We start from the raw sequence: 113,671 nt of genomic DNA, 5'->3' as shown, positions 1-113,671 counted from the left end.
GCGCTAAACCAGCGCAGCGTCAGGCCCTGCGGCGGAAAGCTGAAGGCGGCGTCTTCGGTATTAAACGCATAGAGGGCGATAATCAGCAGCGGGAAATGCAGGAAGATCACCCCGCCCCAGGTTGCCACCTTCAGGAGCAGCGGCGCGCGTTCAGAGTGCATCAAACGCTCCCAGACGTTTCGCGAACGCCAGATAAAGGGCAATTAGCACGATCGGCACGAGGGTAAAGGCCGCCGCCATCGGCATATTGCCAATCGCCCCCTGCTGGGAATAGACCATATTGCCGATAAAGAACCCCGGCGGCCCCACCAGCTGCGGGACGATAAAATCGCCGAGCGTCAGGGAAAAGGTAAAAATCGATCCCGCGGCAATGCCGGGAATCGCCAGCGGCAGCACCACGTAGCGGAAGGTCTGGCGCGGACGGGCGCCAAGATCGGCGGAGGCCTGAAGCAGCGACGGCGGCAGGCGCTCCAGCGCGGCCTGCACCGGCAGGATCATAAACGGTAGCCAGATATAGACGAACACCAGAAAGCGGCCCAGACCGGAAGTCGACAGCGTATTGCCGCCTACCGCCGGGATCGTCAGCACCAGGCTCAGCAGGCTTTCCAGCCCCAGATGGCGCAGAAACCACTGCGCGACGCCATCTTTCGCCAGCAGCAGCGTCCAGGCATAGGCTTTGACGATATAGCTCGCCCACATCGGCAGCATCACGGCGATATAGAAAAACGCCTTCATCTTGCCGCGGGTATAGCGGGCCATATACCAGGCCATAGGCAATGCCAGGATCGCGCTGGCGATCGTTACCGACAGCGCCATCATCAGGGTACGGAGAATGATGTCGTAGTTTGCCGGGTTAAACAGCGCCCGCAAATTGGCCAGCGTCAGGTCCTGGGTCACCGACATGGTGAAATCGTCGAAGGTGTAGAAACTTTGCCATAGCAGGGTCAACAACGATCCCAGATAGACAATGCCGAACCACATCAGTGGGCCAAGTAGAAGCAAAAACAGGGCCAGCGAGGGTTTACGCCAGAACAGCGCGGATAAGCGCCCGGGAGAAGCGGACGGACTCGCCATCGTCATATCAGCCCCCGCTCTCCAGCGGCACCATCGCCGCGCGCGACCACGAAGCCAGCACCGTTTGCCCCACCGGCGGCGCGTTTAACGCGGCGTGACCATCAACGTTCGCCTGGCTCACCAGCAGCTTCTCGCCATCGGCCAGCTTGAGCTCGACCCGGGTCGCGGCCCCCTGATACTGTACCGCCTGCACCACGCCCGCAATCTGGATCTCGCCGGCGGCATTCAGGCGAATATGCTCCGGACGCAGCGACCAGGATCCCGCCATCGCGCAGAGCTTGTGCGCCCGTTCTCCGCTGAACACGTTGGCGGTACCGACAAAGCCAGCCACAAACGCCGTTTTCGGCCGCAGATAGAGGTCCTGGGGCGCATCAATCTGTTCGATTCGCCCGTTATTAAACACCGCCACGCGATCGGACATCGACAGCGCTTCCCCCTGGTCATGGGTCACAAAAATAAAGGTGATGCCCAGCGCCTGCTGCAGTTTTTTCAGCTCCAGCTGCATCTGTTCACGCAGTTTTAAATCCAGCGCGCCGAGCGGCTCATCCAGCAGCAGGACCCGCGGCTGATTCACCAGCGCACGGGCGATCGCCACCCGCTGGCGTTGGCCGCCGGAAAGCTGCGATGGCCTGCGCGCGTGCACAAACGCGAGCGCGACCCTCTCCAGCGCCTCCATCGCGCGGGCGTGCCGCTCCTTTTTGCCGATCCCTTTGACCATCAGCCCGTAGGCGACGTTATCGAGCACCGACATATGCGGAAACAGCGCGTAATCCTGGAAAACGGTATTGACGTCGCGCTGCCACGGCGGCAACTCGCTGGCCGGTTTACCAAAAATGCGAATCGCGCCGCCAGAGAGCTGTTCAAACCCGGCAATCAGGCGCAGGCAGGTGGTTTTGCCGGAGCCGGAGGGCCCCAGCATGGAGAAAAACTCACCGTCGCGAATGGCGATGCTGACGCCATCCACCGCCCGTACGTCGCCGTACAGCCGCGAAACATTATCGAACTCTACCGCGTGCATATTGTTCGCCTCCGGCCACTTAACGACCGCCCATAATCGCGATGTAATCCTGGGTCCAGCGGCTGTAGGGCACGAATTTCCCGCCTTCCGCGACCGGCGTTTTCCAGAACGCGATTTTGGTGAACTCGTTGTAGCCGTTGGTCTCGCAGCCCTTATCACCCAGTAGCGTACTGGCTTTACACCCTGCTGGAACCACCGGCAGCGAACCAAACCAGGCGGCGACATCGCCCTGGACTTTCGGCGTCAGCGACCAGTTCATCCATTTATAGGCGCAGACCGGATGTTTGGCGTCGCTATGCAGCATGGTGGTATCCGCCCAGCCGGTGACGCCCTCTTTCGGGAAAACGGTGGCAATCGGCTGGCCTTCCGCTTTCAGGCCGTTGGCCTGATACGGCCAGGCGCTTGAGGCCACGACGCCTTCGTTTTTAAAATCACTCATCTGTACGGTGGTATCGTGCCAGTAGCGATGAATCAGGGCGTGCTGATCGCGCAGAACTTTGAGTACCGCCTGATATTGCGCTTCAGTGAGCTGATAGGGATCGGTGATGCCGAGCTGCGGCTGAGTGGCTTTGACAAACAGCGCAGCGTCGGCAATATAGATCGGCCCGTCATAGGCCTGCACCCGGCCCAGGTTGGTTTTGCCGTCCGGCAGGTTTTGTTTGACGAACACCGCGCTCCAGCTATCCGGCGGCGTCGGGAAGGTTTTCGTGTTGTACATCAGCAGGTTCGGCCCCCACTGGTACGGAGTGCCGTAAACCTTACCGTTGACGTTGAACCACGCGCCTTTTTCCACCCGCGGGTCGAGGGACTTCCAGTTGGCGATCAGCGCGGTGTTAATCGGCTGTACGCGTTTGCCCATAATCAGGCGCAACGAAGCGTCGCCGGAGGCGGTGACCAGGTCATAACCGCCTTTCGCCATCAGGCTGACCATCTCGTCGGATGTGGCGGCGGTTTTAACATTGACCTGACAGCCTGACTCTTTTTCAAACTGGCTGACCCAGTCGTAGCTTTTATCGGTCTGTCCCCGTTCGATGTATCCCGGCCAGGCGATAATATCGAGACGGCCTTCGCCTTTATCGAGAGAAGTCGGCGGCTCGGCGGCCTGCGCCGTCAGGAAAACCATACCCAGCACGCATAGGCTGCCACGGGCAATTTTATTGCTCATCGGGTCTTACTCCTGTCACAAGAAAATGAGCGGCAGCCGTGCCGTAAAAATATCTCCCTTAATAACAGTAGACGGCGCGCTATGGCCCCCCGGGGAAATTTATTCAGGTTGTGACAAGGGGCGCATTACGCAAAAAACGAGATTCACGCGATAACTTTATGGATTATAGACAAGGAGTTAGCGAGATAATACGACTATGCAAATTTCCTATGGCTCGTGCCGGTAAAATAATAACCGGCATGATACCTGAGAGCCTTCCGTGGCTTATTTTTCGGCAGCGGATAATTGCCGGATATAAACAGAACCGCAGCGTGGTGCCCTCCCTTTTAACCGCTGCCGCGCATGCCTGACGGGCGCAGTTTTAGTCAGGTCAGCATCTCGCGAATCAGTTCGCCCAGCCGTTTAACCCCCTGTTCTTCTTTTTCGCCCCAGCCCCAGGCGGTATTAAAGCGGAAAAATGCGGTCCAACTGGCGGTGGTGGAAAACATTTTCCCCGGCGCAATGCTGATGTTATACGCCAGCGCGCGGGCGCTCAGCTCCCCCGCATCGCTCCCGGCGGGGAGCTCAAGCCAGAGAAAATAGCCGCTATCGCTATGATGAATTTTCACCTCTGCCGGAAGATGACGCAGCAGCGCCTGCCAGGCCAGCTGCTTGCGCTCGGCAAGCTGGCGGCGCAAACGCCGCAAATGGGCGTCATAGCGCTTGGTCGAGAGGTAATCCACCAGCGCCAGCTGCATTGGCGAACTGGTAGAGAGGGTGCTCATCAGCTGTAGCTGCTGAATACGTCGGGCGTGCTTACCCGCCGCCACCCAGCCGATACGGAATCCGGGGACCAGACATTTGGAGAAGGAGCTGCAGTGCAGCGTCATATCGTCGCGATCCCAGTACTTTGCCGGCAGCGGTTTCTCACGGCCAAAGTAGAGCTCGCTGTACACATCATCTTCAATCAGCATCACGTTATAGCGCGCCAGCAGCGCCACCAGCCGCGCTTTTTTCCCCGCGCTGAGGGTAAAACCGAGCGGGTTTTGCCCGTTGGTCATCAGCCAGCAGGCTTTAACCGGATAGTTCTGCAATGCCTGCTCCAGCGCGTCGAGATCAATCCCCTCTTTGACGTCGGTCGCCACCGACAGCGCCTTGAGGCGCAGCCTCTCCAGCGCCTGCAGCGCCCCGTAGAAGCAGGGGTTTTCCACCACCACCCAATCGCCGGGTTCGGTGACGGCCTGCAGGCTAAGGTTTAACGCCTCCAGCGCCCCGGCGGTAATGACGATTTCATCCGGCGAGATATTCATTCCCTGCAGCGCGTAGCGTCGGGCAATGGCGTGGCGAAGTTCATCATTCCCCGGCGGCAGATTTTCAATCACGCTCATGGCGGTAGCGGTTTTGCTCACCTGCGCCAGCGATCGGTTGAGCTGCGGCAGCGGGAACAGGCGCGGGTCGGGAAACGCGGAGGCAAAGGGCAGCATCGATGCCTGACGGCTGGCCTGCAGCACCTCGAAAATGTAGGTATTGATATCCACCGCCTCATCACGCGTTACCTGCGCAGGCGGCGCGGGCTGACGCGGTTTAGTGGGCTGCGGCGCGACATAATAGCCGGACTGCGGGCGGGCGATGATACGTCCCTGGCTCTCCAGCAGCTGATAGGCGTGGCTGACGGTCATAAAACTCATTCCGCTGCTTACCACCTGTTCGCGCAGCGAGGGCAGCCTGTCGCCGGGTAACCACACCCCAAGCGCGATCTGTTCGGTAATCTGCTGCGCCAGCCGCTGGTACTTTTTCATCAGTCGATCCGTGTTGCGATTCGTAGGGTCAATAATATATCAGATGAGAAATGATGGTGGTTTATAAAAACTGTTATGGTGTGTAGTGAAATAACACATTCCCGGAGGCGGCGCTGACGCGCCTGTCCGGGTTACCGCCCCGCAGATGGTTGCGAGCCCGTAGCCCGGCTAAGCGCAGCGCAGGCCGGGAGAGCGCCATTCTGCGTTTTGCCAAAATGTCATAACAGACCCCAACTGTTATAGGGAAAAACAGCGTTTCTGTTCCTGCAACCCGTTATCAACGAAGCCTAGAATTGCGCTGAATCAATTTTGTTGCGGAGCTCTGCATGTTCGGTCTTGATGCATTTCACCTGGCGCGGATCCAGTTCGCTTTCACCGTGTCATTTCATATTATCTTCCCCGCCATTACCATCGGATTAGCCAGCTACCTGGCGGTACTCGAAGGCTTATGGTTAAAAACGAAAAACCCGACCTGGCGCTCGCTGTACCACTTCTGGTCGAAAATATTCGCCGTCAACTTCGGTATGGGGGTGGTCTCCGGCCTGGTGATGGCCTACCAGTTTGGCACCAACTGGAGCGGGTTCTCCGAGTTTGCCGGGAGCATTACCGGCCCGCTGCTGACCTATGAAGTCCTGACCGCCTTCTTCCTGGAAGCCGGATTCCTCGGCGTCATGCTATTCGGCTGGAACCGCGTCGGGCCGGGCCTGCACTTCTTCGCCACCTGTATGGTCGCGCTGGGGACGATTATCTCCACCTTCTGGATCCTCGCCTCCAACAGCTGGATGCAAACGCCGCAGGGGTTTGAGATCGTCAATGGCCAGGTGGTGCCGGTGGACTGGTTCGCGGTGATCTTTAACCCGTCATTCCCCTACCGCCTGCTGCATATGTCGGTGGCGGCCTTTCTCAGCAGCGCGCTGTTCGTCGGCGCCTCGGCAGCCTGGCACCTGCTGCGGGGCAACAATACGCCCGCCGTTCGCGCGATGTTCTCCATGGCGCTGTGGATGACGCTGATTGTCGCCCCCATTCAGGCCATGATTGGCGATATGCACGGGCTGAATACGCTCAAGCACCAGCCGGCGAAGATCGCGGCGATTGAAGGCCACTGGGAAAATATCCCCGGTGAGCCCACCCCGCTGCTGCTGTTCGGCTGGCCGGATATGCAGCAGGAGCGTACCCGCTATGGTCTGGAAATCCCGGCCCTCGGCAGCCTGATCCTCACCCACAGCCTGGATAAACAGGTGCCCGCGCTGAAGGAGTTCGCCGCGGAAGATCGGCCTAACGCCACCATCGTATTCTGGTCCTTCCGCCTGATGGCCGGGCTAGGGATGCTGATGATCCTGCTCGGTGCGCTGGCGCTATGGCTGCGCTATCGCGGTCGCCTGTATCATTCCAGACCCTTTTTACGCTTTGCGCTGTGGATGGGGCCATCGGGACTTATCGCTATCCTCGCGGGCTGGGTGACCACCGAGGTGGGCCGCCAGCCGTGGGTTGTCTACGGGGTACAACGCACCGCGGATGCCGTCTCGGCGCACGGCGACCTGCATATGTCGATCAGTCTGCTGACGTTTATCGTCGTCTACGGTTCGGTATTCGGCGTCGGCTATAGCTATATGCTGCGTCTGATTCGCAAAGGGCCGCAGGAAGCGCAGCCGCCCGCGTCAGGGACGCCAGCGCGCCCCCTTTCCGCCGCTACCGATCATGCACAGCAGAAGGAGTCCTGGTAATGGGTATCGATTTATCGGTTATTTGGTTTGTGATTATCGTCTTCGCCACCCTGATGTATATCGTGATGGACGGCTTCGATCTGGGCATCGGCATTTTATTTGCTACCACGCGGGACGCTTCCGACCGCGACGTCATGGTGAACAGCGTCGCGCCGGTCTGGGATGGCAACGAGACCTGGCTGGTACTCGGCGGCGCGGGCCTGTTCGGCGCGTTTCCGCTGGCCTATGCGGTGATTATCGACGCGCTGGCGATCCCGCTCACCCTGATGCTGATCGGGCTTATTTTCCGCGGCGTCGCCTTTGAATTCCGCTTTAACGCGACGCCATCGCACCGCCCGTTCTGGGATCGCGCCTTTATGGGCGGGTCGATTCTGGCCACCTTCACCCAGGGGATGGTCGTCGGCGCGGTGATCAACGGCTTCGCGGTCAACGGCCGCAGCTTCAGCGGCGGAATGTTTGACTGGTTGACGCCGTTTACCCTGTTCTGCGGCCTGGGGTTGTGCATTGCCTATGCGCTACTGGGGGCCAGCTGGCTGGTGATGAAGAGCGAGAATGCGCTGCACCACAATATGCGCGTCACCGCGCGCGGTTTGCTGCTGGCGCTGCTGACGGCAATCGTCGCCATCAGTATCTGGACGCCACTGGCGCAGCCGGCCATCGCCGAGCGCTGGTTTAGCTTACCTAACCTGTTCTTCCTGCTGCCGGTGCCGCTGTTGGTCGCGGCGATAAGCGCCTGGCTATGGCGAGCGCTTCACAACAGCGCCAGCCACCTGCTACCGTTCGTTCTTACGCTGGGGCTGATCTTTCTCGGCTTTAGCGGACTGGGGATCAGTATCTGGCCGCATATTATTCCGCCGGGCATTACCCTCTGGCAGGCCGCCGCGCCGCCGCAAAGTCAAGGCTTTATGCTGGTCGGCGCGCTGCTGATTCTGCCGGTGATCCTCGGCTATACCTTCTGGAGCTACTACGTTTTTCGCGGCAAAGTTCAACACGGCGAGGGGTATCACTGATGCAACGAGTATGGCTTAAGCGGACATTATGGATGGTCGCTCTGTGGGGAGGCAGCGTGCTGGCGCTGGCGGCGGTGAGCATGGGATTTCGGCTGCTGATGACGGCCGCCGGATTGAAATCGTGATCGCGCGCGTATCGTTGTGAGTTCGGCCCGACGGCACGCCGTCGGGCTTTTTTTCGCCCTCCGTCAGCTGCCGCTGACAAAGGCTTTTCTCTTCTTTGATAACCGCAGAGATAAACTCAACCCATTCCGGGCATAGTAACCCCATTCGCCGATAGCATGGAAAAAGAGATGTTCAGGAGAAGCGTTTCGACGTTACTGCTGGTGTGCGCCCTGTTTTCCGGGCACGTGCTGGCCCGCAAACAAGGGCACGATTTCTTCCCGGTACAGAGTCTCGAACAGCAGTTACAGCACGAAGCCGATAGCGATGAACTGCGCAGCCAGGCGGAAGAAGCCGCCTCCGACCTGCGCGAACATCACCGCTGGCAGAATGCGCGAAAACCGAAAATGCATCACTACCAGTAGCGATTTCGTTATCAGGCGCCCTTGCGTTTCGGCAGCGTTTTCATCAGCTCATCGGGGCTCACGGACGCCACGATACTGCCCGGCAGCGGCATTTTCAGAATATGATTTTTTATCTTACCGACCACGTGCATTTCGCACGGCCGGCAATCGAACTTCAGCGTCAGCACTTCATCACCGTGGATGAGCTGCATCGGCGTCGCTTTCCAGCTCTTAATCGAGCCTTTGGCCTGTTTCGGACACAGGTTGAAGGCAAAGCGCAGGCAGTGCTTGGTAATCATCACCGGCACATCGCCCTTCTCTTCGTGGGCTTCATAGGCGGCGTCGATCAGCTGTACGCCGTAACGTTGATAAAACTCGCGCGCTTTGTGGTTGTAAACGTTAGCCAGAAACGACAAATGCGTTTCCGGATAGACCGGCGGCGGAACGGAAACCGGCTTGCGGCTGCCGCGCGCCACGGCCTTCAGACGGGCATCATCGAGCATTTCAGCCGTTTCACGGCGCAGCTGGTTCAGCAGGCTGTTTGGTACAAACAGCGCGCCCGGCAGGTTAATCTCGACGTTGCGCGAATAGTAAAGGGTCTGGCCAAGCTTCGCCACGCCATCGCGCAGGTTCGCCAGCGCTTTCTCCGCCTGGGTCGCCTCGGCAAACTCGCCGTCCAGCGTGTGGGTGACGCTGACGCCCTCTTCGCTGGTCATCGTCAGGACCAGCTGCTCCTGCCAGCCGCTCAGCTCGATATCGACGGCGATGCGGCGCTCGCTGGAGGTTTTCAGCAGCGCCTGCTGCCAGTTATGATCGAGGTTGCGGTTTAACGGCTGGTGCGGACGCACTTTGTATAAATCCGCGGGCATCTCGTTCGGCCATACGCGATAGCGATTTTCGCCGGTTTTCTCCACCGTATTGGCGCGAAAGCCGACGATTTCACGTTTAATCATCACGTTCAGGCCATCGCCGTTGGTCAGCGCTTCGCTCACCTCAACGTCGAGAAAATCTTTGCCGACTTTCAGGACTTCACCCACCGGCAGGCCAATAAACTTCGGTGAATCAAAAGCCCCAATGTCGCCTTTGCGCGCATTGACAAAATAGTCGGTGCTGCCGCGATGGAAGGTCTTGTCCGTCGACGGGACAAAGAAGTGTTCGGTCCGCCCCGACGAGGCGCGGGCCAGGTCGCCGCGATCGTCAATAATGGCGTCGAGCATCTGGCGATAGTGCGCGGTGATGTTCTTCACATAGCTCATATCTTTGTAGCGGCCTTCAATCTTGAAGGAGCGCACCCCGGCATCGATCAGCGCGGCCAGGTTGGCGGTCTGATCGTTGTCCTTCATCGACAGCAGATGCTTTTCGTACGCCACCACGCGGCCCTGGTCATCTTTCAGGGTATAGGGCAGACGGCAGGCCTGCGAGCAGTCGCCGCGGTTGGCGCTGCGCCCGGTCTGGGCATGGGAAATATTGCACTGCCCGGAATAGGCCACGCACAGCGCGCCGTGGATAAAGAATTCAATGGTCGCGTCGGTATTATCGTAAATCGCTTTGATCTGCTGAAGATTCAGCTCGCGGGCAAGCACGATTTGGCTGAAGCCGACGTCAGAGAGAAACTTCGCTTTCTCGACGCTGCGGATATCGCACTGGGTGCTGGCGTGCAGCTCTATCGGCGGAATATCCAGCTCCATCACCCCCATGTCCTGGACAATCAGCGCGTCCACGCCGGTTTCATACAGGTCGGTTATCAGGCGCTGCGCCGGTTCCAGTTCATCATCATGAAGAATAGTGTTCAGGGTCACGAACACTTTCGCGCCGTAGCGATGGGCAAACGGTACCAGGTCGGCGATATCGCTCAGGCTATTGCTGGCGTTGTGGCGCGCGCCAAAGCCCGGCCCGCCGATATAGACCGCATCCGCGCCGTGTAAAATCGCTTCACGGGCGATCCCGGCATCGCGGGCGGGACTCAGTAGTTCAAGATGATGGTTTTGCAGGCGCATACGCTCGTCGTTATCCATTATAGGGGGTCGAAATGGCGGCTATTGTAGTCAGAACTGGGCACAGACCAAAACATTTTCCATCGCCGCGGCGGGAGGAATTTTCAGTTTTTAGCAAAGCATTGAAGGAAAAGATATTTCCCAGAAAAAGCGCCTGAGGATAGAGTCATCACGTATTCCGGATTTTCCTCGTCACGTTGTGATTTGCTGTCTCAGTCATTTGCCTGGCCGCGAGTTTGCTCGCGGCTTTTTTATTTCTCTTTCGGATAGTGGATCAGCGAATGGAAATGGGCGGTCTGCGCCCCGCTATTGCGATAGGCGTGCGCTAAATCGCCGGCGAAGCGCCGCCCTTCACCGGGCTGCAGCGTCAGCCACGCCCCCTGCAGGCAAAGATCCAGCACGCCGCTAATCACCACCACATGTTCGATAACCCCTTGCTCATGCGGCGTTGACTCGCTCAGCGCGCCGGGGGCAAGGGTAATGGAGAAGTGGTCGAAACGCAGCACCGGGTCCCACGGGAAGAGCGGCGTCACCACCATGGCCTGCTGCTGGGGATCAAAAGCCGTCGGTTCGACGGCGTCATCGGCAACGATAAAGGCGGAAAACGGCACGTTAAGCCCGGTGGCGATTTTCCATAACGTCGCCACCGTCGGACTCGATTCGTTGCGTTCAATCTGGCCCAGCATCGCCTTCGACACGCCGGTCTCTTCCGCCAGGCGCGACAGGCTCCAGCCGCGCAGCTGACGCTGCGTTTTTAACGTTGCCGACAGGTGTTGCGCAATATCCATTCAACCTCCCAATCATCTCTGCGGGAATTATACGCGCATTCGTCTGATTCTACAGGGGCTAACCGAGTAGGCGTTTTCACAACCCTTCTGGCTTTCATGAGATAAGCGATTTTAAAAAGCGTTTTCTGACTTCTTTATAGCCGTTGTTCTGATAAAACTTATGCGCCTGTTCTCGTCGTTCGCTGCTGGAGAGTTCAATTTGGCTACAACCGCTGGCGGCAGCGATCCGTTCGGCTTCAGCCAGTAATATTCGCCCCACTCCCATGCCCCGGCACGACTCATCAATCACCAGCGCCGAAATTAGCCCCCAGCGTCCTTTTTCATGCATCGGTTCAATCAGGTTCACCACAATCACCCCGGATAAGCGTTCTTTTACCTCGGCAATCAACGCGTAGCGGCAGGGATTATATTCCCGTAATGAGGATTGCAGGTTGTCTAAATCTACTGAATAGCCGAGCTGTTGAAAAAGCACGAGCAGGCCGGGCGCATCGACCTCCTTCGCTGTTCTGGTCGTAACCATGGTGGCTTGTTTCCCTGGTGATTGATTTGCAGAGATATCTATTGCGTTTCGCTCGGTAATGTCAAGATCGGATAGCCTCGCTTGTTCTGTCCCACCCCGCCGTCCCCAGCGCAGAACCCAAACAAAGCCGGTTGTGCGCTATAGCGCACAATGCTAAATTATATCGACCGTTATAACGCACAAGGCACAACCATGCGCTCTTTTACTCTCCCTTTCCCGACCCTGCTGGCCGGCTTCGTTGCCGTACTGGTCGGCTACGCCAGCTCCGCGGCGATCATCTGGCAGGCCGCGGCGGCGGCGGGCGCCGATGCTTCGCAAATCGCGGGCTGGATGACCGCCTTAGGCCTGGGGATGGGCGTCAGTACGCTGGCGCTCACCCTGTGGCGGAAGGTGCCCATCCTGACCGCGTGGTCGACGCCAGGCGCCGCGCTGCTGGTCACCGGCCTGCAGGGGGTCACACTCTCCCAGGCGGTTGGCGTCTTTATTTTTGCCAACGCCTTAATCGTGCTTTGCGGCGTCACCGGCATCTTTGCCAGGCTAATGAAAATCATCCCTCATTCGCTGGCGGCGGCGATGCTGGCCGGGATTTTGCTGCGCTTCGGCATGCAGGCTTTCGCCAGCCTGCAGGGAAATTTGCTGCTCTGCGGCAGTATGTTCGCCGTCTGGTTGCTGTGCAAAGTCTGGCTTCCCCGCTTCGCGGTGGTGGCCGCCCTGCTGGCAGGCGGCGCGGTAGCCGGGTTTAGCGGAGAAGTGACAACGTCACAAATAGCTTTCAGCTTCGTCGCTCCGTCCTGGATTGCGCCTGAATTTACGCCAGCGCTGTTGCTCAGCGTCGGCGTGCCGTTTTTCCTCGTCACCATGGCGTCGCAAAACGCCCCCGGATTCGCCACCCTTCAGGCCTCGGGCTACCGGGTCCCGGTTTCGCCGCTGATTGTCGCCACCGGCGGCCTGGCGCTGCTGCTGTCGCCCTTTGGCGTCTACTCGATCTGCATCGCCGCGATAACGGCTGCGATTTGCCAGAGCCCGGAAGCCCATCCGTACCCGCAAAAGCGCTGGCTCGCGGCAGCGGCGGCGGGCGTTTTTTACCTGTTGGCGGGGATATTTGGCGGCTCTATCACCTCGCTGATGTCGGCGCTGCCAATGGCGTGGATCCAGATGCTTGCCGGGCTGGCGCTGCTCGGTACCATCAGCGGCAGTCTGTTTCAGGCGTTGAATCAGGAGAGTGAGCGCGATGCGGCGGTGGTGACTTTTCTGGTCACCGCCAGCGGCGTGACGCTGGGCGGTGTCGGTTCTGCATTTTGGGGACTGGTTCTCGGCGGCGTCAGCTACGTTTTGCTCTCAACGCTGCGCCGCGCGTAGCTGCGATGGCGTCAGGCCGGTGGCGCTTTTCACCCGGTGACTAAAGTGGCTGGCCGTACTAAACCCGCAGGCCATCGCAATATCGGTTAACGACATCTGGCTGCAGTAAATCAACTCCTGCGCTTTCACCATCCGGCGCTGCATCACGTACTGATGCGGCGCCATCTTCATCGACTGGCGAAACATCCGCGCAAAATGGTATTCGCTCAGCGCCGCTTCCTGCGCCAGATCGGCGAGGGTGAGCGGCCGATCCAGATGCTCCTCAATCCATGCCAGCAGATTGCGCAAGACGTGCGGCGCCAGCCCGCCGGTCACCGTCGGTAGACGCCACTGGACGTTCGAATAGTGCTGAATCAGGTGAGTGAGCAGCAGCGTGCTGGCCGAACTCAACGTCAGCTGATTCGCCTGCTGCTGCCAGTCGTTGTCGAGAAGAAACTGGCGATAGACAGCGGTGATTTTGTCATCGCTGGAGAACGTTTTTTCCTGCAGCGTGAACGAGGCCGGGCTGCGATCCCAAATCTGCTCGCCTACCCGGCGCAGGTGTTCATCGGTGCAGTAAAGATGTACAAAAGAGAGATCGCCGCGGATATCCCAGGTGCTCTCATCGCCTTTTGGCATCAAGCAGAAACGGTCCGGCCCGCCGCCGTTTTTCCAGCCGTGGGGCGTTTTTTGGTAACTTTCGTAGCCATCGGCAATATACAGACTCAGGGTATGGTGGTCGCTTTGTACCGTAATAGTATCAAGATTGTTATACCATGCCGCCAGCTGAATACCGGAGTTGAGCTTCACCGTCTCGCGCAGCACGGCATTTTTTTGACGCAATGTTTCGAAAGTCCCGTAAGCCATAGCCCTTCACACTTCTGATTCCGCAGATCTCTAGTCTATGAAGAGTCGCTGGCAGATACCAGCATTCCCCCGCCGCTGGCTAAAAATAAGCGCAAGAATTTGCAAGTCGGCAACAAGCAGATGACAGCGCCGCGCGGTGCCAGGCCGCAGAATGATCGCGACAACACTCACAGGAGAGACATTTTGAACGCATTACTCTACGGGTTGGTCGTGGTTATCTGGGGCACGACATGGATTGCTATCTTTTTACAGCAGGGGCCGGTTGCCGCGCCGGTGTCCATTTTCTGGCGTTTTGCCGTCGCCAGCGTCGCGATGCTGACCATTTTGCTGGTTACCCGCCGCCTGCGCCCGTTGGCCGCGCGCGACCATGTCTTCTGTCTGCTGCAGGGCTGCTGCGTCTTCTGTTTTAATTTCTGGTGTTTCTATACCGCCGCCGCGTATATCAATACCGGCCTTGAGTCGGTGATCTTCTCTATGGCGGTGCTGTTTAACGCGATCAACAGCTTTCTCTTCTATCGCCAGCAGCCTCCTGGCCGTTTCTGGCTGGCCGCCGCGCTGGGCCTGGCGGGGATCGTGACGCTATTCTGGGATGATTTATGGGCCAGCGGCCTGAACGCCTCGCTGCTGCTGGGTATCGCCCTCAGCGCGCTGGGAACCTATGGCTTTTCACTCGGCAATATGCTCAGCATCCGCCACCAGCGCCGCGGCCTGGAGACCTTGACCACCAACAGCTGGGCCATGCTTTACGGCACCCTGGTCATGGGCGCTATCGCCCTGATACGCGGTGATAACTTTGCCCCGCAGTGGACGCTGAGCTATATGGGAGCGCTACTGTATCTGGCCGTTTTTGGCTCGGTGATAGCTTTTGGCGCCTACTTCACCCTGGTGGGGCGCATCGGCGCAGGGAAAGCGGCATACAGCACCCTGCTGTTTCCGCTCGTCGCCCTGACGATTTCCACCTTTTATGAAGGCTACGTCTGGCATAGTAACGCCGTGGCCGGGCTGGCGCTGATCCTGGTGGGAAATCTGGTGATGTTTGCGCGTCCGGAGCAGTGGCTGCTACATCGCAGGCCGGCCCAGGTTCGCTCGTAACGGCGTGGACGCTGCGTTGAGGCTGAGGGTAAGCCAATAAAAAAGGCGCTATCAACGAATAGCGCCTTTACTTGACGACGACCCTTGCTTAGCGGTTATTCGGATCGAATTTCACCGCGTCAATCGCCATATCGTCAATCACCTGCTTCAGCGTCTCGACGGTGAGCGGCGTATTTTCGTTGGACAAGTTTTTACCTTCGCCTTTACGGACCACTTTGATGACCGGCTTTTTGGTCGCCGCATCAATCAGTTCACCTTCGAAGTACAGGTTGGTATCCATAGTACGGTGACCGGTAGCCGCCTGGGTACCGGCGATAATCATCGCGACCGGGATCACTTCGTAGAACTGCAGGCCTTCTTTGCTGGAATCCACGCCGGTGATGGCGCCGCGGAAGATCAGGCTGCGCTTACCTGCGGTGGTGGCCAGCGGTTTACGCTCGGAAATCGCCTGTTTCATCTCTTTATTGGTGTAATTCAGGATGTCGCTGAGCGCCTTCTCGCCCACCTGAGTGGTCGGTTTCGGTACCGGGTAGTAGGTGATTGGATTATAAACAACGTTGTCATAGTTGCTCGGATTGTAATCCGGAGAAATCCAGCGCAGTTCCGGTTTGCCGGACGCCGAGGTGGTTTCTTTTAAGTTAGAGTAATCTTTTAAAAATCCCGAATATTGTTCCGGCTTAGCGATTTTTGATGAGCAGCCGGCCAATGCTAACAGGCCAGCGAGCGCGGCGACTTTAAAAAATAACTGAGTTCGCATATAGGTTAATCCCTGTGAATACCATTTTTGGTAAGAGTTATAGCAAATAACAGGGGTAAGTTTTGTGGCAAAAGTGGTGCTACGTCAAGTAGCACAATAAAATAAACCCGCCGTTGCTGGCGGGTTGTCTTTAGCTGTTTATTTAATATCAACCTGATAAAAAATATGCTTGCCAAAGGGATCAATTTCATAACCGGAGACGTTTTTACGTACCGGTTCGAATATTGTTGAGTGGGCAATCATCACGGCCGGCATCTGGTCATGCATCATCTGCTGCGCCTGAAGATAGAGCGCTTCGCGTTTTTGGCGATCGGTTATCGATTTTGCTTCGGCAATAATTTTATCAAACGGCTGATAGCACCATTTTGCCGAGTTAGACCCGCCATTCGCCGACTGGCAGGTAAATAATGGGCCAAAGAAGTTATCCGGGTCACCGGTGGCGGTGGTCCAGCCCATCAGCGCCGCCTGATGTTCGCCATCCTTCACCCGCTTTAAGTATTCACCCCACTCATAGGTTGTGATTTTAGTTTGCACGCCGATTTTCGCCCAGTCGGCCTGAATCATCTCGGCCATACGTTTGGCGTTCGGATTATAGGGCCGCTGCACCGGCATTGCCCACAGATCGATGCTAATTGGCCCCGCAACGCCCGACTCCGCCAGCAGCGCTTTGGCCTTCTGCGGGTCGTATTCATAATCCTTAAGCTGGCTATTCGCGCTCCATACGCCCGGCGGCAGCAGGTTTTTCGCCGCCGTACCGGTACCGTGGAACACCGCTTCAATGATCGCCGGTTTATTAATCGCCATCGCTAAGGCCTGGCGCACCTTAACGTTGTCCAGCGGCGCTTTTTGGGTGTTAAAAGCAAGAAAGCCGGTGTTAAGGCCCGCTTTGCTCATCAGGTTGATCGCCTTGTTCTCTTTCATTCGCGGCAGATCGGCCGGATTGGGGAACGGCATCACCTGACACTCATTTTTCTCCAGTTTGGCGTAACGTACCGAGGCATCCGGCGTGATGCTAAAGATGAGACGATCGATATGCGCCTTCCCCTGCCAGTATTCCGGGAACGCGGTGAAAAGAATACGGGAATCTTTTTGATATTGAGCGAGTTTGAAAGGACCGGTGCCAATCGGATCCATATCCACGCGCTCTGGCGTACCGGCTTTTAACATCGCATCGGCATATTCCGCTGATAAAATAGAGGCGAAATACCAGGCAAGATCGGCGACAAATGGCGCTTCGGCATGGGCCAACGTGAAACGCACCGTATATTCATCGGGCTTATCAATTGCGGTAATTAACTGGCCAAATTCCAGGCTCTCAAAATTTGAATAATTACCGCTGGAGATATTGTGATAAGGGTGTTGAGGATCCTTTTGCCGCATAAATGAAAAAACAACGTCATCGGCATTAAAATCTCGGCTGGGTTTAAAATATTTATTGCTCTGGAATTTAACGCCTTTGCGTAAATGGAAAGTATAAACTTTGCCATCTTCGCTGACTTCCCAGCTTTCGGCGAGGCTCGGCACCAGTTCCGTGGTGCCGGCTTTAAAATCGACCAGCCGGTTATAAACGGGCACCGCGCTGGCGTCCACGCTGGTCCCGGAGGTGTAGAGTTGAGGGTTAAAATTTTCCGGCGACCCTTCTGAACAGTAGACCAGCGTTTTTGCGCTAATGGCCGAGCTGGCCGTCAGGGCCGCTAACGCCAGAGCAAGCGTCGTGAATCTGCGTTGCATAGGTTTTCCTTTTTAATTTGTCAGCTAATGAATAGCTTGTTGTTTTCCCTTCCATACATAACACTAAAGACTGATTGCAAACACCTGAAAACTCGAATAAAGAAGGAATCACTATGTCATCAGCCCTGGCCAGTCAATTAACCCAACGCTTCTTTCGCTACCTGGCGATCACCAGCCAAAGCGACCCGCGAGCCGCGACTTTGCCCACCACCGCCGGGCAACACGCGATGGCGCGGGCCCTTGCGGATGAGCTACGCCAGCTGGGGCTGGATGAGATTGTGATCGACGAGCACGCTACCGTCACGGCGGTGAAAAGAGGCAATGTCGCAGACGCGCCGCGGATTGGCTTTATTACCCATATCGATACCGTTGACGTCGGGCTGTCGCCGGATATTCATCCACAAATCCTGCGTTTTACTGGTGAAGACCTCTGTTTGAACAGAGAAAAAGAGATCTGGCTGCGCGTCGCTGAGCATCCCGAAATCCTCGCTTATCCCGATGAAGAGATTATTTTTAGCGACGGTACCAGCGTGCTCGGGGCGGATAACAAATCCGCCGTGACGGTAGTGATGACGGTACTGGAGAACCTGACGCCAGAGCACCGCCACGGCGATATCGTGGTGGCGTTTGTGCCGGATGAGGAAGTGGGCCTGCGCGGTGCAAAAGCGCTGGATCTCTCGCGTTTTGCCGTCGATTTTGCCTGGACCATCGACTGCTGCGAGCTCGGGGAGATCGTCTATGAGAACTTTAACGCCGCCGCCGCGGAAATTCGCTTTACCGGCGTGACCGCCCACCCGATGTCGTCAAAAGGGGTGCTGGTGAATCCGCTGCTGATGGCCACCGATTACATGAGCCATTTCGATCGCCAGCAAACGCCGGAGCATACCGCCGGACGTGAGGGCTACGTGTGGTTTAACGGCATCCAGGGCGATCAGAACAGCACCCTGCTGCAGGCCAGCATTCGCGATTTCGACCTTGAAAGCTTTACTCGCCGTAAGCAGCAGATTGGCGAGGTGGCGCAGAAAATCGCCGCGCAGTATCCCACGGGCAATGTGGAATACCAGGTGAGCGATATTTACAGCAATATCAGCAACGCCGTTGGCGAAGACCGCCGCGCGATTGACCTGCTATTTGAAGCGATGGAAAGCTTGGGCATCACGCCAAAACCGACGCCGATGCGCGGCGGCACCGACGGCGCGGCCCTGTCGGCAAAAGGCGTATTAACGCCCAATTTCTTTACCGGCGCGCACAACTTCCACTCAAAATTTGAGTTTCTGCCGCTGCGCGCCTTTGAGGCCTCTTATCAGACCGCGCTACAGCTCTGCCTGTTAGCGGCGCGTTAAGCCGGCTTGCGCGCCAGCATCGTGGCGAAACGCAGCTTAATCCGCTTACCGCTGGCGTCGGTGCGGTGGAGTTCACCGACGTCTTCGTTATATTTGAGCAACGCCCAGCCTGCATAATAGTTGCGCAGCTCTTCCGGTTTAAACGCGAACGGGAAACCAACGGTGCACGGAAAATCGTCGGTATCCATGGCCGCAACAATCAGATTGTAGCCGCCGGGACGGGTGCAGCGCTGCATGTTGGCAATCAGACCCGGGATAGTCTTCGCTTCCAGGAACATCATCACCACGGTCGAAAGAATAAAGTCATACTCGCCGTCAAAGCTGAGGGCGTTAAGGTCCTTAATCGCCGTCCGCAGATTCTCCAGCCCTTCCGCCTGACGAATACGTTCAAGATTGCTGATGCTGGCCGGATTTTTATCCCACGCGGTAACGTCAAACCCGTTGGCCGCCAGGTAGAGGCTATTGCGCCCGTTGCCGCAGCCCAGATCCAGCGCCTTGCCCGGCGCGATCAGCGTGGCGGCGTGCAGCACCTCGGAGTGGGTGCGGGTCATTCCGTATTTGTCGGTGAAGTAATTTTCGTCGCGAAGAGTCATGGTTAATCCTTGTTTTTTAATAACGTGTCGCGTTCGACGCGAATCAGCAGTTTACCGCGCATCAGCAGCAGGAAGGTACGAATCAGCAGCAGCCCAACGATCAGATTGGTAAAGAGAAACAGCGGGAGCGCGAGAGTGTGGAAAAAGCCGTCCGGATGCTGATGACCGAGATGCAGGCCGGTGGTCGCCAGCGCGGAAACGCCGAACGAGAAGCTCCAGAACGAGGCGTTAAACGGCTGGCGCAGGTACCACGGCATCAGACGCAGCATAAACAGCAGCTGGAGCAGACCATAGCCGAACAGCAGCTTAGCAAAGGTATCCGCCTCGCCGCCGTTCACGCTCAGCCAGGCGCTGCACGCCACCAGCGCCGGAGCCAGCTGAATGCCGAGCGAGGTGCGCATGGCCATCGGCAGTTCGCCGTCGCTGCGCAGGCGTTGCAGAATCACCGGTTCAAGGCTAAGCCAGGAGAATAAGCCGGCGCCGAGAAACACCAGCCCGGCGTCGGTAAAGCCCAGCGCGCCGCAGGCCATAGCGCTGATAAAGTTGTTTGCCACCGTCGGCAGATAGAGGCCCGGGGTGGTCGCCTCGCTGGGATGGCTCCCCCGCCATAGCCCGGCGCTCTGCCAGGCCGCGTAGCTCAGTTGCAATACTACGCCAATGCTGAATAACACCAGAGACAGCGGACGCAGCCAGGGTACGAAACCGATAGCGACCAGCATCGTGGTGGCCGGAAACAGGCTGACAAAACTGCTGGCGACCGGATGGCGCATCTCCTGTAGTACGCTGTGCGGGAAACGGACTGCCCGGCCGATAAACGCCAGCGCCAGCAGCACCCAGACAACCGTCGCCGCGACCACCAGACCGTCGCCGACGATCCGGCTCACCGGCCAGATCGTGCTGGCGTAGCGCCAGGCGAAGCCCATGCCGATAAGACCCAGAACCATACCAAAATAGCCCGCCGGAAGATTCAGCACCCGGCTCGCGCCCTGCTTTTTATTCATTTTGTTTAAACTTTCAATTTATCTTAAGTTGCATTCTAAAAGAACCTTCAAAAACGCGCTACGGCGTTTTTTGCTATGTTTATGTTAACCATATGTAATGAGTAAGACCGATGCGCAAATATTCCCTCAGCGAACAGGTTCGCCCGTTTCACTACCAGACAGACGGCATTAAACATAGCGTAAATCTGCGGCAAATTGTCGCCTTGCGAGATTTCGCCGATGTGAAAACCGGCGACGAAGGCGGCTGGATCGATGATGAGGCCGCCCTGAGCCACGACGGCGAGTGCTGGATTTATGACGCCAATAGCGCCGTTTTTGCCGGTGCGAAAATCGAGGGCAACGCGCGCTTAACCGGCGAGTGCATTATCAGCATGGGGGCGATCGTTAGCGATAATGCCCGACTGGATAGCGTACACGTTAGCCACTGTGCGCGATTAAGTGACAACGTCACCGCTTCGCATTCGCAGATTCGCGGTTATTGTCACCTGGCCGACAATGCGCGCATCCTCCCCCATTGTCATATTATCGCCGCCCGAGGCCTGACCGCCGACAATGATAAAATCCTGCGCATTTATCAGCGGGCGACGGTCAGCGCATCGCGAATCGTTCACCAGGCGCAAATTTACGGCGACGCCTTTGTCGAACACGCGTTTGTTGAGCATCGGGCGGAAATCTTCGACCAGGCGCGGCTGGAAGGCAACGATGAGAACGACGTCTGGGTCTGCGATAACGCCAGGGTATACGGGAACGCGAAGATTATCGCCGGTCGTGAAGAGGACGCCATCCCCACCCTGCGCTACAGTTCACAGGTGGCTGAGCACGCGGTGGTCGAAGGAAATTGCCTGCTGAAGCATTGGGTGATGGTCGGCGGGCATGCGCACCTGCGCGGCGGGCCGATCCTGCTTGACGATAGCGTGTTAATTGAAGGCCATGCGGTCATTTGCGGCGATGTGGTGATTGAACATCAGGTGACGATCGGCGATCGGGCGCGAATTGAGGCCAGCGCGGGCGACGCCATTTATATCCGCGGGGAGAAAGTGATAAACGGCGACGAGCATTTTACCCGCACGCCCATCGTCGGCTTTCTTTAACGCGTGGTTTATTATGCGCTCTGGTTCCCGGGGGCGGCGCTCAACGCGCCTTGCCCGGGCTGCATGTCCGGACGGCCTGTAGCCCGGGTAAGGCGTCAGCCGCGACCCGGGAACTGCTCAGAGCGACAATCAATAATGCGCCCGTAGATATTCTGGTCATCATACGAACCGTTCAGATACTCGGCCTGCTTCAGACACCCTTCGAGGGTGAAACCGTTACGCAGGGCGACCTGATTGCTTCTCTGGTTTGCTACCCGACATTTAATGACGAAGCGTCGGACCGTCCCGCTGCGGGCAAAAGAGTCCATCAGCGCCTGTAGCGCCTGAGAGAGCAGCCCCTGCCCCTGATGGCTCTCATCAATCCAGTAGCCGATGTAGGCGGTCTTATTGATCGGCTCAATCTGGTTAAACGACAGCACGCCGACGATCTCTTCCTGCAGAAAGAGCAAAAACATTTTGGCGTAGCCGCGCTGGTGCAGCATCACGTTGCCCTGCACGTGGCGGCGGGTTTCGTCTTCGTGACTCACGTCAGCGGGCCAGCTCAGCGATTGCTGGAGCCAGCGCTGGTTTTTCATCACCAATTGGTGCAGTTCCGTCACGTAGCGCTCATCCACCGCGCGCAGAGAGAGCGATGCGGTGACGGGAATGCGTTCGATCGAAGCGGTATTTTCGGCAGACATGGCGCACTCTGATTAATCGTCTGATAAAAAGAGAAACGCCCGCAGAGTCACCTCGGCGGGCGGAGTGACGGGCTATTACTTCATGACCCGGTCATCGACATAGTTGCGTTTATCCGGCGCTGGCGGGAAGTACTGATACAGCCAGGTTTCGCTGATCGCCTCCCCCTGACAGCGCAGGAACATGCGCATCTCGACGGGATCGGTCGAATCAGAGGTCGGGTACCAGTCAAACTGGATACGATAGCCATCAAACGGTTCCACGTAGAGAATCTCTATCTGCTTAGCTTCGCCGCTCGACAGGGTAATCACCGGCTCGATGCCTCTTGGCGCAGCGGCCTTCAGGTCTCCGCCGACAAAATCAATGGCAAAACGACGGGTCCATTTATCCGGGTAATGCTCACCCGGCGCCCAGCCTTCAGGGAAACCGCCCATGCCGGTACGCGTCGCCAGCACCCGCGCCAGCGGCGAACGGACCGGCGGCTGCGCGCTCCAGTAGAGACGATAGCGGAAGTCCAGTTCATCCCCGGCCTTCACCGGTTTCTCCGGCTGCCAGAAGCACACGATATTGTCCAGCGTTTCGCCGGTCGTCGGGATCTCCATCAGGTTGACGGCCCCTTTGCCCCACTGGTTGCGCGGCTCCACCCACAGGCTTGGGCGTTTGTTATACCAGCCCATAATGTCCTGATAGTGGGAGAAGTCGCGGTCCAGCTGCAGCAGGCCAAAACCGCGCGGATTTTTATCCTGGAAAGCGTTGAACTGCAGCTTCTGCGGGTTGTTCAGCGGACGGCACACCCATTCGCCGTTGCCCAGCCACATCGACAGGCGGTCGGAGTCGTGGATCTGCGGATGGATAGTGTCGCACATCCGCCGTTCGTTATTGCCGCAGCTGAACATACTGGTCATCGGCGCGATGCCCAGCTGTTTGATGTCTTTACGCGCGTAGATGTGGTTTTCCACATCCATAATCACCTGCGTCTCCTGACAGTTCACGACGAACTTATAGGCGCCGGTGACGCTTGGGCTGTCGAGCAGCGCATAGACGGTAAATACCGTCGCCCCCGGTTTAACGGTCTCAAACCAGAAAGAGGTGAAGTCAGGGAACTCTTCCGGCGTATCGGTAAAGGTATCGATCGCCAGGCCGCGGGCTGACAGTCCATATTGATACGTGCTGTCCACCGCACGGAAATAGCTCGCGCCGAGGAAGGCGACGATATCGCGACGCGCCAGCTCCGGCGCTTTAAATACGCGGAATCCGGCAAAGCCGAGATCGCTCTGGCCTTCCAGCTGTTTGGTGTCGACGCCGGCGTCATTATATTTAAACAGCTCAGGGCGGAAGTGAATTTCCCGCGCCTGCTGGGTTTGTGAATCCAGGGAGAACATCCGCACGCGGCGGCGGAACCCCATCCCCACGTGGAAGAACTGAATGTCCAGCTTGCGCTCTTCAATATTATTCCACAGCGAATGCGCAGCGTCGTACTGAATGCTGTTGTAGGCCTGGGGGGTCAGGTTTGCCAGGGTTGGCGGCAGATCGCGCGGCGCGCCGCCCCAGGGCTGACGCGCAAGATCGTGGGCCATCGACTGGAGTACGGAGTAGTCAAAGCGACGGGTCTGACCGTCGGCAATTCCTGAGTCCTCGGCGAATGCGGCTTTCGAGAATAGAGAGGCGACTCCTGACGTTCCGCATACGGCGGCAACAGCCATGGAGGATTTGAGAAAACGTCTGCGGTTCATGCCTGAGAGAGCATCCTTCTTCATATGTGAATTGAGACGCGACGTAACAAACCCATGCGTCGTGAATGTCGCTCACTCTAGACAAAAACGATTGATAATCCAATTGTTGACGGCAGAAATGCGTGAAAAAAATATGTCCACCGGACCAGACCGAATTGCCGATATCCACAGGGCGGCGATGATTCCGCCAGGCGGCGACGCTTCATACGAAATACAGCGCCAGCGAAACCTGAAGGGAAGCGGCCAGACGAACGCTGACCGCGAGAGCGACTATTTTTGCTGCAGAAGGTTAAAACTGGTCATCAGGTTGCGATAGTCCGGGATATGGTTAGAGAACAGCGTCCCTAGCCCTTCAACATCATTCCGCCAGTCGCGGTGTAGTTCGCAGGCAACGCCAAACCACGACATCAGCTGCACCCCAGCCTGCGACATACGATCCCAGGCGGCATCGCGGGTAATGGGGTTGAAGGTACCGGAAGCGTCGGTCACGACAAAGACATCAAAGCCCTCTTCGATGGCCGACAGCGCCGGAAATGCCACGCAGACTTCCGTCACCACCCCGGCGATGATCAGCTGCTTCTTGCCCGTCGCTTTCACCGCCTTCACAAAATCGTCGTTATCCCAGGCGTTAATATTGCCCGGCCGCGCGATATAGGGCGCATCCGGAAACTGCGCTTTTAACTCCGGCACCAGCGGACCGTTCGGACCGTTCTCGAAGCTGGTGGTTAAGATGGTCGGCAGAGCGAAGTACTTCGCCAGGTCGCCAAGGGCAAGGACGTTGTTCTTGAATTTATCGGGATCTATATCGCGCACGAGAGAGAGCAATCCGGTCTGGTGATCGACCAGCAGCACGGCGGCATCATTTTTATCCAGACGAACATACGGTTTGGCCATGATTTCATCCTCATTTCAGCAGCACATTTTCCGTCAGAACCCCGGTTCCGCGGATGTAGGGTTAACAGCACCGATCATAGTGTAACCACTGGCTGAGGATTAGCCGCCGAAAGTGGGACGCATCGTCCCACTGACAGAACGCGCAGCGGCTCAGGGCATCTTCCAGGCAACGTTAATCCAGGGTCACATGATGCTTCATCACCCGACGAAACAGCGCCAGCCGCGCGCGCATAAAGCGGTTTTCCACCTTAAAACCAGCGCGTTTATGCAGGCCAATACGCAACAAACGATCCCGACCGCGCACGCTGGCGGGCCAGCGCACCGGCCCCTGGAGATCGTGGCAGCCGTTACCGGCCATGCGGGCGAAGTTAGCCCAATAGTCGGCGACCTGGCCGGCAAAGGTCCGGTCGCGATCGTTAGCATACTGGCGTACCGGCTCGGCAAGATCGAGGTTGTCAAAAACGTATGCCACTTCATTCCCGTGCCATGCGCCGTGCGGATAGGTCTGATGTTCCGCCTCGGCAACGTAGTCAAACCAGTAGCGCCAGCACGGTTGTCCTACCCGCTGCTGCGCCTGCATCACCACGTAGCCCAGAGTGGTGAACGCCATATCGCGGCAGACTTCGCGCCCCAGCGCTTCATCGCCTTTGACGCCGGGATACAGCAGTTTAATCAGTCCGAGACCCAAGCGGCGTTCGCGGCGAAGCTTCTGGATCTGTCCGGCGATATCGACGCCAAACACCGCCATAACGCTGGCCTCATCGCTGTTTGAACCTATCATCACCGGCAGCGGATGCTGACGCCCGCTAAAAAAAGTTTCCAGCATCGGCTGGGGCAGCACGGTATCGCCAACAATCGGCGCCGGGCCGATGGTCAGCGGCGCGGTTAGCGACCAGAACGCCTCTGCCGGAATCGCCCGCAGCTGTTCGGCGCTGGCCTGCGGTAAAGCGAAGTGCTCAGCGATAAGCTGCCCTTTGGCCAGCGCCTTTTCCCGCGGCAGATCCGGCAAGGTATAGCCGCTCTGGATAATCGCTTTATGGAACAGTCCCCGGGATTTCGGCGAAACCATGAGCGACAGCACGCTACGCGCCCCGGCGGACTCGCCGAACAGGGTGACGTTGGCCGCATCGCCGCCGAAAGCGTGAATGTTCTCCTGAACCCATTGCAGGGCGGCAATTTGGTCAAGCAGCGCGAAATTATAGATGCGCTCGCCCTCCTCTTCCTCCAGCGCCGGATGGGCAAAAAAGCCCAGGTGCCCCAGCCGGTAGTTGACGGTCACCACGACGACGTCACGGGAGGCTAAGGCTTTGCCGTCATAGGGCGGTAAACTTCCCGCGCCGATGGTATAGCCGCCGCCGTGCAGCCAGACCATCACCGGCAGCGGCTGCGCGCGCGAAGCGGGCGACCAGACGTTAAGGTAAAGGCAATCCTCGGAGAAGCTGCCAGGATCGCCGCCGCCGAGCTCACGACAGTATTCAATATCCTGCCAGCTGGAGGCCGAGAAAGTCTCCGCCCGGCGTACGCCCTGCCAGCGGGCGGCAGGCTGCGGTGTGCGCCAGCGGAGATCGCCGACGGGCGGCGCGGCATAGGGAATACCGCGCCAGATATGAATGTTCTCTTCCGAGGTGCCGGATAGAGTGCCCTGCCGGGTTTTCACCAGCGGGGTAGACGGATTCTGCATGGCCTGCTTCCTTTAACGACTCATGCCAGCAGAGTACTGATTTTACAGCAGACCGCAACGTCGTTTACTGCGCTCTTCCGCCTGCTGATAAAGGGCAAACTCATCGTAAACCGCACAGCCCAGCGCCTCCTCAAAGGCCTCGCGGCTGGCGTTGCCGTGGCTGCGGGCCTGTATCTCGTTACCCAGGTTAGACTGAAAAATCCCGGCGGCGCTGACCGGTAAAAAGTCTTCATAAATAATCGGTTGTGCGATAACCCAGCCGCGCTCAATCAACGGCTGCGGATCGTCGCCCGGACGAAAGGCCTGGCGGTGCGCCTCGCCGGCGGGCGTCAGGCGGTAGCGAAAGTACGCCAGCCCCTGCTGACGCAGCAGGAATTCGCTGTCCGGGAACGGGCTAAACACCTCCTGCAAATGACGCTGATGGTTAAGATTATCTTTGCCCACCCCCGCCTCGCTAAGCAGTCGGTCGTACAGAGCGCGGCCTTTGGGCGTCAAGGCGATGCCGCGCTGCTCTATTTCGCCAAAGCGCGCCGTATGGGTGCCTCGATGCTCCCCGGCAAACATCACCGGCTCTTCAAGGGCCTTAAAGCTGGTCTGGCGCAGCAAAATCGGCACATCGCGGCGCGGCGGGCCTTCTATTAACGCTTTCGGCGCGATACCGCATTCGGGCATCAGCGCCTGAACCCGGTCGATATCCAGCGTGCGCGGCGTCAGATGATTAATGTGGCAACCGGGGAAACAAACCACATCGGCAATCAGCCGGTGCTCTTCATGCAGCGCGTGGTAGGTTTCCTCATCGACGGTGGCATGTCGATGCCAGCGAAAGGTTTCCAGCGCCTGCTGCACAAATTCACGCGCCTCCGCGGCGGTGAACTCCCCCTTCTGTTCATGAAGCGCGATCAGTTCGCGACAGCGCGACGTGAAGATATCGCGCCGGGCAAGAATTTCCGCCGCCCGCTTGCGCAACGCCTCATTGGCGATCAGCTCAAGGCGCAGGAGCGAGGTAAAAACGCGAAACGGATTGCGCGCCAGCGCCGCGTCATCGATGGGGCGAAACGCGGTGGAGTGAACCGGCACGCCAGCCTGCGACAGATCGTAATAGCTAACGGGATACATGCCCATAATGGCAAACATGCGACGCAGGGTCGCCAGTTCCTCCGCCGTACCGACGCGGATCGCGCCGTGGCGTTCAACGTTTAGCCGCGCCAGCTCATCGGCGTTGGCCAGTTGTTCGTGCAGCGTCGGGTTATTCTCCAGTATGGCCAGGTTAACGTCGGCCACCAGCTCCAGTAGCGTCCCGTACTGCGGAACTTCCTGCTGGTACATCGCCGACATCGCCTGCGAAAAGCTTTCCCGAATCTCATCAGCCGTGATGGTGTTCGCCATGATGTCTTACCTCCAGTGAATTCTCCCTGGAGTGTAGGAAAGCTCTCTGAAGACGGCGGGAAGAATTTACAAACTGTGATGCCGGTAGCTGGCCGGTTTCTTTTCATCCGCTCACTTCATAACCACCGGTTATGTTAAACACCCTTTAATTTCACTTTAAATTAACAAAGCATTTACACACACTGCAAGTGGCGACATTACAACAACATGCCTCTCTACCGATAACACGGAGTCCCCTCATGAATGATAAATGGTCACCGCGCGAGGTCCTGCATCGCGACTACAGTAGCCATCCACCCGCCTACGCGCCGGGCTATAAAACCAGCGTACTGCGCTCGCCGCGCAATGCGCTCATTTCCCTGCAGAATTCACTTTCGGAGATCACCGGCCCGGTGTTCAGCAGCGACGATCTCGGCGCGCTGGATAACGACCTGATCCTCAACTACGCCAAAGACGGCCTGCCGATTGGCGAGCGGATTATCGTGCACGGCTACGTTCGCGATGGGTTTGGCCGGCCGATGAAAAATACGCTGGTCGAAGTCTGGCAGGCTAACGCGGGCGGCCGCTACCGGCATAAGAAAGATCAATATCTGGCGCCTATCGACCCGAACTTTGGCGGCTGCGGACGCGTGCTGACCGACGAGAACGGCTACTATTGTTTCCGTACCATCAAGCCCGGCCCCTACCCGTGGCGCAACCAGGTCAGCGACTGGCGTCCGGCGCATATTCACTTTTCGCTTTCCGGCGACGCCTGGGCGCAGCGTCTGATCACCCAGATGTATTTCGAGGGCGATCCGCTGATTAAACAGTGCCCTATTGTCAAAACCATCAATAACGATGATGCCATCAGAACGCTGATCGCCGAGCTGGATACCCATGCCGCCGTCCCGCTGGACTCTCTGGCCTACCGTTTTGATCTCGTGCTGCGCGGTCATCGCGCAACGCTGTTTGAAAACCGCACGCAGGGGGCCGCCCGATGAGAGATTTTTTACCTGAAACCGCTTCGCAAACCGCCGGTCCTTATGTGCATATCGGCCTGGCGCCGGACGCCGCGGGCTTTCATATCTTTGAGAGAAACTTTGGCCCGACGCTGACGACGGCCAACACCGAGGGCGAACGCATTACTATTGAAGGCAGAGTCATCGACGGCTCCGGCACCCCGGTGCGCGATGTGCTGCTGGAAATCTGGCAGGCCAACGCCGCCGGGCGCTATAACCATCCCGACGACCGACAGCAGGGTAAGAAGCTGGATACGGCGTTTCGCGGCTGGGGACGCAGCTGCTCGGACTTCACCAGCGGCGTCTGGCGCTTCGAAACCATTAAACCCGGGGCCGTTGTGGGCCGCGATGGTCGCACCATGGCGCCGCACGTCAATTTATGGGTGGTCGCCCGCGGGATTAATATTGGCCTCAACACGCGGATGTACTTCTCCGACGAACAGGATGCCAACCAGGCCGACCCGGTGCTGAATCTGATTGAGTGGGAAGTGCGCCGCCAGACCCTCATCGCCCAGCGCGAGGTGCGCGGGACGGAGATCGTGTATCGCTTCGATATTCATCTGCAGGGCGAAAACGAAACCGTCTTCTTCGATATCTGAGTTTTCACTTCCTTTTTCCGCCCCTGTTGGCCGGGGGCGGTACTTTACGGCAATGCCAATAAAATCAACTTGTAAAATAATAATATAAAATGTTAATAATATTTTGCTATGAAGTTAACAATTTTAAACACCCTTACTTGTCACCGGTACACCTCTGTTTTTAACATTGATTATGCAAAAAAATGGTCTTTTCAGTCAGCGCATTCGCTTGCGCCATCTACATACCTTCGTGGCCGTCGCTCAACAGGGAACTCTTGGGCGCGCGGCTGAAACCCTCAATCTGAGCCAACCGGCCTTATCCAAAACGCTGAACGAACTGGAGCAGCTCACCGGCACGCGGCTGTTTGAGCGTGGGCGGCTGGGCGCGCAGCTGACGCTGGTCGGCGAACAGTTTCTCACCCATGCGGTTAAAGTGCTCGACGCGCTCAATACCGCGGGTCAGGCGCTCAATCGTAAAGAAGGCCTCAACAGCGATATCGTACGCATCGGAGCGCTCCCCACCGCCGCGCTGGGGATCCTGCCCTCGGTGATCGGCCAATTCCATCAGCAGCAAAAAGATATCACCCTTCAGGTCGCCACCATGAATAACACCATGCTGCTGGCGGGGCTAAAATCGGGAGAAATCGATATCGGCATCGGGCGGATGTCCGATCCGGAGTTGATGAGCGGGTTGAACTATGAACTGCTGTTTCTCGAATCCCTGAAGCTGGTGGTTCGTCCGGGTCACCCGCTGCTGCAGGAAACCGTCACGCTGAGTCGGGTCATGGAGTGGCCGGTAGTGGTTTCGCCTAAAGGCACGCTGCCGCGACAGAACGCCGAAACCCTGCTGCAAAGCCAGGGCTGCAAAATTCCCACTGGCTGCATCGAGACGCTGTCGGCTTCCCTGTCGCGCCAGCTCACCGTCGACTATGACTACGTATGGTTTGTCCCCTCCGGCGCGGTTAAAGACGACCTGCGTCGTGGGATGCTGGCCGCGCTACCGGTGCCCACCCAGGGCGCGGGTGAACCAATAGGGATCCTCACGCGGGTGGACGCCACGCTCACTGCGGGTACGCAAACCCTGCTCAGCGCCATTCGTAAATCCATGCCCGTCTGAACACGATCTCCCCGGCTTCGCCCGTCGGGGAGAGATAATCCGCCCGTTTTCCCTGCTGCTGCCCGGTATTATTCATCACAATAATCAATTAGTGCGAAATCATTCATTAACAATTGCGTAAATTTCTTTAACAGATCTATCATATCCGCGATTTCACCAAATGGTTCACATGAAATCAATAATAGTAAAAATACCGCTTTTATGAAGGCCACTATCACTTCATTCAAAAGAGTTCACTTGAAAAATTGATTCATCTGGTTCACGCCTGTTCAGGGGTGGTTAAGGAGAAAAAATGGCAACTGACAACGCGCCGCGAGGGTTCCCCCGGATCCTGCAGTGGCTTCTCGCCGGGCTGATGCTGATCATCGGTCTGGCTATCGGTATTCTTGGTGCGAAGCTCGCCTCCGTCGGCGGGACGTTCTATTTTGCGCTGATGGGCCTGGTGATGGTTATCGCCGCGGTGCTCATCTTCCGCAGCCGCCGCGGCGGCATCATGCTGTACGCCGTTGCGTTTGTCGCATCGATCGTCTGGGCGATTAGCGACGCGGGCTGGACCTACTGGCCGCTATTCTCCCGCCTGTTCGCGCTCGGGGTCCTGGCCTTCCTTTGCGCGCTGGTCTGGCCGTTCCTTTCCCGCCAGCCGGCGAAAAAAGGGCCGGCGTTTGGCCTGGCTGCGGTGATCGCCGTGGCGCTGCTGGTCAGTTTCGCCTGGATGTTCAAATCCCAGCCGCTGGTCAGCGCCAGCGAAGCGGTGCCGGTCAAACCGGTCGCTGCGGACGAGCAGCAGAAAAACTGGGCGCACTGGGGCAACACCACCCACGGCGACCGTTTCGCCGCCCTCGACCAGATTAACAAACAGAACGTCGACCAGCTGCAGGTCGCCTGGATCGCCCATACCGGCGATATTCCGCAGAGCAATGGCTCCGGCGCGGAAGATCAGAACACCCCGCTGCAGATTGGCGATACGCTTTACGTCTGTACGCCCTACAGCAAAGTGCTGGCGCTGGATGTCGATAGCGGCAAAGAGAAGTGGCGCTACGATTCAAAAGCCACCGCCCCCAACTGGCAGCGCTGCCGTGGTTTAGGCTATTACGAAGATAGCCAGGCTCAGGTTTCCCCGGCCGCCGACGCGCAGCCGGCCGCCTGCTCCCGTCGCCTGTTCCTGCCTACCACCGACGCCCGTCTGATCGCTATTGATGCCGACAACGGCAAACTGTGCGACGCCTTTGGCGACCACGGTATCGTTGATCTGAGCATTGGCATGGGCGAGATCAAAGCGGGTTACTACCAGCAAACCTCCACGCCGCTGGTGGCGGGTAATGTCGTGGTCGTTGGCGGTCGCGTGGCGGATAACTTCTCCACCGGCGAGCCTCCGGGCGTTGTTCGCGCCTATGACGTCCACACCGGGAAACTGGCGTGGGCATGGGATCCGGGCAACCCGGCGCTGACCGGCGAACCGCCGGCAGGCCAGACCTATACGCGCGGCACGCCGAACGTCTGGTCGGCCATGTCCTACGACGCGAAGCTGAATCTGATTTATCTGCCGACCGGTAACGCGACGCCGGACTTCTTTGGCGGCGAACGTACCGCGCTTGACGATAAATACAGTTCATCCATCGTGGCCGTTGACGCCACGACCGGCCAGGTCCGCTGGCATTATCAGACCACCCATCACGATCTGTGGGACTTCGACCTGCCTTCCCAGCCGCTGCTGTACGATCTGCCTGACGGTAAAGGCGGCACCACGCCGGTGCTGGTGCAAACCAGTAAGCAGGGCATGATCTTTATGCTTAACCGCGCCACCGGTGAACCGGTCGCTAAAGTCGAAGAACGTCCGGTACCGGCCGGCAACGTTAAAGGCGAGCGTTACTCGCCTACCCAGCCTTACTCCGTCGGTATGCCGATGATTGGCAACGAGACGCTGACCGAGTCGGATATGTGGGGCGCGACGCCTGTCGACCTGCTGCTGTGCCGCATCCAGTTTAAAGAGATGCGCCACCAGGGCGTCTTCACCCCGCCGGGCGAGGATCGTTCGCTGCAGTATCCCGGCTCGCTGGGCGGGATGAACTGGGGCAGCGTGTCGGTTGACCCGAATAACAGCCTGATATTCGTCAACGATATGCGCCTTGGCCTCGCCAACTATATGGTGCCGCGCGCCAAAGTGGCGAAGGACGCCAGCGGTATCGAAATGGGGATCGTGCCGATGGAAGGCACGCCGTTCGGCGCCATGCGCGAGCGTTTCCTGTCGCCGCTGGGCATTCCATGCCAGAAACCACCGTTCGGCACTCTGTCAGCGGTTGATTTGAAAACCGGCAAACTGGTGTGGCAGGTTCCGGTAGGCACCGTTGAGGACACCGGCCCGCTGGGGATCCGCATGCATATGCCAATCCCTATCGGCATGCCGACGCTGGGCGCGTCGTTATCAACCCAGTCCGGTCTGCTGTTCTTTGCGGGCACCCAGGACTTCTACCTGCGCGCGTTTGATACCGCCAACGGGAAAGAGATCTGGAAATCGCGTCTGCCGGTCGGCAGCCAGTCCGGGCCGATGACCTACGTATCGCCGAAAACCGGTAAACAGTACATCATCATCAACGCGGGCGGCGCTCGCCAGTCGCCGGATCGCGGCGATTACATCATCGCCTACGCGCTCCCGGAGCAGAAGTAACCCTCAGGGCCCCAATCGGGGCCCTTTTTTGCTGGCAAAGTACGTAGCCAGGGCATTGCCCGATAGCGCGATATAAAAATCGTCTTCGCATCTCCCCCCAGCAAGCCATTCTTATTCCGTCATGTTATTATTGCGAATGGTTATCAATAATAAATACTGAACAAGGATAATGGATGAAGCGTTCAACCTGCCGCCTGCTCGCAGGCGCCATCATGTCGATAGCGGCCGCCTCAGCTCAGGCTTTACAAGCCCCGGAAGTGGACCTGCGCGATCCGGCGATTTGGGAGGAGAAAGCGGCGTCTCCGCTCACCGCTCACCCGCAGCCCTGCGAGGTGTTCAGCGGCCCGCACTGCGCGGTCTGGGATGATGAGAAGTCGGATATTCAGCGCGAACGAGAGCGGCGGGAACAGCGGCGCTGGCAGAATGGTTATGAAAACCTGCGGCGGGAATAATCCCGCTTAAACGATAACCCGGGCACGCCCGGGTTATTTATTACCTGAAAATCAATTCTCGCCGAAATGAATAACGGTACGAATGGATTTACCTTCGTGCATCAGGTCAAAGGCTTCGTTGATGCGGTCCAGCGGCATGCGGTGGGTAATAAACGGGTCGAGGCGGATTTTGCCCGCCATCGCCTCTTCTACCATTCCCGGCAGCTGCGTGCGCCCTTTCACGCCGCCGAACGCGGAGCCGCGCCAGACGCGCCCGGTCACCAGTTGGAATGGACGGGTTTTAATCTCCTGACCCGCGCCAGCGACGCCGATAATCACGCTTTCGCCCCAGCCTTTGTGGCAGCATTCCAGCGCGGCGCGCATCACGTTGACGTTACCGATACACTCGAAGCTGAAGTCGACGCCGCCGTCGGTGAGTTCAACAATCACATCCTGAACCGGCTTATCGTAATCATTCGGGTTGATAAAGTCGGTGGCACCCATCTCTCTCGCGAGGGTGAATTTTTCCGGGTTGGTATCCACCGCCAGAATGCGCCCGGCTTTCGCCTGTACCGCCCCCTGGATCACCGCCAGACCGATCCCGCCGAGGCCGAAGACGGCGACGGTATCGCCCTCTTTTACTTTCGCCGTATTGTGCACCGCGCCGATGCCGGTCGTGACGCCGCAGCCCAGCAGGCAAACTTTGTCCAGCGGCGCCTGCGGGTTCACTTTCGCCAGCGAAATTTCAGCCACCACGGTGTATTCGCTGAAGGTGCTGGTGCCCATATAGTGATAAATCGGTTCGCCGTTGTAGGAGAAACGCGTGGTGCCGTCCGGCATCAGGCCCTTACCCTGGGTGGCGCGGACCGCCTGGCAGAGGTTGGTTTTGCCTGATTTACAGAACTTACATTCGCGGCATTCAGCGGTATACAAAGGAATAACGTGGTCGCCCGGCTGCAGGCTGGTCACGCCTTCCCCGACTTCGACGACAATCCCGCCGCCTTCATGGCCCAGCACCGCCGGGAAAACGCCTTCCGGATCGTCGCCTGAGAGGGTAAAGGCATCGGTGTGGCATACGCCGGTATGGGTTATCTTGACCAGTACTTCGCCTTTTTTCGGCGGCGCGACGTCAATCTCAACGATTGAAAGCGGCTGGCCCGGGCCAAACGCGACGGCTGCACGTGATTTCATATCTCTCTTCCTCGTGGTGATTTTATTTTAAATAGGATCGTAGCAGATGCCCGACTTCCGCCATTCTGGCGGCGCGCTGATCGGGCGTCGTTTCGCCGCTAACCAGTTCATCCTGCAGGTGAATTTCCACCATCTCCCCCATCAGGCCGTTAGCGGCGCCGCGTATTGAGGCGATTTGCTGCAGAATGGTCATACAGGGTTCGCCGGATTCCAGCGCCCGCTCGAGCGCTTCAACCTGGCCACGAATGCGCCTTACCCGGCTGAGGGCACGCTTTTTATCTTCAGGTGAATGTGGCATGGTGACGCCCTCCATATCATATAGGGGGGTATACTATATTTATTATTGCCGTGAGGCAAATGCGTTCGCCGCTTTAACCGTAGCATAGCGGCGAGAATTTGCGCTTAGCTGAAGTTGAGGCTCCCGAAGAAAGAGACAAAAAAACCCGCCGAAGCGGGTTTATCGAGGTTTAACGCCTGCGCGGCATCATCCGCAGCAGCGTGTTATCTTTCCACAAATAGTGGTGCATCAGCGCCGCCAGCGCGTGCAGGCCGATAATAAAGTAGCCGGTATTGGCCAGCAGCTCATGCCACGCTTTCAGGGTATCCACCAGCTCAAAGTCGCTTTCCGCCGCGTGCGGCATGGTCAGGCCAAAAGCGAACCAGGGGTTGCCGCGGTAGTACATCATGACCATGCCGATGGCCGGCAGCGCGATAAACAGCAGATAGATAACCAGATGCCCAAGATGCGCGAAGCCGGTCATCATCGGCGACGGTTTAGGCACAATCGGCGGCGTCGGGGATTTGAGGCGCACCAACAGACGCACCGCCATCAGAACAAAAATTGAAATCCCGCAGGAGACGTGGATCATATTAATCATGGGCCGCGCGCTGCGGGGGAAAAAGCCCCGCAGCTCCATCGCCGCGTAAGCGCCAATCACTAAAAAAAAGACCAGCCAGTGGATGCCTATTTGCAGACCAGAGTATTTATCGCGCATGAGAAACCCTTAATAAAACGGTGATATCGCCAACATAAACACCTTTTATTAAAAATTCATTAACTTTTACGTACTTATAAAAAAACAATTGTCGGTTTCGCGCAGATAAAGCAAAAGCAGCGGGTTACCTGCGGCGCGGCAATACGAGGAACCTATACCTCAACCTTGACGCTGTATATAATCACAGTACAATACGGTCTGCTATTACCATTAATGGGATAAAAAATGTTCGTAGAGCTGATTTATGACAAGAGAAATTTCGAAGGATTAGCTGGCGCTAAAGAGATCATTCTGACGGAATTGACGAAGCGAGTGCATCGCATTTTTCCCGATGCCGACGTTCGCGTTAAACCGATGATGACGCTGGCCTCCATCAATACCGACGCCAGCAAGCACGAGAAAGAGCAGATCAGCCGCGCCGTGCAGGAAATGTTCGAAGAAGCTGACATGTGGATGCAGGAAGATTAACGGGCGACATTCGAGGAAATAATGAATACCTTCACCATCATGGCTATCCCCTTCTTCGCCGCAGCGATCGTTATGCTGACGCTGGGGGCAACCAGGAAAAGTCGTGCCTGCGCTATCGTGGGCGGCGTTTTGCTGGCCGCGACCGTGGTAAACGCGGTGACGGGCATGGCGCTACAGGGCGGGTAACAGAATGAGTTTTGTTTGGTACATGTCGCTGATATGCGTTGCGATCGCGTATCTCATGATGCGCTTCCTTCCTGTTTAACCCCGGGTTTGCGCATACCCGGGCTTCAAATAGCGTTCTTTTTACCGGCGGGATCATAACCCCTTACGCACCAGCGTCGCCGCCTGTTTAAAAATCTCATCCTCGACGCCGTCCCCTTTCTGTCTTCCCAACCTCACCAGTTCTTCGACAATACTTTCCCGGTTAATAGGCTTCTGCTCAGAAACCAGACCAATGACCGCCGCGCCGATGGCAAGACCAATCAGCCCCGTTTGTTCGTCTTTGTTCTTCATCGTTCCGCTCCGTTATGCCCGAAAAAAGTTTAGCAGCCGCATCCGCGACTGCAACCCGAGCATCCGCAGGCTTTGGCGCCAGCGAAAACGGCTTCAGAGGACATGCGGATGCCGGGTCAGACAAAGCCAGCCTCCGGCTCGTTAGCCTGTTGCGGGACGCTAAAAAGTGTGAAGTTGATCAAAAACAACAAAATGACGCTCTGAGAGGCGTATTTGTATTACCGCCGCGCCGGGACAGCCCGGAGCGTGACGACACGATGATGAAAAGGAGAAAAAACCATGATCACATACGATCGTAACCGCAATCCTATTACCAACGGCAGCCAGGTGATGATTAATGGGACGGGCAAAACCGGTAAAATTATCGCTATCCATTCTACGGGTTTGACCCCAGCCCAGCTGCGTCGTAATAAGACTGTTGAAGTTGAAGGGGCTGAAGGGAAGTTCGAACCGGTTGAACTGATCCGCCTTGGCCTCCACTAAGGAGGCGACAGCCGCTGCGGCATCGCCCAAACGCCGACTATCGGCTGGCGACGCCCGGCGGTTCTACTACCGACGTTCCGCGCCATGGCTGCTCTTCGCCTGATACATGCGCCGGTCCGCCACCGCGACGATCTCATTGAGGCTATGATGCGCAGCGGGATCGTATTCAACGCAGCCCCATGAGAACGCCAGCTGCCACGGATTGCCCGCCTGCTGATTGTACTCCGCGACGTTCTTGCTAAGCTGCTCCATCGCCAGGCCCGCGGTCTGCTGCGAGGTATTGGCAAGCAGGATGATAAATTCGTCGCCGCCCTGCCTGGCAATTAAATCCGACTCTCTGAAGGTGGCCTTCATCAAATCGGCAATCGCCCTCAGGGCTTTATCTCCCTGTTCATGACCCCAGGTATCGTTAATCAGCTTAAAGCGATCGAGATCGATAAAGATGAGGCTCGCTGGTTCATTCCGCCGTCTGGCGGTCAGCAGCGCGTACTCCGCTAACGACATAAAGCCCCGGCGGTTGAACAGCCCCGTCAGCTCGTCGGCGGTCGCCGCGTCCAGCACCTTGAATTCATCTTCAACGATGGCGGCCAGGTCGCTTAAGATTTGTATTTCATGAACGGAGAAAGCGCGCGGCTTGTGATCCATCAGACAGAACGCGCCTACCGTCGCGCCGTCAGGCAGTTGCACCGGGTAGCCGGCATAAAAGCGGATAAAAGGCGCTTCGGTGACCAGCGGGTTATCGTGAAAGCGCAGGTCCTGCTGCAGGTCGTTGACGATTAAAGGGTCGGTCTGCAGGATAGTATGCGCGCAGAATGTGATATCCCTCGGCAGGGTATCCACTTCCAGTCCGGCGCAGGATTTTACGTGCAGGGTATTTTCCCCCACGAGGCTAATCGAAGCCACCGGTAGATCGTAGAGCGTACGCGCAAGCCTGGTCAGGCGATCGAAACGCTCTTCTTTTCCGCTGTTTAATAATCCGGATGTCCGCAGCGATTGCAGACGGCGCAGTTCATCTGGATGAAGTCCGGCTAATTTCAATTTTTCTCTCTTACGTTATCAGGATAGATGACGCAGCGCTTACCAATGAAACGCGCATCAGGCTGTTAACAGACGATTCACATGTGTTATCTGATGAGTTAAGCATATATCGCTGGCTCGTCAAACGAGACTTCAGGCGCGCTCCGCCGCGGCCCACTCCCTCAGCTTCGCTTTCAGCCACTGGCTCGCGCCGCGCTGCCCGCTCCGCTTATGTGAATAGATTTTCACCTCGAATGGCGGAACCTCAAACGGTAGTTCAAAAACCTTCAACTTCGCCGCGCCGAGCATTTTTTCCGCTGCCGAGCGCGGTATCGCCATAAGCAGTTCACTTTGCGCAATAATGAAGGGCGCGCTCAGCATAGAGGGCGTTTTGATGGTGATATGCCGCGCAAACCCCATTTTCGCGAGCTGTACGTCGAGAACCCCCTGGCTTTCATTCCACGGGGTAACCACCAGATGCTGGGCTGCCAGGTAATCCGCCAGCGTTAGCCGGGACCGGCCGGCGTGGCTTATCGCAACATAATCATCTTTCAGCCAGCAGATCTCATCCAGCTCCGGATGCTCTGCTTCATTCAGGGCGCTAAACCCCAGCGCTAAATCCACCTCGCCGGCCAGCAGTTCCGTCAGCGCCGGGCTGTGCGGCAGATAGCGCAGCTCGAAACGCAGGCCGGGCGCCTGTTGCTGTAGCCTGGGCATCAGCGTAGGGAAAACGCACTGCGCGGTGAAATCCGTGATCGCTATCTGTAAGCAGTCGGTACTGGCTGAGGCGACAAACTTCGGCTGCGGGGTCAGCTCCTGATCTAAAAACGTTAACGCCGAGGCAATAGAAGGCGCGAGCTGGGTGGCGAACACGCTGGGGCACATACGATGCCCTTCGCGATAGAAAAGCGGGTCATTGAGCGCGGCGCGCAGCCTGGACAGCGCGTGGCTTAACGCCGAGGTGCTCATCGCCAGCTCTTCCGCCGCCAGGCGCACCGAACGATAGCGGTAGACCGCCTCGAATACCGGCAGCAGGTTCAAATCAAGACGGCGAAGGGCTGGATGCATAATATTCATCATTACGTGATTTCATTGCACTTAATTCTTCTAACCTTAACGTTTATGCTTTGCGGTATCAAACTTACGATGGCACAACAGGTAATCCAATGAATATGACCATTCGTCAGGCCAGCCCGGCGGACGCAAAAGCAATTTATGACATGATTTACGAGCTGGCGGTGTATGAAAAGGCGCCGGAACAGGTGGTCACCACGGTTGAGGAAATCCAGGCATCGCTTTTCGCCAGCGACAGCAAAACGGAAGCGTTAATCTGCGAGATTGACAATAAGACCGCCGGCTACGCGGTGTTCTTTACCAGCTATTCCACCTGGCTCGGCCGCAACGGCATCTATATGGAAGATCTCTACATCACCCCCGAGTTTCGCGGCCGCGGCGCAGGAAAAGCGCTCCTGAAAACCATCGCTCAGCTGGCGGTAAAAAGAGAGTGCGGTCGCCTGGAGTGGAGCGTGCTCGACTGGAACCAGCCGGCCATTGATTTTTATCTGAGCATTGGCGCCGTTGCGCAAAGTGAGTGGGTTCGCTATCGCCTTGACGGCGCTGCGCTTACCGCTTTTGCTGAACTGGGCAGGGCCGCCGACTAGTCCGCCATCAGGCGGGTCCTTCTCTGGCCCGCCTTTTCACTCCGTTGCCAATATGCCCCTGGCGTATAAAGCTGAAACAAAAAATTATTACCCCTTAACGCCCCGCCCGCAACCCGCCGAATTTATTCACTTTTCCGTTCGCGTTTTTATCAGCATTTAACGGCGCCAAATAAATCGCTGGTTGCCCTATCCCGACGGCTGGACTAAGCCTGGAGAAGTTTTCACCTGACCTGGAGATTCTTCATGAGCAAACTTGGGATTAATGGATTTGGGCGTATTGGACGTTTAGTACTGCGCCGGTTACTGGAGGTCGACAGCCCTTTAGAGGTCGTGGCGATTAACGACCTGACATCACCTAAAGTGCTGGCCTACCTGTTAAAGCATGATTCAAACTACGGTCCTTTCCCATGGAGCGTGGATTTTACGGAAGATGCGCTGATCGTTGATGGCAAAAAAATTACCGTTTATGCGGAAAAAGAGGCTCAGCATATTCCGTGGAAAGCGGTAGGCGCCGAGCTGATTGTCGAGTGTACGGGTTTTTATACCTCCGCGGACAAAGCGCAAGCGCATCTGACCGCCGGGGCTAAAAAAGTGCTGATCTCCGCGCCCGCTGGCGACATGAAAACCATTGTCTATAACGTTAACGACGACACGCTGGACGCCAACGATACGATTATTTCCGTGGCCTCCTGCACCACCAACTGCCTGGCGCCGATGGCGAAAGTGCTCCATGACGCCTTTGGTATAAAGGTGGGGACCATGACCACTATTCACGCCTATACCGGTACGCAATCGCTGGTTGACGGCCCGCGCGGCAAGGATTTGCGCGCTTCCCGCGCCGCTGCGGAAAATATCATTCCGCATACTACCGGGGCGGCGAAAGCCATTGGGCTGGTTATTCCCGAGCTTAGCGGCAAGCTGAAGGGTCACGCCCAGCGCGTACCGACCAAAACCGGGTCGGTGACTGAGCTGGTGTCAGTGCTGGAGAAAAAGGTCTCCGCCGAAGAAGTCAATCAGGCGATGAAAAGCGCGGCGGCGAACAACGAATCATTCGGTTATACCGAAGAGGAGATCGTTTCGTCGGACGTTATCGGCAGCCATTTCGGTTCCATTTATGATGCCACGCAGCTGGAGATTGCTGAGGTTGGCGATCTGCAGCTGGTGAAAACCGTGGCCTGGTACGATAACGAGTATGGCTTCGTTACCCAGCTTATCCGGGTGCTGGATAAATTCGCGAAGTAAGGCGCAGACTACTCGGCACGCATAGCCCGGGTAAGGCGTCAGCCACGCCCCGGGGGGCAGTCGGCGGGCTGGGTAGCCCGGACAGATGCGCAGCATCGCCTCCGGGAAATTCTGCTACTCCGCGCTCTGCTCCCGGGGGCGGCGCAGAGCGCCTTGCCCGGGCTACAGGTACGTGCGGCCTGCGTTTGGGTAGCCCGGGTAAGGCGTCAGCCGCGACCCGGGGGACAGCCTGCGGGCTGGGTAGCCCGGACAGATGCGCAGCATCGCCTCCGGGAAACGCGCCGCTCCTCTGCTAAATCAGGCCTGCAGATAGACCACCTGAGTTTGCAGATACTCATTCAGGCCGTGACGTCCGTCGGCGCCGCCGATGCCCGATTTACGCCATCCGGCATGGAAACCCTGCATCGCTTCGAAGTTTTCGCGGTTAATATAGGTTTCGCCAAACTTCAGCCCCTTAATCGCCTTCATCGCGACGTTCAGGTCGCGGGTATAGATTGACGACGTCAGCCCATAATCGCTGTCGTTGGCCATCGCCAGCGCCTCTTCAAGGGTATCAAACGCCACCACCGGTAGCACCGGACCGAATGTCTCTTCATGCACGATATCCATCTCCTGGCGCACGTCCAGCAGCAGCGTCGGCGGATAAAAATAGCCCCTGCCCGTCACCGCTTTCCCGCCAAGGGCGACGCGCGCGCCCTGGGCGACCGCTTTTGCCACCTTCTGCTCAACGCGCGCCAGCGCGGCGGCGTTAATCAACGGCCCCATCGCGATATCGTCCCGTGCCACCGGATCGCCAAACTGTACCGCCTTCAGCGCTTCGCCAAGGCGATTAACGAAGCGATCGTAAATGCCCTTTTGCACGTACACGCGCTCGACGCAGTTGCACACCTGCCCGCTATTAATGACCCGAGAATCCACCACCGCCTTAACCGCCAGCTCCAGATCCGCATCGTCCATCACGATAGCGGGCGCTTTCCCGCCCAGCTCCAGACACACTTTAGTGATGTTTTTCGCCGCCGCGGCCATAATCTTCTCGCCCGCGGCAACGCTGCCGGTCATGCTGACCATCGCCACTTTCGGATTGCCTGCCAGCTCCTGGCCTACGGTTTCTCCGCGGCCCAGCACCAGGTTAAAGACCCCTTTCGGCAGACCGATATCATGGACGATTTGCGCAAAAGCGATGGCGTTATTCGGCGTAAATTCACTCGGTTTAATGACGATGGTATTGCCGGTAATCAGCGCCGGCGCCAGCTTACGGGCAATCAGGAAGAACGGAAAATTCCACGGCAGGATGCCGGTCGTCACACCCAGCGCGCGCTTAAATACCAGAATGTTCTCCCCCGGGCGGTCGCTCTGCACAATTTCACCTTCATAACGGCGCGCCCACTCGGCCATATAATCAAGATAATCGGCGGTAAAAGAGACCTCCACCGCCGCCAGCTGCTGGATTTTTCCGCCCTCAGCGACGATCAGCGCGGCGATCTCTTCCGCACGTTCGCGGATACCGGCGGCGATTTTGCGCAGCCATCCCGCGCGCTCAATCGCTGGCAGGGCCTCCCAGCCCGGCTGCGCGCGCTCGGCGGCGAGAATCGCGCGCCGCGCATCCTCCGCGCTGCCGTCGGGGATCCGCGAAAGCAGCGCTTCCGTTGCCGGGTTGATCACATCAATCCACGCATCACCGCGGCCGGGTTCAAACTGGCCGTCAATATACATAGGGTGTTGAACGGGTGCTGTCATGGTCTGCTCCTCAGGATTATTGTTTTTAACAGGTGAACTAGATGTTAAAAATTATCGTCCGTCAGGCAAAGAGACAGCATGAGGGCTTGTTTTTGTGAGATATTTCATAAAAAGAGACGAAGCTAACGCGCAAACAATCACAATTCAATAACACGAGCTGCCCGTTTGCGATACCGCCAACGCAAACGGGCAAATTTCCCGACGCGACGACCAGGCCATGCGTCCAGAGAAGGGAGAAACGCGGAGCAGCAGCGATGAAAAGCGCTTTATGGTTACCTAAGCCAACTGCCGCGCGCTTAGCGCATCGGAGAGCAGGCGGTCGTCGCGCAGCGTCTGCCACGCCTGAGCAATGTGCGGCGGAATATCCACATGGGCGATAAAACCCTTGCCCAACGGGCCGTAACCCTGCGGGTTATCCGCCAGCCGCGGCGGCTCGCCGAGGATCAGCGCCAGATAGCGCCCCACCGGCCACAGCCCCCTATCTTCCCCGCAAAACGTGACACCGTCACGCCCGTTGCACAATACTGGCGCGCACCCCGGCGTGCTGTACCACGTCGGCGCTCGCGGGGCGTCTTGCCAGACGCGGGCAAACGTCGCCATCGTTCTGCGCTGCATGGTCGGATCCTGAATCACCACGCCCGTACGATGGGCAATGCCCCTCTCCTCAAGCATTTGCCGGGTAAAGTGCGCGTTCTCTCCGCAGTTGGTGGAGCGATCCTCCACCACGATGTGTTCGCGCGGAATAGCCCAGAACTGATGGGCGATGTCGGCCAGGATATGCGCTTCGGCGCGATCCCTTACCGCAATGGCGCGGTAGCGCGGGTCGTTCAACACCGACTGGTATAAAAACGAAGTGGAGTGACCGATACCGCCGCTGATCAGCAGCGGAACCGCGTGCCGCGCCGCCAGCCGGCAGGCGAAATCGATGGTCGGGATCACCGCGTTGCCAGCCAGCACCACCACCTCTATTTGCGGGTCACGGGGCAAATCATCCTGCGCCAGCCAGGCGCCCAGCTGGTTCGCCGCGGCCAGTACCGCCTCGGGTAGCGATGGAAAATGTTCTGACATGTTCTCTCCTGTTAACACTCTCAGCCGTAGATTAGCGGCCACCATCTTAGACGCTGGCGCGAACTTTGGGTAATAAAGCGCAAATAGCGCACCCACGCCTCTTAAGCAACAAAGTCAACACATCTGAATAGCGTTTTATTCACTTTTTGAAGAGGGTCAAGAATCTAATAAATAGGGAGAAAGGGTTACAACTACGGCTTTAATGCACAAAAATGCATATTCATCCATGAAGAGCCTTGTTTTGCGTTTTTTTATTCATAAAAAGCTGAATCCCAGCCGCAACAACAGCATATTCTGCATTTTTGCCAAATACCGTCCCATTAAATTGGTGATAACATTCTCGTTACAGAGTTTATAGCTGTACCTTTCCACGGTTAACAAAATAATTATCACTGCGAAACAGGACTCTTATGGAAAAGTTATCTTACGCTTCTGAAAGTAGTACATCTCCATGGACCACCTACCTGCGTCAAATCGATCGCGTCGCGCCCTACCTCGGCGATCTCGCTTTCTGGATTGAAACCCTGCGCCATCCGAAACGCGCGCTCATCGTTGATATCCCGGTGCAAATGGACGATGGTACTATCCGCCACTTCGAAGGCTATCGCGTTCAGCACAACCTCTCGCGCGGACCGGGTAAAGGCGGCGTGCGCTACCATCCTGATGTTGATCTGAATGAAGTGATGGCGCTTTCAGCCTGGATGACCATCAAGTGTGCGGCAGTTAATATTCCCTACGGCGGCGCCAAAGGCGGCATCCGCGTCGACCCGTTCTCATTGTCGGAAGGTGAACTGGAGCGTTTGACCCGTCGCTATACCAGCGAGATCGGCATTATTATCGGGCCGCAAAAAGATATTCCGGCGCCGGACGTCGGCACCAACGGCAAAGTGATGGCCTGGATGATGGATACCTACTCCATGAACCACGGCACTACCATCACCGGCGTGGTCACCGGCAAGCCGATTCACCTCGGCGGTTCGCTGGGCCGTGAAAAAGCCACCGGCCGCGGCGTATTCGTCACCGGTCGCGAAGTGGCTCGCCGCAGCGGTATCGAAATCGAGGGTGCCAAAGTCGCGCTACAGGGTTTTGGTAACGTGGGTAGCGAAGCGGCCCGCCTGTTTGCAGGCGTCGGCGCGCGGATTGTGGTGATTCAGGACCACACCGCCACCCTGTATAACGAGGGCGGTATTGATATGGCCGCGCTGACCGCATGGCAGGCCGAGAACAAGCAAATCGCCGGTTTCCCTGGCGCCCGCGAAATTGCCAAAGAAGCGTTCTGGACGACGCCGATGGATATTCTGATCCCGGCGGCGCTGGAAGGCCAGATTACGCGCGAGCGCGCCGAAACCCTCAGCTGTAAACTGGTGCTCGAAGGCGCTAACGGCCCGACCTATCCGGAAGCGGACGACGTGCTGGCCGAGCGCGGCATTGTGGTGGTGCCGGACGTTATCTGTAACGCCGGCGGCGTCACCGTGAGCTACTTCGAATGGGTACAGGATATGGCCAGCTTCTTCTGGAGCGAAGAAGAGATCAACGCCAAAATGGACCGCATCATGACCGATGCGATCGTTCACGTTTACGAAAAAGCCGTGGAAAAAGCGTGCTCTTTACGCACCGCCGCCTATATCGTGGCCTGTGAGCGGATCCTGATGGCGCGTAAAGATCGCGGTATATATCCGGGATAATCCCCCCTTCTCAGCCCGGTGAATGCCGGGCTTGAGACCAGGCTCCTCCTTTCCCTTCCCAAGGCTTCTTCCACAATAAACGCACATACCGTTAACCTGTTTTTATCAAACGGGCTTGAATTCTCGTTTTTGCCAGGCAAAAATCATTAGAGTTCTAACGATATTGCAGATTGACCTATGGATAGCCGACAACTTAACTTTTCCCATCTTTTGTATCTCACCGCCCACCACTGGCGGCTGGCGGTCAACCGCCGGCTTAAGGGCCTCGGCATGAGCCAGGCCAGCTGGGTCGCCGTTTCCGCCATCGCGCGCCACGAACAGCCGCTATCGCAAAGCGAGCTGGCCCAGGAGCTGGGCGTCGAAAGCGCAACTCTCGTGCCGCTGCTTAACCGTCTGGTCGATGTTGGCCTGGTCGAGCGGATTAAAACCGAGCGCGATAAACGCAAACGGCTGCTGATCGCCACCGCTAAAGGCCTTGAGGTGTATCAGCAGGTGAAAACGGTGGCCGATGATTTACGTGAGGAGATCCTCACCGCCATCACTCCCGAGGAACAGCGGCAGACGCAGCGGGTCCTGGAGAAGCTGCTGCGCGAGGTCGAGAAAAAATAATGCCTCGCCGTAAAGACAATCCCTATGTGCCCCACGACTGGGCCCCGCACGAAAAACCGGCGATCCTCGGTTCGCCGTCCACCCCGATCCACAGTACGCCAAAACGGATTGCCTACGGGATCGTCGGGCTGCTGGTCTGCCTGACCGGCGCGCTGGGCAACGCGGTGGTGACCGCCAATCTACAGCTGTTGCAGGGGACCTTTGCTGCCTGGTCGACGGAGATTGCCTGGCTCCCGGCGGTCTACGTAATGACCAACGTCTCCATCAACCTGCTGCTGGTGAAGTTCCGCCAGCAGTTCGGCCTGCGCGCTTTTACCGAAGGTTTTCTCGTCCTCTACGTGCTGGTGACCTTCTTCCACCTGTTCGTCAACGACCTCAGTTCCGCGCTGATGGTGCGCGCCGCCCACGGCATGGTGGCCGCGGCACTAAGCTCGCTGGGGATTTATTATCAAGTGCAGGCCTGGCCCGCCCGCCATCGGCTCAAAGCGCTGACCATCGGCATCACCGGTTCATCGCTGGCGATCCCGCTGGCGCGCCTGTTTTCAACCGAGCTGCTGCAAATTGACGAGTGGCGCGGGCTGTACTTCTTTGAACTGGGACTGGCGCTGGTGTCGCTGGCCTGCGTAATCGCCCTCAAGCTGCCGCCAAGCGATCGGAAAAAGGTGTTTGAGAAAAAAGACTTCATCACCTTCTTCCTGCTGGCGCCGGGGATGGCGCTGGTCACCGCGGTACTGTCGCTGGGACGGCTGGACTGGTGGTTTGAAGCGCCGTGGATCGGCTGGGCGCTTGCGGGGGCGGTGATGCTGATTGTCTCCGCGATTGCCTTTGAGCATAACCGCAGCAACCCGCTGCTCAATATCAAATGGCTCTCCAGCGGCAGTATTCTGCGCCTCGGGCTGATTATGCTGCTGATCCGTATCGTGCTGGCGGAGCAGAATACCGGCGTCATCGGCTGGCTGCAGTACGTCGGCCTGCAGAATGAACAGATGACCAACCTGGCGTGGTCGATTTTCGCCGGGATCCTCTGCGGCATCGTCGCCAGCTGCCTGACGCTCAACCCGCAGCGTCTCTACTGGCCTACCGCCACAGCGCTGGCGTTAATTATGGTTGGATCGCTGCTGGACAGCCAGTCGACGATCCTCACCCGCCCGGAGCAGCTGATGTTCAGCCAGTTTCTGCTGGGTTTCGGCAGCGCCTTCTTCCTCGCCCCGGCGATGCTGGCGGGGATTGGCGGGGTCATTGCCGACCAGCGCAACCTGGTGAGCTTCTCGGTGCTGTTCGGCATGAGCCAGAATATCGGCGGTCTGCTGGGCTCCGCCATTCTCGGTACTTTCCAGACCTGGCGGGAGAAGTTTCACTCCAGCCAGCTCGCCGACCAGCTCACCACGCTCAATCCGCTGATTACCGAGCGTTTGCAGCAGTACAGCCAGATGTATCAAAGCCAGATTGGCGACAGCACCCTGCTCAACGTTCAGGCCACCACGCTGCTGCAAAACGCCGCCACGCTGCAGGCCAATATTCTGGCTTACAATGATACCTATCTGCTGACGGCGGCGATTTCAGCCGCCACGCTGGTATGGGTTTTCTGGCGCTTAATAAGATTACGTATTACCGCCCGCATCGCGCTGAAACGCGCGACGGGTAGCAAATAAAATTTACTCTGGAGTCATTATGAGTCAGCAGGATGCGGCCAAACAGCAGGCCAACACCCGAAATAATATTCGCATCGTCTCGATTTTCACCGCCGCCGCCATTGGCATCGTTGGGGTACTGGTTATTCTCTACGCCTGGCAGCTGCCGCCGTTTACCCGTGAAAGCCAGTTTACCGATAACGCCTACGTTCGCGGGCAAACCACGTTTATCAGCCCGCAGGTCAACGGTTATATCACCGAGGTGAAGGTTCAGGATTTTAATCAGGTTAAAGCCGGCGACGTGCTGTTCCAGATTGACGAGCGCATCTATAAGCAGCGCGTCCATCAGGCACAAGCAACGCTGGCGATGAAAGAGGCGGCGCTGAAGAACAATCAGCAGCAGCGCAGAAGCGCCGAGGCGGTTATCGCACGTAACGAAGCGGCGCTGCAGAACGCCCGCGCGCAAAATCTGAAAACCCAGGCCGATTTAAAACGCGTTCAGGAGCTGACCGCCGACGGCTCGCTATCGATTCGCGAACGCGATTCCGCCCGCGCCAGCGCGGCGCAGGGCACCGCGGATATCGAGCAGGCCAAAGCGACGCTGGAAATGTCGCGCCAGGATCTGCAATCCACCATCGTTAACCGCGATTCGCTGCTCGCCGACGTCGCCAGCGCAAAAGCGGCGCTGGAGCTGGCGCAGATCGACCTGCAAAACACCCGGATTATCGCGCCGACGGATGGACAGCTCGGGCAAATCTCCGTCCGCCTTGGCGCTTACGTCACCGCCGGGACGCATCTCACCTCGCTGGTGCCGCCGCAGCACTGGCTGATCGCGAATCTGAAAGAGACCCAGCTGGCGCAGGTGCGCGTCGGACAGCGGGTAACTTTTACCGTTGATGCGCTGAACAGCGAGAAATTCACCGGCACGGTGCAGAGCATCTCGCCGGCGACCGGCGTCGAGTTCAGCGCCATTTCCCCGGATAACGCCACCGGTAACTTTGTCAAAATCGCCCAGCGCATTCCGGTACGCATCGCCGTTGATGAGGGGCAGAAGAACGGCCAGCGTCTGCGGCCGGGGATGTCGGTGCAGGTCACCATCGATACCCGCGCGGAGAAACAGCAATGATCCGCCCGCTCGCTCTCGCCGTTATCCTTGCGCTGGCCGGCTGCCAGTCCGCCGACGTTCAGCAGGCCGCGCCCGGTCTACAGATCCCCGCCGCCTGGCGGGCGGATGTCGGACCCTCCAGCCCCGTTGAGGGCGTGTGGTGGCGCAACTTCCACGACAGTACGCTCAATCTCTACGTTGACCAGGCGCTGCGCTACAACAGCGACGTGCTGATGGCTCGCGAACGGGTCAATGAGTACCAGGCCCGGGCCTACGCCGCCGATAGCAGCCTGTTTCCCTCGCTTGACGCCGGACTGACCGGCACCCGCGCGCGGTCTCAGTCGGCCGCTACCGGCCTGCCCGTTCACAGTACGGTGTATAAAGGCGCGCTGACCGCCAGCTACGATGTCGATATCTGGGGCGCCAACCGCAGCGCCGCCAGCGCGGCGCAGGCCAGCCTGGAAGCGCAAAAAGCCGCGGCCGCCGCGGCGAACCTGACCGTCGCCTCTTCGGTGGCGGTCGGCTACATCACCCTGCTGTCGCTGGATGAACAGCTGCGGGTGACGCAGCAAACGCTAAAATCGCGCGAAGATGCATTCAATCTGGCGAAGCGCCAGTTTGAGACGGGCTATACCTCACGCCTGGAGCTGATGCAGGCGGACTCCGAACTGCGCTCCACGCGCGCGCAAATCCCGCCGTTGCGCCATCAAATCGCCCAGCAGGAAAATGCGCTCAGCCTTTTGCTCGGCGCCAATCCTGGCGCCGTTAAGCGCAACGCGTTCGCGCAGCTTTCGCCGCTATCGCTACCGTCCCAACTGCCGTCAACCCTGCTCAACCGCCGACCGGATATCGTTCAGGCCCAGCGTCAGCTGGTGGCCGCCGACGCCACCCTGGCGTCATCGCAGGCGCAGCTGCTGCCGTCCATCAACCTTACCGCCACCGGCAGCCTGCAGGATCGCACCCTGCCGGACCTACTGGATAATCCGCTACGCTTATGGAGCCTCGGCGGCAGCATTCTGGCGCCGCTGCTTAACCGCCAGGCGCTGAATGCCCAGGTCGACGTATCGATGGCCCAGCGCAATCAGGCGCTGTATAGCTATGAAAAAACGGTGCGCGGCGCGTTTAAAGAGGTCAATGACAGTCTCGATGCGATTGGCCGCTACGGCGAGCAGCTCTCGGAGCTACAGGCGCAGGAGAAGGTGGCCCAGGAGACGCTGCGCATCGCGCAAAACCGCTATCGCAACGGTTATTCATCCTATCTGGACGTACTCGACGCCCAGCGTACGCTGTTTTCCACCCAGCTCAGCGTGGTACAGGTGAAAAACAACCTGCTGCTGGCGCAAGTCGATTTGTACCGGTCGCTGGGAGGCGGCTGGTCTGATTCATCAGGGACGTAAGACGGGAAATCTGACATGCAACAACAGTGGTCGGCAGTAGATAATTATCTCGTGGAAGCGTTAATTCCCAACGATCCGCTCCTCAGCCAGGTCCTGGAGAATAACCAGCGCGCCGGTCTTCCGGCGATCGACGTCGCCGCCAATCAGGGGCAGTTCCTGGCCCTGCTGGTGCGCATGACGGGCGCCAAACGCATCCTGGAGATCGGCACGCTCGGCGGCTACAGCACTATCTGGATGGCCCGGGAGTTGCCCGCCGATGGTGAATTGCTCACCCTGGAGGCCGACGCGCATCATGCCGCCGTCGCGCGCGAGAACCTCCGTCTGGCGGGCGTGGACGATCGCGTTGCGGTGCTGGAAGGCCCGGCGCTGACCAGCCTCGAAAAACTGGGCGATCGCCCGCCGTTCGATCTCATTTTTATCGACGCGGATAAGCCGAATAACCCCAACTATCTGCGCTGGGCGTTGCGCTATTCCCGCCCGGGGACAGTGATTGTGGGCGATAACGTAGTGCGCGACGGCGAAGTGACGAACCCGGATAGCGCGGACGACCGGGTGCAGGGGGTCAGAGCGTTTATCGACATGATGGGCAGCGACCCACGGCTAACGGTCACGGCCCTGCAAACGGTGGGCAGCAAAGGCTGGGACGGGTTCACCCTCGCGTGGGTGAACGCCTGACGTGACTCGCTGACCCCGGCAGCCCGCGCCACCGGGGTCAGTGACGGCTTAGGCCGCGATCTGCTCCATCGCCTGCAGCACCCGCTTATCGGAAATCGGATACGGCGTGCCGAGCTGCTGGGCGAACAGGCTGACGCGCAGCTCTTCAATCATCCAGCGGATCTCCTGCACATCGTCATCCTGACGGCGCTGAGGCGGTAGCTTATTCAACCACTGCTGCCACCTCTGCTGGAGGCTCTCCACTTTGAGCATCTGCGCGCGATCGCGGTGCGGATCGATCGCCATTTTCTCCAGCCGCTTTTCAATCGCCTGCAGATAGCGCAGCGTATCACCCAGGCGGCGGAAGCCGTTGCCGGTGACGAAGCCGCGATACACCAGACCGCTCATCTGCGATTTGATATCCGACAGCCCCAGCGCCATGGTCATATCCACGCGGCCTTTCAGGCGTTTATTGATGTTAAACACCGCGGTCAGAGTCTGCTCAACCTGTTTGGCGATTTCCACCACCGTCTCGTTGAGTTCAGCGCGCACCTTTTCATGCAGCGCGGCAAAGCCCTCTTCGGTCCATACCGGCCCGCCCGCTTCATCGATCAGCTTATCCACGCCGCAGGAGATACAGTCATCGATCAGATCCAGCACTTTGCCGTAGGGGTTGAAATAGAGCCCCAGCTTGGCTTTATTCGGCAGCTTCTCGTGCAGGTATTTAATCGGCGACGGGATATTCAGCAGCAGCAGGCGGCGCAGGCCGCGCCACATCTCCTGCTGCTGCTCGAGCGGATTATCAAACAGCTTGATCGCCACGCTGTCGCGTTCGTCCACCAGCGCCGGCCAGGCCTTAACTTTATAGTTGCCGCGCTTCTGCTCGTAGCTCTCCGGTAGCCGGCCAAAGCTCCAGATATGCAGTCCGCTCTGCTCGATACCGTCATCGGCGACCGCGGACAGCGTCTCCTGTACCTTGCCTTTCAGGGCATCTTTCAGATCCTGCAGCGAGCGCCCTTCATGTAGCTTCTTGTTTTTGTCGTCCACCACCCGGAAAGTGATTTTCAGGTGATCGGGCACCTGCTCCCACTGCCAGGCCTCGCGGTCGATAGTCACGCCGGTCATCCGCCGCAGTTCGCGCTCCAGAGAATCCAGCAGCGGCAGTTCCAGCGGCGTCGCGCGGCCTAAAAACGCCTCCGCGTAGTTCGGCGCAGGAACGAAGTTACGCCGTACCGGCTTCGGCAGCGATTTAATCAGGGCGATAATCAGCTCACGGCGCAGCCCCGGGATCTGCCACTCAAATCCGGCTTCTTCCACCTGGTTGAGCAGCGGCAGCGGAATATGCACCGTTACGCCGTCGGCGTCGGCGCCCGGTTCAAACTGATAGGTGAGACGCAGCTTCAGGTTGCCCTGGTGCCAGAAGTTCGGATAGTCGAGCTTGCTGACCTGCTCCGCGCCTTCCTTAATCAGCATGCTCTTTTCAAAGTTGAGCAGATCCGGCGTCTCGCGGCTGGCCTGCTTCCACCATTTATCGAAGTGGCGCGCGGAGATGACGTCATGGCTGATGCGCTGGTCGTAGAACTCAAACAGCGTTTCGTCATCGACGAGAATGTCGCGGCGGCGCGATTTATGCTCCAGCTCTTCAATCTCGTTACGCAGCTTGAGGTTTTCGCGGAAGAAGGCGTGGCGAGTCTGCCAGTCGCCCTCCACCAGCGCGTGGCGGATAAACAGTTCGCGGCACAGCGCCGGGTCAATCTGGCTGTAGTTGACCTTGCGGGCCGCGACAATCGGCAGGCCGTAAACGGTCACCTTCTCCGTCGCCATCACCGCGCCCTGCCCGCGCTCCCAGTGGGGTTCGCTGTACGAGCGTTTGATCAGATGCTGCGCCACCGGCTCGACCCACTCCGGCTCAATGCGCGCGGCGATGCGCCCCCACAGGCGGCTGGTTTCCACCAGTTCGGCGACCATCGTCCATTTCGGCGGCTTTTTGAACAACCCGGAGCCGGGGAAGATGGAGAAGCGAGCGTTACGCGCGCCGGTAAACTCCTGCTTGTCGGCGTCTTTCATACCGATGTGCGACAGCAGGCCGGTCAGCAGCGCGGTGTGAATTTCGCGATACTCCGCCGGCTCGCTGTTCACCGGCAGGCCGAGCTCTTTGACCACCTGACGCAGCTGAGTGTAGATATCCTGCCACTCGCGCACGCGCAGGTAGTTGAGAAAATCGACCCGGCACTGGCGGCGGAACTGGTTCGAGGAGAGCGCTTTTTGCTGCTCGCCAAGGTAGTTCCACAAATTCACAAAGGCAAGGAAGTCGGACTCTTTATCGTGGAAACGACGATGCTTCTCGTCAGAGGCCTGCTGCTTGTCCATCGGCCGCTCGCGCGGATCCTGAATCGAGAGCGCCGAGGTGATGATCATCGCCTCGCGCACGCAGCCGTGTTTTTGCGCCTCCAGTACCATCCGCGCCAGACGCGGGTCAACCGGTAGCTGGCTGAGCTGGCGGCCCATCGGCGTCAGCTTATAGGCGGTCTGCTGTTCGTCGGTGGTAATCGCCCCCAGTTCCTCCAGCAGGCGTACGCCGTCCTGAATATTGCGCTTATCCGGCGCTTCAACAAACGGGAACGCGGCAATATCGCCCAGGCCCAGCGCGGTCATTTGCAGAATAACCGACGCCAGGTTGGTGCGCAGAATTTCCGGGTCGGTAAACGCCGGGCGCGACAGGAAGTCGTCTTCCGAATAGAGACGAATACAGATCCCTTCGGAGACGCGGCCGCAGCGGCCCTTACGCTGGTTAGCCGACGCCTGGGAAACCGGCTCAATAGGCAGGCGCTGTACTTTAGTCCGGAAGCTATAGCGGCTGATACGCGCGGTACCGGGATCGATAACGTACTTGATGCCCGGCACGGTCAGCGAGGTTTCCGCGACGTTGGTGGCCAGCACGATCCGCCGCCCGCTGTGGGCCTGGAACACGCGGTTCTGCTCACTGTTGGACAACCGCGCGTACAGCGGCAGCACTTCGGTATGGCGCAGATTCAGCTTATTGAGCGCATCGGCGGTATCGCGGATTTCGCGCTCGCCGCTCATAAAAATAAGGATATCGCCGGGGCTTTCGCGCCCGAGCTCATCAACGGCGTCAAATATCGCCTGCAGCTGATCGCGCTCGGTGTCGTCGGCGTCTTCAACGATGGGTCGATAGCGCACTTCTACCGGGTAGGTGCGCCCGGACACTTCGATAATCGGCGCGTTGTTAAAGTGGCGCGAGAAGCGTTCCGGGTCGATGGTCGCCGAGGTGATAATAATTTTCAGATCCGGGCGACGGGGCAGCAGTTCCCGCAAATAGCCAAGCAGGAAGTCGATGTTGAGGCTGCGTTCGTGCGCTTCATCGATAATAATGGTGTCGTACTGCATCAGCAGCCGATCCTGCTGGATTTCCGCCAGCAGAATACCGTCGGTCATCAGCTTAACCATGGTGTTATCGCTGACGTGATCGCTAAAGCGGACTTTATAGCCGATGCAGCCGCCCGGTTCCGTTTGTAGCTCTTCGGCAATACGGTTGGCGACGGTACGCGCGGCCAGACGGCGCGGCTGCGTATGGCCGATTAACCCTTTAACGCCGCGTCCCAGCTCCATACAGATTTTCGGCAGTTGGGTGGTTTTGCCCGAGCCGGTCTCCCCCGCCACAATCACCACCTGGTGGTCGCGCACGGCGTCGAGGATCTCCTGCTTTTTCTGGCTGACCGGCAGGTTTTCCGGGTAGGTTATCGCCGGTCGAGCGGCTTCGCGCAGCAGGACTCTCCCTGCCGCCTGTTCAATTTCTTGCGCCATCTCCTGAAGGATGGCCTGCTGGGCATCAGGATTTTTAACCTTCTTCACGCCGTGCAGGCGACCGGCGAAGCGCGACTTATCGCGCAGCATCAGGCCATCAAGCCGTGTAACGAGCTGAGAGAAGGTTATTTTTTGTTGTTCTGTCATAGCGTTATCGGGCAGCGCACTGCCGGGAAAAATCTCTTTTGATGTATTGCGTTAGAGTACCACATCCGCGCAATTCGTGCCTTGTTCAAAAAAACTGAATACAGAGTTCGATTTATTGCGCTTTCTCTGCGGCATGATTGTGAATAGAGTGTCAACAAGCACCAGGGCAACGGCCCGTCAATCACATTAAAAAAGGAAACACCCATGAGCAAAGTATTAGTTCTGAAATCCAGTATTCTGGCAGGGTACTCGCAATCTGGTCAGCTGTCCGACTATTTTGTTGAACAATGGCGTGAAAAGCACGCGCAAGACGTTATCACCGTGCGCGACCTGGCTGCAAACCCAATCCCGGTACTGGACGGGGAACTGGTTGGCGCTCTGCGTCCGAGCGATGCGCCGCTGACGCCGCGTCAGCAGGAAGCGCTGGCGCTTTCCGACGAACTGATCGCTGAACTGCAGGCGAACGATGTGATTGTTATCGCGGCGCCGATGTACAACTTCAACATCCCGACCCAGCTGAAAAACTACTTCGACCTGGTGGCGCGCGCTGGCGTGACCTTCCGCTACACCGAGAAAGGGCCGGAAGGTCTGGTGAAAGGTAAACGCGCGGTCGTCGTCACCAGCCGCGGCGGTATCCATAAAGATACCCCGACTGACCTGGTAACGCCGTACCTGTCTACTTTCCTTGGCTTTATCGGCATCACCGACGTGAACTTCGTGTTCGCTGAAGGCATCGCCTACGGCCCGGAAGTTGCAGCGAAAGCGCAGACCGATGCGAAAGCCGCTATCGACAGCGTTGTTGCCGCATAAGATTTGCCTCCTCCCGCCCCGGCGGGAGGAGTGTTTCACTTTTTCTCGTAGCGCAAATACCCCACCACGCCACCGCCGCCGTCTTTTGGATGATTCACGCCGTCGTTGACCTCCACGCAGGGAAAGTCAAAAGGCGACACGCCGTCAATGCAGGCCACATTCACGCCATACTGCTGCGGGTTTGAACGCCGTTGATGAAAAGTATAGATCCCACACACTGAGCAGAAAAAGTGCACGGCTTGACCGGTATTAAAACGATACTCCGTGAGCTTATCCCGTCCGCGGATAACATCGATTCCTGAAAGCGGCGCGGAGACCGCGACCGCCCCACGCATCCGGCAATATGAACAGTTACAGCGGCGAACGGTGTTGAAGCCATCGCTAAGCTCAACGGTAAACGCCACCGCGCCGCAGTGGCACTGAGCGGATAATTTCTCTGCCATGATTTTCCCCCTCAGGATGAAGATTTCGGCCGTAAATTCTCATCAAACGCCAGCCGCTTTCTGTCCGGCTCTGCTTCTTTGAGCGGTTCCACCTGATGCAGCGTCTGTTTGCAGCGCTCCACCAGCACCTGATACTCGCGTGTCCCCTGCTTCTTCCAGGCCAGCTCCTGTTCGCTTAATGTACGAATGGCTTTCGCCGGACTGCCGACAATCAGATGGTTGGCGGGCATTTCGGCGTTGGCTTTGACAAAGGCCGAAGCGCCGACGATGCTGTTTTCACCAATGCTGGCCCCGTCGATGATCACCGCGCTCATGCCCACCAGCGCGTTGCGCCCGATGGTGCAGCCGTGCAGAATAGCGCCGTGGCCGATATGCCCCTCTTCTTCCACGACCGTATCCTGGCCGGGAAAGCCGTGCATCACGCAATTATCCTGGATGTTGGCGCCATCTTTCACCACGATGCGGCCAAAATCGCCGCGCAGGCTGGCGTTAGGGCCAACGTAGACCCCTTTGCCGAGGATCACGTCGCCAATCAGCACCGCGGTGGGATGAACGTAGCTCTCATCCGGTACCACCGGCGTCATACCGTCAATTTGATAAATGGGCATAGCCTCTCCTTATACGCCTGCGAGTCCGCCAAAGCGCTGGAAATAGAGCGGTCCCGGCGCGGGAAGTTCCCCCACCGAGCTTTCGCCCTTCTCGCCGACAAACGCCAGCGCGCCGGGGGCAACGCGTTGATAAATATTGATGCACAGCTGGCGCGCGGTTTGCCCGGCCCAGTGCGCGGGGAGCAGCTCTTCGGGCAGCAGCGGGTCTTTCAGTACCACCCGGCGATAGAAGTGAATCAGTAGGAGTTGAATCTGGAAACTGCGTTCGGGCGTCAGCTCCGCGGGCTCGCAGTCGCGAAGCAGCGGCAGCAGCGGTCGAAACAGGGTGATAAATGTTTCATACATCGCGTTCTGATCGGTAAGATGCCAGCACTCTTCAACGCGAGCGCGCAGCGCCGCCCGGGAGAGCGCCAGCGGGGAATGCGCTTCGAAACAGATAACGTTTTCCGCCACGCCCGCTTCGTGCAGCAGAGACTGTACGTCCGCCAGCTTTTGCGACGGCGAAGCCAGCAGGCTCGGCGCCAGCGCGCCAAATCCCTGCCACAGCAGCTGTTTTTTGACTTCCGCCAGGGTGCTTTTTTCCAGCCCTTCCGACAGCAGCAGCAGCCAGGTGCCATCCCACTCCGGCGCGCTGGCGCGATAGATTTTATGCTCCGCCCGGCGGGTCAGACGCAGGCCTTTGTCGCTGAGGCGGTAGAAGCTGCGGCGACCAATGCGCACCACATCGAGCCACTCTTCTTTATTCAGGCGGAACAGCGCGGTACGCACGAATCGTTCGCCGAATCCAAGCCCTTCCAGCAGCGCCGCCACGCTGCCAAGCCAGACCTCTCCACCGCGCTGGAGCAAGGCGTCGCCGTATAAAGAAGCAATAAGCGAGGTCCCGCTGATGGGCATCGCGGTGACGGCCTGCTGAATAAAGATGTCGAGTTTACTCATCTGATTCATTCTGTTGTGATTTTTATCCTTTTTGAATCATAGCACAGGAAATCCCGGACAGGTGCTGGCGCACCTGTCCGGGCTACCGGCCCGCAGACGGCGATGAACACGTAGCCCGGCTAAGCGCAGCGCGAGCCGGGAAGAGGCCGAGCTGGTACATCACCCCCCGCACACTCCCCGGGTCGCGGCGTAAACGCCTTACCCGGGCTGCGGGAGTTGTGTCGTCGGGTAGCCCGGACAGGCGCAATGCGCCGCCTCCGGGAGAACACGTTATCCGTTAGCGGCAGCCTTGCGCAGGTCGAACACGCGGCAGGCCTTACCCTCGGAGCGCGGAATGCTGCCGCAGTTAACAATGCTGATATCGGTCGAAATCCCCACCATCGATTTGATCCGGTGGCGCAACTGATGACAAATCTGACAGCGCTGCTCGTGGTTCAGCGCCAGACCGCTCTCTTTTAGCTCCACGCGCACCGAAAGTGAATCAAGATGGCCCCGGCGGTTAACCTCCAGCTGATAGTGCGGCGCCAGATGTTCGAACTTGAGGATCTCCTCCTCTAGCTGCGATGGGAAAACGTTCACGCCGCGGATAATCAGCATATCGTCGCTGCGCCCGCTGATGCGATCCATCCGGCGCATCGTGCGGGCAGTACCCGGCAGCAGACGGGTCAGGTCGCGGGTGCGGTAGCGGATCACCGGTAGCGCTTCTTTGGTCAGGGTGGTGAACAGCAGCTCGCCGTGTTCACCGTCCGTCAGCGGCGTGCCGTTGTCCGGATTCACCACTTCAGGGTAGAAGTGATCTTCCCAAATCGTCGGACCGTCGGCGGTTTCCAGGCACTCCATCGCCACCCCCGGCCCCATCACCTCCGACAGGCCGTAGATATCCAGCGCCGAAATCCCCAGCCGACGCTCGATTTCCGTACGCATCGCGCGGGTCCACGGCTCCGCGCCGAACACTCCCACCCGCAGGGAGCAGCCGCTGGCGTCGCCGCCCATCTGGCGCTCCAGCTCTTCAATCAGGTTCAGGCAGTAGGACGGCGTCACCATAATCATATCCGGCTTAAAATCGCGGATCAGCTGGGCCTGCTTTTCGGTCTGGCCGCCGGACATTGGTATCACCGTCGCGCCTAAACGCTCCGCGCCGTAGTGGGCGCCCAGTCCGCCGGTAAACAGGCCATAGCCGTAGGCGACATGGATTTTGTCTTTCGCCGTGCCGCCCGCCGCGCGCAGGGAGCGGGCGACAATATTGGCCCAGTTATCAATATCGTTTTGCGTATAGCCCACCACCGTCGGCTTGCCGGTAGTCCCCGAGGACGCGTGGATGCGCACCACCTGCTCCATCGGCACCGCAAAGGTATCAAAGGGGTAGTTGTCGCGCAGATCCTGCTTGGTGGTGCAGGGAAACTTGCTCAGATCGCTCAGTTCGTGGAAATCGTCAGGATGAACGCCCGCCGCGTCGAATTTACGGCGATACATCGGCACATTGTCGTAGGCGTGCTTCAGGGTCCACTTCAGACGCTGGGTTTGCAGGGCCTGCAGCTCGTCGCGCGATGCGCTTTCAATCGGGTCTAATTGCGTTATCGTTGTCATTTTGTAGGGTACTCGCAGGTAGATTCGCTCACACTCGCTCAAGGATCATGGCAATGCCCTGACCCACGCCAATACACATCGTACACAGCGCATAGCGCCCGCTGCGGCGCTGCAGCTCCAGGCTGGCGCTCAATGCCAGCCGGGCGCCGCTCATCCCCAACGGATGGCCTAAGGCGATGGCGCCGCCGTTGGGGTTAACATGCGGGGCGTCATCCGCCAGCCCCAGCTGTCTGAGCACGCCCAGCGCCTGGGCGGCGAAGGCTTCATTCAGCTCAATCAGATCCATATCGTTTATGCTCAGTCCGGCGCGCTCCAGCACTTTACGTACCGCCGGCACCGGCCCGAGTCCCATCAGCTTCGGCTCGACGCCCGCCGTCGCCATGGCCACAATACGCGCCCGCGGCGTTAGCCCCTGGGCGATGGCCTGCTGCGAGCTGGCGATAATCAGCGCCGCGGCGCCGTCGTTGACGCCGGAGGCGTTTCCCGCGGTCACCACGCCCCCTTTGCGGAACGGCGTTTTCAGCCGCGAAAGCTGTTCAAGGGTGGTCTCCGCCCGCGGATGCTCGTCCTCATACACGGTGCTCACCGCCCCCTTGCCGCCGATAATCGGTACCGGCACGATCTCCTGCGCCAGAATGCCGTCGCGCTGGGCCCGGGCCGTACGCTGCTGGCTGCGGTACGCAAAAGCGTCCTGATCGGCGCGGCTGATATTTAACAATTCAGCTACATTCTCCGCCGTTTCCGGCATGCTGTCAGTGCCAAATCGCTGCTGCATGAGCGGGTTCACAAAACGCCAGCCGATAGTGGTATCAAACAGCTCGGCCTGGCGCTGATACGCGGCGCTGGCTTTGCCCATCACAAACGGCGCGCGCGACATCGACTCGACGCCGCCGGCAATCATCAGATCCGCCTCTCCGGCTTTGATGGCGCGGGCGGCGAAGCCGATAGCATCGAGACCGGAGCCGCACAGGCGGTTAACGGTAGTGCCGGGTACGGTGTGCGGATAGCCCGCCAGCAGCGTCGCCATATGGGCCACGTTACGGTTGTCTTCGCCGGCCTGGTTGGCGCAGCCGAGAATTACATCGTCAATTGATGCCGGATCGAACTTCGGGTTACGGCTCAGCAGCTCGCGCAACGGGATAGCGGCCAGGTCGTCAGCGCGCATGCTGGCCAGCGCCCCGCCGTAGCGGCCAATCGGCGTGCGGATCCCGTCACAAATAAAGGCGTCGCGCATCAGACTTCTCCTGTGATTGTGCCGCCGATGCGGTGCGATTTACCGCGAAACAGAGCGATCACTTTTTGCTGTTGGTTAACGATCTCAATGTCATAGACCCCGGTCAGTTTGCCCTGCTGCTTGACCCTCGCCGTGGCGGTCAGCAGCTCGCCGACAAAGGCCGGACGGAGAAAATCGATGCTCGCCGCCGAGGCGACCGCCGCCAGCCCCTGGCTGTTGCAGGCGTAAGCGAAGGCGGTATCGGCGAGCGAAAACAGCTGTCCGCCGTGGCAGGAGTGGTGGCCGTTGAGCATGTTCGGGGTGACCGCCATGGTCATCTGCGCGTAGCCGTCATCCATCTCGATAATCTTGATCCCCAGCGCTTGCGCACAGTTATCGTTCTCATACATCGCGCGGGCGTTGCGCCAGGCTTCATTGCTCATGATGTTTCTCCATCAGCGCCTTCTGACGCAGCAGGGAACAGGGGCGATAGCGCTCTTCACCATAGTGCCGCTGCAGGTTTTCCAGCAGCCGAAGCACCCGGCCCCAGCCAAGTGACTCTCCCCACGCCAGCGGGCCGCGCGGGTAGTTAACGCCCAGGCGCATGGCGGTATCGATATCCTCCGCGCTGGCGACCCCTTTTTGCAGCGCGTCCAGCGCTTCGTTAACCAGCATCGCCACCGTACGCCACACCAGCAGGCCGGGATAGTCAGCGATCTGCAGCACTTTTTTGCCCTGCTGTTGAAAATAGAAAGTTGCTTTATCGGTCGCCGCCTGTGAGGTGGTTTCCGCGCTGGCCAGCACCACCGTATCACCCGCGCTGTGGTCGTAGACCACTACCGGTCGGCCGTGCTGAAGGCTTAACGCCAGGGCGGTTTCACCGGTCGTTTCCAGCAGCAATATCTCGCCCAACTCAGTGACAACGTCACGTTTTATGCGTTTTGCTGCGCGTTCTGCTGATACGGCGGCCAGCGCCCGCTCGGGTTGGGCCTCAGCAGGCCAGCGGTAGACCCCCTGCCCGCTCTTTTTTCCCAACCGCCCAGCCAGCGCCAGCTCCTGCTGCAGCAGCGACGGCTGATAGCGACGGTCCTGCCAGCAGGCGTTAAACACCGAACAGGTCACCGCAAAGTTGACGTCCTGACCTATCAGGTCGGTCAACGCCAGCGGGCCCATGGGGAAACCGCCGCCGTCGCGCAGGGCGGCGTCAATCACTTCAGGCGCGGCGACCTGCTCTTCCAGCGCTCGCCACGCTTCGGCATAAAAAGGCCGCGCCACGCGGTTGACGATAAAACCGGGCGTTGAGCGGCAGCGAACCGGCTGTTTTCCCCAGTCGCTAACCCACTGACAAAGCTGTTCGACGACTTCCGTCGAGGTGGCCAGGCCGCTGACCACTTCCACCAGCTTCATCACCGGGGCCGGGTTAAAGAAGTGCAGCCCGGCGACCCGCTCCGGGTGTTTTATCCCGGCGGCGATGGCGGTGATCGATATCGACGAGGTGTTGCTAACCAGCAACGTCGACGGGGAGCAGATCGCCGCCAGCTGTTCGAACAGCGCCTTTTTGACCTCCAGACGTTCGGAGGCCGCTTCGATAACCAGCTGCGCGTCAGCCAGGTTGCTCAACTCCGCCGCGGGGACCAGACGCGCCAGCAGCGCATCGGCCTGTTCCGTCGCCAGCTTGCCGCGGCTGACGCGGGAGGCCAGCCGCTGGCGAATCCCGTCGATGGCGCGAACCACCGCCTCAGGGGCGATGTCGAAAATCAGTACCGGATGCCCGGCGGCGGCGGCCACTTCGGCAATCCCGGCGCCCATGGTGCCGCTGCCTATCACCGCAACGGTAGGTAACGTTTTGCTCATCGGCTATTTCCCGCTGAATTGAGGTGGACGCTTCGCGAGGAAGGCGCTGACGCCTTCGCGATAGTCGGCGCTGCGTCCGGCCAGGCGCTGATAATCGCGCTCAAGATCGAGCTGCTGATCCAGGGTCTGGGTTTCCGCAAGCTGAAGCGCCTTCTTAATCAGACCGAGGCCATAGGTCGGCTGGGCGGCCAGGTGCCGCGCCAGCGCCAGGCCGGTATCTTTCAGCTCGGCATCGTCCACCACCTGCCAGATCATCCCCCACTGCGCGGCCTGCTCTGCGCTCAGGCTATCGCCCAGCAGCGCCAGCCCCATCGCCCTCGCTCGACCCGCCACCCGCGGCAGAAACCAGCTGCCGCCGCAGTCAGGCACCAGGCCGAGCTTGCTGAACGCCATGACGAACTTCGCCGAACGCGCCGCCAGAACGATATCGCAGCCCAGCGCCAGCGTGGCCCCCGCTCCCGCCGCGACGCCGTTTACCGCGCAAATCACTGGTTTCGGCAGCGCCGCCAGACGGCGCACCAGCGGGTTATAGAAACGCTCAACCGACAGGCCGAGATCCGGCGCAGGACCGCTGGGGTCGACGTTGCGGTCATTTAAATCCTGCCCGGCGCAAAAGCCGCGCCCGGCGCCGGTCAGCAGTAAACAGCGCACATCGTCATCACGTTCCGCCTGCTTCAGGCACGCCGCCAGCTGCTGGTGCATCAGGTCGTTAAAACTGTTCAGGCGGTCCGGGCGATTAAGGGTAATCGTCATCACGCCCTGTTCCACTTCGCTGAGAATGAAAGCTTCCACGATTAGCGTCCTTTAAATTCCGCAGTACGTTTATGTAAAAAGGCGTCAATACCTTCGCGGCGATCTTCGGTCGCGCTCAGTAAGGTAAACAGCTGACGCTCCTGCTGAAGCCCGGCCTGCAGACTCACCTCCTGCGACAGCCGCAAGGACTGTTTAGCCGCGCGCAGCGCCAGCGGCGAGTGGCGAGCCACGGTTGCCGCCAGGCTAAGCGCGTATTCATCGGTAAGCGCTGGCGGATACACCTCGCTCACCAGCCCCGCCCGCAGCGCCTGATGGGCATCGATGCTTTCGCCGCTCAAGACCATCCGGCTGGCCAGCGCCTTACCGACGCTGCGGATCAGACGCTGGGTGCCGCCCGCGCCCGGCATCATGCCGAGGGTGATTTCCGGCAGGCCGAAGCGGGCGTTATCGCCGGCGACAATCAGATCGCAGATCAGCGCCAGCTCGCATCCGGCGCCGAGGGCATAGCCGTTAACCGAAGCGATCAGCGGTTTGCTGAAGGCGTCGATACGCGCCCACAGCCGCGGGCGAATATCATCGAGCGTGGCGGGCAGATCGTTTTCCGCCATTTCGTTCAGGTCGGCCCCTGCGGCAAAGAAGCGTTCGTTAGCGCTGATGACGCAGACGCCAACCGTCGGGTCCAGCGCCGCCGCGTCGAGCACATCGGCGATCTGCATCAGCAGCGCGTTATTGAGCGCGTTGCGCGCCTGCGGGCGATTGAGCGTCAGCTGCAGTACGCGCGCGTGGCGGGCAATAAACAGTTCACTCATGCCATCCCCCGCGCGTCGAAGTCGACGATCACATCGCCGCTGGTGGGGAGCGCCTGGCAGCTCAGCACGTAGCCTGCCGCCACCTCGTCGGCTTCAAGGCTGTAGTTCGCGGCCATCGCCACCTCGCCGCGCAGCACTTTGCATTTACAGGTGGCGCAGACGCCGCCCTTGCAGGCAAACGGCAGGTCCGCCCCCTGGCGTAGCGCGGCGTCAAGAATGCTGTCGTCCTCGGCGCTCAGGGCTATGGTGCGGTCGCGGCCATCCTGACGAATCGTGACCGAGCGGCCCTCCGCCTGGACGCCGGCAGCCCGCCTGGCGCCGCTGCCCGGCGTATTGAAACGTTCCAGATGGATGGCTTTCGCCGGGACGCCCAGCTCGCGCAGGGTCATTTCCGCTTCATCCATCATCGCAGCCGGGCCGCAAATAAAGGCATGGTCAAAGCGGCTGAAGTCCAGCAGATGGCTGGCCAGTTCGCGCAGCTTGTCGCCATCGATGCGCCCCTGCAGCAGGTCGCTGTCCATCGCCTCCTGGCTGAACAGATGCACCACCTGCAGGCGCTGCGGATAGCGGTCTTTCAGGTCGGCCAGCGCCTGGCGGAACATCATGCTGTGGCTGCTGCGGTTGCCGTAAATCAGCGTGAAGCGGCTGTCGGTTTCGCTGGCGAGTGTGGCGTCAACGATCGCCATCATCGGCGTAATCCCGGAGCCGGCGGCAATCGCCAGGTAGTCGGCCCGACGCCCGGCCTGCGGCTGGTAGCCAAAGTGGCCCTGCGGCACCATCACCTCCAGCGCCATCCCCGGTTGAATGTCGCTCTGGGCATAGCGCGAGAAGCGCCCGCCGTCGATAGCTTTAACCGCCACGCTGATTTCACCCGGCGCGCGGCTGCGGCAAATGGAGTAGCAGCGCCTAAGCTCTTCGCCGCCGAGGCGGGCCTTCAGCGTCAGATGCTGGCCCGGACGAAAGGCATAGGCGTCGCGCAGCGCGTCGGGTATGGCAAAGGTGATGGTGACCGCGTCGCGGGTTTCCGATTCCACTTTCGCCACGGTAAGCGAATGAAATGTCGTCATCGCAACCTCAAATACATTTAAAGTAATCAAAGGGTTCCCGGCAGCTGTCGCAGCGATACAGCGCTTTGCAGGCCGTGGAACCGAATTCACTAATTAGCGAGGTGTGGCGGCTACCGCAGCGCGGGCACACCACCTCGTCTGGCATATGGGCATGGCAGGCATGATCCTGCGGCGGACTGATGCCGTACTGGCGCAGACGTTCGCGGGCCTCAGGCCCCATCCAGTCGGTGGTCCACGGCGGGTCAAGCTGCAGCACGATATGCACCGGCGCGAAGCCGTTTGCCGTCATCACCGCGCGGATCTCCCCCAGCAGATGTTCGGTGGCCGGGCAGCCGGAGTAGGTTGGCGTGAAGCCAATGACCCACCCCTCGCCGCGGCGCTCCACGCTGCGCACCATGCCGAGGTCGGTAATGGTCAGCACCGGGACTTCCGGGTCGGGAATCGCGCTTAACACGCCCCACACCGCGTGGATCTCCGGAGGAGCGATATCAACCAGACGTTGCATAATCCCCTCCTGCTACCAACGCTGACCGGGATAGGCGCGCTGTAAATACTGCATCTCCGCCAGCAGCGGCCCGAGATGCTCGCTATGCAGCCCCTGCTTGCCGCCGTGGCGAAACGGCGCTTCCTCGGGGATCTGCAAACCGGCATCGCTCAGCGCGGCGCGGACCGTCGCCTGCCATTCAGCCTGCAACTCGCGCGGGTCGACGGCGATGCCCTGCGCGCTTAGCTCAATCTCCAGCGCATCGGCCTGGAACAGCTCGCCGGTAAAGCGCCACAGGTTCTCGACCGCGTCCTGCATTCTCTGCGCGGAAAGCGCCGTGCCGTTGCCGAGGCGTTCCAGCCAGCCGCGGCTAAAGCGCTGATGGTAGCGCACCTCTTTCAGCGCCTTGGCGGCGATGGCGGCAAGCTGCGTATCGCGGCTGTTGACCAGGCGGCCATAGAGCGCCACGTGCCAGACATCGATAAAAAACTGGCGAGCAAGAGTGTCGGCAAAGTTGCCGTTTGGCTGCTCCGCCAGCAGTAAATTGCAAAACTGGCGTTCGTCGCGGCCAAAGGCCAGAGTGTCTTCATCGCCGCTGCCGGCCAGTTCGGCGGCGTAGCTAAGAAAATTGCGCGCCTGCCCCAGCAGGTCGAGGCCGATATTGGCCAGCGCCAGATCGATCTCCAGCTCCGGCGCGTGGCCGCACCACTCGCCCAGACGCTGGGCCAGCACCAGGCCGTTATCGCCGAGGCGCAGGGCATAAGCTGCAACGGGGTTGTCGTTGTTCATCGCCGCCTCACATATGTTCCATGCCGTCGGGCACGGTGTAGAAGGTCGGATGGCGGTAGATTTTGCTCTCCGCCGGATCGAAAAATTCACCGCGCTCTTCAGGCTGCGAGGCGACAATTTCGCGGGCCTTCACCACCCAGATTGAGCAGCCTTCGCTGCGGCGGGTATAGGCATCGCGGGCGTTTTCCAGCGCCATCTGATCATCGGCGGCGTGCAGGCTGCCGACGTGGCGGTGCGACAGCCCCTGCTTGCTGCGAACGAACACTTCATATAACGGCCAGTCGTTTTTGCTCATCTTCCTTCTCCTTACGCGGCGTCGCGGGCCCGTTGTTTTTGCGCGTGCGCCAGCGCGGCTTCCCGCACCCACGCGCCCTCTTCCCATGCCTTGCGTTTAGCGGCCAGGCGTTCGTGGTTGCAGATCCCGCGCCCGGCGATCGCCTCGTTAAATTCCTGCCAGTCGATGGCGCCAAAGCGGTAGTGGCCGGTGGTTTCATCCAGCCGCAGATCCGGGTCCGGCACGGTCATGCCGAGGATCTCCACCTGCGGAATGGTGTTATCAACAAAGCGCTGGCGCAGTTCGTCGTTCGAGTGGAGCTTGATTTTCCACGCCATGCTGCGGGCGCTGTTTGGCGAGTTATCGTCGTTTGGACCGAACATCATCAGCGCCGGCCACCAGAAGCGGTTGATGGCGTCCTGCAGCATCTGCCGCTGCGCGTCGCTGCCCTGCGCCAGCGCCATGCAGGCTTCAAACCCCTGACGCTGGTGAAAGCTCTCCTCTTTGCAGATCTTGACCATGGCCCGGGCGTAGGGTCCGTAGGAGGTCCGGCACAGCGCCACCTGATTGACGATGGCCGCGCCGTCCACCAGCCAGCCGATCACGCCGATATCCGCCCAGCTCAGGGTCGGGTAGTTGAAAATGGAGGAGTACTTCATCTTGCCGTCGAGCATTTTCTGATACAGGTCTTCGCGGGCGCAGCCGAGGGTTTCCGCCGCGCTGTAGAGGTACAGACCATGCCCGGCTTCATCCTGCACTTTCGCCAGCAGAATCGCTTTGCGCCTAAGGGTCGGCGCGCGAGCGATCCAGTTGCCTTCCGGCAGCATGCCGACAATTTCCGAGTGCGCGTGCTGGCCTATCTGGCGGATCAGCGTTTTGCGGTAGGCTTCCGGCATCCAGTCCAGCGGTTCGATGGCCGTCTCCTGTGCAATGCGCTGCTCAAAGCGTTGTTCTTCTGTCACGTCATCACCTTTATGATTCCAACAAATTCGGTTTAAATTAATTTATGAATCACTTTGTTTTATAAAAGTTACATTCAGGTTAAATAAAACCACAAATTTTGTTTGCCTTTTCTGTGACACCCACCGCAAAAGCTTTTGTAAAATGCATTAATAACAACAAATTAAGTAAATCGCGCAGATCGATAGCGATCGCATTGTTAATAAATTATTAAATTGGAACTTGATTTTTATGATTCATCAAAGAACTATCTATAGATATTTCACGTAACACATCTGGAGATGAACCATGCAGCAGTTAGCCAGCTACTTGTCCGGCACGTGGCAGACCGGCCGGGGCCACGCGCGCACCATCCATCATGCCATCAGCGGCGACGCGCTCTGGGAAGTCACCAGCGCGGGTCTGGATATGGCGCAGGCGCGGCGCTTCGCGATTGAGCGCGGCGGCAAAGCGCTACAGGCGATGACCTTTATTGAGCGCAGCGCGATGCTCAAAGCGGTCGCCAGACATCTGCTGGAACAGAAGGCGGCGCTGTACGCCATCTCCGCCGAAACCGGCGCCACCCGCAGCGATAGCTGGGTGGATATCGAAGGGGGCATTGGCACCCTTTTCACCTACGCCGGTCTCGGCAGCCGCGAACTGCCGGACGATACCCTGTGGCCCGAAGATGAGCTGATCCCGCTGTCAAAACAGGGAGGCTTCGCCGCCCGCCACGTTCTGACCTCGAAGTCCGGCGTGGCGGTGCATATCAACGCCTTTAACTTTCCCTGCTGGGGCATGCTAGAAAAACTGGCGCCAACCTGGCTTGCCGGCATGCCCGCCATCATCAAACCGGCTACCGCCACCGCGCAGCTGACGCAGGCGATGGTCAAAATGATTGTCGACAGCGGGCTGGTGCCGGAGGGCGCAATCAGCCTGATCTGCGGCGGCGCGGGCGATCTGCTCGACCATCTCGATAGCCAGGATGTCGTCACCTTTACCGGCTCGGCTCGTACCGGACAGCAGTTGCGGGTGCACCCCAACCTGGTCGCAAAGTCCATTCCCTTCACCATGGAAGCGGATTCGCTGAACTGCTGCGTGCTCGGTGACGACGTCACGCCTGAGCAGCCGGAGTTCGCGCTGTTCATTCGCGAAGTGGTACGAGAGATGACGGCGAAAGCCGGGCAAAAATGTACCGCCATCCGGCGGATTATCGTGCCGCAAGCGCAGGTGAAAGCGGTGAGCGATGCGCTGATTGCGCGTCTGCAAAACGTGGTGGTCGGCGACCCGGCGCAGGAAGGCGTAAAAATGGGCGCGCTGGTGAACTACGAGCAGCGTCAGGACGTACAGGATAATGTCAACCGTCTGGTAGCCGCCGGATGCGACGTGCTGCTGGGGGGCCAGGCCGATCTCCGCGCCGCCGGGGCCTTCTTCCCGCCAACGCTGCTGTTCTGCCCGCAGCCGGATGAAACCCCGGCGGTACACGCCATTGAAGCGTTTGGTCCCGTCGCAACCTTGATGCCCTATCAGAATATTGAGCACGCCATGAGCCTGGCGCGGGCCGGTGAAGGTAGCCTGGCCGGTACCCTGGTGACCGCTAGCGGCGAACTGGCGCGGGCGTTTATTCTCGGCGCCGCCCGCACCCACGGGCGTATTCAGATACTGAACGAAGCCTCTTCCGCAGAATCGACCGGCCACGGCTCCCCGCTGCCGCAGCTAGTTCACGGCGGCCCGGGGCGCGCCGGCGGCGGCGAAGAGCTGGGCGGCCTGCGGGCGGTGAAGCACTATATGCAGCGCACCGCGATTCAGGGCAGCCCGACGATGCTCGCGGCAATTGGTCAGCAGTGGGTACGCGGCGCGGAGGTGGTGGAAGACCGCATTCACCCGTTCCGTAAATATTTCGAAGAGATCCAACCGGGCGACAGCCTGCTGACTCCGCGCCGCACGCTGACCGAGGCGGATATCGTCAACTTCGCCTGCCTGAGCGGCGATCACTTCTACGCCCATATGGATAAGATTGCCGCCGCGGAGTCGATTTTCGGCGAGCGCGTGGTGCACGGCTATTTCCTGATTTCCGCCGCTGCCGGGCTGTTTGTTGACGCCGGAGTCGGTCCGGTGATCGCCAACTACGGGATGGAAAATCTGCGCTTTATCGAGCCGGTGAAGCCGGGCGATACCATCCAGGTACGCCTGACCTGCAAGCGCAAAACGGTGAAACACCAGCGCAGCGCGGAGGAGAAAGCGACCGGCGTCGTCGAGTGGGCGGTAGAGATTTTTAACCAGCACCAGCAGGCGGTAGCGCTCTACTCCATCCTGACTCTGGTGGCCCGCCAACAGGGGGATTTTGCGGAGTAAATGTTAGAAATTCGCCCATCTTTATCGCCATCTTCATGCCTCTGCGGAGGCATTTTTTATAACTGGCAAAACTGACAAACAACCTGGCAAAAGCAGGCAAACGCCTGGGCGCTGAGCGCTGTTAGGTTAAGGATACACAAGCCGACATTCGCAGCGGCACTGCACAACACAACAATAAGGTGAGGTCTCAATGGCGATTCTTTCCCCCCGCAAGACGGCTCTGGCGTTGGCTGTCGCCCTGTTTTGCGCCTGGCAAAGCCCGGCTTTCGCCCACGGCGGCGAAGCCCATATGGTCCCGATGGATAAAACCCTGCAGGATTTTGGCGCGGACGTTCAGTGGGATGACTACGCGCAGATGTTTACCCTGATTAAAGACGGCGCTTACGTGAAGGTAAAACCGGGGGCGAAAACGGCCATCGTCAATGGAAAAACCCTGGAGCTGCAGGTGCCGGTAGTGATGAAAGACGGCAAAGCGTGGGTTTCTGATACCTTTATCAACGACGTGTTTCAGTCCGGTCTTGACCAGACTTTCCAGGTGGAAAAACGCCCTCACCCGCTGAACTCGCTGTCAGCGGCGGAAATCAGCGCAGCGGTCGCCATCGTTAAAGCCGCGGCGGATTTCAAGCCCAATACCCGATTCACCGAGATCTCCCTGCGCGAGCCGGATAAAAAAGCGGTGTGGGATTTTGCCCTCAACGGCACGCCGGTCAACGCCCCGCGCACCGCCGACGTGATCATGCTCGACGGCAAGCACGTTATTGAGGCGGTGGTGGATTTACAGAATAAAAAGGTCCTTTCATGGACGCCGATTAAAGACGCCCACGGCATGGTACTGCTGGATGATTTCGCCAGCGTGCAGAACATCATCAACGCCAGCAGCGAGTTTGCCGAAGTGTTGAAAAAACACGGCATCGACGACCCGAGCAAGGTGATTACCACCCCGCTGACCGTCGGCTACTTCGACGGTAAAGATGGCCTCAAGCAGGACGCGCGGCTGCTCAAAGTAGTGAGCTATCTTGACGTTGGCGACGGGAACTACTGGGCGCACCCGATTGAAAACCTGGTGGCGGTGGTCGACCTCGAGCAGAAGAAGATCATCAAAATCGAAGAGGGGCCGACGATCCCGGTGCCGATGGCGGCCCGCCCCTATGACGGCCGCGACCGCGTTGCGCCAACGGTGAAACCGCTGGAGATCATTGAGCCAGAGGGCAAAAACTACACCATCACCGGCGATATGATCCACTGGCGTAACTGGGATTTCCATCTGCGGATGAACTCCCGCGTCGGGCCGATTTTGTCTACCGTGACCTGGAACGACAACGGTAAAAAGCGCCAGGTGATGTATGAAGGATCGCTCGGCGGGATGATCGTCCCCTACGGCGACCCGGACGTGGGCTGGTATTTTAAAGCCTATCTGGATTCCGGCGACTACGGCATGGGCACCCTGACCTCGCCTATCGTCCGCGGGAAAGACGCGCCGTCCAACGCGGTGCTGCTGGATGAAACCATCGCCGACTATACCGGCACGCCAACCACTATCCCGCGCGCGATCGCCATCTTCGAACGCTACGCCGGGCCGGAGTATAAGCACCTGGAGATGGGCAAACCGAACGTCAGCACCGAGCGCCGCGAGCTGGTGGTGCGCTGGATCAGCACCGTCGGCAACTACGACTACATCTTTGACTGGGTATTCCACGAAAACGGCACCATCGGCATTGATGCCGGGGCGACCGGCATCGAAGCGGTCAAAGGCGTACAGGCGAAGACCATGCACGACCCGAGCGCCAAAGAGGATACCCGCTACGGCACGCTGATCGACCATAATATTGTCGGCACCACCCACCAGCATATCTACAACTTCCGCCTCGATCTTGACGTCGACGGCGAGAACAACACGCTGGTGGCCATGGACCCGGAAGTGAAGCCGAATACCGCCGGCGGCCCGCGCACCAGCACCATGCAGATCAATCAGTACACTATTGCTAGCGAGCAGAAAGCGGCGCAGAAATTTGACCCAGGCACCATTCGTCTGCTGAGCAATACCACCAAAGAAAACCGGATGGGTAACCCAGTGTCGTATCAGATTATCCCCTACGCGGGCGGCACGCATCCGGTCGCCACCGGGGCGAAATTCGCCCCTGATGAGTGGATTTACCATCGTTTGAGCTTTATGGATAAACAGCTGTGGGTCACCCGCTACCATCCCACCGAGCGCTTCCCGGAAGGCAAGTACCCTAACCGTTCGATTCACGACACCGGCCTCGGCCAGTACGCGAAAGATGACGAGTCGCTGGACAACCATGATGACGTGGTGTGGATCACCACCGGCACCACCCACGTGGCCCGCGCCGAGGAGTGGCCGATTATGCCTACCGAGTGGGCGCATGCGCTGCTGAAGCCGTGGAACTTCTTTGACGAGACGCCGACGCTGGGCGAGAAGAAACAGTAACCACATCACGGCCTCAGCGATGGGGCCGTTTTTATTTATCCGCGACCAATGCACATGCAGCGGGCAGTAGGAGCGGTATAGCCTGTTTTTCAACTTCTTTTGCCATATATGTTAGAAGTCGACGATAAACTTATATGGCATAAAAGCCTGCAACGATTATCAATGAGAATGGCTTTATGTCGCTTTACGATCTCAAAACCGAAGCGCAGGCATTGCCGGAGTCCTGGCACTCCCGGATCCTGGGCCGCGTTGGGGCAACGAATCTCAAAGTCCTGCGCATGGATGCCCACTCAGTCGCTGAGGAGGTGCATGAATATGACGAGGGATTACTGGTTATTGACGGTCGTCTGGAACTGAGCGTACAGGAGAAAAAAATCTCCGTCGCGCCCGGCCAGCTTTATATAGCCAAAGCGGGCATTCCTCATACGGTGGAAGGCGGCAGCTTTGGCACCCTGGTGATTATAGATTTACCAGACAGCGGCTTCAGCGGCGTATCCCCTGCTGATTAAGTGAAATGCGCGTTTGGAGGATAAGCGAGTCATCATTTCATTTTGATTGACTAAGCCATTGCGCCCACGTTATAGCCAATGTCCGGGTATGCTCCTGTGGGGTTGAAGGTATTAGTCGCGGGATCGCCATAAACGTTGAAATCTTGCACGTGAAGCGCAGCGGCGCGAATGCGGGCCGGGCAGATAACACGCGCTATTTTTCATGATGCCCCTTTAATCACTGAGATCATCATGCTTGAACTTCGCCCTAATTGTGAATGCTGTGATAACGATTTGCCGCCAGAATCAGCGGATGCGTACATCTGTTCATTCGAATGCACCTTCTGCATTGACTGCGTGACCCAGCGGCTTCAAGGATGGTGCCCGAACTGCGGGGGCGAGCTGGTGCGCCGTCCAGTACGCCCCGAAGCTGCCCTCCTTCGCCACCCTGCCTCCAGCCAGCGCCGATATAAACAATAAGCCAGTTTGTCGCTTATCGCTGACGCTCCGGTTCGCCGCGAGCCCGCTCATCCTCGTTTACGTAGCGCGTTAAGTAGCGCCTGCGTTGCGCCGGAAGACGTCCCGGATGACGAACAAACCAGCCGAAACTCACGGTGTATGGCAGGCGTCACGGGTACCACGCACAGATTACGCAACGCCTCCGGCAGGGCTGATTCGGGTACAAGGGCGACGCCCATCCCTTCCGCAACCAGCTTACAGGCGCTAATCCAGTCACGTACCGTCACGCGGATATCAGAAAGTTGCAGACCCGCATTTTCCATCAGGCTTTTTCCATTAACGACGCATCCGCCTGTCGCCAGAATAAAGGGCTGGTCTGCCAGCGCCTTTAGCGTTATGCCATAGGTCCTGGCATGGTGTGCCAGCCGATGAGCGGCTGGCAGTACCGCTACCCATGCATCCTGCCCTAATACAACGTCTGCGCGCCCGGGGTCGGGATTCATGACCACCCCCAGCTCAACGGTATCTGCGGCCAGCCACTCCTCGACCTCCTCGTCCGAGCCTTCCAGGATGACGACCTCAATACCCGGATGCAGACGCTTAAAGTCGCGCAGCAGGCCAGGCAACAAGGTGGACGTCACTGATGGAAAGCTGGCCAGGCGAATGCGCCCGCGATTTAAACCCCGGCTCTCATCGGCCAGTTCGCGGATGGCATTCAGCTGCGAAAGCATGTTTCTTGCGTGTTCAACAACCTGCCCGCCCAGCGCGGTCACCCCGATATATCGTCGCTCACGCGTAAATACCGGAAATCCCAGTGCAGCCTCTAGCTGGGCGATGGCCTGGCTGGCGCCGGACTGAGTCATTCCTATCTCCTCTGCGGCACGCGAGATGTTGCCGGCATCCGCCACGGCCACCAGTAAGCGCCAATGTAAAAGATTCATCATGATTGTCAGTAGCTCAGCTAATAGTTAGTTTCTTTATCATTAATTTTACAGCGCATTCCGCGTCAAATACAGTGGATTCAGGACCTCCCCCGACGGCTTTTCACCTTTCACGGAGACAAAATGAAACTCTATTACGCCCCGGATACCTGTTCGTTATCGCCGCACATCGTGCTGCGCGAACTGCAACTTGAGTTTGAACTGGTTAGAGTCAACAACAGAAGCAAGATCACCGCTGATGGTCGCGACTTCCGCGCCATTAACCCTAAAGGGTATGTCGCCGCCCTTGAACTCGATGATGGGCAGATACTCACTGAGGGTCCGGCCATCGTGCAGTACCTCGCCGACCTAAAACCAGAATACGGCCTGGCGCCGCGCGCGGACAGCTGGGCTCGGGTGCGTCTGCAGGAATGGCTTAACTTTATCACCAGTGAAATACACGCTGGCTCGGCACCGTTGTTCAACCCCGCGCTGCCCGAAGAGGTCAGAGCGATTTTTCGTGAGAAGCTGTTCCGACAGTTCGATTTTCTTCAGGCGACTCTCAACGAAAAAATCTATCTGACTGGCCCCACTTTCAGCGTGGCTGATGCCTACCTCTTCACTGTGCTGGGCTGGTGTAAATTCTTCTCAATCCCACTGGATCGCTGGCCTGGGCTATTGGCGTACAGGGAAATGATCAATGCCCGTCCTGCGGTACAGGCTGCATTACTGGCCGAGGCGTCGCTTTAAGGTTGATGTGGGGATTTGGGTTCAGGCGTTACTGCGTAAAAACGTAGAGCCTTATGACCAGGCATTCATCAAAGAAGACGACGAAAAAGGGGTGGATAACACCGGGCAGATGATCAGCAACCGCTAAGGAAAGGTGGTGCTGAGGCCCGAGCGCGTTATGGCGGATAATTTTGTGCCACAGACGTACAAGGAGAAAACAGCCGGAGGCGGGCAGCTCCGGCTATCGACCTATCGCAGGACAAGATTGGCCTGTGGGGCGTTAAGCGCCGCGTTAAAGCTCTGCCTTGCTGGCCCTGCCAACCATTGTTCCAGCGTCATCATCATACCGAACTCCTGTTCAAGCGCCGGTATATCCGCCGAGCCTGCGACAATGCCATTGTCTACCAACGCCGTGAGCTGGCGAAGAAAAGTGTTCTGCGCTAACAGCTCGTCAGGAAAGCGGTGATAATGAACAGGATGACCGGCGGCATCTGAGAAAGCACGCTGCAAGTCTTCACCGGTCAACGCCTGGCTGGCCAGTTCCAGAGTCTGCCCCCGATAACGTTCAGGATTACAAAGAATCTGGGCATTAATGCGCCCCAGGTCTTGCAGCGCAATCATCTGCATCGCCTGATGGCGTTGCATGAAGAAGAAAAAATGGCCGCTGTTTAGTCCCATGCCGGGCAGCAGCATCATTTCCATAAAGCTTGCCGGGCGCGTGATGGTCGTGGAGAGCGGCAAGGCGCGAAGGTAATCTTCAATTGTCGATTTACTGTCAAAGTGCCCCATGCCGGTTGGGGCTTTTCCAGCCGCCCCGGACGAAGAATAGACGAGATGGCGGATACCAGCCGCCAGGGCGCTATCGGCAATGGCTTTTCCCTGCATAACCTCCTGCTCGTCGCTTATCTCGCCTGCCGGAGAACTGGTCTGAACGCTAAATACGCCCTGGATACCCGACATTGCACGGTCAATGGATGCGAGGTCGAACAAGTCGCCGATGGCGAGCGTGATTCCTTCTGTCGTCAGCGCTCTGGCCACTTCGCTATGCGGATTCCGTACGAAAGCGCGGACTTGACGTCCGGCCCGCCGTAACGCTCGGGCCACTGCGCCACCTTGCTGCCCGGTGGCGCCAAAGACGAGGAATTCTGCGGTATGTGTCATGGTGGTTCCTTAGTGTAACTATTGGCAGTCACAGTATGGAACCAGTGCTATTCTGTTCACAAGACGGCACATTTTTGGTCCTCAGTTACACAAAGATAACCATTAGGGATGTCCAGCGGAGAAAAATTATGGCGCGTGAGATTAATGGCAGACCCGTGTTCGAAACACCGGATGGACCAAAACTGACACCCTGTGCGCCGGGGAGTGTCCTGGCAAGACTGGGTGATAAATGGACAATCCTCGTTATCTCACTACTGGCACTTTCACAGGAGACGCCTATGCGCTTTAGCGCCATTCGGCGCGGCATTCCTGACATTTCGCAGCGTATGTTGACCCTGACTCTGCGTAATCTCGAAAGGGATGGCCTGGTTGCCCGGTATTATTACCCCGAGCTTCCACCACGGGTGGAATATCAACTGACTGACCGAGGCCGGTCGATGTTGGAGCCGCTGGCGGGGTTCACTGACTGGATCAGGGATACCTGGCAGGATATTGAGGCATCCCGGAAAGCCTTCGATGATTCAGAGGACAAACGGGCTGCTGCGTCCATGACCCGCTTGTAGTCGTAGGCTACCTTATGCCAGAAGAGAACCGTCAGCAAACCGAAGCAGGACATTTCGGAGGCTCGTATGGACAAATGAAATGTATAATCACATGTAAACTCAGGCGGGATTTTAACATTAAAGCAGTATCTTTCCCTGGAGAACCCTGATGTTTACTCATATGCGTATTGCTAAACCCGTCGCCAATCTCGAAAGATCATTTCTGATGTACAGCAAGGGGTTAGGTCTGCATAAGATTGCTGAATTCAACGATCATGACGGTTTCAATGGAATAATGTTAGGGAGGGGAGACTTAGACTGGCACATAGAATTCACTTTTTGCCGAAACCATCCCGTTCAACCTTTACACACAGAAGAGGATTTACTCGTTCTTTATTACTCTGAAGAAAAAGAATGGGATACGGCCTGTGAAAGAATGATCGGTGCTGGCTTTAGAATGACCACGTCATTCAATCCTTACTGGGATGCGAACGGAAGGACATTTGTTGACCTCGATGGATATAGGGTGGTTATACAAAACAAGGCGTGGGTATTGCCCCAATAAATATTGCAATGCTGCCACCATCCTGCCGCAAGATAAACATTCGTTTCTCGCTCATAGCTGACCTCACGGCGCTTCAGGCAGTCCGCTTGGTGCCAAAAGCGGCCCCTTATAATGCATGCCAGCCATAGCGCGACGCGAGAATTTTTGTCCCTGTTTAATGGCTAATCAGGACGTTCAGCGTCTTCTTCTTGTCGCGCATACACTACCAACCTCAAATGTCGGTCTTCATCCACAGTTAGTGATGTGAATTCAAAAGGCACAGGCTGTTCCTCTATCATTAAATGACGGATTCCATTGCATGGCGCGTGAACCTGATGTTGTCGCCACCAGACTTTGAACTCTGGCGAGACATGTTCCAACTCATTTACCAGTTCAGGTATATCCGTACTTTGGCTGGCTCGAGTGAAATCACGGCGAAAGCTTGACAGCATCAAGGGAGCCTGTTCATGCCAGGCAACGACACGTTTCTGAAGAGTGCAATCGGTGAAAAGTAGCCAGAGAAGGTTACGCCGCTCGGGTACATGACTACCAAAATTAAACAGTTCGTCGGCTAATGCATTAAAACCCAGAACGTCCCAGCGCAGATTGAGCACAAAAGCAGGGTGCGGAAGATCGTGCATCAGGCGCCGCACAAGGGGCGGCAGTACGCACCAGGTTTTCCCTGGTTCGGCCGGAGGACGCTCATGTGCGAGCATAAACAGGTGTCGGCGTTCAGCGGCATCCAGTTTCAGTACCCGTGCCAGATTATCCAGAAAGGTGGACGACACGCCAATATCCCGGCCCTGCTCAAGCCATGTGTACCAGGTAAGGCCGACGCCTGCAAGTGCCGCGACTTCTTCACGTCGAAGGCCTGGCGTCCGACGCCGGGTTCCGCTGGGAAGCCCTGCCTCGGCAGGTGAAAGGCGTTCCCGATGCGCCCGCAGGAAGGCTGCCAGGTCAGTACGTGATCGATTCAGGGTCCGCATCGTTTATCTCATTGCTTAAAGTAATAGTATAAACTGTTAAATTGTAATGGTTTAATGAAAAGAAGAGAATCTTTGCATACTTTCTTACATTGGATATGCAATATGAGTTCATCTCCCGGTCTTACCCTGTCTTCCAGACATGTTTCTTGTAAAACGCCTCCCTGGGCCGGTTTGTCCGTATTACTCCTTGCAGGATTCGTTACCATCTTTGATCTGTTTGTTGTTAACGTCGCCATCCCCAGTATCCAGACCGGGCTGGGCGCGAATTTTGCGCAGATTGGGTTTATTGTCGCCGGATATGAACTCGCCTTTGGCGTTTTGTTGATTACTGGTGGACGACTGGGGGACATGTTTGGTCGCCGTCGATTATTCATTGTTGGTATGGCTGGCTTTACGCTGGCCTCGGCTTTTTGTGGTCTGGCACCAGGGACAGATTATCTTATCTGCGCCCGGATTTTGCAGGGGCTGGCTGCAGCATTATTGTTCCCGCAGGTTTATGCCTCTATTCGCGTTAACTTTGAGGATAATGACCGGCGCAAAGCTTTTGGCTTGCTGGGGATGACGCTAGGGCTGGCCGCTATTGCCGGTCAGGTGCTGGGCGGATGGCTGGTACATGCTGACTTGTTCGGTCTTAGCTGGCGCATCATTTTTCTTATTAATCTGCCAGTTGGAGTCTTCGCCATTCTTGCAGCACGGTCAATTCCCGAATCCCGTGCCCCGCAGAGACCGCTACTGGACTGGACAGGCGTCCTGCTGGTCAGCTGCGGACTGGTGCTAGTATTGGTTCCGTTAATAGAAGGGCCAGTTCAGGGCTGGCCTGAATGGAGCCGCTGGGCACCAGGTCTAGCACTGGCTTTACTGGTGCTCTTTTATCGGCAACAGGAGCAACGTCGAAAGGCAGGCAAGTGGCCACTGGTAGATATGCGGCTGATGGCGAATGGCAATTTCTCGCTGGGAACAATGCTGGTGCTGTTGGTTTACTCTACCTCAAGTTCATTCTTTCTCTGTTTTGCTTTACTGGTACAGACGGGGATCGGTCTGGATGCCTTCGAGGCAGGAAGTATCTTTGCGCCCTGTAGCGTCGGTTTTGTTCTTGCATCCTTGGCTGCGCCACGACTGGTTGCTAGATGGGGAACATCTACGCTTTTTTTTGGCGCGTTAATCTATGCGGTCTTCATTGCAATAATGATTTTTCAGGTATGGACGTCAGGATCAGAATTGAAACCAGTGCAGTTAATTCCGGCACTTATTATGGTCGGTGCTGGCCAAGGTTATATTATGACGCCATTACTGAACCTGGTATTGGGTTTTGTTGAAGAAGCGAAATCTGGCATGGCAGCTGGAGTTATCTCAACAGTTCAGCAAATCGGGGCTGCCCTGGGCGTAGCCGTCGTTGGCATTCTGTTTAATGGTGCTCTTTCAAAAGCGACTGACCTGTCACAAGCTGGGCAGTATACTTCTGCGTTTGTTGCCGGGATGCTGTACAACCTCGCTGCGGCAGCATTAATCTGCCTGTTATTGATGATTTTAAAAAAAATGCAACGGACAGAAAATTGACCTGATTTCATCAGCGGCCTCCTGAGGCTGGCAGAAACGGATCGATTGGTCAGGTCTTCATAAGAATGATGTCCGCTTCACGCCCTGAGACATTTGACATGACCTACTCCCCGTTGATTGACACACGGTATTGTTAGCAAGATTCATGGCAACTCAATTACGAACGTCTGCTGATCGCTCATAAGGGACAACCATACTCAAATCTCCCACATTGCAGGAGATTTGAGTATGAACACGTCACCGTGGAACAAAGACCGTATCATCGGCCAAAAAAGACCACTTCAGATATCTCATATCTGGGGGATCCGAATCCGGCTTGAACTAGAAGGTAAAACGCGCGATTTGGCTCTCTTCAATATGGCCCTGGACAGTAAGCTACGAGGCTGTGATCTGGTCAAACTCAAAGTATCTGATGTTGCATATGGTAGCTCTGTTTCAAGCAGAGCTACGGTGTTGCAACAGAAAACCGGTAGCCCTGTGCAATTTGAGATAACCAAAGGGACAAGAGAAGCTGTTGCTGCATTGATAAAGCATGGCAATTTGCATAGTAAAGACTTCTTGTTTCGGTCTCGAGTCGGAACTAACCAGCCCATATCAACCCGGCAATACAACCGAATTTTTCATGGGTGGGTAGAAAAGCTTGGTCTCGATGATTCGCTTTATAGCACACATTCCATGAGAAGAACAAAACCTTACCTAATCTACAAGAAAACCAAGAATCTCCGGGTGATCCAACTTCTGTTGGGCCATAAGAAACTGGAAAGCACAGTCCGTTATCTGGGCATTGAAGTCGATGATGCATTAGAGATCTCTGAATCGATCGAAGTCTAAGGTTGTCAGGGCTGCAACAGCAGCCCTGTGCCAGGAGCGGAAGTTAACTACGGATAAAATTCAGCGCCCCACCCCCAGAGCCGCTGCATAACGGCAATAAGCTACACTTGTTCATTATTTCCAAAACAGGAAAGCCTTCCGCTGCTTCAACGGTGTGTGTTTGATATCGCGCAGTTGGGACATTTTGATCAACAACGAGCATGGCCAGCTAACGATGAAATTGATACTTGTTCGACACGCAGAAACAGAGTGGAATTTGGAAGGAATTATTCAGGGGCACAGCGATAGCTCCTTGACCTGTCGGGGTTTGCGTGAAACATCCGTCCTACTAGCAGCGTTTAGTGCAAGTGAGTATCAAATAGAGCGTGTTTACGCTTCTCCGCTTGGGCGTGCCTGGCAAATGGGGCAAAGCCTGGCTGAACACTTTCATTGTTCACTGACGGCTGAACCGGCCCTTAAAGAGCAGGCCTTTGGTCAGTTTGAAGGTATGCCGTTAGAACTACTCAGACAAAAACATCCAAACTATGCAAATGCGTTATTCAGGCTTGATGCAGAGTATTGTCCACCTGGGGGGGAGTCACTGGCGCATGCTTCTCAGCGAGTTATGCGTTTTTTACAAAACCTGGAAGATACCTCATCACATCAACAAACAATATGTATTGTGTCTCACGGGCATGTCAGTCAGGGCACTCTGGCAATTCTTAAAGAAGGGACTGTCAATAGTTTCCCTCGCTATGCTCACCCCAATGCAAGTTATTCTGTTATCGACCTGATTAATGGAAAATGTATCGGCCTAAAGTGGGGGATTGCTACACATTTACGTCACCTGAATTAGTGGCTACCTTCCAAGCATTGAAAACCCATCCTGCCAGAGTCATCATTATTTAAGCACAATGTCCGCTCCTCGCTCATAGCGGACCTTTCGCCCAGTTAGCTTGTCCGCTTCGTGCCAGAAGCGACCATGGCGCGTCTCTAGACTGTGATACGAGACATCTCAGTATTATCAATCAATGCAGCCCAGGCCCTGTAACGTCGTATGGACGGCTACATCAAGTGGGGTATGAGGCTCAGCGCCTAAAAAATTCACCAGCTTCGTATTGTCCAGGCGGACCGACTGGCGCCACAGGTACCGCATCTCCAAAAGTTCGCGTAAGGTTGCGTTGAAAGGCGCAGCCAGGTACATAAACCACCACGGAAATGAGCGTATTTTGGCAACGCCGCCAAAGCGCGCCGCAGTGCGTTGAATCGCGCTGACCATTTCGCTGCCGTCGGCATCCCAATGGCCTTGCATATGGAAGCGCGCAAAGGGCTCAAGTTCCTCGCGTCGTTCCAGCAGCGCAGCTATCGTTTCCGCGACATCAGGTAAATAAGCCCACTGGTGACCGGTTGCAGGCGAACCAGGATTGGTAATGACGCCAGGCAGCTTGCCGGGTTTAATCAGACCTTGAGAAAACCAGTTATTACCGGCGCGTGGGCCAAAAAAATCCCCCGCGCGGACGATTAATACCCGCCCGCCCCGCTGCGAATAGGCCTCCAGTTCTTTCTCCATTTGTACCCTGATCGCTCCCTTCTTTGTGACCGGCATCTGCTGAGCACCTTCCCGTACTAGCGGAAAAGCGTCAGGACCATAGTTGTAAACGGTACCGGGAAGCACGACTAAGGCGCCGGTTCGTTCTGCTGCGCCAATCGTGTTGCGCAGCATAGGCAGCACCAGATGCTCCCAGTTTCGGTAGCCGGGCGGATTGACGGCGTGAACGATCGCGCTACAGTCTGCTGCCGCAGCGGCGACTTGCTCCGGGTCGAGAGCGTCGCCGCCTATCCACTGGATGTCACCGCTTCGTTCACTGCCGTGAAGTCCTCGTTTTAGCGCACGTACGTCCCATTTTTTCTGAATGAGCCGGCGAGCAGTTTCACCACCAATACCGCCGGTTGCGCCAAGTATTAAGACCCTGCCTCGGGTTACCATATTGTTTGCCTCTTTGCTGATTTGACCTTGACAGCGTACGTACAGGCAGAGCTAAATGGAATTGCATATCTTTATAGGGCAGCTATACAAATTTGTATGAACACATCTATCCCATGGGAGTGGTACCGAACATTTCTGGCTGTGCTCAGGGAAGGCTCGCTTTCCGGCGCATCGCGCCGGCTTTCGATGACGCAACCCACGGCAGGACGGCATATCGCTGCGCTGGAGTCGGCTCTTGGCCAAGTATTGTTCACGCGTTCGCAAACGGGGTTGCTGGCGACTGAAACGGCGCTGGCGCTGAGGGTGCATGCCGAAGCGATGGAGAGCACGGCGAATACGCTAGCGCGCACAGCCTCCAACTTCAGTCATAACAGCGCGTCCATTCGCGGCGTCGTCCGCGTCTCCGCGAGTGACGTTATCGGCGTTGAGGTGCTGCCGCCGCTTATTGCCAGGCTCCGGGAGTCTCACCCACAAATAACGATTGAATTAGTTCTGTCGAACCGGGTTCAGGATTTACTGCACAGGGAAGCTGATATTGCTGTACGCATGAAGACGCCGGTACAGGAGCAGCTTATTGCGCGTCGTGTAGGCCGGATTGAACTTGGCCTACACGCATCGACTTCCTATCTGGCACGACATGGCACGCCTGAAAATAGCGAAGAACTGCTGAAACATGCGCTGGTTGGCTTTGATCAGAATACGCCTTTCATCCGTAAGGTACTGGAAAAATACCCTCAGTTAAGCCGGGATTCATTTTCCATGCGCACCGATAGCAATGTGGCTCAGCTTAATCTTATTCGCGCCGGTGCCGGCATTGGCATATGCCAGGTGCAGTTGGCCAATGGCTATATTCCACTGCAGAGGTTACTGCCGAATTTCTTTTCTTTATATCTTGATACCTGGATCGTCATGCACGAAGACCTGCGCAATAGTCTGTGCTGCAAACTGGTTTTCGATATTCTGGCAAAGGGATTAGAGGAATATATCTGCCAGAGGCAGGAACCGTGAATCGCCATGGAGAAAAGGCCGCTAGTTCGAACTCAGTCTGCTTACGCCGCCAATGAGATTGGCACCTCAGGGGGTCGCTGATCCTCACAATTCATCGTCGGCTGCCCTATAGCGACGCCCCCTGACGTCATAGCTGATTTTTCCTATGGCGAGTTTATTCATCGGTTAAAGCGTGCGCAATCCACCTGTGTGGTGTATGGATGGCTCGTGCCGGGTTTGTCGCCATTTTCTGTTTATCCGGGAGGATGCACCTACCCCTCTCCCGCGCGCCATCAGCTTCTGCACCTCAGGAACAGCATGGGGTATTGCCACACACCAGCTTCAACTCGAACGCCAGAACGCTTAACTTCATGTGCATCTCCGCCCTGCAAACAAGTGATACCATAGAAGGTATGAACCTGCTTCAGGAATGCTCATGAAACCGACCCTTAATCAGTTGATTAACTTTTGCACTGTTGCTGAAACCGGAAACATCGGCAAAGCCGCCAGTAAACTCAATATCTCGCAGCCTCCCTTAAGCCGGCAAATAGCCCAGCTGGAAACCATCCTCGGTGCAAAGCTGTTTAACCGGGCCGCTAAAGGTGTCAGTTTAACCCTTGCCGGAGAGCAATTTCTGGTGGACTGCCGCGCGGTGCTGGCAATGCTGGAGCTGGCCTGTAATAACGTACGGGCCGTAGAATCAGGGCAGAAAGGTGTGCTGAAATTAGGTGCAACAATGTATGCCAGCTATAGCGTTGTGCCTCATGTTGCCATGCAGCACCGGGAGACCTATTCTGATGTGGAATTGCATTTTCAGGAGATGGTCCCCTCTGATTTACACGCCGCATTAGAGGATGGCAGATTAGACGCGGCAATCAGCTTCTCCGAGACGGCCACTCCGGGAATTCATTCACTGGTACTCTTGCGTGAGCCGCTAATCGCCGCCCTTCCTGCCAATCACCCCCAGGTTCAAAGCGAGCATTTCAGACTTGAATCACTCTGTGATGACCCGTTCATCACTGTTCCGCGCCAGAGTGCACCGATGCTCTACGATTCCATCCTTCATCAGTGCCTCAAGGCCGGATTTAGCCCGCAAATAGGACTGGAAGCCTCCGTACAGCAGACTGTGATGAATTTTGTGGCCCGTGGCGTTGGCGTGGCGCTTATTCCCGCAAGTATGGAGAATGCCCAATTGCGTGGTGTGGTTTACCGTAGGCTGGAAAATCCGAATATGGTGGAGAATATGCTGATGTGGTCGACAAAGAACAAAAACCCGGCTTTACCGGGTTTTGTGAACCTGTGCCGCAGTATCAGGGATAAACTGGATGCAGCGCAGTCCGGACGGATTAACGATTAACTCTTACTGATGATGATTTCGATCACATTAGGTTTGCCACTCGCCAGTGCGGCCTCAACTGCCGGGGCGATATCTCCGGCACGGAGAACTTTTCTGGTTTCCAGTCCCATCGATGCACCCAGTGCCTGATAATCAACTGCCGGATTAATCAAATCCATTGCGATAAAGCGTTCTGTTTGCGCCGAAGTATAATCTGCCTGTGAACGCATGAAGTTTTTCAATACGTTATATTCCGTGTTATTCATTACAATAAAGGTTACCGGCAGTTTTTCATGTGCGGCCGTCCAGAGAGCCTGAGGGGAGTACATCGCAGCGCCGTCGCCCACAAAGCACACCACAGGCGCTCTTCCCAAACCGAGTGAATAGCCCACAGCGGCAGGCATCCCCCACCCCAGACCACCGCCGCGCAAAAAGGCATACTGATCCGCACGGCGACTGTTGAGTGATTTGCGAAGCGAGCCGCTGGTTGCAATCGCTTCGTCAACAATTGCCACATCTGGTCCGATCGCCCTTGCTGCCTCAAACGCAGCCACGAGTGGCGTAATTACCGTAGCAGATTGTTGTTCATTAACCTGCCCGAGCAGACTTTCTTTGCTCAATTCAAACTCATTAACCGCGTTTTCAAAACGACGTTGATAATCACTGCGATGGTTTGCCGTGGCTTTTTCCAGTTCGGGCAGTAGCACCCTTAACGATGATTTAATATCGCCAACCACTGAGAGTTCACTACTGTAGGTGCGTCCCAGGTCGCCCGCATCGGCTGATAACTGGAACACTTTACACTGGTCCGGTACTGCCTGACCTTCTGTATAAAGAATGGTGATAAGCGACTTACCGCCAAGTGCAAAAATAGCATCGTACTGGCCTAATGCTCTGTTAATTTCCGTCGCTTTAGTGGACAGATTACCCCGCCAGAGAGGGTGTGCTGTTGGGTAGGGGATCCGGTTTGGCCATGTTGAACCGTATACGTCAGCGGCAAGCATCTCAGCAAGAGCAACAACCTCGCTGGCCGCTTCACTTTGGTAAATTTCGTCGCCGGCAATCAGTGCGACTTTACCCGGAGTAAATGCCGCCAGCTTACTTGCCAGCAAAGGTAACGAACCCGCGACTGCATTGCGGTCAATAGTGGAAGGCGCCCCGATCCCGATACAGCTCATCGCCTCCATCACATCCATCGGAAGCGACAGGAAAACGGAGCCTTTCGGTGCAGCGTCTGAATCGTGGAAAGCCCGGCGAACTAATACCGGTAGCTGGTCAACGTGGGTAACCTCCTGTGACCATTTAGCGAACGTTTTCCCCATTCCGACCAGATCACCCAACAATAACGGATCGGTTGTCGTGTGGCGTAAATCCTGCTGCCCTGCTGTCACCACAAGTGGTGTCTGTGAACATTTTGCATTCAACAGGTTTCCCATGCCGTGGCCTAAACCACCGGCGGTATGCAGATTCAGAAATCCTGGTTTTTTTGCTGCCTGCGCATAACCGTCCGCCATGGCTACTGCACTCGCTTCCTGCAGAGCTAATACGTACTGAATTGACGGTTTTCTTAACAGCGCATCCATGAAGGGCAGTTCGGTTGTGCCTGGATTACCAAACACATATTCCACCCCTTCACTTTCCAGAACTTCTAACAATACATCACCGCCACGACGTGCATTGGCGTTTTGCACTTTAGTTATTGCGTTACTCATAGAATGATCACCTCTATCTGCGTATTCGTTCGCCCTGTCTGGCGGGTGATTCAATCTTAATAACAGGTATAACATCCTTTCCAATACTATAATGATGCCCAGCCATACCCTTCAAGGTATGGGAAGTCATTCGTTTTCCATTTGGTCAGTTTGAAGCATGACAGCAGCACCGTCCTGACGCGGCAATGATTGAAGAGGTAACAAACACGGCGCAATCAATAGCGCCGGACTATACAGGGCAATTTATCGCTTCGGGAAACCCTTCGAAGAAATGACTATTCCTTCAAAAATATCTAGCCTGAATATAGAGAACTCGATACCCTGTAATGCTTTGTGTTTTTTGTGAACAGGAAAAAGTATGCTTAATACGTTACCCGATTTACACAGAAGTTTTGCAGAGCACCTCAAGCTTCAATTTCAGTCTGACTCGCGGATTCACTCCCTTCTCGCCGGCGGCTCGATTATCCATGGCGGATTTGATAAATACTCCGATTTGGATTTTGTCGTTGTGGTCGATCCCCTCTACTATGACGAAATCATGGCCCAGCGTGTGGCGTTCGCCGGAACGCTGGGCCATCTCCTGCATGCTTTCAGCGGGGAACATGTCGGAGAGCCTCGCCTGCTGATATGCCTGTATGGTCCTGAACTCCTTCATGTCGATCTGAAATTTGTCACCCTGGAAATGCTCACTCAACGCGTTGAGGAGCCAGCCGTGTTATTTACCCGTGATAACCGTGCTCTGCAGCAACAACTGGCAAAATTCAGTGCTCACTGGCCTGATATGACGCCGGAGTGGTTCGAGTCCCGAGCCTGGATCTGGCTTCATTATGCGGTGGCTAAACTAGGAAGGGGCGAACTCTTTGAGGCGATTGGTATGCTGTCATTCTTCCGCGAGCAGGTACTGGGGCCAATGCTGCACCGCCGTGCAAATTTACCGCAACGTGGGGTTCGCCGCATTGAATCGCGCGGTATTGATCCTGACGGCCTGCTGACTTCCACGCTGGCAACGCACGATCGTGACTCCGTCAGCGTTGCTATCAGAATGGCCCTTGACGCTTATATCACTCTGCGAGCGGATGCTCTGCCTGAAAATATCGCAGACGATGCCGCGCAACGGGCGCTGTTGGCCATGCTGAAAGCGTATTCTGACAAAGTTTAATCCTGACTTCCGATCGCTTACATGGCCGGACAGGGGCAGCGAAAAACGCGTCTGACCGCATGGCAAAAAGCATAAATGCCCGGGAGGCATTTATGCTTTTACGATAATGACCACCATGCCGATATTCACAGGTCAGATATTCTTGCCGTCCTGAAAATACTCAGTGCATAAATAACGCGATTAAAATAATGATAGGGATTGGCACACCCAAAAAGAAAAGCAATATTGAACGCATAGGTTCCTCCCGCAGAATGTGTATTAGACGTTATAAATCACGCTGACGGCCGCCATAAGTTGCGCAGAGACTGGCAACAAAAGCGCCGATTAACAGAGAAATGAATGACCACAGGGTGACGTAGCTAGTGGTTTTTCTGGCGGCGTCTGCGGTCTGCTGCGCTTTATCTTTTGCCTCTTTTAAATTGGCCTGGGCTTTATCATAAACCGCCTGTACCCGCTGTTCGGCCTCTTTCTGACTGATGCCGGTATTCTGAGAAACCAGCTGCGCCACATACGTCAGATCGTCCTGGGGAAGCGCGCCAGAATTAATGCTATTAGCAAAAATACCCGTCACCTCGGCTAATTGAGCCGGTGACTCCGCCTTTGGCGGCACAGGATGATTCATTGCCATAACGTCATTGCCTGATGAATTTGCTGGCAGCCCGCTATTATCCGCCGGAGTGGCAGCGGTAGCCCTGAACAGTGAACGGGTAAAATATTCCATCGATGACTTCGATAACAGAGAGGCTCCGTCCCCCGCGTTATTCATGGCGGTTGCCGTCGCGCCGCCGGCAACGGAACCTATCACTTTTGCGCTACCGCCGATCAGCGAACTGATGGTGGTGGTCAACAGCACAGCGGAGACCAGCAGCGCCACGGCCCACGTCAGAAAGCCATGCGCCGTGTCGCGGAAATAGATTTCATTGGTATGAGTGTCAACCCATTTAGTCCGCAGCCGCCCGGCGAGGTATCCGCCCATACCTGACGCCACTATTTGGGTAAACGTCAGCCATGCGATGGCGGCAATACCGACGGTTCCCGCCGCAAGTCCTTGATTTTCCCACGGGGAAATTGAGGTAAGGCCCAATCCGGCGCCAAGCATGAGCAGCATAAGCGCCAGCGACGCCGCGGCGGCGGCGCCTGCAAATATCGCTCCCCATGATACCGCGCTCGCGCTGTTAACCGCGGCCGCGGGTACCTGACTACTGATAGAGGTAGAGTCGTAGATATTCGTCATTTACGTTGTCCTTTGAAATAACTCATTAGCCCCGACGTCGTTTGCTATAAACGTCTACTGCAGACATTAACCCGCCAGAACTACGGTAATATCGAGCGGGATAATTATCGCTCGCCGCTTAAATAGCGGGCGATTGACCAGGGGCCAATTATCTAAATGAGTACAAATTGGTAGTGTATGAATTTAATCAACAATTTTATTTTAGTAGATGATTTTGTTTTAACCATTCTTTATCGCCAAAAATATTACCATATAGCCGTAACCAACTGTAAGTAAGGGGAATATTGGTGAAGATAGATTTTGCCGACAATATTTTTCGCGGAGCTATATTGCCCAGTTTTTATGGAATTATCTTAATTTTATACGGGTAATTCACTGAATGATCTTGGTTATTAAAAGTGGCGTACGTTTACGATTTGCATTATCGACGATTTAATACCACGGCCTGAACCGTAATACATAGCTGGCGGCCGATCGAAGTATATCAACTGAGCAAAAGGAACGCGGGGAAGGTTTGCTTCCCTTCCCCGTTATATCGGCTTCGTATTCGTCTCGCCGTGGGCTAGCTCGCCCTTTTGACTAATTAGCGAGCAGACAAAGCAAAGCGGTTCTCAAGCGCATGCGCTATTTCATCTTCTGTCAGCCACTGCTTCTCTACGCGGTCGGCGGTAATACTCTTAAGCATATTGCCGAGCAGAATAAAACGCCCCTCGGGCTGATGCTGTATCACCAGCAGCTTTTGTACAAAGACCGCATCGGGATGCGTGGAGTTAAGAAAATTGGCCGGAACAAAATCAATCCACTCCTGAGGTGACAGGTCAAAACCGTATTGATTGGCCCAGCTTCCCTCAACCCTCGCCTGCAGCAGATAGCTTCCGTTCGCATCACGCGTAAGCCGGAACGTATCAAAATCCTGGATGATGTCCGTATCAAGTTCGTCCAGGGCCAGCGGCGCGCGGATACCGTAGCTCCCAAAGCCAAGGTCGCAAAGCCACTGACGGCCATCAACTTCCGCGACCACCGCCATATGGGTTTTAGGCCGGCGCGCAGGATAGAACATGGGCCGCGCCGCGACAAACCGCCAGGCAATACCCAGCGCTTCCAGCGCCATCGTAAACAGCCCGTTGAGTTCATAGCAGTAGCCGCCCCGTCTCTGCCGTAAGAGCTTGTTGGCAATATCATCGGGCTCCATCGAAACGATTTTACCTGCCTGTACGTCCAGGTTCTCGAAGGGGATCGAAAAGAGCTGGTGGCGCATGAGCGCGTGCAGCGTCGCGGTATCGGCAGCCGCAGGCCCGCTATAGCCTATGCGGCGGAAGTAAAGGGAAAGGTCAAAACTGTCGCTGTGCATGTTATTTCCTTGGCTGGATTGTGTTGAGCCCACTATAGATGGCGCCCCGCAACGCCTGTATAGTCAGATTTATCAAAAATCAGACTATACAGATGACAATGTCCGACCCTCTCCCGCCGATTCCCCACTACCGCCGAATAGCCGATATGCTGCGGCTGACGCTTACTTCAGGCGCTTTGCGGGCAGGCGATCGCATTATCTCCGCGCGCAAACTGGCCGAGCGCGAGCAGGTCAGCCTTCCCACGGCGCTGGAAGCCCTGCGTCATCTTGAGGCGGAGGGGCTGATCGTCGCCCGACCGCGTTCAGGCTACTTTGTCCGCCAGATAAACACCGCCAAAGACGGACAGCGCGCAGCATCTTTATCCGGCCCGGTGCCGGTGACCATGTCCGCCATCGCCCGCTCGTTGTTCGGTAGCGCTGAAGCGCGTCTGGTGCCGCTTGGCGCCGCGCTACCCGATCCCGCCTGGCTTCCCGTCGAGGCTTTGCAGCGGGCGTTGCACACTGCCGGTCGTCGGCTTGATGCGCGCGGGCAGAGCTACAGCCTGCCCCCGGGAAGAGCGGACCTGCGCAGAAAGATTGCCGCCCGCGCGGCGCAGTGGGGCGCCCTTTTTGGCGCCGATGACCTTATCATCACCGCAGGCGCAACCCAGGCGCTACGCCTGGCGCTCCGCGCGGTATGCCAGCCGGGCGATGCGGTGGCGATTGAGCAGCCCGCCTATTTCGGCACGCTTCTGCTGCTGGAAGATCTGGGGCTGAAGGCGTTACAGATCCCCACGGACCCGATTAAAGGGTTATTACTGCCGCCGCTTAAAGAGGCCATTAAGCACCACCGTCCGGCAGCCGTTCTGGCCTCACCCACGGTGCAAAATCCGCTGGGCGCCAGCATGCCCGTCGCGCGCAAGCAGGCGCTGGTGGCCCTGCTTGCCGATCAGGGCATCCCTTTAATTGAGGACGATGTCTACGGCGATCTGGCCGGTGGCGCGCAGCGTCCGCCCGCGTGTAAAGCCTTCGACAAGGGCGGAAATGTGATTTATTGCAGTTCTCTGTCGAAAACCCTGGCGCCGGGCTGGCGAATTGGCTGGATTGCCGCCGGACGCTATTACCCGGCAGTGTTGCAGGCCCGCATGGCCGGGGAATGGGCGGGCGCGCCGCTGATAGAGGCCGCGGCGAACGAGATCCTCGCCAGCGGAGATTATGACCGGCACCTGAGGCACCTGAAGCTGCGGATTGCGGAAGGTATGCGGGCCATTATCGCCAGGGTTGACGCCTGCTTCCCACCGGGCACGCGCGTAGCGGCGCCCGAAGCCGGCTTTCTGATTTGGGTCAAACTGCCGTCCGGGATCGATGCGCTGGAAGTCCATCGTCGCGCCCTCGCCCTGGGTATTGGCGTCAGTCCGGGGCCGCTGTTTTCCCCGGGCGCAGCTGAACTGCAAAACTACCTGCGCCTGAACGGTGCGAACGAACCCACGCCCGCGCTTTTGCAGGCCGTGGAGCAGCTCGGTAGCTTATGCCATGAACTGGTCGGGGGCCGTTGACGCCGGACATTTCCGTCGAATTATCAACGCTGACAGGCGAGCATCTGGCTGGCTGTATGCTATTCATGGCGATATTTCCCCCGGGTTTTCCCGGCGCCCTGCCGCTCTCTGGCTGAGCAAGCCTCTGGTCAACGCCCTTCGCCCAGGCCAATCGGTTCTGTTGACTTATTCTGTAAAAAGATTACTTTTCAGGACATGAAGAAGATACTTATTATTGTCCCCGATGGCGGCATGCTGTTTGAATCCGCCGGTATTGCCGACATTCTGATGCAGGCCAACCGCCTGCACCCGGAAGGCGCTAAGGGCAACGGTTACCAGGTGCAGCTCGCGACAACCCAGCCGCATCAGGTGATCCATGGTCAGTCCGGTTTAAATCTGCTGGCCGATCATCGCCTGCATGAGATAGACCCCCGCGAGCCGCTTGATACCATCATGATTACCGGCAGAGGTCAAAACCCGCAGGAAGGGATCGCGGTCGTTGACTGGCTGCGGCTGGCTGCCCCCCATGCCCGCCGCATTGCGTCCATATGCGGCGGCGCGATGCTGCTGGCGCAAACCGGGTTACTGGACGGCAGACGCGCCACTACCCACTGGAAGCTGCTGGAAACCCTGCAGGCGGAATTCCCTCAGGTGCGCGTGGAAGGCGGCCCGCTCTATATTCAGGACGAGCATATCTGGACCTCCGGCGGGGTCAGTTCCGGCTTTGACCTGACGCTAGCGCTGGTTGAGGAGGACTACGGCTTCAGCCTGGCGCGCGATATCGCCCAGGACTTCGTCATGTACCTGCGACGTCCCGGAGGCCAGCTGCAGTTTAGCCGCTACAACCTACAGCAGACCAGTACCCTGGGCCCCATAAACGATCTGCTGGCCTGGGTGCTTGAGAACCTCACCGCCGACCTCTGTGTGGAAAAACTGGCGGAAAAAGTGGCCATGAGCCCACGTAATTTCACCCGCGTATTTACCCGGGAAACCGGCGCGTCGCCGGCGCGCTACGTCGCCGAAGCCCGCCTGGCCGCGGCCCGGCAGCGTCTGGAGCAGACAGCCGAGACGCTGGATCGTATCGCCGAACAAACGGGATTTGGCAGCAGCATTAACCTGCGACGGCAGTTTGAAAAACAGCTTCACCTGACGCCGGGTGAATACCGCCAGCGTTTTCATTGCCGTAAAATGGCGTAAAGTGATCCTTTTCCGTCATTTACGCCAACCAGCGACCGGCCTACATTAACTTCAGAGACAACAACTAAGGAGTTGATCATGGTAAAGGTCGGTATTAATGGTTTTGGCCGTATCGGTCGCAACGTACTGCGTGCTGCCCAGGGTAACCCGGAGATTCAGATTGTGGCCATCAACGATCTGACCGACAGTAAAACGCTGGCCCATCTGCTGAAATACGACTCGCTGCTCGGTAAACTCGACGCCGACGTCACCGCCGGTGAGGGGCAGCTTGTGGTTGACGGAAAAACCATTACCGTCTTCAGCGAACGCGACCCAGCGAGCATCCCGTGGCGTCAGAGCGAGGTGGATATTGTCATTGAGGCCACAGGCTTCTTTACTGACCGCGACAAGGCGGCGGTACACATCCACAGCGGTGGCGCCAGGCGCGTGATTATCTCCGCTCCCGGTAAAAATGAGGATTTAACCATCGTGATGGGTGTTAACGATGGCCTCTATTCACCGGATAAGCACTACGTGGTCAGCAACGGTAGCTGCACCACCAACGGCCTGGCGCCTGCCGCGCAGGTGCTGCACCAGCATTTCGGTATTAAACATGGCCTGATGAACACCACCCACGCCTACACCAACAGCCAGGCGCTGCACGACCAGCCGGAAAAAGATCTCCGTGGCGCCCGCGCCGCCGCGCTGTCGATTGTGCCCTACTCCAGCGGTGCCGCGAAGGCGCTTGGCAAAGTTATCCCTGAGCTGGACGGCCGCTTAACCGGTTACTCGCTGCGCGTACCGGTTCCGGTGGTGTCGATTGTCGATCTGACCGTAACGCTCGAGCGGGATGTCACGGCTGAAGAGGTCAATAACGCGTTTCGTGAAGCCGCCGCGACGGGGCCGCTGAAAGGTACCCTCGGCTATAGCGATGAGCCGCTGGTCTCAAGCGACTACCGGGGCGATCCGCGTTCCTCCATTATCGATGGTCTGTCAACGCTGGTGATTGGCGGCAATATGGTCAAAATTCTGGCGTGGTACGACAATGAGTGGGGATTCTCCAATCGCCTCGTCGACCTTTCGCTGCTGATGGCAAAGCGTGAAGGCTAGCTCCTTGCCCACACGTCCCCTCTAAAATCCACGCCCGGCGTGGATTTTTTTAGCGCTATCGCCGGTCCCAATCCGAAGAGCGCCGGAGAAGGCGGAAACTTAACCCGGCGCCCGCGGCAAGGCAGAGCGACATCGCCGCCAGCGCGACGATAAAAGCCTGGGTGATATTCGCCGCGCTTTTCCCGTTGTCCAACATGCTGTAAAAAAGGCCGCCAATCACCGCGACGCTCAGCGCCGTGCTGAGCTGCAGCGCCGAGCTGGTCACGCCGGCAATCATTCCCGAAAACGCCGGCGCAACGCGGCCGGTTACCATTCTGACCAGCGTTGGCATCGCCAGCCCCTGGCCGAGACCGGTAACAAAAAGCAATAGGGCGAGCGGCAACGCGGCGGGAGAACTGCCCGTCGGCGTATTGGCAATGACCCCTGCAAGACCTGCCAGCCCTAAGGTCTCGCATCCCATCCCGATTGCGCTCAGGTAATTGCCAACCAAGCGCCTGAGATAAGGCGTCAGCAACGGTCCGATCAGAAAGCCGACGCCAAAGGGCAGAAAAATCAGGCCCGCGGTCAGGGCGTTCAAATGCAACGCGCCTTGTAGATAAATGGAAAATAAAAGAAAGAAGGCGCCGATGGAATAAAACAGCAATACGATCGCCAGTCCCTGGCCCAGTCCCGGCGCGCGCAACACGGCAGGATTAAGTAGCGGCGAACCGCCATGCTGGCTAAGCCGATCCTCATAGCGCCATAACAATCGGGCCAGCAGTGGGAAAGCAAGCAATGACAGCCACGTCCACCACGGCCACCCTGCCTCTCGGCCTTCAGTCAACGGCACAATCACCGCGCTCAGCATCACGGTTGTCAGCAGCGTGCCGACGGGGTCCAGCCGCTGTGCAGATTGCGCCCGCGTCTCTTTCAGCAGCGGCACGCCAAAGAGGATGACCAGCAGCGCCACCGGCAGGTTAACGAGAAAAATAGTCCGCCATCCCAGGCCAAACAGGTTCGCTGAGATCAGAATGCCGCCTGATACCTGGCCGATAACGGAGGCCAGGCCAAACACTGCGCCATACAGACTCAGCGCGAACGGTTTTTCCGCTTCCGGGAAAATGGCCTGCACGGAAGCCAGCGCCTGGGGGGCCATAATCGCAGCCGTGGCACCCTGTAAAATGCGTCCGATAATCAGCACCCACGGTGACCAGGCTAAACCGCACAATAACGATGCAGCAGCAAAACCGATAAGCCCAAGGAAAAACATCCTGCCGCGGCCATAAATATCGCCCAGGCGGCCTCCGGTAATGAGGGTGACAGCATACACAGCCGCATAGGATGAAATGACCAGCTGTTCGGCGGAGAAAGAGGCGCCCAGCTCGCTCTGGATGGCAGGCAGCGCAACATTGACGATAAAAAAATCGAGCGGCGGCAAAAACGCGCCGACCAGCAAAATGACGAACATGGCCCAGCGGCGCGGCTCAGCTTGCGTGATGCGATGGGTCGACATAGAACACTCCATAGGGTTAGGTCGAGGAGGCAATAGTGATACCTACAAAGTTGTTTTGGAACTGACACTTTTGTATATTTGATGTTCATTTTTGAACGGTGAGACCATGAAATGGAATGGGGAGACGTCCGGGTATTTCTTGCAGTCCTTCGTCAAGGCTCCTTCGGTGAGGCAGCGCGAAGCCTTGGCGTGAGTCATCCGACGGTAGGACGCAGGATAAAAGCGCTGGAAGATGAAGCCCAGCAGGCGCTGTTCCGCCGTACAAGGGAGGGTCTGGTGCTAACGGACGCCGGCGACAGAGTTCTTAAGCTGGCTGAGGCGATGGAAAACTCCGCGCTGGCAATGGAACGACGCCTGGCGGGGAATCATGAACGACTTGAAGGGATATTAAGGATATCTTCAGCAGAATGGTTCGCTAACTATGTTCTGGCCCCGGTGCTTGTCGAACTGACGCGCCGCCACCCGGCCATTGTGCCGGAAGTCATTGCAAGCTACCGCTTGCTCAATTTGTCGCGCCGCGATGCCGACATCGCGTTTCGCATCGTCCCGTTTACCGAACCGGATATTGTCCAGCGCCGCCTGATGAGTATGCCCTATGCGCTGTATGGAACAGCGGAAACCGCGCAGACGGTGCAGCACGATCCGGCCGCCGTGGGGCTTATTTTGATGAATACGGCGCAATCTCACTTTTCTGATGTTGCCTGGCTGCTTGACGGCTTCCCCCTGTCGCGGCGGGTGTTCACCAGTACCAGTCGGGCCGTTCAGGCGCAGATGTGTCAGCGGGGAATGGGGATGGCCGTGCTACCGCAGCCTCTTGGCGATGCCCTCTCCGGATTGCAGCGCATTGGCACGCCGACGCCACCGCCATCCAAAGATATATGGGTCGGGTATCACTCTGATCTCCGACATATGGATCGCCTGCGGGCAATGCTGGATATTGTCGATGCCATGCTTGCCGATCCTGTTGCGGCCGGCACCTGAACAGCACCACGTTCGGTTCGCATCATACCCCTCTTCCCTCTTCATTATTTACCGCCTTGGCCGGGACAGGAAGGAGGCGACGCCAACCTCCAGTACAGGTCGGAAACGCTTTTTTAAGTCGCAGGCATAGCGCAGATTGCTTCAAAAAAATTACCGTATTTGGTATATTGTTTGTTTATTGCTTACTCACCTCTGCGGTGCCAAAAAGAACAAGATTCACCGCTACCCAGGATAAGAAAATGTTAGATTACCGCTTCCCGACAGCTTTGCAGATGGTTCTCAGCGTAGCAATGGCGGAGCAGTTGGGTGAACGCTCAACGAGTGCGATTCTGGCCTACGGTCTGGAAGCGAACCCGAGCTTTATCCGCAAACTCATGGTTCCTCTCACCCGTGACGGCATTATCGTCTCTACCCTTGGCCGCAACGGCTCTATTCATCTTGGCCGCCCGGCGGAAGAGATCACCCTGCGCGATATCTACGTCTCCGTCATCGAAGATAAAAAGCTGTGGGCGTCGCGTCCTGACGTCCCTGCCCGCTGCGTGGTCAGCGCGAACGCATGCTGGTACTTCAAATCTATCGCCGATGAAGCGGAGCAGGCTTCACTACAGGTACTGGCGCGCCACACCGTGGCAAGCGCGCTGGAAGAAGTGAAAAAAGCCGATACCAGCGGGTGCGATCCGGTGCCTGAACTTATCGCCAAGTATAAAGAAGCTCATTAATTTTCCTTCAGCGCAAAAAAAACCGCCTTCACTGTGAAGGCGGTTTTTTGTTATCTGCCGCTCCCTACGCTGGCGAAACGTCCTTTACCGCTTTGCCGCGTGTGACGAATTTACGCAGCGTCACATAGAACACCGGGGTCAGGAACAGACCAAACAGCGTCACGCCCAGCATCCCCGAGAACACCGTGATCCCGGTGACGCCGCGGACCTCCGCGCCCGCGCCGTGGCCGAGGATCAGCGGGATGGTCCCGGCGATAAAGGCGATGGAGGTCATCACGATCGGGCGTAAACGCAGACGGCACGCTTCCAGTGCCGCTTCCATGATCCCTTTCCCCTGCATTTCCAGCTCGCGGGCAAACTCGACGATCAGAATCGCGTTTTTACAGGCCAGCCCCATCAGCACCACCAGCCCCACCTGCACGAACACGTTGTTATCGCCGCCGGTCAGCCAGACGCCAAACAGCGCGGAGAGCATCGTCATCGGTACGATAAGGATCACCGCCAGCGGCAGCGTCCAGCTTTCATACAGCGCCGCCAGCACCAGGAATGCCAGCAGTACCGCCACCGGGAAGACGATCAGCGCCGTATTGCCCTGGGTGGCCTGCTGGAAGCTCAGGTCCGTCCATTCAATATTCATCCCGTTCGGCAGTATCTGTTTAGACATCTCGTCAAGCTGCGTCATCGCCTGCGAGGAAGAGAGTACGCGAGGGTCGGCGTCGCCGATCAGATCCGCCGCCGGATAACCATTGTAGCGAATCACCGGGTCCGGTCCGTAGGTGGTGCTGATATTCACCATACTACCGATCGGCACCATTTCGCCCTGATTATTGCGGGTGCGCAAATTGGCAATATCTTCCACGCTTTCGCGGAACGGCCCGTCGGCCTGCGCCATCACGCGCCAGGTACGCCCGAACTGGTTAAAGTCATTGACATAAGAGGAGCCCAGATAGGTTTGCAGCGTACCGAACAGATCGGTCAGCGACACGCCCTGCGCTTTCGCCTTATCCCTGTCGACCTGCACATCCAGCTGCGGAACGTTAGCCTGGTAGGTTGAGATCGGGAAATGCATCCCCGGCGTCTGCATAATCGTACCGGACATCGCGTTCACCGCGCTTTGCAGCGCGCCGTAGCCAAGGCCGGCGCGGTCCTGAATATACAGCGAATAGCCGGAACCCTGACCCAGTCCTAAAATCGGCGGCGGCAAAATCGAGAAGCCAAAGCCCTGCTGGATTTGCGCGATTTTGGCGTTAATCTCGGCGTTAATTTCCGCCGCCGAATGATGACGCTGGTCGAACGGCTTCAGGCCAAAGAAGACCGTCCCGGTATTCGGCGTGTTGGTAAACTGCAGCGCGTTGAGCCCCGGGAACGCGACCGCATAGTCCACGCCTTCGGTATTCATCCCGATTTCGCTCATTTTGCGGATCACCGCATCGGTGCGCGCCAGCGAAGAACCTTCCGGCATTTTCACGCCGCCGATTAAGTACAGCTTATCCTGGGTCGGAATAAACCCGCCGGGGACGATTTTAAACATGACGCCCGCGGCGCAGAGCAGCAGCAGATACACAGCAAACACCGCTCCGCGTCGTCCAAGCGTTTTGCCCACCAACCCCTGATAGCCGTTCGAGCTGCGGTGGAAAAAGCGGTTAAACGGACGGAAAATCCAGCCGAACAGACGATCGATAAGCCGGGTCGGGAAGTCCTTCGGCGCGCCGTGCGGCTTCAACAGCAGCGCGGCCAGCGCCGGAGAGAGCGTCAGCGAGTTGATGGCCGAAATCACCGTGGAAATCGCGATCGTTACCGCAAACTGTTTGTAGAACTGACCGGTCACGCCCGAGAGAAACGCCATCGGCACGAACACCGCGCACAGCACCAGCGCAATGGCGATGATCGGCCCGGACACTTCACGCATCGCCTGATGCGCCGCGGCAAGCGGAGCCAGCCCCTCCTCGATATTTCGCTCGACGTTTTCCACCACGACGATGGCGTCATCCACCACGATGCCGATAGCCAGTACCAGCCCGAACAGGCTCAGGGTGTTCAACGAGAAGCCCAGCAGATAAAGAATGCTGAAGGTCCCCACCACCGAGACCGGCACCGCGATCAGCGGAATAATCGACGCGCGCCAGGTTTGCAGGAACAGGATCACCACCAGCACCACCAGCACCACCGCTTCCAGCAGCGTTTGCACGACCGCGCGAATGGAGTCGCGAACAAACACCGTCGGATCGTAAGGCGCCGCCCATTGCATATCCTGCGGGAAACGCTTCGACAGCTCGTCCATTTTGGCGCGCACCGCGTTCGAGAGATCGATCGCGTTCGCCCCCGGCGACTGGAAGATACCAATCCCGACCGCGTCTTTATTGTTCAACTGGGAACGCAGCGCATAGCTGCCGGAGCCCATTTCGATACGCGCCACGTCGCGCAGGCGCACCAGCGAGCCGTCCTGCGCCGTTTTGAGAATAATATTGCCAAACTCTTCTTCGGTGTGCAGGCGCCCCTGGGCGTTAATGGAGATCAGGAAATCGCTCTCTTTCGGCAGCGGCTCGGCGCCAAGCTGCCCGGCGGAAACCTGGACGTTTTGCTCCTGCATCGCCGTCACCACATCCGAGGCGGTCAGCCCGCGCGCCGCCACTTTATTGGGATCGAGCCAGACGCGCATCGCGTATTCGCCCGAGCCAAAAATCTGAATTTGGCCGACGCCGGGCAGGCGCGCCAGCTCATCTTTCACTTTTAGCGTGGCGTAGTTACGCATATACAGAGAGTCGTATTTACCGCCGGGCGAAAACAGATGCACCACCAGCGTCAGCGTCGGCGACTGCTTCTGGGTGGTAATCCCTAAACGCCGCACATCTTCCGGCAGACGCGCTTCGGCCTGCGATACCCGGTTTTGCACCTGGACCTGCGCCTGATCCGGGTCGGTACCCGGACGGAAGGTGACGGTGGTCACCAGCACGCCGTCGGAGCCAGCGACGGATTTCATGTACATCATGTTTTCAACGCCGTTGATCGCCTCTTCCAGCGGCGTCGCCACGGTCTCAGCGATCACTTTCGGGTTGGCGCCAGGATACTCCGCGCGCACCTGCACGCTGGGCGGCACGACGTCAGGATATTCGCTGACCGGCAGCAGCGGGATGGCGATTAATCCGGTGATAAAAATCAGAATCGACAGCACCGCGGCGAAAATCGGCCTGTCGATAAAAAAGCGGGAAAAGTCCATGGGTCGGATTCTCAGATAAGGGATCAGTTAAGGGCGGTGCTGGCGGTCATGGCCACGGTTTTCGCGTTAACCGGCATCCCCGGCATAAACACTTTTTGTAAACCATCGACGATGACTTTATCGCCAGGTTTCAGCCCCTGCTGCACGATACGCAGACCGTCCGCCAGACGCCCCGGCGTAATATCGCGACGCTGCGCTTTACCCTCTTTATCAACGACATAAACATATTTACGATCCTGATCGGTCAACACCGCTTTGTCATCGATAAGCGTGGCGTTGAACTCGGCACTGCCCGGCAGGCGGACGCGGGCAAAAAGCCCCGGCGTGAACTGACGCTGGGCGTTATCCAGCAGCGCGCGCATCCGGATCGTACCGGTGCTCGGCGTTAACTGATTATCCAGAAAATCCACTTTACCCTGATGGGGGTAGCCCTCTTCGCCAACAAGGCCAATCTCCACCGGGAGCGCCAGGTGATTGCTCGACGCGCCCTGCCCGCTGCGGGCGAGATTTTGATAGTGAAGGTAGGTCGACTCGTCCACGTCAAAGTAGACGTAAACCGTCTTCTGCGATACCAGCGTGGTCAGTACGCTGGCGCTGTCGCCGGCGGTGACCAGGTTACCGCTGGTGATCAACGCGCGGCTGGCGCGGCCATCGATAGGCGCGGTCACTTTGGTGAAATCCAGGTTAAGCTGCGCGGCGTCGACCGCCGCCTGCGCGGCGCGGATGTCGGCCTGCGCCTGGGTGGCCGCCGCACGGCGCTGCTCCCACTCTTCGCGGGAAACCAGGTTGGTATTGACTAATTTATCGGTACGGTTAGCCTCGCTTCGCGCCAGGCTGGCCTGGGTTTTGGCTCTCGCCAGCGTCGCCTGCGCCTGTTCCAGCGCGGCGCGATAGGTTCTGTCATCGATAGTGAACAGCACCTCGCCCTTTTTCACCTCCTGACCGTCGGTGTAATTCACTTTATCAATGTAGCCGGAGACGCGGGGACGGAGCTGAACGCTTTCCACCGCTTCAATCCGACCGTTAAAGCTATCCCACTGACTGATGGATTTAACGACCACGTCAGCGGCGCTGACCGCGGGCGCTTGCGGCGCGGCGTTTTGCGCGACTCCCTCATCGCATCCGACGAGGAGCGCGGAGAGTAACATCACGCCCGGCACAGTCAGATGAAAGTTACCCCAGGTTTTTTGCAGGCTCATTATTTTTATTCCGGTATTGGTAGCCGCCGGGCAAGACGCAGCGGAAGACGCCGCACCACTTCCTTTGTCCGGGCTGGCTTAAGGCCATTTGTGACGTTCATCGCCACAAAACTGTAACAATTGCGAATACACTATCGCGGCGATTGTAGGAAGGCGCTAAATTTAGTGCAAGAATAATTGTTGCACTTTATGTGCTATTCCTGGCACTGGAAAAAGGCGCGTTTTCACCGGGGATTTAAATGCAACAATAAAACTTGCAATTAATTCAAAAACGGGCCACCTTTAAATACAACAGATAAAGATGCTCTTTAAGACGCTGCGTGGAGGAGACAAGATGAACACTGGCGCATTCATTCACGATTTACTCGGCTGGATCGACAACAATCTTGATAGCCGTCTGGACATTGACACCGTCTCCAGGCGAGCCGGCTATTCCAAATGGCACCTGCAGCGGATATTCAAAGAGCATACCGGCTATCCTCTCGCCGAGTATATTCGCGCGCAAAAGCTGCAAAAATCGGTTGAGCGTTTAGCCCAAAGCGACGAACCGATTTTGAACGTGGCGATTGCCCTGGGCTTTGACTCCCAGCAGTCCTTCAACCGCAGCTTCAAGCGTCAGTTTGGCCAGGCGCCCGGCGCATGGCGTCGCAGCATCGGCTGCGCGCAAACGCAGGGGTTACGCCTGCAATCAGCGCCCTTATCGGAAAAAGGTTTACGCTCGCAGCGTTAACCCCGTTGCAGTCCCTACCCCGAACATTTTGGCTGGCGGCTTACTGCCAGCTTCGCCTCACGCCTTTTCAAAGATGGGCATCACTGCGGGCTCTGTCGCTCTTCGACCGGCAAAGTAGTGCGCGGGCGTGCTGCCCATCGTTTTTCTGAACATAGTGATAAACGCGTTGACCGACTCATAGCCCAGACTAGCCGCCACGTTTTGCACCGATACCCCGCTTGCGAGCTCCCGAAGGGCAATAATCAAATGCAGCTGCTGACGCCATCGCCCGAAGGTCAGCCCGGTTTCACGCAGCATCAGGCGGGCTAATGAGCGCTCGCTGAGCGCCAGCCGTTTTGCCCAAACTTTAAAGGTGCTGCGATCCTCTGGGTGGCTGACCAGCGCATCCGCCATGGCGCGGATCTTAGGGTGCGCCGAAACCGGCAGGCTTAATTTCTGCTGCGGCATGGCGGTAAGTTCATCGAGCGTCACTCTGATCAATCGGCCGACGTGGCTCTCCGCCGGGTAATCAACCTCCTCATTCGTTAAGCGGTCGACGAGCTCTTTAATCAGCGGCGAAATCGCCAGGGTGCAGCATTTCTCCGGCAGCGCGGCGGCGCCGGGTTCAATAAACAAATAGTTGAGATGCGCATTCCAGGTCGCTTTGGCGCTATGCGGGATCCCGCCGGGGATCCACACCGCGCAGTCTGGCGGCACTATCCAGATATCATTTTCCGCGCGACAAATCACCGCCCCGTACAGGGCCACGATCAGCTGGCCTTTGCGGTGAGTATGAACCGGCACTTCTGCCGCGTAATCAACGAAATCGATATGCCGCGCGACGGCCGGGCTCGGCGTACTATCGGGATCAAACAGGGTATGGGCGAGTCTGGATGGCATCTCATTGGCAACATTTAGGTATTTTTTGACAGAATAGGGTATTTAAGGACGTACGCAAAGCGGGAATAATTCCCGCCATGAATAAATTAACTTCCCCTCACAGCCATTTTTTGCACGCGATAAGCCGTTGGCCAGGCCGCATGGCCACGCCCGCGCTGCTAAGCGACGCCCATGCCCTGCTCTATTCGGTCAGGAGTTTTGCCGCCGCGATGCTCGCCTATTACCTCGCCCTGGCGATTGGCCTTGAACGCCCCTCGTGGGCCATCATTACCGTCTATATCGTGTCGCAAACCTCGGTGGGCGCCTCCCTGAGCAGGAGCCTCTATCGCCTGGCGGGTACCGTGGCCGGCGCGGGGGCCACGGTGTTGATTGTGCCCACGTTTGTGAATACGCCGATTTTATGCAGCGTGATGCTGACAGGCTGGATCACCTTCTGCCTCTATTTGTCCCTGCTTGAACGCACGCCTCGCGCCTATGCTTTTGTGCTGGCCGGTTACACCGCAAGCCTGATTGGTTTTCCCGCCGTCGCCGACCCAGGCACGGTGTTTAACATCGCCATCATCCGGGTACAGGAGATCGCGATCGGTATCGTCTGCGCCGCGCTGATTCACCGCTACATTCTGCCTACCCGGATATCAGGGGTGTTCAACAGCAAATTAGCGCAGACGCTTGACGCCGCGCGGCAGCGGATTGCCGACACGCTGGCAGGCAAGTCCGACGCACAGTCAGAACCGCTGCATCTGGCGCTGGCGCTGCAGTTTCTGCAGGGCATCAGCCACCACATCCCGTATGATTTCGCTCTTTCGGTACCGGTCCGTCAGGCCAGGAAAGCGCTCCATGACCGGCTGGCGCGGTTAGTCATTGTCAATGTTGAATTACGCGATCGTTTGCAGGCGATCGCGCTGATGCCCGCTGATACGCGGACGTTGCTGAATGATGTTCAGGCCTGGCTGACCTGCGACGATAGCGGAAAATGCAACAGCGCAGCCGATGCGCTACAGCAACGCGGCGAGCGGTTAGCGCAGCGGTACGCCGCGCAGGCGCTGACCTTTGAAGATGCGCTGCAGGTGAATTTCTTACGCTACCTCGCTGAGTCGATTGCCCTCCTGCAGCAGTGTGGGCGACTTTCGGAGGCCATCCATCACGCCAGACCCGCAACAATGCAGGCGGAAGACCGTGCGGCGAAAGGATACGTTTTCCATCGCGATCCCCTCAGTGCCGCCCGAACGGCGCTGGGCGCGTTTGTCATCATCCTGAGCGGCTGTCTGGCATGGATTTATTCCGCCTGGCCGGATGGCGGCACGGCGGTGTCGATTCTGGGGGTTTGCTGCACGCTGTTTGGCAGTTTCGACACCCCGGCTCCGCATATTGTGAAATACATTATCGGCTCTTTCTGGGGCGTCGTAATAAGCCTGCTCTATAGCTTCGCCCTGCTTCCTCCGCTCAGCGACTTCCCCGTACTGGCGGCGGCGCTTGCCCCGGCCTATCTGCTTGCCGGATCGCTACAGGCGCGGCCCCCCACCACCTTTATGGCGATGGGGATCACCCTGACGCTACCTGTGCTCTGCGAGCTGGGCGCGCGCTACAGCGGCGACTTTGCCGAGGCGGCCAACACCGCGATCGCCCTGTTTTTGGCGACCGGCTTTGCGGTTATCGGCATGAGTCTGCTGCAAACCGTGCAGGCGGACGCGGCGATAAACCGTCTGCTGAAACTGTGCCAACGCGATATTCGCCGCAGCGTGAACGACGCGTTTAGAGGCGATGAAACGCACTGGACCAATCTGATGATCGACCGGGCCGCCTTGCTGCTGCCGCGCTTGCCGCGCAGCGGGCGGTCATCCGCGCGGGCGCTTGAACACCTGCTGCGCTTTCTGCGCCTTGGCCTCTGCGTAATGCGCCTGCGCCGCTGCGAAACGCCCGCCGGCAGCGATATCCACGAGGTGCTTTATCCCCTTACCCGCACAACGGAGACCGAAGCCTTACGCGAGCGCATTGCCGCCATGACGGAGCGCTGCTTGCCCGCGACGGATGAACATTCACGCCAGTTTGTCGACAGGCTGGTCGATCTGCACTGCGCGTTGCGGGCGCAGAACGAGGAACCGACGCATGATCAATGACATCAATATCGGAGGGGTTTTTATCCCCGGACTGCTGCTGACCGCGCTCATTGCCCTGGTCTGTACGCTGTTACTCGTGCCGCTTTTCTCTGTCAGCAGGCTGTACCGCCGTCTGCCCTTACGCCCGCTGCTTGATGTCTCAACCTATATCGTGACCTTTTTCCTGCTGTTGCAGGGCCTGACCACACTGGGGTTATTCGCATGAAATCTTTACTCTCTTTGCTCGGCCGTTACGCGCTGACGTTAATCGCAGTGGCGGTGGCGGCTTTCGTGGCGTTTATTTTCTGGAAACAGTATGCGCAGACGCCCTGGACGCGCGATGGCCGCGTTCGGGCAGATGTGGTGCAGATTGCGCCGGACGTTTCCGGGCCGGTAACCAGCGTAGCGGTGCGGGATAATCAGTGGGTTAACCGTGGCGATGTACTTTACGCCATCGACCCGCGCTGGCTAAAGCTGGCAGTGCTCAGCGCGCAGGCCGACGTCGAGGCAAAGCGTCATGAGATGGTGATGCGCCAGGATGCGGCCAGGCGACGCGCCCTTATCAAAGAGGTCATTTCCAGCGAGGACATCCAGCAAACAGGCAGCGCAGCGCGCGTCGCGGCGGCCAATTACCAGGGGGCGCTGGCGGCGCTGGAACTGGCGCAGCTGAATTTATCCCATGCGACGGTGCGCGCACCGGTTGCCGGCTACGTCACGCATCTTCGGCTTCGCCCCGGCGATTACGCCACGGCGGGAGAGACAAAGGTCGCCGTGGTCGATGCGCACAGTTTCTGGGTGGTGGGCTATTTTGAAGAGACCAAGCTGCGTCATATTCGCATCGGCAGCGCCGCGCGCATTTCGCTGATGGGGTTTGACCCGCTCATTACCGGGCATGTGGAGAGTATCGGCCGGGGGATCGACGATAACAATGACGCGACGGGCGGGCTGGGACTGCCGGATGTCAATCCCACCTTCAGCTGGGTGCGGCTTGCGCAGCGTGTCCCCGTCCGTATCCAGCTAGATAAGATACCAGAGGGGATTGAGCTGGTGGCAGGGTTATCCGCCAGCGTTTCCATTGTGCCTTAATCCACTAAGGGGACGTTGCGGCTCTTATGCTACGTTTTCCTACAGGGAGTAGGTCATTATCGCTAACATCCCTAAACTCAACGGCATAAATACAAGCTGTATACGGAGCACTTGATGGTCACCACACATGTTTTTATCGCGGTCAGTCTTGATGGTTATATCGCCCGACAGGATGACGATATCGACTGGCTGTTGCAGCGCGATGACCCGACAGAAGATCACGGCTATGCCGCATTCATCGCGGACAAAGATTGGATCGTTATGGGTCGGGGCAGCTATGAGAAGGCGCTGACCTTTGACCAGTGGCCTTACGATCGCCCCGTGCTGGTTCTCTCCCGACAGCTAACCGCGACCGCCGTGCCCGAGGCGTTGAAGGACAAAGTGCAGTTCTCAAGCCGCACGCCAGGGGAAGTGCTTGCTGACCTGACGGTACAGAACGCGCATCGCGTCTATATAGATGGCGGGAAAGTAATACAGTCGTTCCTGCGCGAAGGGCTGGTCGCCGATATGATTATCACTACCGTTCCTGTCCTGCTCGGTTCGGGAAAACCGCTGTTCGGTTCCCTGACCAGGATATCGATTTGACTCTGTTATCAAGCCGTAGCTTTCCTTCGGGACTGGTGCAGTCGCACTATCGGCTGACGTCATAAACTGTATATCAACATAGCGGCGACCGCTCTCAATCTGGCAGTGACTTTAATAGAAAAACTGACACCCAGAGCGAATGTTGAAAAAATAAAAGAGGGAATGGGCTTCAATCCCCTCAGTCAGTGAGTGAAAACCGCTATCCGCAACGTGGTCTGGGCCCGCTACCGCGGCCAGACCAGCGGAAACTCATCGGCGACAAGCGGCTCTCCGTCGCGAAGCTTAAGCCCCGGAAACGGCGGTGAGGTCACGCCGCCGCGGTCGGCGAATGTCGCATCATCCCCTACCCAACGGGCGGAAAATACCCGCCGCGCGCGGGCGCTTGAATTACCCCTGGCGCCATGCAGCGTGCGGAAATGAAAAGCGACCGCATCGCCCGGTTCCAGCGCCCAGCTAACGATATCGTAATCCTCCTGATGGGCATCGATATCCGGCAGCTCTTTAAAACGCGAGTGGGAATAGAGCTTTGAACCGTTAAACCGCGTTGGGCTGAACTCATCGTCCCAGCGATGGGAACCGCGAATGCAGCGCAGCGAAATCTCCTCCGCTACCGGATCGAGCGGGATCCACAGGCTCACGTTCTGCCGCCCTTCCACGCAGTAATAGGGCTGATCGTGGTGCCATGGCGTCACCGTACTGCCGCCGGGCTGTTTCACCAGCGTGTGCTCATGGAAAAACTTCGCCGTCTGCGACCCCATCAGCACCGCGGCGATCTCCGCCGCCGGCGACTGAAAAACGAAATCGCGAAATTCCGGGATTCGTTGCCAGTTGCAATAGTCCTGAAAAAACGGCGCCGAACCGTCTTCCGGGATTACCGTTCGCGCATGGCCATATTCGCTGGGGTTCGCCATCAGCGCGGAGACGCCGCGCGACAGGCTGTCTATCCACGGCGTGAACACGCCTTTGAGTAGCACGACGCCGTCGGTCTGCCAGCGGTCGACGGTCTGTTGATCAATAAGCGAGGAATTCGGGTTTTGCATAGTCGCCATCCTGTGTTGATAAATCAGCGAAGTGAATCGGAGGGATCGGCGCGCATCCAGGCGCAAAGGTTATCCAGCATGGCCAGACAGCGTTCCGTCTGTGGGATGCTGATATATTCGTCCGCCCTATGGCCCTGCGCCATGCTGCCCGGCCCGCAGATAAGCGTCGCGACGCCCGCCTCGTCAAACAGGCCGCCTTCGGTGCCGTAGGGGACGGTGGTGAAATCATCGCTGCCGCACCACTGCGCCAGCCAGCGGGCGAACGCTGACTGCGGGTCGCTCAGCAGACCTGGATAGTGGCTCAGCGTCTGGAAATGAATGTCGCTGCACTGCGCCACCTTGCGCATCGCCGGAAGCAGCTGCTCGCGGGCATAATCGCCCAGGGCGTCGGTGACCACCTGCGGACGGGTACCGGGTAAATAGCGAATTTCAAAGTCGAACCAGCAGGATTGCGGAACGATATTCAGCGCCTCGCCGCCGCGGATCGTCCCCACCTGCAGCGTGCCTGACGGCGGCGAGAACCGGCGGTCCAGGTGCTGCGAAAAGCTTTCGCCCAGCGCATCCAGCCGGTAAATCAGCTTCGCCGCGTAGCTAATCGCGTTAACCCCTTGCGGGGCGTAGGCCGAATGGCAGGCGTGGCCTTCCACGCGACAGCGCACCGCGAGCTTGCCTTTATGCCCATAGACTGGGCGCATGTCGGTCGGCTCGCCGATAATACACAGCGCCGGTTTCTCGGCGGAGGCGCGGAGAAAATCCACCAGGCTGCGCACGCCCAGACAGCCAACTTCCTCATCATAAGAGAATGCCAGATGCAGCGGCATCCGCAGCGGCGCGGTCAGAAACGCCTCCAGCGACGCCAGCACGCAGGCGATAAATCCTTTCATATCCGCGCTGCCGCGACCGTAGTAGCGCCCGTCGCGTTCGGTAAGGGCGAACGGCGGCACCGTCCACGCCTGGCCATCCACCGGCACCACGTCAGTATGACCGGAGAGCATCACCCCGCCGGGGCCGGATGGCCCAAGGCGGGCATAGAGGTTCGCCTTGCGCCCTTCGTCGTCATAAAACAGCTGCGACGTCACGCCGCGCGCGCGCAGAAAGTCGCCGATCCAGGCAATCAGCGCCAGATTCGACTCGCGGCTGGTGGTATCAAACGCCAGCAGCTGCCCGAGGATCTCACGCAGGCGGTTACTCATCGCCCGGCACTCCGTAGGTCGGCGCTTCGCGCGGGTCCAGCGCGCGGGTGATGTACGCTTCCATCTGCGGTTCATAGGCCAGCCACAGCGCTTCCAGCGCCGCTACCGGGCGATCCTCAGCCCAGTCGACGCGTAAATCCACCACCGGCCAGGCGTAATCCTCCACCACTTTCAGCGCCGCCGAGTGCTCCGGCCCGGCTTCGCCGCCCGCATCAATGCCCGCCTGCAGAGCCGCAATCAGGCGGCTGGCCAGTTCGCCGGTGGCGGCTTCGAACGCCGTCGTCATGGCGGTAATCACCTGCGGGTTGGCCAGCATATTCCCCGCCGCCACGCAGTTCTCACCCTGCGCCACCCGCCCGATGCCGAGCGTATGTTCGCCGCTGAACACGGCGCTCTCGCCGCTGGCGTCGATGACCGCCACCTGGCGATAATCGCTAAACCGGTCTTCGCCCAGCGCCTGCGTCAGGGCCTGCTGCGGCGTGAGCCCCGCCTCAAGCCCGGCAAGGATCTGCGGTCCGAGCGCGGGCAGCGTGATGTTCTGGCTGGACACCGCGCCAACGCCCGCCAGCAGCCACGGGCAGCGGGCGCCGACCGCAATGCTGGATGAGCTAATCGCAATGCCCAGTTGACCCGACTCCGGGCACAGGGCGGAAATTGAAAGGGTCATGGTGCCTCCTGCGCATGCCAGTCGTCAGGGATCACCGCCGTGACGTCAATTTCCATCAGCCACTGCGGCTGCGCGAGGGCCGACACCACCACGCCGGTCGAAATGGGAAACACGCCTTTGAGCCATTTCCCCACTTCCTGGTACACCGGTTCGCGGTAGCGCGGGTCGATCAGATAGGTCGTCGTTTTCACGATATGCGTCAGATCGCTGCCGGCCTCTTCCAGCAGCTGTTTAACGTTCTTCATCGCCTGTTCCGCCTGGGCGCGCGGGTCGCCCAGGCCGATCAAATTACCGTCAAAATCGGTACCCACCTGGCCGCGAACGTACACGGTATTTCCCGCGCGCACCGCCTGGCACAGATCGTTATTGAGCGTCTGATTGGGATAGGTTTCTTTGGTGTTAAACATCCGAATACGGGTATGGGTTGGCATAGGTCGCGTCCTCAAATCAGGCGTTAGCAGGAAGGTTGGTAGCGTTGATACTGGCGCTGAATGGCAATCTGATCGGCAATATATTTCGCATCGTGCCAGACGCCCCAGATAAAGGTTGAGCCACGGCGGGAGAGCCAAGGCAGGCCAAGGAAATAGACGCCCGGTTCGCTGGAAACGCCGCGATGATGCTGCGGGCGCTGCTGTTCATTAAAGGCGTTAACCTTCAGCCAGCGGTAATCGGTGGTGTAGCCGGTGGCCCAGATAATGTTGCGCACGCCCGCTTTTGCCAGGTCGAGTTCGGCGAGCGGCTGGGTCAGGCAATCGGGGTCAGGCAGGAAGAAGCGCGCTTCCGGCTCTTCCGGCAGGATCAGTCCGTTGCGGGCAATGTACTCATCCGCAGCGTCGAGCAGCGCCAGATAGGAAGCGTCGCCGAGACGAATGTTGTCCGCCAGATCGTCGCGGAACACCGCCTTACCCTCGGTAAAGCCGTGCGTTTGCCCGACCAGGGTAATCCCCTGGTGCGCCAGCTGGCGAAAGTCAACGGTATGACCGCCGCGCGCGCCGCTAACCGCAATCGTCACGTGCTCTTTACCGGGCTGGTTGGCCGCCGCGTCCCACAAGCCTAATACCCCCAGCCACCAGCAAAAATCGCGCTGGCGGTAGCGGCGCGGCGGGCGATCGTGGGCGCCGACGGAGAGCCACACCGCGCGCCCCGCCCGGCGAAGTTCTTCGGCGATTTGTACGCCGGACGATCCCGCACCAACCACCAGCACGCCGCCTTCCGCAAGCTGCTGCGGATTGAAATAGTGCGCGGAATGGATTTGCTCCACTGCGCTATCCTGCGGCGCGATGGCCGGTATCACCGGGCGCTGGAACGGCCCGGTGGCGGCGACAATACGCTGCGCCTCAATCACGCCCAGCGAGGTTTCCACGCGAAACCCCGGACGGCCGTTTAAGCGCTCTGCGCTAAAGACCTCAACGCCGGTTTTGATCGGTGCATTAAAGGTTTTGGCATACGCGGCGAAGTAGTCGGCAATCTGCTCTTTGGCGACAAAGCTGTCGGCGTCGCAGCCGGGAAAGGTCATGCCGGGAAACCGATCGTGCCAGGCCGGGCCGTTGGCCACCAGCGAATCCCAGCGGCCGCTGCGCCAGGCCTCAGCGATGCGCTTTTTTTCCAGCACCAGGTGGGGAATGCCGTGATGCGTCAGATGCTCGCTCATCGCGACGCCCGCCTGCCCCGCGCCCACCACCAGGGTATCGATCTCTGTAATCTGCTCTGTCATGTCTGTGTCCTTCAAGCACGGTTGTCCGGCTTATCCGCCGGGATTGACAGAACTCAGGTTAAGTAAGTGTGATGAAATGGTAAATTATTATAAAACGATCGTCTGAATAGAAATTTACGAGGCTGGATAACGCAGCGGGAAAATAACGCTTGCGGCCGCGTTAATTACATTACGCGTGCTGATGGGGCGTTAATTCTATGCTGCGGCAATAATCCATAAACAGCTGCGTCGGGCGCGTGGGTTCATTATTGGCAAGGTGCGCCATAATTAATGTCGACGCGGGCATCTCGTCGGCAATATCCAGCTGCACCAGCTTTTCACCGTCATAGGTCATATCGCATAGCGGACGAGTCACGAGGACCGAAAAGCCTAATCCCTGCCCGACCATACAGCGCACCATTTCAATAGAGGGTGAACTGTAGGCCACTTCCGGGTGATAACCTTTCTCTTTAAATATTGAGACAAAATAGTTTTTGCTGGGAACCGCATCGAGCAAAATCATCGGCTCACGACTTAACTCTTGCAGCGTGACGCTTTTTTTCTGCGCCAGCGGATGAGAGGCGGGCAGTAAAGCATAGGGCTTGTGCGGAGCGTTCAGCAGCTCTTTATGAATGGAATGACCCAGTTCCAGATCGTAGACCAGCGCCAGATCGAAACGCCCGCGATGCAGGCCGTGCATCAGCTCATGTTGTTCGCCGTCGTAGAGCTGGAGAGTGATTTCGGGATACATTTTTTTAAATCCCGCCACCAGTTTTGGCATATACAGCGGCGCCACGGATTCAAAGCAGCCGACGGAAATCGTCCCGGATACCAGCTCTTTATCCGCCCGCGAGTTCTGCTCAAACTCGTACGACAGCCGCAGCAGCTCTTTAGCTTTATCGTAGAAGCGCCGCCCGCTTGAGGTCAGGGATACGCCCTGCGCGTGGTGGCGAATAAACAGCTGCTGGTCGAAGGTGCTTTCCAGGTTTTTGATGGCAATGGAGATCGACGGCTGGGCAATATGCAGCTGGCGGGAAGCCTCGGCGATACTCTCCGTTTCCACCACCGTCACGAAATACTTAAGCTGTTTGAGGGTAAATCGGTTCATCGCGTCACCATTGATAAAATATTGTCTTATTGCGAACGGGCTTAGTTTTACAATAAGCAGCCTGCAAGTATCGTGCCATACCGTTTGCGCTGTATATCGTCGGCAAATAACCGCCGCCTCTATTTAATTACCCGCCCTCTTTTTTGCCTGATTTCGCGTTTTGCACCATAAAGCAACGCCCTGCACCTTATTTGCCCGCGGCACGCCCCAATATTGCACAAATTACCGTTTTGCCAAAAATCAGGTTTAAAAATAACGGCGATTGTTTTTAAGTTGTTTCAATGTCGTTTCTCATTAATTGCGTTAAATTCCTTGGGGTTAATATAGCTGTATAGTTTTTTTAAACTTAAAGGCCAAAAATTTACTAATTGCCACCGGTCGAACAGTGCCAGCATAGTGTCAGGGCAAGATGAACGCCGGCGGCTCCCCATTTTAGAACAGGGGAATCGCCTTAATTTCCGTTAATTATGGCGAGTGAAATAGCCCATGACGTTTAACTGGAACTATATGTTAAGCCTGCTCAGCGATGTCGATTTCTGGCAGGCCACCTGGACCGTCATCAAATTAAGTTTGCTGACCTGGGCTTTCAGCATTGTGCTGGGATTTATTCTGGCGCTGGCCAAACAGTCGCCGCGCAAGCTGTTTAACGCGCCTGCCCGCCTCTATATCTGGCTGTTTCGCAGCATGCCGCTGCTGGTGCTGCTGATTTTTGTCTACAACATGCCGCAGGCGCTGCCCTCCTTCGCGCCGGTGCTGAACGACCCGTTCTGGGCCGGGCTGCTGGCGATGGTGCTGAGCGAAGCCGCCTATATTGCTGAAATTCATCGCGGCGGGCTGCTGTCGATTCCGAAAGGACAGAGCGAAGCCGCCCG

General features: G+C 57.8%; 106 protein-coding genes and 1 pseudogene (2 of these 107 running past the window's edge). 49 read left to right on the top strand and 58 right to left on the bottom strand.

The annotated features are described in order from the left end of the window. The 5 genes from KOSB73_RS15565 to KOSB73_RS15545 all read right to left on the bottom strand — a co-directional run. Positions 1-161, bottom strand: the 5' portion of a protein-coding gene (locus KOSB73_RS15565; protein ID WP_098140659.1) for an ABC transporter permease. 646 nt of this gene lie to the left of the window's left edge; 161 of the gene's 807 nt are visible here — the first part of the coding sequence; its start codon is at positions 159-161; its stop codon lies beyond the left edge, outside the window. After that, positions 151-1,080 carry an ABC transporter permease gene (locus KOSB73_RS15560; RefSeq protein WP_098140658.1) on the bottom strand — a complete coding sequence of 310 codons (930 nt, stop codon included), beginning with the start codon at positions 1,078-1,080 and terminating at the stop codon, positions 151-153. The genes KOSB73_RS15565 and KOSB73_RS15560 overlap by 11 nt, the downstream gene beginning before the upstream one ends. 1 nt (position 1,081) lies before the next feature. Continuing rightward, positions 1,082-2,092: an ABC transporter ATP-binding protein gene (locus tag KOSB73_RS15555; protein ID WP_049131559.1), complete on the bottom strand. Its 1,011-nt coding sequence runs from the start codon at positions 2,090-2,092 to the stop codon at positions 1,082-1,084. Positions 2,093-2,111: 19 nt separating this feature from the next. Then, positions 2,112-3,257: a putative ABC transporter substrate-binding protein YdcS gene (gene ydcS / locus KOSB73_RS15550; protein ID WP_024358269.1), complete on the bottom strand. Its 1,146-nt coding sequence runs from the start codon at positions 3,255-3,257 to the stop codon at positions 2,112-2,114. A 365-nt stretch (positions 3,258-3,622) separates the two neighbouring features. After that, complete coding sequence (locus tag KOSB73_RS15545) at positions 3,623-5,035, bottom strand: aminotransferase-like domain-containing protein (protein WP_049087246.1); 1,413 nt, start codon at positions 5,033-5,035, stop codon at positions 3,623-3,625. A 326-nt stretch (positions 5,036-5,361) separates the two neighbouring features. Between KOSB73_RS15545 and KOSB73_RS15540 the strand changes: the two genes are divergently transcribed. The 4 genes from KOSB73_RS15540 (at position 5,362) to KOSB73_RS15525 (ending at position 8,296) form a co-directional block, all read left to right on the top strand. After that, a complete protein-coding gene (locus KOSB73_RS15540) occupies positions 5,362-6,759 on the top strand; it encodes a cytochrome ubiquinol oxidase subunit I (RefSeq protein WP_024358271.1) in 1,398 nt (465 codons plus the stop codon). Beyond that, positions 6,759-7,769 (top strand): cytochrome d ubiquinol oxidase subunit II, encoded by a 1,011-nt coding sequence (gene cydB / locus KOSB73_RS15535; protein WP_064410641.1) that lies wholly within the window; start codon positions 6,759-6,761, stop codon positions 7,767-7,769. The genes KOSB73_RS15540 and cydB overlap by 1 nt, the downstream gene beginning before the upstream one ends. Beyond that, a complete protein-coding gene (locus KOSB73_RS15530) occupies positions 7,769-7,894 on the top strand; it encodes a DUF2474 domain-containing protein (protein ID WP_064510575.1) in 126 nt (41 codons plus the stop codon). The genes cydB and KOSB73_RS15530 overlap by 1 nt, the downstream gene beginning before the upstream one ends. 168 nt (positions 7,895-8,062) lie before the next feature. After that, on the top strand, positions 8,063-8,296 hold the full coding sequence (locus KOSB73_RS15525; protein ID WP_004138937.1) for a DUF2554 family protein: 234 nt from the start codon (positions 8,063-8,065) through the stop codon (positions 8,294-8,296). Between the two features lie 11 nt (positions 8,297-8,307). On the opposite strand, the gene KOSB73_RS15520 is transcribed toward KOSB73_RS15525, so the two are convergent. The 3 genes from KOSB73_RS15520 to KOSB73_RS15510 form a co-directional block, all read right to left on the bottom strand. After that, positions 8,308-10,272, bottom strand: coding sequence for a peptidase U32 family protein (locus tag KOSB73_RS15520; RefSeq protein WP_064342612.1), 1,965 nt, complete (start codon positions 10,270-10,272; stop codon positions 8,308-8,310). 248 nt (positions 10,273-10,520) lie between these two features. Next, the gene (locus KOSB73_RS15515) at positions 10,521-11,057 is read right to left on the bottom strand and encodes a helix-turn-helix domain-containing protein (protein ID WP_049085274.1); all 537 of its coding nucleotides are present in this window, start codon (positions 11,055-11,057) and stop codon (positions 10,521-10,523) included. A 94-nt stretch (positions 11,058-11,151) separates the two neighbouring features. Continuing rightward, positions 11,152-11,577 (bottom strand): GNAT family N-acetyltransferase, encoded by a 426-nt coding sequence (locus KOSB73_RS15510; protein ID WP_004138943.1) that lies wholly within the window; start codon positions 11,575-11,577, stop codon positions 11,152-11,154. 192 nt (positions 11,578-11,769) lie between these two features. Between KOSB73_RS15510 and KOSB73_RS15505 the strand changes: the two genes are divergently transcribed. After that, complete coding sequence (locus KOSB73_RS15505) at positions 11,770-12,936, top strand: benzoate/H(+) symporter BenE family transporter (protein WP_098140657.1); 1,167 nt, start codon at positions 11,770-11,772, stop codon at positions 12,934-12,936. On the opposite strand, the gene KOSB73_RS15500 is transcribed toward KOSB73_RS15505, so the two are convergent. Further along, positions 12,916-13,782: a helix-turn-helix domain-containing protein gene (locus KOSB73_RS15500; protein ID WP_024358275.1), complete on the bottom strand. Its 867-nt coding sequence runs from the start codon at positions 13,780-13,782 to the stop codon at positions 12,916-12,918. The genes KOSB73_RS15505 and KOSB73_RS15500 overlap by 21 nt on opposite strands. Positions 13,783-13,965: 183 nt before the next feature. Here KOSB73_RS15500 and KOSB73_RS15495 point away from each other — a divergent pair, with 183 nt between their 5' ends. After that, positions 13,966-14,874: a DMT family transporter gene (locus tag KOSB73_RS15495; RefSeq protein WP_098140656.1), complete on the top strand. Its 909-nt coding sequence runs from the start codon at positions 13,966-13,968 to the stop codon at positions 14,872-14,874. Between the two features lie 88 nt (positions 14,875-14,962). Here the strand turns inward: KOSB73_RS15495 and KOSB73_RS15490 are convergent, their stop codons facing one another. Further along, positions 14,963-15,631, bottom strand: coding sequence for a DUF3313 domain-containing protein (locus KOSB73_RS15490; RefSeq protein WP_024358276.1), 669 nt, complete (start codon positions 15,629-15,631; stop codon positions 14,963-14,965). A 138-nt stretch (positions 15,632-15,769) separates the two neighbouring features. Further along, a complete protein-coding gene (locus tag KOSB73_RS15485; RefSeq protein WP_049131779.1) occupies positions 15,770-17,362 on the bottom strand; it encodes an ABC transporter substrate-binding protein in 1,593 nt (530 codons plus the stop codon). 113 nt (positions 17,363-17,475) lie between these two features. Between KOSB73_RS15485 and pepT the strand changes: the two genes are divergently transcribed. Beyond that, positions 17,476-18,705 carry a peptidase T gene (pepT, locus tag KOSB73_RS15480; protein WP_064342609.1) on the top strand — a complete coding sequence of 410 codons (1,230 nt, stop codon included), beginning with the start codon at positions 17,476-17,478 and terminating at the stop codon, positions 18,703-18,705. Here the strand turns inward: pepT and tehB are convergent. Then, positions 18,702-19,298 carry a tellurite resistance methyltransferase TehB gene (gene tehB, locus KOSB73_RS15475; protein WP_004138955.1) on the bottom strand — a complete coding sequence of 199 codons (597 nt, stop codon included), beginning with the start codon at positions 19,296-19,298 and terminating at the stop codon, positions 18,702-18,704. The two genes, pepT and tehB, sit on opposite strands and share 4 nt — an antisense overlap. A 2-nt stretch (positions 19,299-19,300) precedes the next feature. Continuing rightward, on the bottom strand, positions 19,301-20,299 hold the full coding sequence (gene tehA, locus KOSB73_RS15470) for a dicarboxylate transporter/tellurite-resistance protein TehA (protein ID WP_098140655.1): 999 nt from the start codon (positions 20,297-20,299) through the stop codon (positions 19,301-19,303). A gap of 110 nt (positions 20,300-20,409) precedes the next feature. Here tehA and ydcK point away from each other — a divergent pair, with 110 nt between their 5' ends. After that, positions 20,410-21,390: a YdcK family protein gene (gene ydcK, locus KOSB73_RS15465; RefSeq protein ID WP_098140654.1), complete on the top strand. Its 981-nt coding sequence runs from the start codon at positions 20,410-20,412 to the stop codon at positions 21,388-21,390. A gap of 95 nt (positions 21,391-21,485) precedes the next feature. On the opposite strand, the gene rimL is transcribed toward ydcK, so the two are convergent. From rimL to hglS, 5 genes are all read right to left on the bottom strand, one after another. After that, positions 21,486-22,070, bottom strand: a complete 585-nt coding sequence (gene rimL / locus KOSB73_RS15460) for a 50S ribosomal protein L7/L12-serine acetyltransferase (RefSeq protein WP_004138964.1) — start codon at positions 22,068-22,070, stop codon at positions 21,486-21,488. A 75-nt stretch (positions 22,071-22,145) separates the two neighbouring features. Continuing rightward, positions 22,146-23,801 carry a glucan biosynthesis protein D gene (locus KOSB73_RS15455; RefSeq protein WP_049086041.1) on the bottom strand — a complete coding sequence of 552 codons (1,656 nt, stop codon included), beginning with the start codon at positions 23,799-23,801 and terminating at the stop codon, positions 22,146-22,148. 270 nt (positions 23,802-24,071) lie between these two features. Beyond that, positions 24,072-24,695 carry an isochorismate family cysteine hydrolase YcaC gene (ycaC, locus tag KOSB73_RS15450; protein ID WP_004138968.1) on the bottom strand — a complete coding sequence of 208 codons (624 nt, stop codon included), beginning with the start codon at positions 24,693-24,695 and terminating at the stop codon, positions 24,072-24,074. 172 nt (positions 24,696-24,867) lie between these two features. After that, positions 24,868-26,376, bottom strand: coding sequence for a carboxylesterase/lipase family protein (locus tag KOSB73_RS15445; protein WP_098140653.1), 1,509 nt, complete (start codon positions 26,374-26,376; stop codon positions 24,868-24,870). 42 nt (positions 26,377-26,418) lie between these two features. Then, the gene (gene hglS / locus KOSB73_RS15440) at positions 26,419-27,762 is read right to left on the bottom strand and encodes a 2-oxoadipate dioxygenase/decarboxylase HglS (protein WP_024358283.1); all 1,344 of its coding nucleotides are present in this window, start codon (positions 27,760-27,762) and stop codon (positions 26,419-26,421) included. A 239-nt stretch (positions 27,763-28,001) separates the two neighbouring features. Between hglS and pcaH the strand changes: the two genes are divergently transcribed. From pcaH to KOSB73_RS15410, 5 genes are all read left to right on the top strand, one after another. After that, positions 28,002-28,742: a protocatechuate 3,4-dioxygenase subunit beta gene (pcaH, locus tag KOSB73_RS15435; protein ID WP_004850552.1), complete on the top strand. Its 741-nt coding sequence runs from the start codon at positions 28,002-28,004 to the stop codon at positions 28,740-28,742. Next, positions 28,739-29,359 (top strand): protocatechuate 3,4-dioxygenase subunit alpha, encoded by a 621-nt coding sequence (pcaG, locus tag KOSB73_RS15430; protein WP_098140652.1) that lies wholly within the window; start codon positions 28,739-28,741, stop codon positions 29,357-29,359. The genes pcaH and pcaG overlap by 4 nt, the downstream gene beginning before the upstream one ends. Positions 29,360-29,531: 172 nt before the next feature. After that, complete coding sequence (locus KOSB73_RS15425; protein WP_004138972.1) at positions 29,532-30,455, top strand: LysR substrate-binding domain-containing protein; 924 nt, start codon at positions 29,532-29,534, stop codon at positions 30,453-30,455. Positions 30,456-30,747: 292 nt separating this feature from the next. Then, positions 30,748-33,120 (top strand): glucose/quinate/shikimate family membrane-bound PQQ-dependent dehydrogenase, encoded by a 2,373-nt coding sequence (locus tag KOSB73_RS15415; RefSeq protein ID WP_024358285.1) that lies wholly within the window; start codon positions 30,748-30,750, stop codon positions 33,118-33,120. 173 nt (positions 33,121-33,293) lie between these two features. Next, entirely contained in the window at positions 33,294-33,572 is a 279-nt protein-coding gene (locus KOSB73_RS15410; protein WP_004138973.1) for a hypothetical protein, read from the top strand. 51 nt (positions 33,573-33,623) lie between these two features. On the opposite strand, the gene KOSB73_RS15405 is transcribed toward KOSB73_RS15410, so the two are convergent. From KOSB73_RS15405 to cybB, 3 genes are all read right to left on the bottom strand, one after another. Further along, the gene (locus tag KOSB73_RS15405) at positions 33,624-34,742 is read right to left on the bottom strand and encodes an S-(hydroxymethyl)glutathione dehydrogenase/class III alcohol dehydrogenase (RefSeq protein ID WP_024358286.1); all 1,119 of its coding nucleotides are present in this window, start codon (positions 34,740-34,742) and stop codon (positions 33,624-33,626) included. A gap of 22 nt (positions 34,743-34,764) precedes the next feature. Then, entirely contained in the window at positions 34,765-35,040 is a 276-nt protein-coding gene (locus KOSB73_RS15400) for a metal/formaldehyde-sensitive transcriptional repressor (protein ID WP_004101746.1), read from the bottom strand. Positions 35,041-35,209: 169 nt separating this feature from the next. Then, entirely contained in the window at positions 35,210-35,737 is a 528-nt protein-coding gene (gene cybB / locus KOSB73_RS15395) for a cytochrome b561 (protein WP_024358287.1), read from the bottom strand. A 225-nt stretch (positions 35,738-35,962) separates the two neighbouring features. Here cybB and KOSB73_RS15390 point away from each other — a divergent pair, with 225 nt between their 5' ends. Together KOSB73_RS15390 and KOSB73_RS30860 are read left to right on the top strand one after the other, a co-directional pair. After that, entirely contained in the window at positions 35,963-36,205 is a 243-nt protein-coding gene (locus tag KOSB73_RS15390) for a DinI-like family protein (RefSeq protein WP_004120890.1), read from the top strand. Between the two features lie 21 nt (positions 36,206-36,226). Further along, positions 36,227-36,391 carry a hypothetical protein gene (locus KOSB73_RS30860; protein ID WP_004138979.1) on the top strand — a complete coding sequence of 55 codons (165 nt, stop codon included), beginning with the start codon at positions 36,227-36,229 and terminating at the stop codon, positions 36,389-36,391. 132 nt (positions 36,392-36,523) lie between these two features. Here the strand turns inward: KOSB73_RS30860 and KOSB73_RS15385 are convergent, their stop codons facing one another. Beyond that, positions 36,524-36,721: a hypothetical protein gene (locus tag KOSB73_RS15385; RefSeq protein ID WP_004138981.1), complete on the bottom strand. Its 198-nt coding sequence runs from the start codon at positions 36,719-36,721 to the stop codon at positions 36,524-36,526. A gap of 279 nt (positions 36,722-37,000) precedes the next feature. Here KOSB73_RS15385 and ydfZ point away from each other — a divergent pair, with 279 nt between their 5' ends. Next, a complete protein-coding gene (gene ydfZ / locus KOSB73_RS15380) occupies positions 37,001-37,204 on the top strand; it encodes a putative selenium delivery protein YdfZ (protein ID WP_004138983.1) in 204 nt (67 codons plus the stop codon). 66 nt (positions 37,205-37,270) lie between these two features. On the opposite strand, the gene KOSB73_RS15375 is transcribed toward ydfZ, so the two are convergent. Both KOSB73_RS15375 and KOSB73_RS15370 read right to left on the bottom strand, forming a co-directional pair. Then, positions 37,271-38,242 (bottom strand): GGDEF domain-containing protein, encoded by a 972-nt coding sequence (locus KOSB73_RS15375; protein ID WP_024358288.1) that lies wholly within the window; start codon positions 38,240-38,242, stop codon positions 37,271-37,273. A gap of 132 nt (positions 38,243-38,374) precedes the next feature. Continuing rightward, positions 38,375-39,298, bottom strand: coding sequence for a LysR family transcriptional regulator (locus KOSB73_RS15370; RefSeq protein WP_165775020.1), 924 nt, complete (start codon positions 39,296-39,298; stop codon positions 38,375-38,377). Between the two features lie 89 nt (positions 39,299-39,387). On the opposite strand from KOSB73_RS15370, the gene KOSB73_RS15365 reads away from it, so the two are divergent. Both KOSB73_RS15365 and gap (KOSB73_RS15360) read left to right on the top strand, forming a co-directional pair. Then, positions 39,388-39,882 carry a GNAT family N-acetyltransferase gene (locus tag KOSB73_RS15365; RefSeq protein WP_098140651.1) on the top strand — a complete coding sequence of 165 codons (495 nt, stop codon included), beginning with the start codon at positions 39,388-39,390 and terminating at the stop codon, positions 39,880-39,882. 243 nt (positions 39,883-40,125) lie between these two features. Next, the gene (gene gap / locus KOSB73_RS15360; protein ID WP_049131768.1) at positions 40,126-41,124 is read left to right on the top strand and encodes a type I glyceraldehyde-3-phosphate dehydrogenase; all 999 of its coding nucleotides are present in this window, start codon (positions 40,126-40,128) and stop codon (positions 41,122-41,124) included. Positions 41,125-41,421: 297 nt separating this feature from the next. Here the strand turns inward: gap (KOSB73_RS15360) and aldA are convergent, their stop codons facing one another. Further along, a complete protein-coding gene (gene aldA / locus KOSB73_RS15355; RefSeq protein WP_064342600.1) occupies positions 41,422-42,861 on the bottom strand; it encodes an aldehyde dehydrogenase in 1,440 nt (479 codons plus the stop codon). A 276-nt stretch (positions 42,862-43,137) separates the two neighbouring features. After that, entirely contained in the window at positions 43,138-43,929 is a 792-nt protein-coding gene (locus tag KOSB73_RS15350) for a YdcF family protein (protein WP_098140650.1), read from the bottom strand. Between the two features lie 410 nt (positions 43,930-44,339). Between KOSB73_RS15350 and KOSB73_RS15340 the strand changes: the two genes are divergently transcribed. The 6 genes from KOSB73_RS15340 (at position 44,340) to KOSB73_RS15315 (ending at position 51,031) form a co-directional block, all read left to right on the top strand. Continuing rightward, positions 44,340-45,614, top strand: coding sequence for a Glu/Leu/Phe/Val family dehydrogenase (locus KOSB73_RS15340; protein ID WP_004120918.1), 1,275 nt, complete (start codon positions 44,340-44,342; stop codon positions 45,612-45,614). Positions 45,615-45,791: 177 nt separating this feature from the next. Then, the gene (locus KOSB73_RS15335; protein ID WP_004138995.1) at positions 45,792-46,223 is read left to right on the top strand and encodes a MarR family winged helix-turn-helix transcriptional regulator; all 432 of its coding nucleotides are present in this window, start codon (positions 45,792-45,794) and stop codon (positions 46,221-46,223) included. Continuing rightward, positions 46,223-47,875 (top strand): MFS transporter, encoded by a 1,653-nt coding sequence (locus KOSB73_RS15330; RefSeq protein ID WP_049131060.1) that lies wholly within the window; start codon positions 46,223-46,225, stop codon positions 47,873-47,875. Before KOSB73_RS15335 ends, KOSB73_RS15330 begins: the two co-directional genes overlap by 1 nt. A 19-nt stretch (positions 47,876-47,894) precedes the next feature. Beyond that, positions 47,895-48,980: an HlyD family secretion protein gene (locus tag KOSB73_RS15325; RefSeq protein ID WP_004138997.1), complete on the top strand. Its 1,086-nt coding sequence runs from the start codon at positions 47,895-47,897 to the stop codon at positions 48,978-48,980. Then, a complete protein-coding gene (locus KOSB73_RS15320) occupies positions 48,977-50,356 on the top strand; it encodes an efflux transporter outer membrane subunit (RefSeq protein WP_024358295.1) in 1,380 nt (459 codons plus the stop codon). The genes KOSB73_RS15325 and KOSB73_RS15320 overlap by 4 nt, the downstream gene beginning before the upstream one ends. A gap of 15 nt (positions 50,357-50,371) precedes the next feature. Continuing rightward, a complete protein-coding gene (locus tag KOSB73_RS15315; RefSeq protein ID WP_024358296.1) occupies positions 50,372-51,031 on the top strand; it encodes an O-methyltransferase in 660 nt (219 codons plus the stop codon). A 48-nt stretch (positions 51,032-51,079) separates the two neighbouring features. Here KOSB73_RS15315 and hrpA read toward each other — a convergent pair whose 3' ends face one another. Further along, entirely contained in the window at positions 51,080-54,982 is a 3,903-nt protein-coding gene (hrpA, locus tag KOSB73_RS15310; protein WP_098140649.1) for an ATP-dependent RNA helicase HrpA, read from the bottom strand. Between the two features lie 204 nt (positions 54,983-55,186). Here hrpA and azoR point away from each other — a divergent pair, with 204 nt between their 5' ends. After that, complete coding sequence (gene azoR / locus KOSB73_RS15305) at positions 55,187-55,792, top strand: FMN-dependent NADH-azoreductase (RefSeq protein WP_004120936.1); 606 nt, start codon at positions 55,187-55,189, stop codon at positions 55,790-55,792. A 35-nt stretch (positions 55,793-55,827) separates the two neighbouring features. Here azoR and KOSB73_RS15300 read toward each other — a convergent pair whose 3' ends face one another. From KOSB73_RS15300 to paaA, 14 genes are all read right to left on the bottom strand, one after another. Then, positions 55,828-56,238 (bottom strand): GFA family protein, encoded by a 411-nt coding sequence (locus KOSB73_RS15300; protein ID WP_029669679.1) that lies wholly within the window; start codon positions 56,236-56,238, stop codon positions 55,828-55,830. Between the two features lie 8 nt (positions 56,239-56,246). After that, positions 56,247-56,843 carry a phenylacetic acid degradation protein PaaY gene (gene paaY / locus KOSB73_RS15295; protein ID WP_024358298.1) on the bottom strand — a complete coding sequence of 199 codons (597 nt, stop codon included), beginning with the start codon at positions 56,841-56,843 and terminating at the stop codon, positions 56,247-56,249. A 9-nt stretch (positions 56,844-56,852) separates the two neighbouring features. Next, complete coding sequence (gene paaX / locus KOSB73_RS15290; protein ID WP_165775010.1) at positions 56,853-57,779, bottom strand: phenylacetic acid degradation operon negative regulatory protein PaaX; 927 nt, start codon at positions 57,777-57,779, stop codon at positions 56,853-56,855. Between the two features lie 270 nt (positions 57,780-58,049). Further along, the gene (gene paaK / locus KOSB73_RS15285) at positions 58,050-59,366 is read right to left on the bottom strand and encodes a phenylacetate--CoA ligase PaaK (RefSeq protein ID WP_024358300.1); all 1,317 of its coding nucleotides are present in this window, start codon (positions 59,364-59,366) and stop codon (positions 58,050-58,052) included. A gap of 28 nt (positions 59,367-59,394) precedes the next feature. After that, entirely contained in the window at positions 59,395-60,600 is a 1,206-nt protein-coding gene (gene pcaF / locus KOSB73_RS15280; RefSeq protein ID WP_024358301.1) for a 3-oxoadipyl-CoA thiolase, read from the bottom strand. Next, positions 60,600-61,022, bottom strand: coding sequence for a hydroxyphenylacetyl-CoA thioesterase PaaI (paaI, locus tag KOSB73_RS15275; RefSeq protein WP_024358302.1), 423 nt, complete (start codon positions 61,020-61,022; stop codon positions 60,600-60,602). The genes pcaF and paaI overlap by 1 nt, the downstream gene beginning before the upstream one ends. Then, positions 61,012-62,433, bottom strand: coding sequence for a 3-hydroxyacyl-CoA dehydrogenase (locus KOSB73_RS15270; RefSeq protein ID WP_024358303.1), 1,422 nt, complete (start codon positions 62,431-62,433; stop codon positions 61,012-61,014). The genes paaI and KOSB73_RS15270 overlap by 11 nt, the downstream gene beginning before the upstream one ends. A 3-nt stretch (positions 62,434-62,436) precedes the next feature. After that, positions 62,437-63,225: a 2-(1,2-epoxy-1,2-dihydrophenyl)acetyl-CoA isomerase PaaG gene (gene paaG / locus KOSB73_RS15265; RefSeq protein ID WP_004139014.1), complete on the bottom strand. Its 789-nt coding sequence runs from the start codon at positions 63,223-63,225 to the stop codon at positions 62,437-62,439. A gap of 2 nt (positions 63,226-63,227) precedes the next feature. Further along, complete coding sequence (paaF, locus tag KOSB73_RS15260) at positions 63,228-63,995, bottom strand: 2,3-dehydroadipyl-CoA hydratase PaaF (protein WP_024358304.1); 768 nt, start codon at positions 63,993-63,995, stop codon at positions 63,228-63,230. Continuing rightward, a complete protein-coding gene (gene paaE / locus KOSB73_RS15255; RefSeq protein WP_098140647.1) occupies positions 63,992-65,062 on the bottom strand; it encodes a 1,2-phenylacetyl-CoA epoxidase subunit PaaE in 1,071 nt (356 codons plus the stop codon). Before paaE ends, paaF begins: the two co-directional genes overlap by 4 nt. A gap of 7 nt (positions 65,063-65,069) precedes the next feature. Next, complete coding sequence (gene paaD / locus KOSB73_RS15250; RefSeq protein WP_024358306.1) at positions 65,070-65,567, bottom strand: 1,2-phenylacetyl-CoA epoxidase subunit PaaD; 498 nt, start codon at positions 65,565-65,567, stop codon at positions 65,070-65,072. A gap of 12 nt (positions 65,568-65,579) precedes the next feature. Further along, positions 65,580-66,335, bottom strand: coding sequence for a 1,2-phenylacetyl-CoA epoxidase subunit PaaC (gene paaC, locus KOSB73_RS15245; RefSeq protein WP_098140646.1), 756 nt, complete (start codon positions 66,333-66,335; stop codon positions 65,580-65,582). 7 nt (positions 66,336-66,342) lie between these two features. Continuing rightward, the gene (gene paaB, locus KOSB73_RS15240) at positions 66,343-66,630 is read right to left on the bottom strand and encodes a 1,2-phenylacetyl-CoA epoxidase subunit PaaB (RefSeq protein ID WP_024358308.1); all 288 of its coding nucleotides are present in this window, start codon (positions 66,628-66,630) and stop codon (positions 66,343-66,345) included. A gap of 11 nt (positions 66,631-66,641) precedes the next feature. Next, positions 66,642-67,571: a 1,2-phenylacetyl-CoA epoxidase subunit PaaA gene (paaA, locus tag KOSB73_RS15235; protein WP_098140645.1), complete on the bottom strand. Its 930-nt coding sequence runs from the start codon at positions 67,569-67,571 to the stop codon at positions 66,642-66,644. Between the two features lie 286 nt (positions 67,572-67,857). Between paaA and paaZ the strand changes: the two genes are divergently transcribed. From paaZ to KOSB73_RS15215, 4 genes are all read left to right on the top strand, one after another. Beyond that, on the top strand, positions 67,858-69,903 hold the full coding sequence (paaZ, locus tag KOSB73_RS15230) for a phenylacetic acid degradation bifunctional protein PaaZ (protein WP_098140644.1): 2,046 nt from the start codon (positions 67,858-67,860) through the stop codon (positions 69,901-69,903). Positions 69,904-70,093: 190 nt separating this feature from the next. After that, positions 70,094-72,352 carry a primary-amine oxidase gene (tynA, locus tag KOSB73_RS15225; protein WP_064342583.1) on the top strand — a complete coding sequence of 753 codons (2,259 nt, stop codon included), beginning with the start codon at positions 70,094-70,096 and terminating at the stop codon, positions 72,350-72,352. A 176-nt stretch (positions 72,353-72,528) separates the two neighbouring features. Then, on the top strand, positions 72,529-72,861 hold the full coding sequence (locus KOSB73_RS15220) for a cupin domain-containing protein (protein WP_004139027.1): 333 nt from the start codon (positions 72,529-72,531) through the stop codon (positions 72,859-72,861). A 231-nt stretch (positions 72,862-73,092) separates the two neighbouring features. Further along, complete coding sequence (locus KOSB73_RS15215; RefSeq protein WP_071830717.1) at positions 73,093-73,320, top strand: DUF1272 domain-containing protein; 228 nt, start codon at positions 73,093-73,095, stop codon at positions 73,318-73,320. A 47-nt stretch (positions 73,321-73,367) separates the two neighbouring features. Here KOSB73_RS15215 and KOSB73_RS15210 read toward each other — a convergent pair whose 3' ends face one another. Beyond that, positions 73,368-74,243 carry a LysR family transcriptional regulator gene (locus KOSB73_RS15210; RefSeq protein WP_098140643.1) on the bottom strand — a complete coding sequence of 292 codons (876 nt, stop codon included), beginning with the start codon at positions 74,241-74,243 and terminating at the stop codon, positions 73,368-73,370. 120 nt (positions 74,244-74,363) lie between these two features. Between KOSB73_RS15210 and gstA the strand changes: the two genes are divergently transcribed. Beyond that, the gene (gene gstA / locus KOSB73_RS15205) at positions 74,364-74,969 is read left to right on the top strand and encodes a glutathione transferase GstA (RefSeq protein WP_024358312.1); all 606 of its coding nucleotides are present in this window, start codon (positions 74,364-74,366) and stop codon (positions 74,967-74,969) included. A 228-nt stretch (positions 74,970-75,197) separates the two neighbouring features. Here gstA and KOSB73_RS15200 read toward each other — a convergent pair whose 3' ends face one another. Further along, the gene (locus KOSB73_RS15200; protein ID WP_004139051.1) at positions 75,198-76,109 is read right to left on the bottom strand and encodes an NmrA/HSCARG family protein; all 912 of its coding nucleotides are present in this window, start codon (positions 76,107-76,109) and stop codon (positions 75,198-75,200) included. A gap of 128 nt (positions 76,110-76,237) precedes the next feature. Here KOSB73_RS15200 and KOSB73_RS15195 point away from each other — a divergent pair, with 128 nt between their 5' ends. Both KOSB73_RS15195 and KOSB73_RS15190 read left to right on the top strand, forming a co-directional pair. Further along, a complete protein-coding gene (locus tag KOSB73_RS15195; protein ID WP_024358313.1) occupies positions 76,238-76,672 on the top strand; it encodes a winged helix-turn-helix transcriptional regulator in 435 nt (144 codons plus the stop codon). A 148-nt stretch (positions 76,673-76,820) separates the two neighbouring features. Beyond that, positions 76,821-77,216, top strand: a complete 396-nt coding sequence (locus KOSB73_RS15190; protein WP_064342581.1) for a VOC family protein — start codon at positions 76,821-76,823, stop codon at positions 77,214-77,216. Between the two features lie 161 nt (positions 77,217-77,377). On the opposite strand, the gene KOSB73_RS15185 is transcribed toward KOSB73_RS15190, so the two are convergent. Next, positions 77,378-78,181 carry a helix-turn-helix transcriptional regulator gene (locus tag KOSB73_RS15185; RefSeq protein WP_004139060.1) on the bottom strand — a complete coding sequence of 268 codons (804 nt, stop codon included), beginning with the start codon at positions 78,179-78,181 and terminating at the stop codon, positions 77,378-77,380. A gap of 102 nt (positions 78,182-78,283) precedes the next feature. On the opposite strand from KOSB73_RS15185, the gene KOSB73_RS15180 reads away from it, so the two are divergent. The 3 genes from KOSB73_RS15180 (at position 78,284) to KOSB73_RS15170 (ending at position 81,404) form a co-directional block, all read left to right on the top strand. Then, entirely contained in the window at positions 78,284-79,738 is a 1,455-nt protein-coding gene (locus KOSB73_RS15180) for an MFS transporter (protein ID WP_064371724.1), read from the top strand. A 228-nt stretch (positions 79,739-79,966) separates the two neighbouring features. After that, a complete protein-coding gene (locus KOSB73_RS15175) occupies positions 79,967-80,569 on the top strand; it encodes a site-specific integrase (protein WP_004139064.1) in 603 nt (200 codons plus the stop codon). Positions 80,570-80,783: 214 nt separating this feature from the next. Then, positions 80,784-81,404 carry a histidine phosphatase family protein gene (locus tag KOSB73_RS15170; protein ID WP_071830716.1) on the top strand — a complete coding sequence of 207 codons (621 nt, stop codon included), beginning with the start codon at positions 80,784-80,786 and terminating at the stop codon, positions 81,402-81,404. A gap of 168 nt (positions 81,405-81,572) precedes the next feature. On the opposite strand, the gene KOSB73_RS15165 is transcribed toward KOSB73_RS15170, so the two are convergent. Further along, a complete protein-coding gene (locus KOSB73_RS15165; RefSeq protein ID WP_098140642.1) occupies positions 81,573-82,535 on the bottom strand; it encodes an NAD-dependent epimerase/dehydratase family protein in 963 nt (320 codons plus the stop codon). 96 nt (positions 82,536-82,631) lie between these two features. Between KOSB73_RS15165 and KOSB73_RS15160 the strand changes: the two genes are divergently transcribed. Beyond that, positions 82,632-83,543 (top strand): LysR family transcriptional regulator, encoded by a 912-nt coding sequence (locus KOSB73_RS15160; RefSeq protein WP_098140641.1) that lies wholly within the window; start codon positions 82,632-82,634, stop codon positions 83,541-83,543. Between the two features lie 415 nt (positions 83,544-83,958). Then, positions 83,959-84,879 (top strand): LysR family transcriptional regulator, encoded by a 921-nt coding sequence (locus KOSB73_RS15155; RefSeq protein ID WP_024358316.1) that lies wholly within the window; start codon positions 83,959-83,961, stop codon positions 84,877-84,879. Here KOSB73_RS15155 and KOSB73_RS15150 read toward each other — a convergent pair. After that, a complete protein-coding gene (locus tag KOSB73_RS15150) occupies positions 84,876-86,570 on the bottom strand; it encodes a thiamine pyrophosphate-binding protein (RefSeq protein WP_004139074.1) in 1,695 nt (564 codons plus the stop codon). The genes KOSB73_RS15155 and KOSB73_RS15150 overlap by 4 nt on opposite strands. Before the next feature lie 358 nt (positions 86,571-86,928). Here KOSB73_RS15150 and KOSB73_RS15145 point away from each other — a divergent pair, with 358 nt between their 5' ends. Continuing rightward, positions 86,929-87,729 carry a hypothetical protein gene (locus KOSB73_RS15145; RefSeq protein WP_024358317.1) on the top strand — a complete coding sequence of 267 codons (801 nt, stop codon included), beginning with the start codon at positions 86,929-86,931 and terminating at the stop codon, positions 87,727-87,729. A gap of 265 nt (positions 87,730-87,994) precedes the next feature. Here KOSB73_RS15145 and KOSB73_RS15140 read toward each other — a convergent pair whose 3' ends face one another. Together KOSB73_RS15140 and KOSB73_RS15135 are read right to left on the bottom strand one after the other, a co-directional pair. After that, a complete protein-coding gene (locus tag KOSB73_RS15140) occupies positions 87,995-88,963 on the bottom strand; it encodes a membrane protein (protein WP_024358318.1) in 969 nt (322 codons plus the stop codon). A gap of 583 nt (positions 88,964-89,546) precedes the next feature. Next, on the bottom strand, positions 89,547-90,314 hold the full coding sequence (locus KOSB73_RS15135; protein WP_004139077.1) for an arylamine N-acetyltransferase family protein: 768 nt from the start codon (positions 90,312-90,314) through the stop codon (positions 89,547-89,549). A 38-nt stretch (positions 90,315-90,352) separates the two neighbouring features. Between KOSB73_RS15135 and KOSB73_RS15130 the strand changes: the two genes are divergently transcribed. The 3 genes from KOSB73_RS15130 (at position 90,353) to gap (KOSB73_RS15120) (ending at position 94,114) form a co-directional block, all read left to right on the top strand. Continuing rightward, positions 90,353-91,849, top strand: coding sequence for an aminotransferase-like domain-containing protein (locus KOSB73_RS15130; RefSeq protein ID WP_098140640.1), 1,497 nt, complete (start codon positions 90,353-90,355; stop codon positions 91,847-91,849). A gap of 195 nt (positions 91,850-92,044) precedes the next feature. Further along, positions 92,045-93,025 carry a GlxA family transcriptional regulator gene (locus KOSB73_RS15125; protein ID WP_004139086.1) on the top strand — a complete coding sequence of 327 codons (981 nt, stop codon included), beginning with the start codon at positions 92,045-92,047 and terminating at the stop codon, positions 93,023-93,025. Positions 93,026-93,103: 78 nt separating this feature from the next. Further along, complete coding sequence (gap, locus tag KOSB73_RS15120; RefSeq protein WP_098140639.1) at positions 93,104-94,114, top strand: type I glyceraldehyde-3-phosphate dehydrogenase; 1,011 nt, start codon at positions 93,104-93,106, stop codon at positions 94,112-94,114. Between the two features lie 55 nt (positions 94,115-94,169). Here gap (KOSB73_RS15120) and KOSB73_RS15115 read toward each other — a convergent pair whose 3' ends face one another. After that, entirely contained in the window at positions 94,170-95,606 is a 1,437-nt protein-coding gene (locus KOSB73_RS15115) for an MFS transporter (protein ID WP_082237224.1), read from the bottom strand. Between the two features lie 111 nt (positions 95,607-95,717). On the opposite strand from KOSB73_RS15115, the gene KOSB73_RS15110 reads away from it, so the two are divergent. Both KOSB73_RS15110 and oqxR read left to right on the top strand, forming a co-directional pair. Beyond that, positions 95,718-96,587, top strand: a complete 870-nt coding sequence (locus tag KOSB73_RS15110; protein ID WP_049131852.1) for a LysR family transcriptional regulator — start codon at positions 95,718-95,720, stop codon at positions 96,585-96,587. Between the two features lie 239 nt (positions 96,588-96,826). Beyond that, a complete protein-coding gene (gene oqxR, locus KOSB73_RS15105; RefSeq protein ID WP_004121015.1) occupies positions 96,827-97,306 on the top strand; it encodes an efflux pump transcriptional repressor OqxR in 480 nt (159 codons plus the stop codon). A gap of 64 nt (positions 97,307-97,370) precedes the next feature. On the opposite strand, the gene oqxB is transcribed toward oqxR, so the two are convergent. Then, complete coding sequence (gene oqxB, locus KOSB73_RS15100; RefSeq protein ID WP_024358323.1) at positions 97,371-100,523, bottom strand: multidrug efflux RND transporter permease subunit OqxB; 3,153 nt, start codon at positions 100,521-100,523, stop codon at positions 97,371-97,373. A 23-nt stretch (positions 100,524-100,546) separates the two neighbouring features. Continuing rightward, positions 100,547-101,722 carry a multidrug efflux RND transporter periplasmic adaptor subunit OqxA gene (oqxA, locus tag KOSB73_RS15095; RefSeq protein ID WP_049086395.1) on the bottom strand — a complete coding sequence of 392 codons (1,176 nt, stop codon included), beginning with the start codon at positions 101,720-101,722 and terminating at the stop codon, positions 100,547-100,549. A 334-nt stretch (positions 101,723-102,056) separates the two neighbouring features. On the opposite strand from oqxA, the gene KOSB73_RS15090 reads away from it, so the two are divergent. Next, on the top strand, positions 102,057-102,452 hold the full coding sequence (locus tag KOSB73_RS15090; RefSeq protein WP_098140638.1) for a helix-turn-helix domain-containing protein: 396 nt from the start codon (positions 102,057-102,059) through the stop codon (positions 102,450-102,452). 57 nt (positions 102,453-102,509) lie between these two features. On the opposite strand, the gene KOSB73_RS15085 is transcribed toward KOSB73_RS15090, so the two are convergent. After that, positions 102,510-103,331, bottom strand: coding sequence for an AraC family transcriptional regulator (locus KOSB73_RS15085; RefSeq protein ID WP_098140637.1), 822 nt, complete (start codon positions 103,329-103,331; stop codon positions 102,510-102,512). 77 nt (positions 103,332-103,408) lie between these two features. On the opposite strand from KOSB73_RS15085, the gene KOSB73_RS15080 reads away from it, so the two are divergent. The 4 genes and pseudogenes from KOSB73_RS15080 to KOSB73_RS15065 all read left to right on the top strand — a co-directional run bounded on the left by KOSB73_RS15080 (position 103,409) and on the right by KOSB73_RS15065 (position 107,163). Further along, entirely contained in the window at positions 103,409-105,448 is a 2,040-nt protein-coding gene (locus KOSB73_RS15080) for an FUSC family protein (RefSeq protein WP_098140636.1), read from the top strand. Then, positions 105,438-105,653: a DUF1656 domain-containing protein gene (locus KOSB73_RS15075; RefSeq protein ID WP_004121021.1), complete on the top strand. Its 216-nt coding sequence runs from the start codon at positions 105,438-105,440 to the stop codon at positions 105,651-105,653. The genes KOSB73_RS15080 and KOSB73_RS15075 overlap by 11 nt, the downstream gene beginning before the upstream one ends. Beyond that, a complete protein-coding gene (locus KOSB73_RS15070) occupies positions 105,650-106,513 on the top strand; it encodes an efflux RND transporter periplasmic adaptor subunit (RefSeq protein ID WP_098140635.1) in 864 nt (287 codons plus the stop codon). The genes KOSB73_RS15075 and KOSB73_RS15070 overlap by 4 nt, the downstream gene beginning before the upstream one ends. A gap of 114 nt (positions 106,514-106,627) precedes the next feature. Next, positions 106,628-107,163: pseudogene (locus tag KOSB73_RS15065) on the top strand (dihydrofolate reductase family protein). A 159-nt stretch (positions 107,164-107,322) separates the two neighbouring features. Here the strand turns inward: KOSB73_RS15065 and KOSB73_RS15055 are convergent. The 6 genes from KOSB73_RS15055 to KOSB73_RS15030 all read right to left on the bottom strand — a co-directional run bounded on the left by KOSB73_RS15055 (position 107,323) and on the right by KOSB73_RS15030 (position 112,799). After that, a complete protein-coding gene (locus KOSB73_RS15055; RefSeq protein WP_049103155.1) occupies positions 107,323-108,138 on the bottom strand; it encodes a phytanoyl-CoA dioxygenase family protein in 816 nt (271 codons plus the stop codon). A 23-nt stretch (positions 108,139-108,161) separates the two neighbouring features. After that, positions 108,162-109,331, bottom strand: a complete 1,170-nt coding sequence (gene argE, locus KOSB73_RS15050) for an acetylornithine deacetylase (RefSeq protein WP_049103154.1) — start codon at positions 109,329-109,331, stop codon at positions 108,162-108,164. Next, positions 109,324-109,998 carry a DUF1028 domain-containing protein gene (locus tag KOSB73_RS15045; RefSeq protein WP_004139127.1) on the bottom strand — a complete coding sequence of 225 codons (675 nt, stop codon included), beginning with the start codon at positions 109,996-109,998 and terminating at the stop codon, positions 109,324-109,326. Before KOSB73_RS15045 ends, argE begins: the two co-directional genes overlap by 8 nt. Further along, positions 109,995-110,429, bottom strand: a complete 435-nt coding sequence (locus KOSB73_RS15040) for a RidA family protein (protein WP_004139129.1) — start codon at positions 110,427-110,429, stop codon at positions 109,995-109,997. Before KOSB73_RS15040 ends, KOSB73_RS15045 begins: the two co-directional genes overlap by 4 nt. A gap of 23 nt (positions 110,430-110,452) precedes the next feature. Next, positions 110,453-111,712, bottom strand: a complete 1,260-nt coding sequence (locus KOSB73_RS15035) for a flavin-containing monooxygenase (protein WP_064410621.1) — start codon at positions 111,710-111,712, stop codon at positions 110,453-110,455. 169 nt (positions 111,713-111,881) lie between these two features. Further along, the gene (locus KOSB73_RS15030; RefSeq protein ID WP_004139133.1) at positions 111,882-112,799 is read right to left on the bottom strand and encodes a LysR family transcriptional regulator; all 918 of its coding nucleotides are present in this window, start codon (positions 112,797-112,799) and stop codon (positions 111,882-111,884) included. Positions 112,800-113,285: 486 nt separating this feature from the next. Here KOSB73_RS15030 and KOSB73_RS15025 point away from each other — a divergent pair, with 486 nt between their 5' ends. After that, on the top strand, positions 113,286-113,671 hold the start of the coding sequence (locus tag KOSB73_RS15025) for an amino acid ABC transporter permease/ATP-binding protein (RefSeq protein ID WP_024358339.1). 1,135 nt of this gene lie beyond the right edge of the window; 386 of the gene's 1,521 nt are visible here — the first part of the coding sequence; its start codon is at positions 113,286-113,288; its stop codon lies off the right edge, out of view.

The sequence above is a fragment of the Klebsiella grimontii genome, assembly GCF_900200035.1.
Taxonomy (GTDB): Bacteria; Pseudomonadota; Gammaproteobacteria; order Enterobacterales; family Enterobacteriaceae; genus Klebsiella; species Klebsiella grimontii.
Note: the sequence above shows the minus strand (reverse complement) of the source record. Positions and strands in the feature narration are given on the sequence as shown.

Excerpts from the sequence above, each read along its gene's own strand:
- KOSB73_RS15560 (WP_098140658.1), bottom strand. The coding sequence starts at position 1,080 with ATGACGATGGCGAGTCCGTCCGCTTCTCCCGGGCGCTTATCCGCGCTG.
- KOSB73_RS15555 (WP_049131559.1), bottom strand. The coding sequence starts at position 2,092 with ATGCACGCGGTAGAGTTCGATAATGTTTCGCGGCTGTACGGCGACGTA.
- ydcS (WP_024358269.1), bottom strand. The coding sequence starts at position 3,257 with ATGAGCAATAAAATTGCCCGTGGCAGCCTATGCGTGCTGGGTATGGTT.
- KOSB73_RS15545 (WP_049087246.1), bottom strand. The coding sequence starts at position 5,035 with ATGAAAAAGTACCAGCGGCTGGCGCAGCAGATTACCGAACAGATCGCG.
- KOSB73_RS15540 (WP_024358271.1), top strand. The coding sequence starts at position 5,362 with ATGTTCGGTCTTGATGCATTTCACCTGGCGCGGATCCAGTTCGCTTTC.
- cydB (WP_064410641.1), top strand. The coding sequence starts at position 6,759 with ATGGGTATCGATTTATCGGTTATTTGGTTTGTGATTATCGTCTTCGCC.
- KOSB73_RS15530 (WP_064510575.1), top strand. The coding sequence starts at position 7,769 with ATGCAACGAGTATGGCTTAAGCGGACATTATGGATGGTCGCTCTGTGG.
- KOSB73_RS15525 (WP_004138937.1), top strand. The coding sequence starts at position 8,063 with ATGTTCAGGAGAAGCGTTTCGACGTTACTGCTGGTGTGCGCCCTGTTT.
- KOSB73_RS15520 (WP_064342612.1), bottom strand. The coding sequence starts at position 10,272 with ATGCGCCTGCAAAACCATCATCTTGAACTACTGAGTCCCGCCCGCGAT.
- KOSB73_RS15515 (WP_049085274.1), bottom strand. The coding sequence starts at position 11,057 with ATGGATATTGCGCAACACCTGTCGGCAACGTTAAAAACGCAGCGTCAG.
- KOSB73_RS15510 (WP_004138943.1), bottom strand. The coding sequence starts at position 11,577 with ATGGTTACGACCAGAACAGCGAAGGAGGTCGATGCGCCCGGCCTGCTC.
- KOSB73_RS15505 (WP_098140657.1), top strand. The coding sequence starts at position 11,770 with ATGCGCTCTTTTACTCTCCCTTTCCCGACCCTGCTGGCCGGCTTCGTT.
- KOSB73_RS15500 (WP_024358275.1), bottom strand. The coding sequence starts at position 13,782 with ATGGCTTACGGGACTTTCGAAACATTGCGTCAAAAAAATGCCGTGCTG.
- KOSB73_RS15490 (WP_024358276.1), bottom strand. The coding sequence starts at position 15,631 with ATGCGAACTCAGTTATTTTTTAAAGTCGCCGCGCTCGCTGGCCTGTTA.
- KOSB73_RS15485 (WP_049131779.1), bottom strand. The coding sequence starts at position 17,362 with ATGCAACGCAGATTCACGACGCTTGCTCTGGCGTTAGCGGCCCTGACG.
- pepT (WP_064342609.1), top strand. The coding sequence starts at position 17,476 with ATGTCATCAGCCCTGGCCAGTCAATTAACCCAACGCTTCTTTCGCTAC.
- tehB (WP_004138955.1), bottom strand. The coding sequence starts at position 19,298 with ATGACTCTTCGCGACGAAAATTACTTCACCGACAAATACGGAATGACC.
- tehA (WP_098140655.1), bottom strand. The coding sequence starts at position 20,299 with ATGAATAAAAAGCAGGGCGCGAGCCGGGTGCTGAATCTTCCGGCGGGC.
- ydcK (WP_098140654.1), top strand. The coding sequence starts at position 20,410 with ATGCGCAAATATTCCCTCAGCGAACAGGTTCGCCCGTTTCACTACCAG.
- rimL (WP_004138964.1), bottom strand. The coding sequence starts at position 22,070 with ATGTCTGCCGAAAATACCGCTTCGATCGAACGCATTCCCGTCACCGCA.
- KOSB73_RS15455 (WP_049086041.1), bottom strand. The coding sequence starts at position 23,801 with ATGAACCGCAGACGTTTTCTCAAATCCTCCATGGCTGTTGCCGCCGTA.
- ycaC (WP_004138968.1), bottom strand. The coding sequence starts at position 24,695 with ATGGCCAAACCGTATGTTCGTCTGGATAAAAATGATGCCGCCGTGCTG.
- KOSB73_RS15445 (WP_098140653.1), bottom strand. The coding sequence starts at position 26,376 with ATGCAGAATCCGTCTACCCCGCTGGTGAAAACCCGGCAGGGCACTCTA.
- hglS (WP_024358283.1), bottom strand. The coding sequence starts at position 27,762 with ATGGCGAACACCATCACGGCTGATGAGATTCGGGAAAGCTTTTCGCAG.
- pcaH (WP_004850552.1), top strand. The coding sequence starts at position 28,002 with ATGAATGATAAATGGTCACCGCGCGAGGTCCTGCATCGCGACTACAGT.
- pcaG (WP_098140652.1), top strand. The coding sequence starts at position 28,739 with ATGAGAGATTTTTTACCTGAAACCGCTTCGCAAACCGCCGGTCCTTAT.
- KOSB73_RS15425 (WP_004138972.1), top strand. The coding sequence starts at position 29,532 with ATGCAAAAAAATGGTCTTTTCAGTCAGCGCATTCGCTTGCGCCATCTA.
- KOSB73_RS15415 (WP_024358285.1), top strand. The coding sequence starts at position 30,748 with ATGGCAACTGACAACGCGCCGCGAGGGTTCCCCCGGATCCTGCAGTGG.
- KOSB73_RS15410 (WP_004138973.1), top strand. The coding sequence starts at position 33,294 with ATGAAGCGTTCAACCTGCCGCCTGCTCGCAGGCGCCATCATGTCGATA.
- KOSB73_RS15405 (WP_024358286.1), bottom strand. The coding sequence starts at position 34,742 with ATGAAATCACGTGCAGCCGTCGCGTTTGGCCCGGGCCAGCCGCTTTCA.
- KOSB73_RS15400 (WP_004101746.1), bottom strand. The coding sequence starts at position 35,040 with ATGCCACATTCACCTGAAGATAAAAAGCGTGCCCTCAGCCGGGTAAGG.
- cybB (WP_024358287.1), bottom strand. The coding sequence starts at position 35,737 with ATGCGCGATAAATACTCTGGTCTGCAAATAGGCATCCACTGGCTGGTC.
- KOSB73_RS15390 (WP_004120890.1), top strand. The coding sequence starts at position 35,963 with ATGTTCGTAGAGCTGATTTATGACAAGAGAAATTTCGAAGGATTAGCT.
- KOSB73_RS30860 (WP_004138979.1), top strand. The coding sequence starts at position 36,227 with ATGAATACCTTCACCATCATGGCTATCCCCTTCTTCGCCGCAGCGATC.
- KOSB73_RS15385 (WP_004138981.1), bottom strand. The coding sequence starts at position 36,721 with ATGAAGAACAAAGACGAACAAACGGGGCTGATTGGTCTTGCCATCGGC.
- ydfZ (WP_004138983.1), top strand. The coding sequence starts at position 37,001 with ATGATCACATACGATCGTAACCGCAATCCTATTACCAACGGCAGCCAG.
- KOSB73_RS15370 (WP_165775020.1), bottom strand. The coding sequence starts at position 39,298 with ATGAATATTATGCATCCAGCCCTTCGCCGTCTTGATTTGAACCTGCTG.
- KOSB73_RS15365 (WP_098140651.1), top strand. The coding sequence starts at position 39,388 with ATGAATATGACCATTCGTCAGGCCAGCCCGGCGGACGCAAAAGCAATT.
- gap (WP_049131768.1), top strand. The coding sequence starts at position 40,126 with ATGAGCAAACTTGGGATTAATGGATTTGGGCGTATTGGACGTTTAGTA.
- aldA (WP_064342600.1), bottom strand. The coding sequence starts at position 42,861 with ATGACAGCACCCGTTCAACACCCTATGTATATTGACGGCCAGTTTGAA.
- KOSB73_RS15350 (WP_098140650.1), bottom strand. The coding sequence starts at position 43,929 with ATGTCAGAACATTTTCCATCGCTACCCGAGGCGGTACTGGCCGCGGCG.
- KOSB73_RS15340 (WP_004120918.1), top strand. The coding sequence starts at position 44,340 with ATGGAAAAGTTATCTTACGCTTCTGAAAGTAGTACATCTCCATGGACC.
- KOSB73_RS15335 (WP_004138995.1), top strand. The coding sequence starts at position 45,792 with ATGGATAGCCGACAACTTAACTTTTCCCATCTTTTGTATCTCACCGCC.
- KOSB73_RS15330 (WP_049131060.1), top strand. The coding sequence starts at position 46,223 with ATGCCTCGCCGTAAAGACAATCCCTATGTGCCCCACGACTGGGCCCCG.
- KOSB73_RS15325 (WP_004138997.1), top strand. The coding sequence starts at position 47,895 with ATGAGTCAGCAGGATGCGGCCAAACAGCAGGCCAACACCCGAAATAAT.
- KOSB73_RS15320 (WP_024358295.1), top strand. The coding sequence starts at position 48,977 with ATGATCCGCCCGCTCGCTCTCGCCGTTATCCTTGCGCTGGCCGGCTGC.
- KOSB73_RS15315 (WP_024358296.1), top strand. The coding sequence starts at position 50,372 with ATGCAACAACAGTGGTCGGCAGTAGATAATTATCTCGTGGAAGCGTTA.
- hrpA (WP_098140649.1), bottom strand. The coding sequence starts at position 54,982 with ATGACAGAACAACAAAAAATAACCTTCTCTCAGCTCGTTACACGGCTT.
- azoR (WP_004120936.1), top strand. The coding sequence starts at position 55,187 with ATGAGCAAAGTATTAGTTCTGAAATCCAGTATTCTGGCAGGGTACTCG.
- paaY (WP_024358298.1), bottom strand. The coding sequence starts at position 56,843 with ATGCCCATTTATCAAATTGACGGTATGACGCCGGTGGTACCGGATGAG.
- paaX (WP_165775010.1), bottom strand. The coding sequence starts at position 57,779 with ATGAGTAAACTCGACATCTTTATTCAGCAGGCCGTCACCGCGATGCCC.
- paaK (WP_024358300.1), bottom strand. The coding sequence starts at position 59,366 with ATGACAACGATAACGCAATTAGACCCGATTGAAAGCGCATCGCGCGAC.
- pcaF (WP_024358301.1), bottom strand. The coding sequence starts at position 60,600 with ATGCGCGACGCCTTTATTTGTGACGGGATCCGCACGCCGATTGGCCGC.
- paaI (WP_024358302.1), bottom strand. The coding sequence starts at position 61,022 with ATGAGCAATGAAGCCTGGCGCAACGCCCGCGCGATGTATGAGAACGAT.
- KOSB73_RS15270 (WP_024358303.1), bottom strand. The coding sequence starts at position 62,433 with ATGAGCAAAACGTTACCTACCGTTGCGGTGATAGGCAGCGGCACCATG.
- paaF (WP_024358304.1), bottom strand. The coding sequence starts at position 63,995 with ATGAGTGAACTGTTTATTGCCCGCCACGCGCGCGTACTGCAGCTGACG.
- paaE (WP_098140647.1), bottom strand. The coding sequence starts at position 65,062 with ATGACGACATTTCATTCGCTTACCGTGGCGAAAGTGGAATCGGAAACC.
- paaD (WP_024358306.1), bottom strand. The coding sequence starts at position 65,567 with ATGCAACGTCTGGTTGATATCGCTCCTCCGGAGATCCACGCGGTGTGG.
- paaC (WP_098140646.1), bottom strand. The coding sequence starts at position 66,335 with ATGAACAACGACAACCCCGTTGCAGCTTATGCCCTGCGCCTCGGCGAT.
- paaB (WP_024358308.1), bottom strand. The coding sequence starts at position 66,630 with ATGAGCAAAAACGACTGGCCGTTATATGAAGTGTTCGTTCGCAGCAAG.
- paaZ (WP_098140644.1), top strand. The coding sequence starts at position 67,858 with ATGCAGCAGTTAGCCAGCTACTTGTCCGGCACGTGGCAGACCGGCCGG.
- tynA (WP_064342583.1), top strand. The coding sequence starts at position 70,094 with ATGGCGATTCTTTCCCCCCGCAAGACGGCTCTGGCGTTGGCTGTCGCC.
- KOSB73_RS15220 (WP_004139027.1), top strand. The coding sequence starts at position 72,529 with ATGTCGCTTTACGATCTCAAAACCGAAGCGCAGGCATTGCCGGAGTCC.
- KOSB73_RS15215 (WP_071830717.1), top strand. The coding sequence starts at position 73,093 with ATGCTTGAACTTCGCCCTAATTGTGAATGCTGTGATAACGATTTGCCG.
- KOSB73_RS15210 (WP_098140643.1), bottom strand. The coding sequence starts at position 74,243 with ATGATGAATCTTTTACATTGGCGCTTACTGGTGGCCGTGGCGGATGCC.
- gstA (WP_024358312.1), top strand. The coding sequence starts at position 74,364 with ATGAAACTCTATTACGCCCCGGATACCTGTTCGTTATCGCCGCACATC.
- KOSB73_RS15200 (WP_004139051.1), bottom strand. The coding sequence starts at position 76,109 with ATGACACATACCGCAGAATTCCTCGTCTTTGGCGCCACCGGGCAGCAA.
- KOSB73_RS15195 (WP_024358313.1), top strand. The coding sequence starts at position 76,238 with ATGGCGCGTGAGATTAATGGCAGACCCGTGTTCGAAACACCGGATGGA.
- KOSB73_RS15190 (WP_064342581.1), top strand. The coding sequence starts at position 76,821 with ATGTTTACTCATATGCGTATTGCTAAACCCGTCGCCAATCTCGAAAGA.
- KOSB73_RS15185 (WP_004139060.1), bottom strand. The coding sequence starts at position 78,181 with ATGCGGACCCTGAATCGATCACGTACTGACCTGGCAGCCTTCCTGCGG.
- KOSB73_RS15180 (WP_064371724.1), top strand. The coding sequence starts at position 78,284 with ATGAGTTCATCTCCCGGTCTTACCCTGTCTTCCAGACATGTTTCTTGT.
- KOSB73_RS15175 (WP_004139064.1), top strand. The coding sequence starts at position 79,967 with ATGAACACGTCACCGTGGAACAAAGACCGTATCATCGGCCAAAAAAGA.
- KOSB73_RS15170 (WP_071830716.1), top strand. The coding sequence starts at position 80,784 with ATGAAATTGATACTTGTTCGACACGCAGAAACAGAGTGGAATTTGGAA.
- KOSB73_RS15165 (WP_098140642.1), bottom strand. The coding sequence starts at position 82,535 with ATGGTAACCCGAGGCAGGGTCTTAATACTTGGCGCAACCGGCGGTATT.
- KOSB73_RS15160 (WP_098140641.1), top strand. The coding sequence starts at position 82,632 with ATGAACACATCTATCCCATGGGAGTGGTACCGAACATTTCTGGCTGTG.
- KOSB73_RS15155 (WP_024358316.1), top strand. The coding sequence starts at position 83,959 with ATGAAACCGACCCTTAATCAGTTGATTAACTTTTGCACTGTTGCTGAA.
- KOSB73_RS15150 (WP_004139074.1), bottom strand. The coding sequence starts at position 86,570 with ATGAGTAACGCAATAACTAAAGTGCAAAACGCCAATGCACGTCGTGGC.
- KOSB73_RS15145 (WP_024358317.1), top strand. The coding sequence starts at position 86,929 with ATGCTTAATACGTTACCCGATTTACACAGAAGTTTTGCAGAGCACCTC.
- KOSB73_RS15140 (WP_024358318.1), bottom strand. The coding sequence starts at position 88,963 with ATGACGAATATCTACGACTCTACCTCTATCAGTAGTCAGGTACCCGCG.
- KOSB73_RS15135 (WP_004139077.1), bottom strand. The coding sequence starts at position 90,314 with ATGCACAGCGACAGTTTTGACCTTTCCCTTTACTTCCGCCGCATAGGC.
- KOSB73_RS15130 (WP_098140640.1), top strand. The coding sequence starts at position 90,353 with ATGGCGCCCCGCAACGCCTGTATAGTCAGATTTATCAAAAATCAGACT.
- KOSB73_RS15125 (WP_004139086.1), top strand. The coding sequence starts at position 92,045 with ATGAAGAAGATACTTATTATTGTCCCCGATGGCGGCATGCTGTTTGAA.
- gap (WP_098140639.1), top strand. The coding sequence starts at position 93,104 with ATGGTAAAGGTCGGTATTAATGGTTTTGGCCGTATCGGTCGCAACGTA.
- KOSB73_RS15115 (WP_082237224.1), bottom strand. The coding sequence starts at position 95,606 with ATGTCGACCCATCGCATCACGCAAGCTGAGCCGCGCCGCTGGGCCATG.
- KOSB73_RS15110 (WP_049131852.1), top strand. The coding sequence starts at position 95,718 with ATGGAATGGGGAGACGTCCGGGTATTTCTTGCAGTCCTTCGTCAAGGC.
- oqxR (WP_004121015.1), top strand. The coding sequence starts at position 96,827 with ATGTTAGATTACCGCTTCCCGACAGCTTTGCAGATGGTTCTCAGCGTA.
- oqxB (WP_024358323.1), bottom strand. The coding sequence starts at position 100,523 with ATGGACTTTTCCCGCTTTTTTATCGACAGGCCGATTTTCGCCGCGGTG.
- oqxA (WP_049086395.1), bottom strand. The coding sequence starts at position 101,722 with ATGAGCCTGCAAAAAACCTGGGGTAACTTTCATCTGACTGTGCCGGGC.
- KOSB73_RS15090 (WP_098140638.1), top strand. The coding sequence starts at position 102,057 with ATGAACACTGGCGCATTCATTCACGATTTACTCGGCTGGATCGACAAC.
- KOSB73_RS15085 (WP_098140637.1), bottom strand. The coding sequence starts at position 103,331 with ATGCCATCCAGACTCGCCCATACCCTGTTTGATCCCGATAGTACGCCG.
- KOSB73_RS15080 (WP_098140636.1), top strand. The coding sequence starts at position 103,409 with ATGAATAAATTAACTTCCCCTCACAGCCATTTTTTGCACGCGATAAGC.
- KOSB73_RS15075 (WP_004121021.1), top strand. The coding sequence starts at position 105,438 with ATGATCAATGACATCAATATCGGAGGGGTTTTTATCCCCGGACTGCTG.
- KOSB73_RS15070 (WP_098140635.1), top strand. The coding sequence starts at position 105,650 with ATGAAATCTTTACTCTCTTTGCTCGGCCGTTACGCGCTGACGTTAATC.
- KOSB73_RS15055 (WP_049103155.1), bottom strand. The coding sequence starts at position 108,138 with ATGCAAAACCCGAATTCCTCGCTTATTGATCAACAGACCGTCGACCGC.
- argE (WP_049103154.1), bottom strand. The coding sequence starts at position 109,331 with ATGAGTAACCGCCTGCGTGAGATCCTCGGGCAGCTGCTGGCGTTTGAT.
- KOSB73_RS15045 (WP_004139127.1), bottom strand. The coding sequence starts at position 109,998 with ATGACCCTTTCAATTTCCGCCCTGTGCCCGGAGTCGGGTCAACTGGGC.
- KOSB73_RS15040 (WP_004139129.1), bottom strand. The coding sequence starts at position 110,429 with ATGCCAACCCATACCCGTATTCGGATGTTTAACACCAAAGAAACCTAT.
- KOSB73_RS15035 (WP_064410621.1), bottom strand. The coding sequence starts at position 111,712 with ATGACAGAGCAGATTACAGAGATCGATACCCTGGTGGTGGGCGCGGGG.
- KOSB73_RS15030 (WP_004139133.1), bottom strand. The coding sequence starts at position 112,799 with ATGAACCGATTTACCCTCAAACAGCTTAAGTATTTCGTGACGGTGGTG.